This is a genomic window from Stenotrophomonas sp. TWI1409 (assembly GCF_039673015.1).
GTDB lineage: Bacteria > Pseudomonadota > Gammaproteobacteria > Xanthomonadales > Xanthomonadaceae > Stenotrophomonas > Stenotrophomonas maltophilia_A.
In genome coordinates this window covers 110788-225130 of the sequence record NZ_JBDJKU010000001.1, presented here as the reverse complement: position 1 = coordinate 225130, position 114343 = coordinate 110788, and the positions used below count along the sequence as shown (strand labels likewise).

The 114343-nt window shown below is 66.0% G+C and carries 101 protein-coding genes (2 of these 101 running past the window's edge); 39 read left to right on the top strand and 62 right to left on the bottom strand.

The genetic code is table 11. The features are described 5' to 3' along the window. The 3 genes from mgtA to ABE423_RS01055 form a co-directional block, all read right to left on the bottom strand. Positions 1 to 1122 carry the 5' portion of a magnesium-translocating P-type ATPase gene (mgtA, locus tag ABE423_RS01065; protein ID WP_125894844.1) on the bottom strand. Its footprint begins 1638 nt before the window's first position, so the window shows 1122 of its 2760 coding nt (coding positions 1–1122); its start codon is at positions 1120 to 1122; its stop codon lies off the left edge, out of view. Positions 1123 to 1184: 62 nt separating this feature from the next. Continuing rightward, a complete protein-coding gene (locus tag ABE423_RS01060) occupies positions 1185 to 1484 on the bottom strand; it encodes a hypothetical protein (RefSeq protein WP_125894842.1) in 300 nt (99 codons plus the stop codon). Positions 1485 to 1777: 293 nt separating this feature from the next. Beyond that, entirely contained in the window at positions 1778 to 2077 is a 300-nt protein-coding gene (locus ABE423_RS01055) for a hypothetical protein (protein ID WP_100434716.1), read from the bottom strand. Positions 2078 to 2348: 271 nt separating this feature from the next. Between ABE423_RS01055 and ABE423_RS01050 the strand changes: the two genes are divergently transcribed. From ABE423_RS01050 to ABE423_RS01035, 4 genes are all read left to right on the top strand, one after another. Further along, complete coding sequence (locus tag ABE423_RS01050) at positions 2349 to 3083, top strand: CS1 fimbrial subunit B flags: Precursor (protein WP_100434715.1); 735 nt, start codon at positions 2349 to 2351, stop codon at positions 3081 to 3083. Positions 3084 to 3193: 110 nt separating this feature from the next. Further along, positions 3194 to 3688, top strand: coding sequence for a CS1 type fimbrial major subunit (locus tag ABE423_RS01045; protein ID WP_346484640.1), 495 nt, complete (start codon positions 3194 to 3196; stop codon positions 3686 to 3688). Positions 3689 to 3755: 67 nt separating this feature from the next. Then, on the top strand, positions 3756 to 6260 hold the full coding sequence (locus ABE423_RS01040) for a TcfC E-set like domain-containing protein (protein WP_125894840.1): 2505 nt from the start codon (positions 3756 to 3758) through the stop codon (positions 6258 to 6260). A gap of 29 nt (positions 6261 to 6289) precedes the next feature. Further along, positions 6290 to 7477 carry a hypothetical protein gene (locus tag ABE423_RS01035; protein ID WP_346484639.1) on the top strand — a complete coding sequence of 396 codons (1188 nt, stop codon included), beginning with the start codon at positions 6290 to 6292 and terminating at the stop codon, positions 7475 to 7477. Positions 7478 to 7570: 93 nt separating this feature from the next. Here the strand turns inward: ABE423_RS01035 and pip are convergent, their stop codons facing one another. After that, positions 7571 to 8518: a prolyl aminopeptidase gene (gene pip / locus ABE423_RS01030; protein WP_100434789.1), complete on the bottom strand. Its 948-nt coding sequence runs from the start codon at positions 8516 to 8518 to the stop codon at positions 7571 to 7573. A gap of 114 nt (positions 8519 to 8632) precedes the next feature. Here pip and ABE423_RS01025 point away from each other — a divergent pair, with 114 nt between their 5' ends. After that, positions 8633 to 9298 (top strand): TraX family protein, encoded by a 666-nt coding sequence (locus ABE423_RS01025; protein ID WP_125894837.1) that lies wholly within the window; start codon positions 8633 to 8635, stop codon positions 9296 to 9298. Between the two features lie 463 nt (positions 9299 to 9761). Further along, positions 9762 to 10118, top strand: a complete 357-nt coding sequence (locus tag ABE423_RS01020; protein WP_049401465.1) for a hypothetical protein — start codon at positions 9762 to 9764, stop codon at positions 10116 to 10118. A 166-nt stretch (positions 10119 to 10284) separates the two neighbouring features. On the opposite strand, the gene ABE423_RS01015 is transcribed toward ABE423_RS01020, so the two are convergent. Then, positions 10285 to 12531, bottom strand: a complete 2247-nt coding sequence (locus tag ABE423_RS01015; protein ID WP_125894833.1) for a TonB-dependent siderophore receptor — start codon at positions 12529 to 12531, stop codon at positions 10285 to 10287. A 239-nt stretch (positions 12532 to 12770) separates the two neighbouring features. On the opposite strand from ABE423_RS01015, the gene ABE423_RS01010 reads away from it, so the two are divergent. Both ABE423_RS01010 and ABE423_RS01005 read left to right on the top strand, forming a co-directional pair. Beyond that, complete coding sequence (locus tag ABE423_RS01010; protein WP_125894831.1) at positions 12771 to 13355, top strand: TetR/AcrR family transcriptional regulator; 585 nt, start codon at positions 12771 to 12773, stop codon at positions 13353 to 13355. A gap of 53 nt (positions 13356 to 13408) precedes the next feature. Next, positions 13409 to 14521, top strand: a complete 1113-nt coding sequence (locus tag ABE423_RS01005; protein ID WP_260467357.1) for a crosslink repair DNA glycosylase YcaQ family protein — start codon at positions 13409 to 13411, stop codon at positions 14519 to 14521. A 136-nt stretch (positions 14522 to 14657) separates the two neighbouring features. Here ABE423_RS01005 and ABE423_RS01000 read toward each other — a convergent pair whose 3' ends face one another. From ABE423_RS01000 to ABE423_RS00980, 5 genes are all read right to left on the bottom strand, one after another. After that, positions 14658 to 14936 carry a DUF3325 domain-containing protein gene (locus tag ABE423_RS01000; protein WP_125894829.1) on the bottom strand — a complete coding sequence of 93 codons (279 nt, stop codon included), beginning with the start codon at positions 14934 to 14936 and terminating at the stop codon, positions 14658 to 14660. Continuing rightward, the gene (locus ABE423_RS00995; RefSeq protein WP_346484638.1) at positions 14933 to 16543 is read right to left on the bottom strand and encodes a PepSY-associated TM helix domain-containing protein; all 1611 of its coding nucleotides are present in this window, start codon (positions 16541 to 16543) and stop codon (positions 14933 to 14935) included. The genes ABE423_RS01000 and ABE423_RS00995 overlap by 4 nt, the downstream gene beginning before the upstream one ends. Next, positions 16540 to 16839, bottom strand: a complete 300-nt coding sequence (locus ABE423_RS00990; RefSeq protein ID WP_346484637.1) for a DUF3649 domain-containing protein — start codon at positions 16837 to 16839, stop codon at positions 16540 to 16542. The genes ABE423_RS00995 and ABE423_RS00990 overlap by 4 nt, the downstream gene beginning before the upstream one ends. Before the next feature lie 52 nt (positions 16840 to 16891). Next, on the bottom strand, positions 16892 to 19069 hold the full coding sequence (locus ABE423_RS00985) for a TonB-dependent siderophore receptor (RefSeq protein WP_346484636.1): 2178 nt from the start codon (positions 19067 to 19069) through the stop codon (positions 16892 to 16894). 195 nt (positions 19070 to 19264) lie between these two features. Then, on the bottom strand, positions 19265 to 20101 hold the full coding sequence (locus tag ABE423_RS00980; protein WP_346484635.1) for a siderophore-interacting protein: 837 nt from the start codon (positions 20099 to 20101) through the stop codon (positions 19265 to 19267). A 170-nt stretch (positions 20102 to 20271) separates the two neighbouring features. On the opposite strand from ABE423_RS00980, the gene ABE423_RS00975 reads away from it, so the two are divergent. Next, complete coding sequence (locus ABE423_RS00975) at positions 20272 to 20886, top strand: TetR/AcrR family transcriptional regulator (RefSeq protein WP_125894821.1); 615 nt, start codon at positions 20272 to 20274, stop codon at positions 20884 to 20886. Between the two features lie 428 nt (positions 20887 to 21314). Here ABE423_RS00975 and ABE423_RS00970 read toward each other — a convergent pair whose 3' ends face one another. From ABE423_RS00970 to ABE423_RS00955, 4 genes are all read right to left on the bottom strand, one after another. Beyond that, on the bottom strand, positions 21315 to 22241 hold the full coding sequence (locus tag ABE423_RS00970) for an ABC transporter six-transmembrane domain-containing protein (protein WP_346484634.1): 927 nt from the start codon (positions 22239 to 22241) through the stop codon (positions 21315 to 21317). Between the two features lie 188 nt (positions 22242 to 22429). Then, positions 22430 to 23506, bottom strand: a complete 1077-nt coding sequence (locus ABE423_RS00965) for an ATP-binding protein (RefSeq protein ID WP_121503630.1) — start codon at positions 23504 to 23506, stop codon at positions 22430 to 22432. A gap of 3 nt (positions 23507 to 23509) precedes the next feature. Beyond that, the gene (locus ABE423_RS00960) at positions 23510 to 24223 is read right to left on the bottom strand and encodes a response regulator (protein WP_050509761.1); all 714 of its coding nucleotides are present in this window, start codon (positions 24221 to 24223) and stop codon (positions 23510 to 23512) included. Positions 24224 to 24276: 53 nt separating this feature from the next. Continuing rightward, positions 24277 to 24843, bottom strand: a complete 567-nt coding sequence (locus ABE423_RS00955) for a hypothetical protein (RefSeq protein WP_180837232.1) — start codon at positions 24841 to 24843, stop codon at positions 24277 to 24279. 236 nt (positions 24844 to 25079) lie between these two features. On the opposite strand from ABE423_RS00955, the gene ABE423_RS00950 reads away from it, so the two are divergent. Further along, positions 25080 to 26261 carry an efflux RND transporter periplasmic adaptor subunit gene (locus tag ABE423_RS00950; protein WP_346484633.1) on the top strand — a complete coding sequence of 394 codons (1182 nt, stop codon included), beginning with the start codon at positions 25080 to 25082 and terminating at the stop codon, positions 26259 to 26261. Between the two features lie 2 nt (positions 26262 to 26263). Further along, positions 26264 to 28207: a MacB family efflux pump subunit gene (locus tag ABE423_RS00945; protein WP_346484632.1), complete on the top strand. Its 1944-nt coding sequence runs from the start codon at positions 26264 to 26266 to the stop codon at positions 28205 to 28207. Between the two features lie 77 nt (positions 28208 to 28284). Here ABE423_RS00945 and ABE423_RS00940 read toward each other — a convergent pair whose 3' ends face one another. The 3 genes from ABE423_RS00940 to ABE423_RS00930 form a co-directional block, all read right to left on the bottom strand. Continuing rightward, positions 28285 to 29994: a PAS domain S-box protein gene (locus ABE423_RS00940; RefSeq protein ID WP_346484631.1), complete on the bottom strand. Its 1710-nt coding sequence runs from the start codon at positions 29992 to 29994 to the stop codon at positions 28285 to 28287. Positions 29995 to 30109: 115 nt separating this feature from the next. Next, positions 30110 to 30736, bottom strand: coding sequence for a DNA-3-methyladenine glycosylase (locus ABE423_RS00935; protein ID WP_125894809.1), 627 nt, complete (start codon positions 30734 to 30736; stop codon positions 30110 to 30112). 72 nt (positions 30737 to 30808) lie between these two features. Next, the gene (locus tag ABE423_RS00930; RefSeq protein WP_032127209.1) at positions 30809 to 31768 is read right to left on the bottom strand and encodes a cation diffusion facilitator family transporter; all 960 of its coding nucleotides are present in this window, start codon (positions 31766 to 31768) and stop codon (positions 30809 to 30811) included. 226 nt (positions 31769 to 31994) lie between these two features. Between ABE423_RS00930 and ABE423_RS00925 the strand changes: the two genes are divergently transcribed. Beyond that, positions 31995 to 32249: a hypothetical protein gene (locus tag ABE423_RS00925; protein WP_032127210.1), complete on the top strand. Its 255-nt coding sequence runs from the start codon at positions 31995 to 31997 to the stop codon at positions 32247 to 32249. 47 nt (positions 32250 to 32296) lie between these two features. On the opposite strand, the gene ABE423_RS00920 is transcribed toward ABE423_RS00925, so the two are convergent. Continuing rightward, on the bottom strand, positions 32297 to 32941 hold the full coding sequence (locus ABE423_RS00920; RefSeq protein WP_346484630.1) for a helix-turn-helix domain-containing protein: 645 nt from the start codon (positions 32939 to 32941) through the stop codon (positions 32297 to 32299). Between the two features lie 123 nt (positions 32942 to 33064). Here ABE423_RS00920 and ABE423_RS00915 point away from each other — a divergent pair, with 123 nt between their 5' ends. Further along, complete coding sequence (locus ABE423_RS00915; protein ID WP_346484629.1) at positions 33065 to 35353, top strand: TonB-dependent receptor; 2289 nt, start codon at positions 33065 to 33067, stop codon at positions 35351 to 35353. A gap of 17 nt (positions 35354 to 35370) precedes the next feature. Then, positions 35371 to 36267 (top strand): tyrosine-protein phosphatase, encoded by an 897-nt coding sequence (locus tag ABE423_RS00910; RefSeq protein ID WP_125894799.1) that lies wholly within the window; start codon positions 35371 to 35373, stop codon positions 36265 to 36267. Between the two features lie 53 nt (positions 36268 to 36320). On the opposite strand, the gene ABE423_RS00905 is transcribed toward ABE423_RS00910, so the two are convergent. From ABE423_RS00905 to ABE423_RS00890, 4 genes are all read right to left on the bottom strand, one after another. After that, on the bottom strand, positions 36321 to 37985 hold the full coding sequence (locus ABE423_RS00905) for a tyrosinase family protein (protein ID WP_180837220.1): 1665 nt from the start codon (positions 37983 to 37985) through the stop codon (positions 36321 to 36323). A 276-nt stretch (positions 37986 to 38261) separates the two neighbouring features. Further along, the gene (locus ABE423_RS00900) at positions 38262 to 38519 is read right to left on the bottom strand and encodes a hypothetical protein (RefSeq protein ID WP_032127215.1); all 258 of its coding nucleotides are present in this window, start codon (positions 38517 to 38519) and stop codon (positions 38262 to 38264) included. Then, positions 38516 to 39868: a TFIIB-type zinc ribbon-containing protein gene (locus ABE423_RS00895; RefSeq protein WP_346484628.1), complete on the bottom strand. Its 1353-nt coding sequence runs from the start codon at positions 39866 to 39868 to the stop codon at positions 38516 to 38518. The genes ABE423_RS00900 and ABE423_RS00895 overlap by 4 nt, the downstream gene beginning before the upstream one ends. A 20-nt stretch (positions 39869 to 39888) precedes the next feature. Beyond that, complete coding sequence (locus ABE423_RS00890) at positions 39889 to 41028, bottom strand: SPFH domain-containing protein (protein ID WP_032127217.1); 1140 nt, start codon at positions 41026 to 41028, stop codon at positions 39889 to 39891. Between the two features lie 216 nt (positions 41029 to 41244). Between ABE423_RS00890 and ABE423_RS00885 the strand changes: the two genes are divergently transcribed. Further along, positions 41245 to 42291, top strand: coding sequence for a hypothetical protein (locus ABE423_RS00885; protein WP_201116156.1), 1047 nt, complete (start codon positions 41245 to 41247; stop codon positions 42289 to 42291). Positions 42292 to 42313: 22 nt separating this feature from the next. Here the strand turns inward: ABE423_RS00885 and ABE423_RS00880 are convergent, their stop codons facing one another. The 6 genes from ABE423_RS00880 to ABE423_RS00855 form a co-directional block, all read right to left on the bottom strand. Further along, entirely contained in the window at positions 42314 to 43606 is a 1293-nt protein-coding gene (locus tag ABE423_RS00880; RefSeq protein WP_346484627.1) for a transporter, read from the bottom strand. 46 nt (positions 43607 to 43652) lie between these two features. Beyond that, a complete protein-coding gene (locus ABE423_RS00875; protein WP_125894789.1) occupies positions 43653 to 44402 on the bottom strand; it encodes a hypothetical protein in 750 nt (249 codons plus the stop codon). Between the two features lie 13 nt (positions 44403 to 44415). After that, positions 44416 to 45120 carry a C39 family peptidase gene (locus ABE423_RS00870; protein ID WP_125894787.1) on the bottom strand — a complete coding sequence of 235 codons (705 nt, stop codon included), beginning with the start codon at positions 45118 to 45120 and terminating at the stop codon, positions 44416 to 44418. Between the two features lie 99 nt (positions 45121 to 45219). After that, positions 45220 to 46536 (bottom strand): adhesin, encoded by a 1317-nt coding sequence (locus ABE423_RS00865; RefSeq protein WP_346484626.1) that lies wholly within the window; start codon positions 46534 to 46536, stop codon positions 45220 to 45222. A 43-nt stretch (positions 46537 to 46579) separates the two neighbouring features. Further along, a complete protein-coding gene (locus ABE423_RS00860) occupies positions 46580 to 47197 on the bottom strand; it encodes a hypothetical protein (RefSeq protein ID WP_346484625.1) in 618 nt (205 codons plus the stop codon). Continuing rightward, complete coding sequence (locus ABE423_RS00855; RefSeq protein WP_346484624.1) at positions 47194 to 47724, bottom strand: hypothetical protein; 531 nt, start codon at positions 47722 to 47724, stop codon at positions 47194 to 47196. The genes ABE423_RS00860 and ABE423_RS00855 overlap by 4 nt, the downstream gene beginning before the upstream one ends. A 397-nt stretch (positions 47725 to 48121) precedes the next feature. Between ABE423_RS00855 and ABE423_RS00850 the strand changes: the two genes are divergently transcribed. Continuing rightward, on the top strand, positions 48122 to 49477 hold the full coding sequence (locus ABE423_RS00850; protein ID WP_346484623.1) for a sigma-54 dependent transcriptional regulator: 1356 nt from the start codon (positions 48122 to 48124) through the stop codon (positions 49475 to 49477). On the opposite strand, the gene ABE423_RS00845 is transcribed toward ABE423_RS00850, so the two are convergent. The 4 genes from ABE423_RS00845 to ABE423_RS00830 form a co-directional block, all read right to left on the bottom strand. After that, on the bottom strand, positions 49478 to 49786 hold the full coding sequence (locus ABE423_RS00845) for a hypothetical protein (RefSeq protein ID WP_346484622.1): 309 nt from the start codon (positions 49784 to 49786) through the stop codon (positions 49478 to 49480). It lies immediately after the preceding gene. Next, a complete protein-coding gene (locus ABE423_RS00840) occupies positions 49779 to 50321 on the bottom strand; it encodes a DUF6151 family protein (RefSeq protein ID WP_346484621.1) in 543 nt (180 codons plus the stop codon). The genes ABE423_RS00845 and ABE423_RS00840 overlap by 8 nt, the downstream gene beginning before the upstream one ends. A gap of 62 nt (positions 50322 to 50383) precedes the next feature. Continuing rightward, entirely contained in the window at positions 50384 to 51265 is an 882-nt protein-coding gene (locus ABE423_RS00835; RefSeq protein WP_346484620.1) for a hypothetical protein, read from the bottom strand. After that, entirely contained in the window at positions 51262 to 52302 is a 1041-nt protein-coding gene (locus ABE423_RS00830; RefSeq protein WP_346484619.1) for a hypothetical protein, read from the bottom strand. The genes ABE423_RS00835 and ABE423_RS00830 overlap by 4 nt, the downstream gene beginning before the upstream one ends. Before the next feature lie 90 nt (positions 52303 to 52392). Here ABE423_RS00830 and ABE423_RS00825 point away from each other — a divergent pair, with 90 nt between their 5' ends. From ABE423_RS00825 to ABE423_RS00810, 4 genes are read left to right on the top strand one after another with little or no spacing between them, the layout of a single operon-like run. Next, positions 52393 to 53319, top strand: a complete 927-nt coding sequence (locus ABE423_RS00825; protein WP_049461072.1) for a LysR substrate-binding domain-containing protein — start codon at positions 52393 to 52395, stop codon at positions 53317 to 53319. After that, the gene (locus tag ABE423_RS00820) at positions 53316 to 53777 is read left to right on the top strand and encodes a helix-turn-helix transcriptional regulator (protein WP_346484618.1); all 462 of its coding nucleotides are present in this window, start codon (positions 53316 to 53318) and stop codon (positions 53775 to 53777) included. Before ABE423_RS00825 ends, ABE423_RS00820 begins: the two co-directional genes overlap by 4 nt. A gap of 10 nt (positions 53778 to 53787) precedes the next feature. After that, the gene (locus ABE423_RS00815; RefSeq protein WP_071228312.1) at positions 53788 to 54213 is read left to right on the top strand and encodes a VOC family protein; all 426 of its coding nucleotides are present in this window, start codon (positions 53788 to 53790) and stop codon (positions 54211 to 54213) included. Then, complete coding sequence (locus ABE423_RS00810) at positions 54210 to 54440, top strand: hypothetical protein (RefSeq protein ID WP_346484617.1); 231 nt, start codon at positions 54210 to 54212, stop codon at positions 54438 to 54440. Before ABE423_RS00815 ends, ABE423_RS00810 begins: the two co-directional genes overlap by 4 nt. 7 nt (positions 54441 to 54447) lie before the next feature. Here ABE423_RS00810 and ABE423_RS00805 read toward each other — a convergent pair whose 3' ends face one another. Further along, positions 54448 to 55143: an HAD family phosphatase gene (locus ABE423_RS00805; protein ID WP_346484616.1), complete on the bottom strand. Its 696-nt coding sequence runs from the start codon at positions 55141 to 55143 to the stop codon at positions 54448 to 54450. Positions 55144 to 55177: 34 nt separating this feature from the next. Beyond that, positions 55178 to 56107, bottom strand: coding sequence for a LysR substrate-binding domain-containing protein (locus ABE423_RS00800; RefSeq protein ID WP_049401502.1), 930 nt, complete (start codon positions 56105 to 56107; stop codon positions 55178 to 55180). A gap of 116 nt (positions 56108 to 56223) precedes the next feature. Here ABE423_RS00800 and ABE423_RS00795 point away from each other — a divergent pair, with 116 nt between their 5' ends. After that, positions 56224 to 57261 (top strand): NAD(P)-dependent alcohol dehydrogenase, encoded by a 1038-nt coding sequence (locus ABE423_RS00795; protein WP_180837188.1) that lies wholly within the window; start codon positions 56224 to 56226, stop codon positions 57259 to 57261. A gap of 77 nt (positions 57262 to 57338) precedes the next feature. Here ABE423_RS00795 and ABE423_RS00790 read toward each other — a convergent pair whose 3' ends face one another. Both ABE423_RS00790 and ABE423_RS00785 read right to left on the bottom strand, forming a co-directional pair. After that, a complete protein-coding gene (locus ABE423_RS00790; protein ID WP_180837186.1) occupies positions 57339 to 58079 on the bottom strand; it encodes a DNA/RNA non-specific endonuclease in 741 nt (246 codons plus the stop codon). A gap of 289 nt (positions 58080 to 58368) precedes the next feature. Further along, entirely contained in the window at positions 58369 to 59682 is a 1314-nt protein-coding gene (locus tag ABE423_RS00785; RefSeq protein WP_197615889.1) for a hypothetical protein, read from the bottom strand. Between the two features lie 143 nt (positions 59683 to 59825). Here ABE423_RS00785 and ABE423_RS00780 point away from each other — a divergent pair, with 143 nt between their 5' ends. Together ABE423_RS00780 and ABE423_RS00775 are read left to right on the top strand one after the other, a co-directional pair. Beyond that, a complete protein-coding gene (locus ABE423_RS00780; RefSeq protein ID WP_346484615.1) occupies positions 59826 to 61400 on the top strand; it encodes an alpha/beta fold hydrolase in 1575 nt (524 codons plus the stop codon). Positions 61401 to 61487: 87 nt separating this feature from the next. Next, positions 61488 to 62939 carry a S41 family peptidase gene (locus ABE423_RS00775; protein WP_180837181.1) on the top strand — a complete coding sequence of 484 codons (1452 nt, stop codon included), beginning with the start codon at positions 61488 to 61490 and terminating at the stop codon, positions 62937 to 62939. A 213-nt stretch (positions 62940 to 63152) separates the two neighbouring features. On the opposite strand, the gene ABE423_RS00770 is transcribed toward ABE423_RS00775, so the two are convergent. Genes ABE423_RS00770 through ABE423_RS00745 form a run of 6 tightly spaced genes read right to left on the bottom strand, consistent with a single transcriptional unit; the run spans position 63153 to position 71163 of the window. After that, positions 63153 to 64172, bottom strand: coding sequence for a sugar kinase (locus ABE423_RS00770; protein ID WP_180837179.1), 1020 nt, complete (start codon positions 64170 to 64172; stop codon positions 63153 to 63155). Positions 64173 to 64182: 10 nt separating this feature from the next. Continuing rightward, on the bottom strand, positions 64183 to 65370 hold the full coding sequence (locus ABE423_RS00765; protein WP_180837177.1) for a GDSL-type esterase/lipase family protein: 1188 nt from the start codon (positions 65368 to 65370) through the stop codon (positions 64183 to 64185). 14 nt (positions 65371 to 65384) lie between these two features. Continuing rightward, positions 65385 to 66137: a glucose 1-dehydrogenase gene (locus ABE423_RS00760; RefSeq protein WP_180837175.1), complete on the bottom strand. Its 753-nt coding sequence runs from the start codon at positions 66135 to 66137 to the stop codon at positions 65385 to 65387. A 60-nt stretch (positions 66138 to 66197) separates the two neighbouring features. Continuing rightward, positions 66198 to 67502, bottom strand: a complete 1305-nt coding sequence (locus ABE423_RS00755; protein ID WP_180837173.1) for an MFS transporter — start codon at positions 67500 to 67502, stop codon at positions 66198 to 66200. After that, positions 67499 to 69727 (bottom strand): oligoalginate lyase, encoded by a 2229-nt coding sequence (locus ABE423_RS00750; RefSeq protein ID WP_253143188.1) that lies wholly within the window; start codon positions 69725 to 69727, stop codon positions 67499 to 67501. The genes ABE423_RS00755 and ABE423_RS00750 overlap by 4 nt, the downstream gene beginning before the upstream one ends. Continuing rightward, entirely contained in the window at positions 69724 to 71163 is a 1440-nt protein-coding gene (locus ABE423_RS00745) for a polysaccharide lyase 6 family protein (protein WP_180837169.1), read from the bottom strand. Before ABE423_RS00745 ends, ABE423_RS00750 begins: the two co-directional genes overlap by 4 nt. A 241-nt stretch (positions 71164 to 71404) precedes the next feature. Here ABE423_RS00745 and ABE423_RS00740 point away from each other — a divergent pair, with 241 nt between their 5' ends. The 3 genes from ABE423_RS00740 to ABE423_RS00730 all read left to right on the top strand — a co-directional run bounded on the left by ABE423_RS00740 (position 71405) and on the right by ABE423_RS00730 (position 75812). Continuing rightward, a complete protein-coding gene (locus ABE423_RS00740) occupies positions 71405 to 74296 on the top strand; it encodes a TonB-dependent receptor (RefSeq protein ID WP_180837167.1) in 2892 nt (963 codons plus the stop codon). Positions 74297 to 74398: 102 nt separating this feature from the next. After that, a complete protein-coding gene (locus ABE423_RS00735; protein ID WP_032127248.1) occupies positions 74399 to 75142 on the top strand; it encodes a FadR/GntR family transcriptional regulator in 744 nt (247 codons plus the stop codon). A gap of 178 nt (positions 75143 to 75320) precedes the next feature. After that, positions 75321 to 75812, top strand: coding sequence for a hypothetical protein (locus ABE423_RS00730; protein ID WP_346484614.1), 492 nt, complete (start codon positions 75321 to 75323; stop codon positions 75810 to 75812). 127 nt (positions 75813 to 75939) lie between these two features. Here the strand turns inward: ABE423_RS00730 and ABE423_RS00725 are convergent, their stop codons facing one another. After that, positions 75940 to 77586 (bottom strand): fatty acid--CoA ligase, encoded by a 1647-nt coding sequence (locus ABE423_RS00725; RefSeq protein ID WP_346484613.1) that lies wholly within the window; start codon positions 77584 to 77586, stop codon positions 75940 to 75942. A 129-nt stretch (positions 77587 to 77715) separates the two neighbouring features. On the opposite strand from ABE423_RS00725, the gene ABE423_RS00720 reads away from it, so the two are divergent. Next, positions 77716 to 78390 (top strand): response regulator transcription factor, encoded by a 675-nt coding sequence (locus ABE423_RS00720; RefSeq protein WP_032127250.1) that lies wholly within the window; start codon positions 77716 to 77718, stop codon positions 78388 to 78390. Positions 78391 to 78394: 4 nt separating this feature from the next. Here ABE423_RS00720 and ABE423_RS00715 read toward each other — a convergent pair whose 3' ends face one another. Genes ABE423_RS00715 through ABE423_RS00700 form a run of 4 tightly spaced genes read right to left on the bottom strand, consistent with a single transcriptional unit; the run spans position 78395 to position 85307 of the window. Further along, positions 78395 to 81724, bottom strand: coding sequence for a PAS domain-containing hybrid sensor histidine kinase/response regulator (locus ABE423_RS00715; RefSeq protein ID WP_346484612.1), 3330 nt, complete (start codon positions 81722 to 81724; stop codon positions 78395 to 78397). A gap of 36 nt (positions 81725 to 81760) precedes the next feature. Continuing rightward, on the bottom strand, positions 81761 to 82237 hold the full coding sequence (locus ABE423_RS00710; RefSeq protein WP_253143184.1) for a MaoC family dehydratase: 477 nt from the start codon (positions 82235 to 82237) through the stop codon (positions 81761 to 81763). Beyond that, entirely contained in the window at positions 82234 to 83112 is an 879-nt protein-coding gene (locus ABE423_RS00705; protein WP_049461116.1) for an alpha/beta hydrolase, read from the bottom strand. The genes ABE423_RS00710 and ABE423_RS00705 overlap by 4 nt, the downstream gene beginning before the upstream one ends. A gap of 32 nt (positions 83113 to 83144) precedes the next feature. Next, the gene (locus tag ABE423_RS00700) at positions 83145 to 85307 is read right to left on the bottom strand and encodes a TonB-dependent receptor (protein WP_197615227.1); all 2163 of its coding nucleotides are present in this window, start codon (positions 85305 to 85307) and stop codon (positions 83145 to 83147) included. 221 nt (positions 85308 to 85528) lie between these two features. Here ABE423_RS00700 and ABE423_RS00695 point away from each other — a divergent pair, with 221 nt between their 5' ends. Then, positions 85529 to 86533, top strand: coding sequence for a PHB depolymerase family esterase (locus ABE423_RS00695; protein ID WP_346484611.1), 1005 nt, complete (start codon positions 85529 to 85531; stop codon positions 86531 to 86533). A 49-nt stretch (positions 86534 to 86582) separates the two neighbouring features. Here the strand turns inward: ABE423_RS00695 and ABE423_RS00690 are convergent, their stop codons facing one another. Both ABE423_RS00690 and ABE423_RS00685 read right to left on the bottom strand, forming a co-directional pair. Then, positions 86583 to 87104 (bottom strand): AraC family transcriptional regulator, encoded by a 522-nt coding sequence (locus ABE423_RS00690; RefSeq protein ID WP_346484610.1) that lies wholly within the window; start codon positions 87102 to 87104, stop codon positions 86583 to 86585. 633 nt (positions 87105 to 87737) lie between these two features. After that, on the bottom strand, positions 87738 to 88664 hold the full coding sequence (locus ABE423_RS00685) for a hypothetical protein (protein ID WP_346484609.1): 927 nt from the start codon (positions 88662 to 88664) through the stop codon (positions 87738 to 87740). 205 nt (positions 88665 to 88869) lie between these two features. Here ABE423_RS00685 and ABE423_RS00680 point away from each other — a divergent pair, with 205 nt between their 5' ends. The 3 genes from ABE423_RS00680 to ABE423_RS00670 are packed head-to-tail and all read left to right on the top strand — an operon-like array spanning position 88870 to position 91660. Then, complete coding sequence (locus ABE423_RS00680) at positions 88870 to 89031, top strand: hypothetical protein (protein WP_012511114.1); 162 nt, start codon at positions 88870 to 88872, stop codon at positions 89029 to 89031. Positions 89032 to 89069: 38 nt separating this feature from the next. Next, on the top strand, positions 89070 to 89807 hold the full coding sequence (locus ABE423_RS00675; RefSeq protein WP_346484608.1) for a lasso peptide biosynthesis B2 protein: 738 nt from the start codon (positions 89070 to 89072) through the stop codon (positions 89805 to 89807). A gap of 11 nt (positions 89808 to 89818) precedes the next feature. After that, entirely contained in the window at positions 89819 to 91660 is a 1842-nt protein-coding gene (locus ABE423_RS00670; protein ID WP_346484607.1) for an asparagine synthase-related protein, read from the top strand. Here ABE423_RS00670 and ABE423_RS00665 read toward each other — a convergent pair. Genes ABE423_RS00665 through ABE423_RS00650 form a run of 4 tightly spaced genes read right to left on the bottom strand, consistent with a single transcriptional unit; the run spans position 91657 to position 97592 of the window. Continuing rightward, positions 91657 to 92367, bottom strand: coding sequence for an ATP-binding cassette domain-containing protein (locus ABE423_RS00665; RefSeq protein WP_346484606.1), 711 nt, complete (start codon positions 92365 to 92367; stop codon positions 91657 to 91659). The genes ABE423_RS00670 and ABE423_RS00665 overlap by 4 nt on opposite strands. Positions 92368 to 92379: 12 nt before the next feature. Continuing rightward, positions 92380 to 93735, bottom strand: a complete 1356-nt coding sequence (locus tag ABE423_RS00660) for an ABC transporter permease subunit (protein ID WP_346484605.1) — start codon at positions 93733 to 93735, stop codon at positions 92380 to 92382. Beyond that, a complete protein-coding gene (locus tag ABE423_RS00655; protein WP_346484604.1) occupies positions 93732 to 95195 on the bottom strand; it encodes a DUF3526 domain-containing protein in 1464 nt (487 codons plus the stop codon). Before ABE423_RS00655 ends, ABE423_RS00660 begins: the two co-directional genes overlap by 4 nt. A gap of 6 nt (positions 95196 to 95201) precedes the next feature. Next, the gene (locus ABE423_RS00650; RefSeq protein ID WP_346484603.1) at positions 95202 to 97592 is read right to left on the bottom strand and encodes a TonB-dependent receptor; all 2391 of its coding nucleotides are present in this window, start codon (positions 97590 to 97592) and stop codon (positions 95202 to 95204) included. 113 nt (positions 97593 to 97705) lie between these two features. Here ABE423_RS00650 and ABE423_RS00645 point away from each other — a divergent pair, with 113 nt between their 5' ends. Beyond that, positions 97706 to 99358, top strand: a complete 1653-nt coding sequence (locus ABE423_RS00645; RefSeq protein ID WP_346484602.1) for an ABC transporter ATP-binding protein — start codon at positions 97706 to 97708, stop codon at positions 99356 to 99358. Between the two features lie 104 nt (positions 99359 to 99462). Further along, entirely contained in the window at positions 99463 to 100614 is a 1152-nt protein-coding gene (locus ABE423_RS00640; RefSeq protein WP_346484601.1) for a serine hydrolase domain-containing protein, read from the top strand. Positions 100615 to 100640: 26 nt separating this feature from the next. On the opposite strand, the gene ABE423_RS00635 is transcribed toward ABE423_RS00640, so the two are convergent. Beyond that, positions 100641 to 101888 (bottom strand): arsenic transporter, encoded by a 1248-nt coding sequence (locus ABE423_RS00635; protein ID WP_346484600.1) that lies wholly within the window; start codon positions 101886 to 101888, stop codon positions 100641 to 100643. A gap of 246 nt (positions 101889 to 102134) precedes the next feature. Between ABE423_RS00635 and ABE423_RS00630 the strand changes: the two genes are divergently transcribed. Then, on the top strand, positions 102135 to 102347 hold the full coding sequence (locus ABE423_RS00630) for a hypothetical protein (protein ID WP_012511105.1): 213 nt from the start codon (positions 102135 to 102137) through the stop codon (positions 102345 to 102347). A gap of 25 nt (positions 102348 to 102372) precedes the next feature. Beyond that, the gene (locus ABE423_RS00625; RefSeq protein ID WP_346484599.1) at positions 102373 to 102996 is read left to right on the top strand and encodes a hypothetical protein; all 624 of its coding nucleotides are present in this window, start codon (positions 102373 to 102375) and stop codon (positions 102994 to 102996) included. Here the strand turns inward: ABE423_RS00625 and ABE423_RS00620 are convergent. The 3 genes from ABE423_RS00620 to msuE are packed head-to-tail and all read right to left on the bottom strand — an operon-like array spanning position 102953 to position 105643. Continuing rightward, complete coding sequence (locus ABE423_RS00620) at positions 102953 to 103987, bottom strand: methionine synthase (RefSeq protein WP_346484598.1); 1035 nt, start codon at positions 103985 to 103987, stop codon at positions 102953 to 102955. The two genes, ABE423_RS00625 and ABE423_RS00620, sit on opposite strands and share 44 nt — an antisense overlap. A gap of 38 nt (positions 103988 to 104025) precedes the next feature. After that, complete coding sequence (locus ABE423_RS00615; protein ID WP_121503311.1) at positions 104026 to 105003, bottom strand: DUF1852 domain-containing protein; 978 nt, start codon at positions 105001 to 105003, stop codon at positions 104026 to 104028. Positions 105004 to 105061: 58 nt separating this feature from the next. Further along, a complete protein-coding gene (gene msuE / locus ABE423_RS00610; RefSeq protein WP_032127268.1) occupies positions 105062 to 105643 on the bottom strand; it encodes an FMN reductase in 582 nt (193 codons plus the stop codon). A gap of 175 nt (positions 105644 to 105818) precedes the next feature. On the opposite strand from msuE, the gene ABE423_RS00605 reads away from it, so the two are divergent. Further along, complete coding sequence (locus ABE423_RS00605; RefSeq protein ID WP_006367926.1) at positions 105819 to 106733, top strand: LysR family transcriptional regulator; 915 nt, start codon at positions 105819 to 105821, stop codon at positions 106731 to 106733. Further along, entirely contained in the window at positions 106733 to 107602 is an 870-nt protein-coding gene (locus ABE423_RS00600) for a methylenetetrahydrofolate reductase (protein WP_346484597.1), read from the top strand. Before ABE423_RS00605 ends, ABE423_RS00600 begins: the two co-directional genes overlap by 1 nt. Before the next feature lie 31 nt (positions 107603 to 107633). Here the strand turns inward: ABE423_RS00600 and ABE423_RS00595 are convergent, their stop codons facing one another. Continuing rightward, complete coding sequence (locus ABE423_RS00595; protein ID WP_032127271.1) at positions 107634 to 107912, bottom strand: hypothetical protein; 279 nt, start codon at positions 107910 to 107912, stop codon at positions 107634 to 107636. 190 nt (positions 107913 to 108102) lie between these two features. Between ABE423_RS00595 and ABE423_RS00590 the strand changes: the two genes are divergently transcribed. Both ABE423_RS00590 and ABE423_RS00585 read left to right on the top strand, forming a co-directional pair. After that, positions 108103 to 108936 (top strand): trypsin-like serine protease, encoded by an 834-nt coding sequence (locus ABE423_RS00590; RefSeq protein WP_346484596.1) that lies wholly within the window; start codon positions 108103 to 108105, stop codon positions 108934 to 108936. Positions 108937 to 109024: 88 nt separating this feature from the next. Then, positions 109025 to 109552 (top strand): DUF6622 family protein, encoded by a 528-nt coding sequence (locus ABE423_RS00585; RefSeq protein ID WP_346484595.1) that lies wholly within the window; start codon positions 109025 to 109027, stop codon positions 109550 to 109552. A 138-nt stretch (positions 109553 to 109690) separates the two neighbouring features. Here ABE423_RS00585 and ABE423_RS00580 read toward each other — a convergent pair whose 3' ends face one another. From ABE423_RS00580 to pfkB, 4 genes are all read right to left on the bottom strand, one after another. Beyond that, the gene (locus ABE423_RS00580; protein ID WP_346484645.1) at positions 109691 to 110290 is read right to left on the bottom strand and encodes a fasciclin domain-containing protein; all 600 of its coding nucleotides are present in this window, start codon (positions 110288 to 110290) and stop codon (positions 109691 to 109693) included. Positions 110291 to 110386: 96 nt separating this feature from the next. Beyond that, positions 110387 to 111640, bottom strand: a complete 1254-nt coding sequence (locus tag ABE423_RS00575; RefSeq protein WP_346484594.1) for a carbohydrate porin — start codon at positions 111638 to 111640, stop codon at positions 110387 to 110389. A gap of 14 nt (positions 111641 to 111654) precedes the next feature. Then, positions 111655 to 113361, bottom strand: a complete 1707-nt coding sequence (locus tag ABE423_RS00570) for a fructose-specific PTS transporter subunit EIIC (protein ID WP_197615178.1) — start codon at positions 113359 to 113361, stop codon at positions 111655 to 111657. Between the two features lie 74 nt (positions 113362 to 113435). After that, on the bottom strand, positions 113436 to 114343 hold the 3' portion of the coding sequence (pfkB, locus tag ABE423_RS00565; protein ID WP_346484593.1) for a 1-phosphofructokinase. 49 nt of this gene lie beyond the right edge of the window; 908 of the gene's 957 nt are visible here — the last part of the coding sequence; its start codon lies beyond the right edge, outside the window; it ends in the stop codon at positions 113436 to 113438.

The following is a 114343-nucleotide window of genomic DNA, read 5'->3' as shown; positions in this document are numbered from 1 at the left end:
CACCTTGCGCCGCGACAACAGCACCGCACCCTTGGCCAGGGTGGAGGTGACGATCATCGGCAGCATTTCCGGGGTCAGGCCTACCGCCACCGACAGCGCGAACAGGAAGGCCTCGGTCCAGTCGCCCTTGGTCCAGCCGTTGATCAGCAGCACGAACGGCACCATCACCAGCGCGAAACGGATCAGCAGCCAGCTGACGCTGTTGACGCCGGCCTGGAACGCGGTGGGCGCACGGTCGGTGGCGGTGCTGCGCTGGGCCAGGGTGCCGAAGTAGGTGCGGTTGCCGGTGGCCAGCACCACGGCGGTGGCTGTGCCGGACACCACATTGGTGCCCATGAACAGCAGGTTGTGCTGCTCCAGCAGGCCGGCCAGGCCGTCGCCGGGGTGCGCGAACTTCTCCACCGGCAGCGACTCGCCGGTCATCGCCGCCTGCGCCACGAACAGGTCCTTGGCGGTCAGCACGCGGCAATCGGCCGGAATCATGTCGCCGGCCGACAGCACGATGTGGTCACCGGGCACCAGCTCACGGATCGGCAGGTCCAGCAGGCGGGCCGGGCGACGGCTGTGCAGGTGCGCACCGAAGTACTGGTCGGCCACATCGGCGGCCTCGGTGCCCGGATTGCGGCGCAGCACGCGTGCGGTATTGCCGACCAGTGCCTTCAGCCGCTCGGCGGCACGGTTGGAGCGGCCTTCCTGCACGAAGCGGATCAGCGTGGACAGCAGCACCATCGCGCCGATCACGATCGTGGCCTTGATGTCCTCGGTCAGCCAGGACACCGCCGCCAGTACGGTCAGCAGCAGGTTGAACGGGTTGCGGTAGCACTGCCACAGATGGCGCCACCACGGCAGCGGCTTTTCGTGATCCACCTCGTTGGGGCCGAGCGTGGCCAGCCGCTCCTCGGCCTCGTGCGGGCTGAGGCCATCGACGTGCGAGTCGAGCGCAGCCAGCAGGCGCGGCTCGTCCAGCTGCGACAGGGTGACCAGGCCGGTGGTGAGCGCGAAAGGTGCGGCTTCGGCACTGCCCGGGCCGAAGCCGGCTTCGGGCATGGCGCGACGGCCGAACAGGTTGCCTGCGCGACGGCTGCGCAGGAAGGCATTGAACCAGGCGTTGAGCAGGCTCATGGGAACTCCTTGAATGTCAGAGCCGGCCGCGGCCGGAACACGAACGGAACGGATGCAACGGTTCAGGCGTGGCGCATCGCCAGCGCCGCCGGCGACCACGGCTGCATGTGCAGGCGCTGGCTGCCGCCGATGCACAGCGGCTTCATCGCATCGCGAAGGGGGTAGGGCAGATGGCGCAGCACGTTGATACGTTCGCTGATCGGCAGCAGCGACAGTGCATCGGCGACCACGCGCGGCGAACCGAGCGACAGCGAACGGGCGAAAATCACGGGGCCGTGCTGCAGCAGGTGGCTGCGCAGGGCGGCAACATCGCGCTCGCCGATCAGGCGGCGTAGGGTGATGTAGAGGATCTTGTAGGACATGGGGGTGATCTCCAGGCAGGCGGCGCCTGGCGATCCCCCGTCACTCAGGCAGGCAGGGACCGGCGGGCAGGCGCCAGGAACAGGCAACAGGCGGGCATACGGGGCGCGGTGCGCCCGGCAGGGTCGGGGTCCATCTGCGTCTCCATGAGGGGAGGGAGCCAGCCAGGGTTGCCCTGGCCAGTGGCGCTATTGTCCGCCCCTGAATGGGGCAGTCCTAGAGGCTCGTGGGTTAGCCCGGCTATACCTTGGTATAGCCGGGCAAGCATCGCGCCAATCGGCGGCGCATCAAGGAATCAATGCGAGGTGCTGGTCTGCTTGCACACATCGTACTCGCCGCGGCTCAGTTTCTTGTCGCGATCGGTATCGCAGGCGTGCAGTCGTTCTGCCCAGTCCGGCGCAACCGCATCGACTTCGGCCAGGGTGACGATGCCGTCCTTGTCCTTGTCCAGCGATTCATAGGCTGGAATCAACTTCACTTCGGTTACGTCCTCGGCCGCGGTGGCCTTGCTGGCTTCCTGCGTTTTGGAACAACCGCCCAGCAGAATGCCGGCCGAGAGGATGAGGAGAGCGGGAAGGTAGCGGAAACCGGTCATGGCGTGCTCCTGAGGAGGGGGCGGTCCACCGGTGTGGTGGCCACGGCCGGATCTTCGGCGGGGGACTGTAAGCCGGTTGCGAAGAATGCAGGCAAGCGTGCACGCAAGTAGGGCGCCGTTCACCGCGATGGCGCCGGTCCAGCGGGTCAGGACCGGCAGACTAGGAATCGCTTCAGATGCGTAGGACATGTCCGGCTTTTGCAACTTTTTGCATATCGAGATTGTGATGCGGTCGTGAAAATTCGCGCTCGCCTTTCCCTGCGGGCCCGCCATGCGTCGTCTTCTCTCATTGATTCTGTTGGTCATCCTGTCTGGTAGCGCGCACGCATCCACACCCCAGATCAACGTCGGCGTACTGTTCGACTACCTGCAACCCACGCACAGCAACCTGCTCAAGCGCATCCGCAACACCGGTGACGCCACGGCTTACGTGCGGGTTGAAGTCACCCAGATGCACTTCGATGCGGAGGGCAAGGCCAGCGAAACGCCGGTGGATACCACAGCGCTGGTCCGCAACACGCCGGATGCGCAAGGAGTCATCGCCAGCCCCAGCCGCCTGATCATCGCAGGCAATGGACAGCAGGCCACACGCCTGGTGTATCGCGGTGCGCGTGACCAGGAGCGCTACTACCGGTTGCGCTTCATCCCGGTGGCGCCAACGGCCGAGGACTTCTCGCTCAGCGAAGAGCAGGCCCGGGAGGCTGCGGAGCTCACCTCGGCCATCCGCGTGTTCACCGGCTACGGCACGATCTTCTTCGTCGCGCCGGAGAACCCGCACTACGACACGCTCATCGAGCAACAGCAGGTACGCAATCGCGGTAATGCCACCGTGGTGCTGGACAACCTGCGCCAGTGCGAGCGCGACCGTCCCGATACCTGCACGCCGGGAATCATCGCGCATGTGCGTCCCGGCAACAGCTACGCGCTGCAGGCTGCCGAGCACCAGTTCCTGCGCTTCGAGCTTCGCGAAGGCGACAGCCAACGCAGCATCGACTCACGCCGTTAAGCCCACTTCCACCGTTGGATCTGTCCCGAACGGGCCTGCCAGGCGCCCGCTGGGACGGCGTTGCCCTTGCCTGGCACCTTGATTCCTACCCTTGAACCTGGAGTGCATCCATGTCCCTGAAGGCCACCCTGCTGGCAGCGGCTACCGCCCTGCTGATCACCCCGGCCATTGCCCTGGCCGCGACCGAAACCAAGTCGATCACAGTCAACGTCACCGCTGATGTGCCGAACACCGCTGGCCTGCAGGTGTCCACCCCCGATGGCTGGGAAGGCCTGCCGCAGAACCTGCCGTGGGATACCGCCCGCCAGACCCTGGGCGATCTGACCGGCCGTGTCATCAACATCAAGTCGCCGGCGGCCATCACCGCCTATCTGTCTGCGCCGGCGCAGATGGCCTCGGCCGCCGACGTGGTCGACCTGGCCGTGAAGCTGGACAACGTGGTGGTGCCGGCCACCTCGGCCGCCAAGATCACGGTGGCCAATGCCGCACAGGCCGCGGCCGGCAAGTCGTTGGCGTTTGCCATTACCCCCACCGTGCCGACCGATGGCTACAAGCAGGGCAGCTACGGCGGCCAGTTCCACATGATCTTCGAAAGCGATATCTGACGATCATGCAGCTTCGTGCCCTTCCTGCCGCATCGCAGATGCAGCGGGAGGGCACGGGCATCCGCCCATGAAACGACCCGTCCGTCCCGCATCTCCGGCCCTTGCGCGATTGGCTGCCGGCATCGGCGCCGTGGTGTTTGCCGCGTCCAGCCATGCCGCCGGTCTTGCGCTGGGTGAGCTGCCCAGCCTGCTGGAGCAGCGCGAGCGCATGCCTGCGGAGTTCCGTGAGCACCTGTTCGGCAATCCGCTCACCGTGCGGGTGGAGCTGGACGGGCGCTACCTGGGCGACGCCGAGGTGCTGCTGCACGAAGACAATCGCGTGCAGCTGATCGGTTTCGGCGAAGCCCACGGCAGCCCGCTTCCGCAGACGGAGCGTTCGCGCTGGGCAGACGTGCTGGCCGAGCCGGTGGCGCTGGGTGTGTGCAGCCAGCAGTGTCGCGGATTGGCGGCGCTGCACTACAGCCTGTCCAATTCCCTGCTCAGCCTGCTGACCCAAGCAGGTGCGCACAAGGAAGGACGCCACGTCGCGCTGCCGGAGCGCGGCAGCCATGGACTGATCGTCCGCAACAGCGTGGCCGTGCATGGCGGCCAGGAACAGCAGACCTCCGCGCGCTACAGCGCTGAACTGCGCGGCAGCGTCGGCCGCTGGAGCACGGTAGGCAGTTACCAGTACTACGCCCAACCGGGTAGCCGCGAGCACTATCTCAGTGCCCTGCATGCCCAGCGCGAGCTGGGCGACCATTTCGTGCGTGCAGGCTACTTCCTGCCCACCTTCGAAGGCATCATCCGCCAGCCGCGCGCACCCGGCACGCAGAACGATACCGCGCTGGGCTTCATGCTCGGCTCCTCGGACGTGCTGCTGGCGGACACGCGCAGCCCCAGTGTGTACCCGGTCTATGTCACTGCCAGCCGCGAAGGCGTGGTGGAGATCCTGCGCGACGGCAACCTCCTGTCCACGCAGGCCGTCAAGCCGGGCATCCAGGAGATCGACACCCGGCGCCTGCCCGGCGGCATCTACGACGTGGAACTGCGGGTCATCGAGGACGGCCACGAAGCCTCGCGTGAGACCGCGTCGATCCACAAACCAAGTCGATGGAGCGACCCCAGCCGCCGCTGGCGCTACAGCGTGTTCGCTGGCCAACAGCGGGGCCTGCTCGATAGCGGTCGCGCACTGCAGGAGGGCAGGCTGGCCGCGGGTGCGGTGGTCAATTACCTGGTGCATCCGCGGGCGGTGGCCGGTGCCACCGTGCAGCAGATCGGCACGCGCCGCGCGGCGGGGCTGTCGATGGACTGGCAGGCCAGCGACCGCTTCAGCACCTACACCAATGCCTATACGTCCAGTGATGCCGGGCGCGGCGTCGACCTGCAGGGGTTGTACCGCTACCGCGCCGGATCGGTAGTGGCCAACCATGCGCGCAGCTGGGCAGAACAGCGCCAGCGCGTCCTGCCCGGTGACGGCTCGGTGCCGCGTTGGGAAACCCGCGGGGGCTGGCAGGACACCACCGCGGTATCGATCACCCATCGCTTCAGCCATCGCGACAACGCCAGCCTGCGGGTGGCGCGCAGCTCGGGCTTCACCAAAGGCACCGGCATCGATGTGTCCTATGGACGTCGGGAGACCCTGTTCGGCAGGCACGACGTGAACTGGCGGGTCTCGGCCTACGACCGCCCTGGCAGTCGCTTCACCCATTACCGCCGTCAGCGCGGGATCGACCTCACCGTCAGCGTATCGCTGGGCAGCGAGCGTCGCAGCTACAGCGGCAGCCTGGGCAGTCGTACCGGCGAGGGCGGCCAGCGCGACACCTACGTCAGCGCGGCAGCGACGCAGCGTGTGGATGGCAAGCTTGTGCAGACCGTGAACGGGATGATCAGTACTGAGCGCAGTGGCATTGGCGCTGGAGCAGGTGCGTACCTGCAGAGTTCGTTGCTGGAAGGTGATGTGCAGCTGTACCGTGGCGCGGGCTCGGGCCACGTCAGTGGCAGCGCCAACCTGGACAGCACGCTGGTGATCGGCGGTGGCCGTGCTGCGGTGCTTGGCCAGGGCCGCAGCGGCAGCGTGGATACCGGCATCATCGTCGACGTGCGCAGCGACTACTCCGACGTGATGCTGCGTGGCGACGACAGCCGGGGCGGCGGTGTGGAGTTGAAGCCGGGGCGCAACTTCGTGCCGGTAACCGCGTACCGTGCGGGCCACGTGCAGTTCGACTTCCATGGGCGGCATGCTCCCGCGGCCACGCTGCAACCGGCAACCATCAGCTACCACCTCAACAAGGGTGGGGTGATGCACGCTACCGTGGATGTGTTGCGCACCTTCACCGTAATGGGCCAGGTGCTGGATGCCGACGGCAACGGCGTGCGCGGTGTACAAGTGATCAACCATGCCGGGCGCAGCGTCAGCCAGGAGGAGGGATTCTTCACGCTGGAGCTGAGCGCACGCGCGCCGGTGGTGGAGCTGCGCTATCCGAACCTGGTGAGCTGCGTGCTGACGATGGAAGAGGGGCGCTATCCACGGGAGGGGGATGTGCTGATGGTGGGTGGCATTCGTTGCCCCGTGTCATTGGCTGTGAAGTGATTCAGGACCAATAGGAGGTCTCAGTTGAGATGAAAGCGGTGATGGGTGTGGTGGTCTTGTTCATTCTGTCGCAGACATTTCCTGCAGAAGCGCAGGTGGTGGAGAGGACTGTCTCCGGTGAATTTCGGCCGAATGCGCTGAACCCGGGCAACACTTCCTTTGAAAACACGACACCACGTGGGGGGTTCTGCAATTGGCGGCCCGCTGAGTGCGACAGAAGCGGGGCCTACATCTTCGATCTTGGCGCGAGAACGTATTGGACCAAGTCTGGAGATGGCGATCCAGCATCTCGCAGGGATACCACATACGTGCGCTTCCCCGCCCCAAGAGCCGTCACGGTCCGGGAAGTAAGAACCGGTGCAGAGTTCGATGTGACCATCAGTTTCATGGCGATTTCGCTGTACTTGAGTTTCGGCCGGGGTCAGGATCCTTGGTACTACGGTACTGCGGGGGGCTGCACCGCTATTCGTGGGGCGGGCGGATTAGGTTGGTCACACGGAGGATGGGGTGTCCGCACTCCGTCCAATCCTCAGGAATGTTTCAGCACCGTTGCTAGAAACGGCCGAAGCTACTCATATCGGAATGTTGGAATTGGCCTCAATGTAGAGCTTCCGAATGCGACCGCACTGCAGTCGGGGCGATATGAGGCTTCAGAAAGCTGGACTACTGGAGGAGCCGGGGCGGACATTGATCTTGGAGACAATATTACGGGGGTTGAGTCAATACGATTGAACTTCGTGTTTGATGTGATGCATGACTTCAATGTGCGCTTCTCAGAGTCCGCGCCCAGCGTGAAGCTGGCTCCAGAAGAAGGCTGGTCGCAGTGGATTGACCATGGTCGCCCACCCAAACGATTGAGTCAGGAACTGCCGTTCCATCTGACCACGTCGATGGACTTCAGTATGAAGCTTCGTTGCGAGTACGACGCGGGTGATCGCTGTGGGATACGCAACTCCCGCGACGACGTGATAGCGCCAGTGGAGATTGATGTGACGATTCCCGGTATGAGCACTGTGCGCGATGGACGGCCTGCGCAGAACACAGCGCTGCTGCCGGATGATGCGCGGGCGCCACGCTTCACCCCGGATGGCTATCTGATGCAGCGGCGTTCGACGCTGCGATTTACCGCTGGTCGCGAGGCGGTGACGGAGATGCTGAAGTCGCCCGGTTCGCATTGGCAGGGCAACATGACGGTGGTGTTCGACGCCAATCCGTGACAGGAGGGCAGAGCGGCTGGGTAGAGGCGACCAACAGCCGGCTCTACCTGCAACCGGCGGGATGCCGGTCAGCGGCCGCCACTACCCACGCCGTCAGAAGCGGTCGGCAAACGCGTCCGTGGCCCGCACCAGTGCATCGACCGTCGCCGGCTCGTTGGCGCTGTGGCCGGAAGTCACCATCTCCAGCTTTGCTTCCGGCCAGGCCTTGGCCAGGTCCCAGGCGCTGCGCGGCGGGCAGATGATGTCGTAGCGGCCCTGCACGATCACGCCGGGCAGGTGGCGGATGCGATCGATGTCGCGCAGCAGCTGGTCCGGTTCCAGGAAGATGCCGTTGCGGAAGTAGTGCGCTTCGATTCGGGCCTTGGCCAACGTGTCCAGCGGATCATCGGTGGACACCGCATCCACCTCGTGCTGCAAGGTGGCGGCGTTGTCCTCCCAGCCTAGCCAGGCTTGCGCGGCGGCGATGCGGGTGGCCTCATCGGCGCTGTCCATGCGCGTCCAGTAGGCCGCGATCATGTCGTTGCGCTCGTCCTCCGGGATATAGGCCTCATACCGATCCCAGCGCTCCGGGAAGATCCAGCGCGCACCACCGTTGGCCTCGGCAAACCAGCGGTTCTCGATCTCACGACCGAGGAACACGCCGCGTACGATCAGGCCAGTGGCGCGCTCAGGATGTGCCTGCGCGTAGGCCAGCGACAGGGTCGAGCCCCAGGAACCGCCATAGACCAGCCAACGCTCGATGCCGAGGTGCTCGCGCACCTTCTCGATGTCGGCCACCAGATCCTGCGTGGTGTTGTCGCGCAGCTCGCCGAACGGTGTGGAGCGTCCGCTGCCACGCTGGTCGATCAGCACGATGCGGTAGCGTGCCGGGTCGAAGAAGCGGCGATGGGTGGGCGAAATGCCGGCACCCGGTCCGCCATGCAGGTACACCACCGGAATCCCGTCGGGCGTGCCGCATTCCTCGATGTGCAGGGTGTGCAGATCGCTCACTGGCAGGGTGAACTCGCGGTAGGGCTCGATGGCGGGGTACAGGGTGCGCATGGCAGGCGTCTCACAAGCAGGGGCGGCCAGCATAGCGCCGCCGCCTGTGGCCTGCAGCGGCGGGCTCCTGCGCGGTGCTGGAAATGGGCTGGCCGATGCGCATAAGCTGCCGCGATGCAAGCGACCACGGCCGGGACGTCCACCTTCAACCTCACCCTCGGCAGCGGCGCACGCGAGCTGCTGAAGTGGATCGCACTGCTGACCATGACCGGCGACCACGTGGCAAAAGTGGTCTACGGCGGCTACCTGCCGGTCATAAGCGAACTGGGGCGCATCGCGTTCCCGCTGTTTGCACTGGTAATGGCCTGCAACCTAGCCCAGCCGGGTGCAGACCTGCGCAAGTCGATCCGTCGCCTGGCCGTATGGGGCGTGGTCGCGCAACCGCTGCATGCACTTGCCTTCGGTCCCTGGTTGCCACTCAACATACTGCTTACTTTTGCCCTGGCTGCGGTGGCGGTGCATGCACTGGCCAGCAATCGCCCACTGCTGTTGCTGCTGGCGGCGGGCATGGCGCCGATGCTGGTGGACTACCAATGGGCGGGCGTCGGCTTCGTGCTGCTCGGATGGCTGGCGTTCCGCCATGGTGCGTGGTGGCTGCTGCTGATCGGGCTTGCTGCAGTGTGCTGGGCCAACCACAACGGCTGGGCGTTGCTGGCCGTTCCTGTGTTGCTGTTGGCGGCGCGGGTGCCGTGGCAACTGCCGCGCTGGCGCTGGGCGTTTTATGGATACTACGTGGGGCATCTGGCGGTGCTGGCGTTGATTGCTCGTCTGCTTGCGTAATGTCGGAACTGGCATGTGGCATGTCCCTGAATGCCGGATGCGGTCAAGGAATGCGCGATGCCGATGCGGGTGAAGCATGCCGTCATCGGCGTAGTGCAAGTTGTTGAATCTTCGGCTCGATTGTCGATATGCGACAATGCTGCCACTGCGTGAACGTTGCTGTCTTTGCACTTGGGTTGTTGGCGCCTGCCACCCCGTTGTGCTCATGATGGGGTGCCATCGAAAAAGGATGGCCGGGGCCTGGAAACCCCGTTGGTCGCGTGTAGTTTGCGCTCGCCAGCCGGCGTCGCCTTGTGCGGCGTCGGCTGGCATTCCGTTCGAGCTTTATGGCGGGCGGTGCGTGGAGGTGGGTGAAAACCCACCTGCCGGTTAGTGCTTACGCGACCACCGGATTTCCAGCCACGTACCGTCCGCCGCCTTTGTTAAGGGCGGTGGTCCTGCATGCCTTGCACGGAGACCTGCCATGAATGCATCGGAGTTCCCCCATCAGCGCGCCCCGGCCAATGCCGATGAGGGGCACGACATCCCGCCCGATCCCAACAGCCTGACGACCCTGCTGCATCGCATCGGGTTGGGCGCGGCTGCTGACGGTCAGTCTTGGCCCGAGCGCCATCAACTGCCGGGCCGATGCATGGCGTTGGCCGATGCTGATGGTGCGCTGGCCGGTCTGCGCATCGTGCAGGAAATCCTGCTGGCGGCGGAACGCGCCCGGCAGAATGGCAGCCCGGACCAGTACGTCGGCGATCGAGTGATGGAAGGGCTGAAGCTGGCTGCGCTGGCGTTGACCAGCCATGCCATTTTCCGCCTGCAGCCGGGTTGAACGGGTAGGCCGAGGTTCAGTAGATCCACGCCATGCGTGGATGCTTCTGGCGGATCAACATGGAGGCAGCCAGGCATGGCCTGGCTCTACTGATGAAGCGAGTCGAGCATGGCTCGACTCTCTAGGTGGCGAATGCCAGTAGATCCACGCCATGCGTGGATGCCTTTCAGAAATCCATCGTGGCCGACAACAGCACCGTCCTCGGCGCACCCAATGCGAGGCTCGACAACAACGGCATGCCCCAATACGCCTTGTTGGTCACGTTGTTCACGCTGGCGCGCAGGGCAAGCGGTCGGCTCGCCACCGTGGTGCTGTAGCGCGCACCCACATCAAACAACGTGCGCCCCGGCACCGACAGGCGATTGTCGGCACTGATGTACTGCTTTGACATCGCGGTGGCATTGCCGGTCAGGGTCAAGCCCTCCAGCGCCGGCACATCCCATTCCACGCCCAGCTTGGCCTGGCGTTGCGCAACGGCGGTAGCAATGCGGCCTTCATTCACGCCACCGGCGGTGCGGGTCAGCTTCGGCTGCACGTAGGCCACGCCGCCCAGCAGGCGCACGCCGTCCAGGGGCGCGCCGAAGAAGCCCCATTCCACGCCACGGTTACGCTGTTCGCCACCGAACGAGAAGATATTCGTGACCGGATCGGTGTAGCTGCTCGGGCGCTTGATCTCGTACACGCTGAAGGTGTGCGCGAAGCTGCCCAAGTCCAGCTTCAGGCCCAGCTCCTTCTGCTTGGTGCGGAAGGGTGCAAACACATCGCCGGCGTTGGCGGCGGTCATCGGCGCGGTGGCGCCCTGGCTTAGGCCTTCGATGTAGTTGGCGTAGACCGAAAGCTTATCAGTGGCCTTCACCAGCAGGGCGGCGGCCGGGGTGGCGGCGCTCTCGTCATAGCGCGAGGTGCGCGCACCGCTGGCTACGTTGAAGGTCTCGCTGACCACCTGCTGGCGGCGTACGCCCAGTGTCAGTTGCACGCGGTCATCGGCAAAGGACAACGTGTCGGCGAAGCCGATGCTGTCCAGCCGCAGTTCGGTGTGCGAGATATGCGGCGCGATGAACGGCGCAGCCGGGCCCCACACCGGGTTGTAGAGGTTGGTGGTCCAGTCCCAGCCCGGCACGCTGCGGCGGCCGTAGTCGTTCTGGGTGTGCTGGTAGTGGGTCACGTTGGCGGCCCACTGATGGCTCACGCTGCCGGTACGGAAGCTGCCGCGCAGGCCGGCATCACCGGACTGCTTCTTGATGTCGAAGGCGAGCTGGCCGATCACCGTGCTGAAGTCGCCGGCTGGATTGAGGATCTGCGCGCTGATCGAACCGTTGTAGCGGTAGTCGGTCTTGCTGGTGCCATAGGCCAGGTAGGCCATCAGGTGTTCGTTGATGTCCAGCTCGCCGCGCAGCATCGCGCCCTTGTCCTGGCTGTCCACGTAGGCCCAGTCCGGGTTGATCAGGGTGTCGCCACGGGGCGGGCGCGGAATCGCCACGCCCGGCGCCAGGCCGACGCCACGGGCCGGGCCGTCCACGCGGTCGTCGGCGCTGTACAGATCGGCGGACAGGCGGGCGCGCTCGCCGCGCCAGTCCAGTGCCAATGAACCCAGCTGCACCTTCTTGCTCTGCTTGCCCACTGCGCCGTCGCCATCACGGTAGGCGCCGTTGAAGCGGATGCCGAACTGCTTGTCAGCGCCCAGACGGCGGCCCACATCCACATGGGTACCGAATTGCGCATCGGAAGCGAAGTTGGCGCTGACCCGCAGCAATGGTTGCTCGCTAGCACGCTTGGGCACCAGGTTGACGCTGCCACCGACCGAGCCGCCCGGTGGCATGCCGTTGAGCAGGGCGGACGGGCCCTTCAGCACCTCGATGCGCTCGAACATCTCCGGCGAGGTGCGGTAGTACGGCGCCATGCCGCTGAGGCCGTTGAAGGTGGTATCGCTGGTGCTGGAGGCGAAGCCGCGGATGGCGTAGTTCTCGCTCCAGGAACCAGTCACGCCGTTGCTGAACACCGTCGGGTCGGTGGCGGCGATGACATCGGTCAGGTCCTTGGCCTGGCGGTCGCGGATGAAGGACTCGGTGTAGCTGACCGTGCTGAACGGCGTGTCCATGAAGTCCTTGTCGCCGAGCAGGCCGACCCGGCTTCCAGAGGCCACCTGGCCGCCGGCATAGTCGCCGGTCACCCGGCGCTGTTCCTGCACCTGCACCGAGGGCAGGGTGGACGGCGCGGATTCGGCCAGCGCCGCAAACGATGCCAGCAGGCCCAGTGCCAGGGCCGACATCCGGATGCCCAGCGCCTGCGTCTGGCCGCTACGCGCATTGGGGGTGCTCTGGTAGCGCCGGGCCATGCCCGGCGGGAGCATCAACACGCGGGTCGGATCAGCAGCTGCGCGTAGCAGCGGAGAGGGAAGGTCGTACACGGTCATGCCAGATTCCTGTGAATCGCAGGTGCGAACGCGCCTGGCGCGCTGCCATCGGCAAGCACGGGAGAGGGCGCAGCGCAGGGTTGTCGGCTGGGTGGGGACCTGGCGGGAAGTGAGCCATGGGCTCGATCGCGGACGGCGGCGGTGTTGCGAACCACACGCATTCCGAATTAGTTGAGTAAATTAAACTAAACCATATGAAGCGGACAAGAGGGTCCCTTTGCTGGCACCCTCGCTACGGTATGAACATGCACCCTGAAACCCCGGCGTCGGCCCGTGGCCGTCCGCCCACCATCACCCCTGATCGTCTGGCCGACATCGGCATCAAGCTGGGCCTGCCGAACCTGACCATGGCCAACGTGGCCGCCGAGCTGGCGGTGACCCAGGCCGCGGTCTACAAGCGCGTGGCCAATCTGGAGGCCTTGAAGCGGCTGGTGGCCGACACGGTGTTCCAGCGCTGGCAGATTCCGCGAGCGTCGGCCGATGCACCGGGCGGTCTGCAGGCTTACCTGCTGGGGTTCGTGGATTCGCTGTGCGAAGTGGTGAAAGCGCACCCCGGGCTGCCGCCGTACCTGCTGCGTCGTTCGGTGGCGACCACGCCGATGCTGGAGAAGATCGCCTCGCACCAGGCCCATGTGGCCGAGGTGTTCGGCCTGCCGCTGGACAAGGCGCGCTGGCTGCTGGCCACGATCGCGTTCTACTGCATTGCCGGTGCGGATACGGTCTACGGGATTGCCGACGACGAAGAGGGCCAGGTGATCACCGAGTTCAAGCAGGGCATGCGTGCGCTGGTGATCGGTTCGCTGCAGGTGTTGGAACTTCGGTAGATCCACGCCATGCGTGGATGCCGTTGCACGGTTCCCCACGGCCCCATCCACGCATGGCGTGGATCTACAATGCGGCCATGCCTGCCACGCCCACCCTCGATGATCTGCGCCGCCATGCGGTGGCGCGCACGCTGTTCAAGCCCACCACGCTGCTGACCGCGATCCGTCGCCTGGGCTTCGTGCAGGCCGATCCGATCCGTGCGCCCGCGCGTGCGCAGGACCTGACCCTGCGCCATCGGGTGAAGGACTACCGTGCAGGTGATCTGGAGCGGCGTTATGCGCGCCTGCCAGTGGAAGAGGATTGCCTGGTGAACTACGGCTTCCTGCCGCGCGAACATCTGGCGCTGATGCACCCGCGCGTGTCCAAGCGCGAATGGGATGCCGAAACCCAGCGCCGCGCGGCGGACGTACTGGCCTTCGTGCGCGAGCGTGGCAGCGTGCATCCGCGTGAGGTCGACCAGGCGTTCGCGCATGGTCGGGTGACCAACTACTGGGGCGGCACCAGCAATGCCAGCACGCACCTGCTGGAGGGCATGCACTACCGCGGGCTGTTGCGGGTGAAGCGGCGCGACAGCGGCACCCGCATCTATGCCGTGGCTGAGCACGGGGAAGCCGATGCCAGCGCGCAGGCGCAGATCGAACGTGCGGCTGCTTTGATCGACCTGGTGGTACGCAAGTACGCGCCGCTGCCGTCGGGCAGCCTGACTTATCTGGTGCGCCTGTTGGGCTACGGCGCACCGCATCTGGCCGAACAGACCCGGCAGGCGTTGATGCTGGCCAAGCAACAGCTGGCCAGCTGCACGCTGGACGGCACCACTTGGTACTGGCCGGCCGACGAGAACCCGCGCTCGCGCCGGCATGCGCCGGACGAAGAGGTACGCCTGCTGGCGCCGTTCGACCCGGTGGTGTGGGACCGCCGCCGCTTCGAGCTGCTGTGGGGCTGGGTCTACAAGTTCGAGGCCTACACACCTGCGCCGAAGCGGCAATACGGCTACTACGCGCTGCCGGTGCTGTGGCACGACCAGGTGGTGGGCTGGGCCAATCTCAGCGTACGCGACGGTGAATTGGCGTCCAGCGTGGGCTACGCCGGCAAGTCGCTGGCCCGCGACAAGGTGTTTCGTGGCGCGCTTGAAGACGAACTGCAGCGCATGGCGGAGTTCCTGTAGCGCCCAGCGGCGCATGGGTGCCTATCGCTCCCGGTGCCCACCAAGGTGGGCATCTACCGAAGCAACGCTCCTAAGGCCTGGTAGTCGCCAACCTTGGTTGGCGCCGTGGTGTATGGGTGCCCACCAAGGTGGGCATCTACCGACTCCACCGCCCATGCACCACCATCGCCAACACCACCACGCCCGCGGCAACGCTGGTGTGACCGGACAGCGCGGCCAGACCGAAACCCACGCCCAACCCGCGCATGGCAAACACGGTACTGAACACCAGCAGTGCCCAGCCAATCGCGCGCAGCTGCTGGGTTGCCTGCGCGCTCAGCACACGACGCAATACGTCCCGCTGATGACGCTCCATCGCCAGTGCCAGGCAGGCGAACGCGGCCAGCGACAACACGAACAGAATGACGTGGATCATGCGCTGGCCTCCGGTGCCGCAGTGCGTGACGCGGCAGACGGCCGTGCACGCTTCACCTTCGGCGCATGCCGCCAGGTGCGCCACGCCAGCAGCGTGTGCAGGGCGGCCAATGCCAGTAGGGTCAGGTCGGTGCCAGCGAATGCCCAGTCGCCCGCGGCCAGCGTGCGCCACAGCGGATGCAGCGTGGTCACCGCAGTCAGCACCGGCAGCAGCGCCAGCAGCAACGCCGCCAGCAGGAACTGTTCGATCCATGCACGCTTGGGTGTGCGCATCGTGGCGTGCACGAACATGGCCGCCCAGGCCAGGAAGAACGCATGCACCTCCCACGCCGCGCGCCCGTCCATGGTGACGGGCAGCAGGCGGTTCGCCCACAGGTAGGCCGCCATCGCCACCGACAGGCCGGCGACGGTGGCGATGTTGAGACGCTCGACCAGGCGGAAGCCGAAGTAGGGGCGCTGCGGATCAGGCAGCTGCGCACGGCGCTTGACCGTCCACAGCACCAGCCCGGTGCCGACCATGGCCGTGCCGGCCAGGCTGACGATGAAGTACAGCCAGCGCAGGGCGGCATCGGCGAAGCGGCCCAGGTGCAGGCCATACAGCACGGCCTGGGTATCGGCGGCAACGCCCGAGTGTTCCTTGATCTGCAGCAGCTGCCCACCGCTGCCGTCGAACAGCAGATAGTTCGGGGTGGTCGAAACACGGCTGGACTGCGCACGCACCACGGCCACGCGTGCGTTCTCGTCGCCGGGATTCTGCACCTGCACGCTGCCCACCGCGCCGGCTCCCCAGCGCTGCTCGGCCTGCTGCACCAGTGCACCGACGTTGGTGAGCGGAGCAGGGTGGCCGGCGGCCTTCTGCGGTGGCAGGAACAGGCGCATCTCGCTGACGACCTCGGCCTGCTGGCGCTTGTCCGGCAGCTTGGCCAGGCCCCACGGCATGTACAGTACCGCCAGCATCACCAGGCCGCTCCAGGTGATCATGAAGTGGAACGGCAGGCCGAGTACCGACAGCGCCGCGTGTCCATCCAGCCAAGAGCGCTGGCCCTTGCCCCAGCGGAAAGTGAAGAAGTCGGCGAAGATCTTCTTGTGGGTGATTACGCCGCTGACGATGGCGACCAGCATGAACATCGCGCACAGGCCGACGATCCAGCGGCCCCACATCGCCGGCATGTAGTGCAGGTTGAAGTGGAAGGCATAGAAGAAGTCGCCGCCGCCGGTGTCACGTGCCTGCAGCGGTGCACCGGTGCTGGCGTCGAACAGGCCCGAGTCGAAGCCATGCCGGCCACGCCCGCCCGGGCTGGCCCACATCGCCGACACCCACGGCATGCGCGTGCTCGGCAGGCTGAGGTTGATCTGGCTGGCCGCAGGCGTGTCGGCCATGATCGCCGTGACGGTACGATGCGCAACCACAGCGGCGTCCGGCAACACGGACGGTGTGGCGATTTCCGGGCGGGTGTAGCGCGAGAGCTCGTCGCGGAAGTAGCTGGCGGTGCCGGTGAGGAACATCGCGTACAGGATCCATCCGGCCAGCAGCCCCACCCAGATATGCAGGTCGGACATGGTCTGGCGGATGCCGCGTGGCTTCGGAGTGCGATCGACCTTGCTCATGCAGCGCCTCCGTTGCCGACCGTCTGTGCGATCAACCACAAGGGCAACGCGACGTGGAGCAGGCCCAGCCACGCGCGCCACGCCGAGCGCACCGCGAACACCCAGACCACAGCGCCGGCATACAGCAGGAAGCTGGCCAGCATGCCGGTGAACACGGCCTGGCGGCCATCAATGGGCAGCGCCAGCGCGGCGATGCTGCATAGCGCGGCGAGCACATAGCCGCCGAACAACGCGGCGACGATGCGTGAGACCAGGGGCAGCCAGGCCAGCACGGAGGCGGTACGGGAAACGGTCAAAGCACTTCTCCAGGGCACCGCGCGCAATGGCGGGGTGCCCTTGAAACGAGGATCAGAAATCGACGGTGGCCGACAGCAGGGCGGTGCGTGGCGTACCCAGCCCCGAGCCGAGGCTGCCCGCCCAATACGCCTTGTTGGTCACGTTCTGCACGGTGGCACGCAGTACCAGCGGATGGCCAGCCGCTTGCGTCGCATAGCGGGCACCGAGATCGAACACGGTGCGGCCCGCCACCCACTGGCTGTTGTCAGCAGTGATATAGCCCTTGGACATACTGACCGCATTGCTGGTGAGGGTGAGACCGGCCACGGCCGGCACGTCCCATTCCACGCCCAGCTTGCCCTGCCACTGCGGCGTGGCCGTCGCCAGCCGGCCCTCGTTGATGCCGCCCTGGGTACGGGTCAGCTTCGGCTGCAGCCAGCCGATGCCACCCAGCACGCGCAGCTGTTCGGTGGCCTGGCCGAACACGGTCCATTCCACGCCTCGGTTACGTTGCTGGCCTCCGAACGAGAAGACATTCGTGGTCGGGTCGGTATAGGAGCTGGGCTTTTCGATCTCGTACACGCTCAATGCGCTGGCCAAGCGGCCGAAGTCGAACTTGGCACCGACCTCGCGTTGGCGGGTCTTGAACGGCGGGAACACGTCGCCAGCGTTGGCGGCGGTGGCCGGGGCGGTGCTGCCCTGGCTCAGGCCTTCGATGTAGTTGGCATACAGTGACAGGCGGTCGCTGGCCTTGAACAGCAGTGCACCGGCCGGGGTGTTGGCGCTGGCGTCGTAGCGTGCGGTGCGCTTGCCTGTGCCGCCATCGAAGGTATCGCTGAGCACGGTCTGGTGACGGATGCCCAGGGTCAGCTGCACACGATCATCGATGAAGGACAGCGTATCGGCGATGCCGAAGCTGGTGGTGCGCACTTCCGCGGTCTTCGGCAGCGACGCATCACTGAAGCTGCGGTCGATGGCAGGGCCCCACTGCGGGGTGTAGATATTGGTTACCCAATCGCGGGCCAGCAGGTTGCGCTTGAAGCCGAACTTCTGGTCGTGCTGGTACCAGGCTGCACTGATCGCCAGCGCGTGATCGACCGCGCCGGTGCGGAAACGCGCCGACAATCCGGCTTCGGCGGTGTCCTTGCTGTAGATGAAGCGTTGGTGGGCGAAGTTGTTGCGGAAGTCGCCGGCGGTGTTGGTGATCAGCGTGGTGGCACTGGCGATGGAGTCGAAATCGGTATGGCCGTGGCCGTAGCTGGCATGCGCCTGCAGGTAGTCATTGATGTCGAACGACCAGCGCAGTGCGGCGGCCTGGTCCTTGACGGTGCTGAAGGTCCAGTCCGGTGCAAACAGGGTGCTGGCTTTCGGCGGGCGGGGCACGGCCAGGCCGGGCGCCAGCGAGGCGCCACGGTTGAGGCCATCCACATGGTCGCGGCTGCTGAACAGGTCCAGCGACACCTGCGAGCGCTCACCACGCCAGTCCAGGCCGAGCGATGCGAGCTGCGTCTTGTGCTGCTGGTGGTCGGTGGCGGTGTCGCCGTCGCGATGCACGGCATTGAGGCGTACGCCGAACTGCTTGTCCGCGCCGAAGCGGCGGCCGACATCCAGGTGACCGCCCCACTGCGCGTCGCTGCCGTAGCTGGCGGTGAAGCGGGTCAGCGGCGTGTCGCCTGCACGCTTGGGTACCACGTTAACCGCACCGCCCACCGAGCCACCGGGCGGCATGCCGTTGAGCAGCGCGGACGGGCCCTTCAGCACTTCGATGCTCTCGGCCAGTTCGGGAGTGACGCGGTAGTAGGGGATCAGCCCGTACAGGCCACCAAAGCCGATATCCGACGAGGCGACACCGAAACCGCGGACGTTGAAGTAGTCGGTGATGCCACCGCTGGAGCCACTGCTGTAGACGCTGGGGTCGGTCAGTGCGATGACCCGCACCAGGTCCGGCGCCTGGATGTTGTCGATGAAGTCGGCGGTGTAGCGGGTGGTGTTGAACGGCGTGTCCATGAAGTCGAGCTCGCCGAGCAGGCCGACGCCGCTGCCGCGCGTGACCTGGCCGCCGGCGTAGGTATCGGTGGGTGCGGTCTTGTCGGCGCGCACGTTCACGGTGGGCAACTGGCGGGCGCCATCGGGTGCATCGTTGGCGTGTGCGGCGGTGGCGATCAGCAGGGTGGGCAGCAACGCCGCACGGGCGGCCAGGGACAGCGCCGAGCGGCGTGGGAGGGGCAGGGTTCGCAGGGGGAGGGACATGGCGGTTCTCGTGTGGTGGGTCGTGCGATCGGCCAGCACGGCGCCGTCTGTGACCTGCAGGGGCAGGACGACGCGGGCTGTGGAATGGCTGGCAGAGGGCACGGCACTGCCGCTGTGGCAGTGCTGCACGCGAGGTGCGTGGGCGATCTGTGGCTGGGTGGAACGAAGCGCGGGGCGCGGATACTGCGGGGTGGATCAGATATCGTCGGCGAGGTCGTCGAGGTCCTGCAGGCCACCGCCGCGTGCCAGCACGCGCTCGTAGTTGCGGCGGCGACGCTGGTCGGTCTCGGTGGTGGTCTCGCCACGTTTCCAGTAGCCGGCCACGGCAACGTCGGCGCGTGGCAGGCCGACCGTTTCGATGAAGTGGCGGCGCAGGGCACGCATTTCCTCGCGCTCGCCGGCCGCCCAGACCGTGCTGCCGGGTTCCAGCCGCAGTTGGCGCGCCTGCTGCAGCAACGGCACGTCACCGGTGGCGAGGCGGAGCACGCGGACACCTTCAATGGCGGGCAGTTCGTCTACCGGGAATGCATCATCCGAGGCGATCCAGGCCTCTGCGCGCAGGTCGGCCGGCCACTGCTGCAGCAATGCAAACAGGGCAGGGATGGCGCTTGGGTCGGCGAACAGGAGGGCGCAGGTGCCCTCGCGCTGCGGTACCTGCAGATGGTGGCGCGGTCCGGTCAGATCGAAGGCATCACCGGGGCGCAGCGCACGTACCCAGGCCAGCATCGGCCCCGGCGCCTCGTGCAGCACTACGTCCAGGGTGAACTGGCGGGTGTTGGGATCGAGGCTGCGCACGGTGTAGATCCGTGACACATCGCCGAACGTGGCGCCGAGCTGGATGCGCACGGCGGTGTTGGCACGCTGCCAGGGCGCGAGTTCTGCATGTTCCGGCAGCTGGACCACGAGGCGCAGCAGGCTGGCGCACGGCTGTGCAACCGCGACCACCTGGACCTGCAGCGCCTGCAGGCCGCGATCATGGTCGGCGCCGCGCAGCGGCCCGGCCGGGGTGATTGAAGTGGGGGACGCGGACATCGACAACGATCCTGGACACTGCAAATGCGAATTAGTTACATCATAGTAAACTAAATTGATCGTGCCGCAACCGGGGCCTGTCCACGGACCGCAGCGACGCGTTGACCACGGCGTCGCTGCGGACCACCATGACGGCCCTTGCCCGCGCACCGCGCAGGAACCGTTACCGCATGGCTGCACCGAAAAAGACCGCTGCCCGTGGGCGACCGCCCACCATCACCCGCGAGCGCATCGCCGACGCCGGCATTGCCATGACGCTGCCGGGGCTGAGCTTCGTGGGCGTGGCGGCGGCGCTGGGGGTCAGCCACATCGCGCTGTACAAGCATGTGGCGAATCTGGCGGCACTGCGCGAGCTGGTGGCCGAGGCGATCTTCGAGCGTTGGCAGGCACCGGCACTGGATGCCGCTGGCCGGCGCAGCATCGAGGAGGATCTGCGTGCGTTCCAACGTTCACTACGGACTCTGGTGGACGGGAATCCGGGCCTGGCGCCGTTCCTGGTCAGCCACGGCGCGAAGACACCGGAGATGCTGGCGCGCATCCAGCGCCACCATGCCGAATTCAGCCGCGTGCATGATCTGCCGCTCGAGCAGGCGGCGTGGCTGCTGTCGACCGTGGCCTATCACGCCGTGGCGTTGGCCGACACCGTGTACTCACGCCATGCGGTGGTGGATACCACGCGACGCCCGCTGGATCGGAAGGCGCAGGAGGCCGAGTTCGACCGCAGCATGGAAGCGTTGATCATCGGTGCATTGGCGATGTGCGGGCGCACGGCAGGCGCGAGGTAACCGCCAATCCTGGTTGGCACCGTTGCCCCGGTAGTCGCCAACCTTGGTTGGCGCCGCGATACATCGTTGCCCACCAAGGTGGGCATCTACCGGTCAAGCGGCATCCTTGCGCTCCGCATCTTCCATGCCCGGGCTGATGCGGCGGCCGATGTCCTTCGGCGAGGTAACCGCCAATCCTGGTTGGCACCGTTGCCCCGGTAGTCGCCAACCTTGGTTGGCGCCGCGATACATCGTTGCCCACCAAGGTGGGCATCTACCGGTCACGCGGCGTCCTTGCGCTCCGCATCCTCCATGCCGGGGCTGACGCGGCGGCCGATGTCCTTCCGCGAGGTAACCGCCAATCCTGGTTGGCACCGTTGCCCCGGTAGTCGCCAACCTTGGTTGGCGCCGCGATGTGTCGGTGGCCCACAAAGGTGGGCATCTACCGGTCAAGCGACATCCTTGCGCTCCGCATCTTCCATGCCCGGGCTGACGCGGCGGCCGATGTCCTTCAACCGCGCCAGCTGATCCACCATCGACGGTGCATCATCCAGGCTGCCGACGAACGTCCACAGGTAGGTCATCACCGCGTACACATGGCCCGGGGTAACCCCGTCGGTGGTGGCGAGACGGCCGATGGTCAGCGCGAACAGCACCGCTGCCGCTGCACCAACGACCACGAAGGCACCGGCTTCGCGATCGGAGAGCAGGATGCGCAGTCGCGACAGCGTGGTGTAGTGGCGACGCAACACCGAGGGGCTGACCCGGTCAACCAGGCGGATTTCATGTTCCAGCCGGTTGTTCAGGCGTCCATGCAGCTGCTCGTTGCGGCGTGCGAACGACGGCATCAGCAACACCGCTCCGAGCAAGGCGATCAGGCTCGCGGCGCCCACCAGCGGTTCGATCACCAGCAGCATCACCGCCGCACCAAACATTGATACGAGCGCGGTGGCGATGATCGGCACGTGCTTTTCGAAGAAGTCGACGAACTCACGGGCCAGCACAACGCGTGCGGCCGAGGTGGAGGTGGCGTGGCCCAGCCTGCGCTGCGCCTGCACCACGTTCACCGCCAGGTCGGCATAGATGCGGGTGAAGGTACGGGTATCGACCGCACGGCGGGCAGCACCGACCAGCCAGAACAGCAGCACCACGCCGGCGTAGGAGATTGCGTGGCCGATGTTGCCGCGGATGATCGCGTCCACCGCGAAGCCGGCAAACAGCGGATAGGCCAGCAGCAGCGCATTTTCCAGCGCCACCAGCGAAAAGGTGCCGGTGAGCTGCCACGGATAGGTTCGCAGGATGGCCTTGAGCGTGGCGGCCGCGTTCTGCTGGCCGATGCTGCCGGCGGCGGCCGCCGGATCGTGTGGGGGTTTCATGCGGGTGCCTGGGTGGGTCGGAGTCAGAGCAGGGGACGGATGCCTGCCATCTCCCGGATCGCGCCCAGTATCTGCAGCCCTTTGGAGAAGGCATGGAGGGACGATGGAGATTGCGTGGAGAAACCGGCGCCGTTCAGCGATGCGAATGTCCACCAAGGTGGGCCGCTACCAGGGCAGTGTCTACCGCCTCAACGGCGGGCATGCACCGGCCAGCGGATTTCGAAGGCACTGCCACCACGTTCGGTGGCCCGGCATAGCGCTGTTCCGTGATGGGCCACGGCAATCGCACGCACCACCGCCAGGCCAAGCCCGGAGCCACCACTCTGCCGCGAGCGGGAAACATCCGTGCGCTGGAAGGCTTCGAAGATGCTGTCGCGAAGGTCGTCCGGCACACCGGGGCCGCCATCTTCCACCGTGACGGTGCAATGGCCTTCGGCCAGCGTCACGTACACCCGCAGCGGGCAGGGAATGGCATGGCGTCGTGCATTCTCCAACAGTGCCAGTACTGCCTGGCGGATGCGTGCAGGATCGCAGTCGGCCAGCGAAGGTCGTGCGTCCAATGTCACCGAGAAACCACTCTCGGTCAGTGCCTCGGACATCGCTTCAACCACCGCGGCCACCTGCACACTGACATCGCTGCGCTGCAGGCGCAGATCCAGGTGGCCACTCTCGGCCAGGCTGACCACGCGCAGGTCCTCGATGATGCGGGTCAGGCCTTCCAGCTGGGTGAGCATGCTGTTGAACTGCTCAGGCCCCGGCTCGAACACGCCTTCGGCGATGCCCTGCAGGCGGCCGCGCAGGATGGTCATCGGCGTGCGCAGTTCATGCGCGATCGCCGCGTTCCAGAACACCCGGTTCTCCGACATCCGGCTCAGCCGTTCTGCCATGGAGTTGAAATCGCTGACCAGCGTGGCCGCTTCGGCCATCGTGGTATCACCACCGCGCGCACGAGCTTCCAGATCGCCACTGGCGACCCGGCGGAGGCTTTCGGCCACAGAGTTCAACGGCGTGATGATGCGCCGGGTCAGGCGCGAGGCAACCAGCGTGGCGAAGATGACGACCACGGTGGCGGTCAATCCGATCCACAGCCATTCCAGCCCGGACGGCATGATCGTTTCCGGCTCGTCGTACCAGCGCGGATAGAACACCTCCATGAGGTAATAGAACAGGTAGAAGCCGCTGATCGACAGCACCGTCGAACACAGCGAGGCCACCGTGATGGACAGCGTGATCTGGCGTCCGATGCTCTTGCCTTTGGGGTTCATCATTCAGTCCAGGAAGCGGTAGCCGACGCCGCGGATGGTGGCGGGAATGCCGATCACGCCGACATCCTCCAGCTTGCGCCGCAGTTTGCTGACATGGCTGTCGACGGTGCGTTCCTGCGCGTCGCCCTCGGGCAGGCAGGCATGCAGGAGATCGGCCCGCGCATGCACCTGCCGTGGCGCACGCGCCATGTGCACCAGCAGCCGGAACTCGGTGAGGGTGAAGTTCAGCTCGTGCACCTGCTCGCCATGGCGCACGGTCACCTCGTGGCTGCGCAGGTCGATCTCGAAGGGCCCTTGGCGGATCAGCCCGTTGGGCGCTTCGACCAGGGGCCGGGAACTCCGGCGCAGCACGGCCTGGATGCGGGCGACGATCTCGGCCGGATTGAACGGCTTGGCCACGTAGTCGTCGGCGCCCACGCGCAGGCCGGTCAGCTTGTCCACGTCCTGGTCGAGGGCAGTGAGCATGATGACCGGGGTGTTGCCGATCCGTCGCAGTTCGCTCAGCACCTGCCAGCCATCCAGTTTTGGCATCTGCACATCCAGCAGCACCAGGTCCGGACGCAGTTGGCGGTGGCTGGCGAGTGCCGCCTCCCCGTCGGCGGCGCGGGCGCTGCGCAGGCCGGAACGGGCCAGGTAGGCACTGAGGATGTCGGCGATTTCGCCCTCATCTTCGGCAATCAGCACCAAGGGTGCCTGTCGGGTACGGAGATCGTTCATTGCGTGATGCGGGTTCGGGGCAAGGGTGGGCAAGGGCGGGATCTGGGGCAGGGTCATCGTCGGCACTGCATGTCCTGCGCCTCTTCGTTGGCAGCCCAGGCCAGGGTGGCCAGCACCAGCGTGCGCTGCAGGCTGGGTTCCACTGCACCTGGGCCGCGCAGCTGCTGCAGCACCAGGGTGGACACCGCCGCCGGCAGCTTGCTCCAGCGCGATGCCATGGGGGTGGTGTTTACCCGGGCCTGCAGCCGCGAGGCCATGCCCAGGATGGCGCGCAGGCGCAGTGCCAGCAGGGCGACGATCGCGAGAGTGGCAAGGGCGACCAGTAGATGCAGGGTGACGTCGGCGACCGGGTGCGTTGCCGCCCAGACCGCCAGACCAATCAGCGCCAGCGACGCGAGAGCGCCGGAACGGCCGGTGCCACCGGGCCCATCGCTGCGGAACCCCACCAGGGCGGCGGCCCCGAAGCCCGCCAGCAGCGGGGGTAACGGATCCGGCGCGGCCAGCATCCAGCTGGTGGTCGATGCCAACACGACGGCGATCAACCACGGCGAAGGCGCACACCACGCCAGGTAGGCACGGCGCACATCGATGGGTGGCAGGTCTGGATGGGAAAGGGACACGGCAGGCGGGCAGTCGGCGAGGCCGACGAGGCTAGCGACCGTTGATGGAGACTCGGTCGAGATTGTGTCGAGATTGCGTGGACGCAGGCTGCAGCATTCAGGCGCGGGGCTGGTGCCTGAACGGCTGCCGCGCCTCCATGCAATCTCCACAGTGGCTCCAAGAAACGTCCATCCGCGGCTTCCAGACTGCGGTTTCGGCGGTCGCATTGGGCGACTGCACGCAGCCGGGCGTTTCGATGAGCAACCGCAGGACCTGGATCATTGCCGCTACGGTGGCCACATTGGCCGCCGGCGCTGGATGGTGGGCGTTCGCCGGCGGCGATGATGCCGCGCTGATCACTGCGCCGGCAAGGGTGGCAGATCTGGAGAAGACCGTACAGGCGGTCGGCCGGGTCCATCCCAAGGAGCTGGTGGCGGTGGGTGCGCAGGTGTCCGGCCAGGTCAAGCGCCTGCATGTGGTGCTGGGCCAGCGCGTACAAGCCGGTGATCTGATCGCCGAGGTCGATTCGCAGCCGCAGCGCATCGCACTGCGCAGCGCCGAGGCGGCTACCAATACGCTGCGTGCCCAGCATGCCGCCAGCGAGGCCCGCTATGCGCAGGCCAGTCGCGCTTACCAGCGGCAGTCGCAGCTGGTGGCGTCGCGCCTGGTGTCACAGGAAGGTTTCGAAGCCGCACGCGTGGCACGCGATGCGGCACGCTCAGAGGTGGCCGCGCTGCAGGCGCAGATCGACCAGGCCGTGACCCAGGTCGAAACCGCACGGATCAACCTGGGCTATACCCGCATTGTGTCGCCCAGCGACGGCTACATCGTGGCCATCGTCACCAAGGCCGGGCAGACGTTGAACTCGATGCAGACCACGCCGACCATCGTGATGCTGGCGCAGATGGATACGATGACCGTGCGCGCCGAGATCGCCGAGGCCGACGTCGAGCTGGTGGCACCGGGGCAACCGTTGTGGTTCTCGACACTGGGGCCGAGCGGCCGCCGCTATGAATCCCACCTGCAGCAGCTGGAACCGGCGCCGTCCTCGATTGCCGACGTCGCCACCGGCAATGCGGGTGGCTCTGCGCAGACGCCGAAGGCGGTGTACTACGCCGGCCTGTTCGACGTGGCCAATCCCGGCCTGAAGCTGAAGCCCTCGATGACGGTGAAAGTGACCCTGCAGCTGGCGCGGGTCGCCAACGCGCTGCAGGTGCCATTGACGGCGCTGGCCGATTCGGATGGCAAGGACGGCAGCCGTGGAACCGTGCGCGTGGTCGATGCCAAGGGCCGCCCCCAGGAACGTGCGGTGACGACCGGCCTGCGCACCGCCACCGCCGTGCAGATCCTGTCCGGCCTGCGCGAGGGCGAGAACGTGGTGGTCGGCCAGGCGCCCAGCGGCGGCGAATCCGAACCGACCAGCCTGCTGGGGATGTGAGCATGGCCGACGCACTTCTGGAACTGCATGGCGTATCGCGCGCCTATCGCTCGGCCGCCGGCGAGGTGGTGGTGCTGAAGGACGTTTCGCTGCGCATCGATGCCGGCGAGTTCATCGCCATCATCGGCCCCTCGGGCTCGGGCAAGTCCACGCTGATGAACATCCTTGGCTGCCTGGACCGGCCGACCGAGGGGAGCTATCGGGTGAACGGCGAGGCCACCGAGCAGATGGCGCCGGACGCGCTGGCACGCCTGCGCCGCGAGCATTTCGGCTTCATCTTCCAGCGCTACAACCTGATGGAGAACCTGAGTGCCACCGAGAACGTGGCGCTGCCGGCAGTCTATGCCGGCGTGGAGGCGGACGTGCGCACTGCCCGTGCACGCACGCTGCTGGAAACGCTGGGGCTGGGCGAACGCATGGCGAACCGGCCGAGCCAGCTGTCCGGCGGCCAGCAGCAGCGCGTGTCCATTGCCCGTTCGCTGATGAACGGCGGCGCGATCGTGCTGGCCGATGAACCCACCGGCGCGCTCGATCACGCCAGTGGTCAGCAGGTGATGGCCGAGCTGAAGCGCCTGCATGCACAGGGCCACACGGTGATCCTGGTGACGCACGATGCAGCGATCGCCGCCAACGCGGCGCGGGTGATCGAGATCGCTGACGGCCGGGTGGTGGCCGACCGCGGCGAGCGGGGATCGCGTGCTGCGGCTGAAACTCCCGGGACCGAACGCGGCGCGTCGCCGGTCACCGAGCGCCGCGCACGCATGGACGCAGTTCGCGAAGCCGCGCGCATGGCCGTGCGCTCGATGCTGGCCCATCGCCTGCGCACGCTGCTGACCATGCTCGGCATCATCATCGGCGTAGCGGCCGTGGTGACTGTGGTTGCGCTGGGCATGGGTGCACAGGCGCAGGTCGAATCACAGATCAACGAACTGGGCGCCAGTACGCTGGAGATCTTCCCGGGCTCGGATTTCGGTGACCCGCGCTCGGCGGAGATCGAGACGCTGGTGGTGGGCGATGCGCACCATCTTGCGGCATTGAGTTACGTGGACAGCGTAAGCCCGAACCTGAGCGGATCGGTGGCAGCGCTGCAGGGCAACCGGCGTGCCAACACCCAGGTGCTGGGCGTGGGGGCCGACATGCCCCGCGTGCGTGGGCTGCGGCTGAAGGCCGGCCGCTTCTTCACCGACGCCGAAGTCCATGCGCACCGTGCCGTGGGCGTGGTCGACCAGAAGGCCGCCAAAGCGCTGTTCAGCGACAGCCCGATTGGCAGCACGGTGCTGCTGGGCGGCATGCCGGTGGAGGTGATCGGTGTGGTCGGGGCCAATGCGTTCGCTGGCGGTGCAACCCCGACGGTCTACGTGCCGTATACCTCGGCGGCCTCGCGGCTGCTGGGCAGCGAGCGCCTGGAGAGCATCACGGTGCGTGTGCGCGACGACGTGCCCACCAACGCCGCCGAGGCCTCGCTGGGGGCCGAGCTGGAGCGGTTGCATGGCCGTCGTGACTTCTTCATCTACAACGCCGACCAGATCCGCAAGGCGGTGATGAAGTCCAGCCAGACCATGGCCGCGTTGGTTTCGGCGATTGCGGCGGTGGCGCTGGTGGTCGGCGGGGTGGGGGTGATGAACATCATGCTGGTCTCGGTGAAGGAGCGCGTGCGCGAGATCGGCGTGCGGCTGGCGGTGGGCGCGCGGCAGGGCGACATTCTGCGCCAGTTCCTGATCGAGGCCGTGCTGATCTGCCTGTTCGGTGGCGTGCTGGGGGTGCTGTTTGCATTCGGCGTGGGTGCGCTGTCCAGCCTGCTGTCGCTGGGTGTGCCGTTCCTGTTCACGGCGGGCCCGGTGCTTGCCGCGCTGGCGTGCTCGTCTGCGATCGGGCTTGGCTTCGGCTACTTCCCGGCGCGCAGCGCGGCACAACTGGACCCGATCCAGGCGCTGGCAGCGGAGTAGGCGCAGGCCCGGTGCAGGCATTTGTGGAGCCGAAGGCAACGGCAGGAGCCGTTGCCTTTGGCTCCACAGGAGCAGCCTCAGGATGAGGGGCGCGGATGCGTGCGCACGCGTGCACGCTCGCGATACAGACGGCTGTCGGCGCGCTGCAGGGTGTCGGCCACCGTCTCGCCGGGTGCGTGGTGGGTCGCGCCCAGCGAGAAGGGTGTGGGTGACTGCCCGGCATGCTGCGCATACCACTGCTCCAGCGTGGCCAGCCGTCCCGGTTCCGGTGCAGTCAGCACCACCATGAACTCGTCGCCACCCATACGCACTACGCTTTCCATTGACCCCAGTGGAGCGCGCAGGAAGGCGGCGAACTCGACCAGCACCGTGTCACCCCGTGCATGGCCCTGGGTGTCGTTGATCTGCTTGAAATGATCCAGATCGAACATCAGGCAAGCCCAAGGCTGGTCGATCAGTTCGTCCAGGCGGGGCAGGAAGCGGCGGTTGTAGCTCTGGGTGAGGGGATCCTTGAAGGACATCTCGCGCAACTGCTGTTCCTGCATCCGCAGTGCGGTGACGTCCTGCGCATGGCCGAGCACGTAGGGTGGGGTGGCCTCGTTGTCGAGCACGTTGTGATACGCCCAGAAATGCCGGGTACCATCGGCGGCGATCAGCTCGATGACGCCGGCATCGGTGTGGTTGACTGCGATGCGTTCCAGATACGCCTTGAACGCGGCCCGCTTCTCCGGCGGCATCAGGTCGCACAAGCTGCGCCCGATCATGTAGCTCTCATCGAAGCCCAGTGACTGCACGGCCGCTGGGTTCACCGAGGTCAGCACGCCCTCCAGCGTGTGGGTGCAGATCAGGCCAAGGCTGTAGTGGAACAACCGCCGGTAGCGGGTTTCGCTTGCTTCCAGTGCATCCAGCGCGGCGCGCTCCTCGGTGATGTCCTGTATGGCCCCGACCAGCCGCGGCCGGCCATCGACCTGCTGCCGGCCTCCAACCACGCGGGTCCAGATGGCTCGTCCGTCGGCGGTGGTCATCGGCAGCTGCACCTCCCACGACGTGCCTTCATCGATGCAACGCTGCACCGCCGTGCGGATGATGTTTCGGCTGTCCTCGCGATAGAACGAGAGCGCAGTTTCGAGCGTCGGTTCGAAGTTGCTGCGCACGCCGTGGATCTGCTTGGTTTCGCGGGTCCAGCGGACCTCGTTGCTGACCAGGTCCATTTCCCAGCCACCCACCCGGGCCGCGCGGTTCGTGCGCTCCAGGAAGTCCTCGCTGCGCTTCAGCTCACGATGCAGGGCCTTGGCCTGGCCGACCTGGGCCATCAGCGTGCTGCGCTGCTCCAGCACCTGGGTGGTGACCCGGGCCAGATGCACCATCAATTCGCGCTGCGAGGGAGACAGAACGCCCGGCATCGGGTCGAGCAGGCACAACGTTCCAATGCGAGCGCCGTGCGCCGAGCCCAGCGAGATGCCGGCGTAGTGGCGGATGCGCGGGCCGCCGGTCACCAGCGGGTTGGTGGAGAATCGCGGATCCTGGCGCGCGTCCGGAACTTCGAACAGCTCATCCTGTTGGATCGCATGCGTGCAGAAAGAAATCTCGCGTGCGGTCTCGCTGACACCTTCCAGCCCGATGTTGGCCTTGAACCACTGGCGCTCGTCGGCAACAACTGAAATCAGAGCCATGGTCATGCCGGTAGCGGCACGCGCGGCGGCGACGATCGCATCGAAAACGGGCTCTGGCGGTGTATCGAGCAGATGCAGGCGGTCGAGTTCAAGCAGTCGTTCGGCTTCGTCCATGGCGCGTTTCAAGGCTGGGGGGCGAGGGCGGCTTCGGCGGCTGTCATGCACCACGCTAGTGCGTAGCGCGTTATGTATCGCCACGACGGGGTGACGCCGACGTGACGCGTCCCGGTCAGGGCTTGCGGGGCCCGCGCGAGGGGCGCACCGAAACGTGACGGTGGTCGCGAACATGCCAACGCCAGGGAAAGTCCACCGCACGGGTGATGCCGATGCGGGGCCCGACCACCGGATCCTCGGGGGGAGGCACGCCATCGCAGGCAATGACAATGCCGTGGCTGCCGGTCACCAGGTCTGCGCCATCGAAGCCGCGGTCCAGCCCGAAGGCCTGCGAGAGCTTGCCGGGGCCGCTGGCCAGATCATGGTCACGTCGGGCCGCCGGGCGCAGTTCGCGCATTCGTTCCAGCCCCGCCATCGGCTCGGCGGCCCGCAGCAGGACGGCGACGCCCTCGCCGATTTCGCCGCAGACCACGTTGCTGCCCCAGTGCATGCCGTAGGTGAAGTAGACATACAGATGGCCGGCCTCACCGAACATGCTGGCGGTGCGTGGCGTCTGCCCGCGATAGGAGTGCGCGGCCGGATCGATGCTGCCGGCATAGGCCTCGACCTCGACGATGCGCGCCGCGCGACCATCGTTGCGTACCAGCAGCTTGTTGAGCAGCTCGGGCGCAACGTCGGTCGAAGGGCGCTGGTAGAAGCGGCGCGGAAGGATCTGCAGTGAAGCGGGCAACCAGTCCGGCACGGTAGTGGCAGGCTCGGGTGAAAGACGGTGGCACTGTGGCATCGGTCAGGTGAAACGGGCGCAGACGCAGCATCATTCCGGCGCAGGCGGCGCGGCCAGTGCCGCGCGCCGCGCGGCATAGACTTCGGGCGTCTGCGGCTTGATGAACAGTGCAACCAGTTCCGGATACTCCCGCTTCACCGCCGTTTCGATGCGGGTGATGCAGGCTTCAATCTGCGGGGTCCGCCGATCGTCCTCGAACTCGGCACTGAGCATCGCCACGACCTGTTCCGGCCCCATCTGCATGGTGGTCACGCCGTTCGCGCGACGCAGGTCCGGATCGGTTTCGGCCACCGCCATGATTCGCTCGGCCACCGCGGGGTGGGCAGGCTCTCCGACCAGCAGGCCCTTGGTCTCACGCGCCAGAAGGAAGGCGGTTGCGGCCAGCACGCCGGCGATGCACAGTGATGCAACGCCATCAAGCACCGGCATTTCCAGCAGCTGGGCGGCCAGCAGCCCGATCAGCGCGAAGCCCAGGCCCAGAAGGGCGGCACTGTCCTCCAGCAACACGGTGAAGGTGGACGGGTCCTTGCTGCGGCGGAATGCTTCGAAGTAGCCGAGTTTGCCCTTGGTACGCCGGAATTCTCTCAGCGCTACCCACCAGGAAGCACCCTCGAACAGGATGGAAATGCCCAGCACGCTGTAGCTCAGCGCGTGGTTGCTGGCCGGTTCCGGCCGACGGATGTGCTGGATGCCCTCGTAGGCCGAGACGCCGGCACCAGCCGCGAACACCAGCAGGGCGACGATGAAGCTCCAGAAGTACAGCTCACGGCCATAGCCGAACGGATGCACGGGGTCTGGCGCCTTGCCGGCGCGGCGCAGACCGTACAGCAACAGGAGTTCATTCAACGTGTCGACCAGCGAATGCACGCCCTCACTGAGCATGGCCGAGCTGCCGGAGATGCCGGCGGCAATGAACTTTGCGATGGCAATGGCCAGGTTGCCCGCGAGGGCGGCGTAGATGACCAGACGGGAACCGGTGGGGGCAGACATCAAGGCAAGGGGGAGGGCAGGTGGATGCCTGATCTTGCGGACGGGCATGTCCCCGAGATGTGCACGTGTCCGATGTGCCGGGGCCGGGCAGGGGCCCAACTGCCGCTGCGATCAAGCCGGTTAGACGACGGGACTGCGGACGCCAGGCCCTACGCTGGGGTCAGTCCTCGTGGCCAACCGTGTTCGAAGCGACGTTGACTATTCTCCGTAACCTGAAGAGACTTCGATGAATCACAAATTTTCCTGGTCCGCCCTCCTCAGTCTGTTGCTCTGCGCCAGCGTCGCGCGGATCTCCAACACCCTCCTGCTCGCTGCGGGTGGCAAATTTTTCGTAGCGGCCAGCGCAGGCCCGATCGCAAGCTGGGGACGCCCTGGATACGGGCTGCTGATCGTCATCGGGTTCCTCGCGCTGGCGACCTGGTACTTCGGCGAGCGCGCGAAGGCCGTGCATAAGGCTCTGCCTGCCCGTTTCTTCATCTGATACCACCGTTTTTGCCCGGGGTGCCGGCCAGCGGCCGGCACTACCGTTCAATCCGCCATCACACGACCAATCGCATCGGCCAGCAGCGCCCGCACCCGTTCCGGCGGCAGGTCCGGATCGCGCACGGCACGCATCGCCAGCCCTTCCACCAGCAGCCGCAGCAGCAGGGTTCGGCTGGCAATCCGCTCTTCGTCCACGGCGCGGCCCAGATTGACGTCACGCTGGCGCAGCCATGCATGGATCGCGGCGCTGGTCTGCTTGTCATGGGTACGCAGCACCTCGGCCAGGACGGGGTCGCGGTGTGCCTCGGCGTTGATTTCCGCATACAGCGCCACGCTGGCAATGGCATTGCCGTGGATCGGCAGCACCTCGCCGCGTGCCCATTGCTGGTAGCACTCCAGCAGCCCATCAATCAGATCGGACGCCGCCGGCATTTCGCTGATCGAGGCCTGGTCGTGGCGCAGCTGGCGCTCGATCAGGGCCAGGATCAGGGCGCGCTTGTTGGCGAAATAGCGGTACATCAGCCCCTGGCTGATCTCGGCCTCGGCAGCGATATCGCCGATCGAACCGGCATGGAAACCGCGGGTGATGAAGCACTTCTGGGCAGCATCGAGGATGCGCCGGCGCTGGGCTTCGGCATGGGCGGCGGCAGGGTCGTTGGCGGATACGGCTGCGGCGGTTTTCGGCGTCATTGCGAGAGGGAGGGGCGTCCAGAGGCGGGATAGTACGTCACAAAAGATGTGAATGAACGGTCATTCATTTGTAATTCCCGCCTCCCAGACTGCGCCGGCCTTCTCCTTCCGCGAATGAGTCCGATGCGCCACGCCCTGCTGCACCGCCCGCTGCTCACCCTCGCCATTGCCGCCGCGCTGCCGGCACTGGCCCATGCCGAAGACAGTCCCAGCGCCGACGCCGAGGCATCCGCCGATGCCGCGCGCACCGTGGTCGCCCTTGACCAGGTGATGGTGACTGCGCAGAAACGCGCCACCAACCTGCAGGAGACCCCGATCTCGGTGTCGGTGGTCGATGCCGAAGCGCTGAAGGACCGCAGCGCGATTTCGCTGGGCAGCTTGTCCGATGGCTCCATCCCATCACTGCGGGTCACGCCGTTCGCTACCCGCAGTTCTGCGCTGAACATCGGCATCCGCGGCATCGGCGCCTCCGGCGATGCCAACCAGCCGGCCCGCGACGCCGGCGTCGGCATCTACGTCGATGGGGTGTTCATGGGCCGCGCACAGGGCCTGGGCAACATGCTCTACGACGTGGAGCGCATCGAAGTGTTGAAGGGCCCGCAGGGCACGCTGTTCGGCCGCAATACAGAAGGCGGCGCGGTGAGCATCGTCACCAAGGCGCCGACCGGCGAGTTTGGCGGCAACGTCAGCGCGGGCGTGTCCAATTTCAGCGGCTACAACAGTGCGCTGCACCTGGACCTGCCCAAGGTGGGGGATGTCAGTTTCAAGATCGACGCCGTGCAGGCCAAGCGCGGTGGCACCACCGACAACACGATGCGCGGCGAGCGCGACTTCAACAGTTACGACAAGCGCGGCGCCCGCCTGAGTGCGCTGTGGCAGCCGAGCGATGATTTCTCGTTGCTGTACGCGTTCGACCGCTCCTACGACGCCACTACGCCGTACCACACCCAGGTGCTGGTGCCGGGCGCCTACCTCAGCCCGCTGCAGAAGGCCGGCGCCAGCCTGGACCGCCGCGACAGCGCCATCCTGGGCGGGCCGCAGGAAGACAACATCGGACGGACCAGTGGCCATCTGTTGAACCTGTCGTGGACGCTGAACGACAACCTGGAGTTGAAGTCGATCAGTTCCTACCGTGAACTCACCCAGGGGCAGTTCGACATGGGGCTGGTCGATGCGATTTCGGCCTATGGTGGCGCAGGCATACCCTTCGGGCGTTACAGCCTGGCCCAGGTCTACCAGCACCAGTACAGCCAGGAATTCCAGCTGATCGGCAACACCTCGCAGGTGCAGTTCCTGGGCGGTGCGTTCTATTACCACGAGACCGCTGGTGACAATGCGCAGACCCCGAACATGCTGGTCTGGGGGCCGGGTGGCAACAGCTACACCGTGAATCCGGCGACCAACCCGCTGGATCTCTCGCGGGTACGCATCGATCGCGCCAGCAAGGCCTGGACCGACAGCCTGGGCGTCTTCGGCCAGGCCACGTGGACCCCGGAAGCGATGCAGCGGCTGCACCTGACAGCGGGTGGCCGCTATACCCGCGATGACAAGAAGGGCAGCCTGTACATCGTCAATGGTGCGGCGACCAACCTTGCGTTCAAGGATCGCTGGAGCCGTTTCGACCCGATGGTCAATATCGCCTACGACCTCGGCGAGCACGCGATGGTCTATGCCAAGTACAGCACCGGCTTCAAGGCCGGCGGTGCCAACTCGCGCTCGACCAACTACAGCGCGTTCGGTCCTGAAGAAGTGACGGCCTATGAGCTGGGCTTCAAATCGCAGTTCTGGGACAACCGCGCGCGCCTGAACCTGGCGGTGTTCGATTCGACCATCGCGCACAAGCAGATGGACTTCTCGCTGCCGTTCGACCCGAACAGCGGCGAAACCCGCACCACCATGGTCACGACGAATGCATTGAGCGATGGCAAGTCGCGCGGCGCGGAGCTGGAGTTCAACGTGATGCCGGTAGACAACCTCACCCTCGGCCTCAACTACGCCTATACGAAGATCGACGCGCAGACCGCGTCGGACCCGTTCGGTGCAGGGGTGCAGGTAACGGTCCAGCCGCTGCTGGCGCCGAAGAACGCCGGCAGCCTGTCGGTCGACTACCTGGTGCCGTTCGCGAACTTCTCGGCACTGAAGTTCCATGTGGACGGCAACTGGTCCGATGGCTACTACACCAGCGAGTACGACCAGATGCTGACCGACAGCTCGTTCGTGGTGAACGCACGGGTGGCGCTGGTGGATGTGCCGGTCAACAGCACTGGCACCACCATGTCGTTCTCGTTGTGGGCACGCAACCTGCTGGATGAGCAGCACCTGTTCTACAAGATCAACAGCGCGGCGCTGGGCCAGAGCGGCATCTTCAACGATCCGCGTACCTTCGGCCTGGAAATGGCCGTCAACTTCTGATTCGAACGGAGAATTCCATGAAGCACCGCTCTACCGAACTTGTCCTGGCCGTGATGCTCAGCCTGCCGATGGCCGCGACGGCTGTTGCCGCTGATGCGCCGCAGGCCGCCGCCGCGAAGCCGACGGCCGTTGCGAACGTGAAGCCCGTCGCTGCCGATGCGCAGCGCGTGATCCCGCTGCAGGGCGCCTGGAACGTGCGTACCTTCGCCGGCCTGCAGGGCCGCCACGGTCCGATTCCGGCCGATGCGTTCGTGCGCACCGCAGACCTCGGCCGCCTCACCGATGCCGACCGTGATGACCTGGCCGCGGCCGGCGTGAAGCTGGATATCGACCTGCGTACCGCCGATGAAGAGGCGCAGTCGCCGGACCTGCTGGCCAAGGATGATCGCTTTGCCTACCAGCGCATTTCGCTGATGGGCACCGAGAAGATGGACCTGCAGAAGATGATGACCAGCTTCCCGGATACGCTGGGCGAGGCCTATGTGCAATGGCTGGGGCACAGCCAGCCGCAGTTCAAGCAGGTGTTCCAGCGCATTGCCGCGCAGCAGGACGGTGCCGTGCTGTTCCATTGCACGGCCGGCAAGGACCGCACCGGCATCATCGCTGGCCTGCTGCTGGACCTGGCGGGTGTGCCGAAGGCAGAGATCGTGCACAACTACGCGATCTCCGCGCACTATCTGGAAGGGCAGCCGAAGGACAGTGCGATGAACGCGCAGATCATGGCGCTGATCAAGCAGAACCCCGAGATCGCCCGCAAGATGGCTGGCATGTCCGGTACCGCACCGGACAACATGGAGCAGTTCCTGGCGGCGTTGCACAGCCAGTATGGTGGTGCGGAAGGGTACCTGAAGTCGATCGGAGTGAGCGAGCAGGAGATCCAGCAGTTGAAGGTACGGCTGGGGCAGGCTGGCTGAAGACTGCCAGGCTGAAGGCAGGTGCCGGACAGCCCGGCACCTGCCGTGCGTCATCACGGCTGCGGCGGCGCTACCAGGATGGCGGCATCCAGTACCGGGAATGTCTGCGGTGCCTGGCCGGACGATGCGACCAGGCGGATCTCCAGCGTGGTCGTTCCCCCATCGGCGGCATTCAGTGCCTGCAGGGCCCCCAGTTTCTGCGGCAGCGGCACCGCGAACGTGGTTGGGTGGCTGTGATCCATCCCGGCCATGGTCGGCCCGAAGAACGATACGGTGCCGGCGTAGTACGGACTGTCGGCCGCCACGGAGGCGGTGCCCGCCGGTGCGTTGATCAGCACGTCGAACTCGCGCGTATTGTTCAAGCCGCGTGGTCGCTCCAGGGTCACTTCGGCAATCAACTGGCGCGGGCCCGATGTGGTCAGGTGCGCGCGCACCGCCTCATTGGGGACAGCCACGCGGACGGCGCCATCGGAGCGTGTGCCGCGCACCAGCCTCACCGCGCCGGCAGCTGCTGGCAGCGTGACCGCCTCCAGCATGTCGTTGCGGCGCGCGTAGACGTAGTCGTAGTCGAAGGCCGTGGTGGAGAAGAACGCACTGGCCGGACGCTCGCCAACGGGCTTGCCCTGTGCATCGACGAAGAAGCGGAACGGTTCGTTCATGAACTGGCGCCGCTGGTCGACATTGACGGGCATGATCGGCTTGCCGCGGGACTGCTGCAGCTGGTTCCAGACATCCCACAGGCGGTCCATGTTGGCGTGGTGCAGGTAGAAGATCGGATCGAGTGGTGACAGGAAGTTGGTCATGTTGCCGTAGGGGCCGGGATCGACCGCGCCGACGCCACCGATGCAGTTGTGCACCTTGTTGTGCGGGAATCCTTCCAGTACCGAGAATTTCGTGGCGCCGTCAGGCTGCACCACGTGCGAGGCCGTACGCGAGCTGGTGAAGCTGCGGCTGACATCGTCGTTGTAGAACTCGACCGGCGACAGCCCCGCGTGGATGGTGTCGGGAGACACGGCCGAAGCGGTCTTTGCATCGAAGCCGGGATTCTCGCGCCAGAGGTAGCGGGCGCCGCAGGTGATCGCATAGGCCGCATTGCCCGAGATGCCGGTCTTTTCCGCGACGCTGTAGCCGGTCACATCGTTCCAGACATCGTCTGCAGTGAGGTAGCCGCGGAACTTGAGCTGGCCGCGTTGGCCTGCATCCAGGGTGTCCCAGTAGCGCTGCAACGCCGGGCGCATGAACCGGGTGAAGACCGCCAGGTTGCGCGTATACGGCGCGTAGGCGCTGTCAGTGGGCGTCAATACGCCGTCGAACATCGCCGGGGGAATCCGTGGCAGCTCGGTCCAGTCCCAGTAGGGCATGGCGAACTGCGGATCACCGCTGAGCGTGCGGATGGTCTGTTCGAAGTAGCCGACATAGCCACGGTGCCAGACGTAGAACCACCAGTTGCCGTGCGGGCAGTCCATCAGGTGCACGAAGGCGTTGCGGAACCAGTTGCGTGGATCGTCTGCCGGCAATGCCAGCATGGCCTTGATGCCGCGTGCATAGCTGGCCAGCATGCGCTGGCCTTCGGGGCTGGTGACGTTGTAGCGGTGGTAGCGTGCCTGTGCGGCCTTGCCGGCCGGCTCAGCACCGCTGGCCCAGGCCCCGGGTGCTACCAGTGACGCCAATGAAGCGCTGGCGGTGGTGGCAAGAAAATCACGACGTGTGTAGCGCATAGCCTTCCCCCTGGTGATTGGTTGAACCGCGTTGGGTTACAAATCACTGGCAGGACCGGCGGCAGCGTGGCGGCCGGCCCGGCGGGGACATCCAGCCCCGCCGCTTCCACCGGCAGGTGCAACGATGGCAGGGGTGGAAGCGGCGGTAGTATAGGCATGGCAAACAGAGCTGATCTGCGAAGCAGGCCACAGTCGCAGGCGCGTACACATCTGCCCGGCTGAAGCTGTTCACCGTCGTCGTTGCGACGTTGTCGATCAGCCAGGCATGGCCTGGCTCTACTGGTCGGGTTTCACCCTTGCCACCCGTTTCCGGTACTCGTACACGTTGTCACCGCGTATGCGCTTTTCCTCGGTGCCGGTGACCCGGCCCACCTGCTGGTCTGAACCGGTCACGGGCTGCGCCTCGATTTCGGTCTCGTGCTCGAAGGAATGCGATTTGTCGGTGTTGCGGTAATAGCGGTACAACGCCCAGTACAGCGCAGTTGCGCCGGCCGGACCTGCCGCCAACAGCCAGAGGCCACTGTCGTCGCTCATGTCGATGCCACCAGGAAGGCAATTGCGAGGGCTTCAATGACGGTGCCGGTGGCAAGGGCCGCCAGCAGCATCTTCCATTGCTGCACGGGCACGCTGCCCATGGTTTCCCCGGTACGGCCGTTCACCGCGATGTAGTGCAGCATGCCGCCGTTCTTGCCAGGCTGATGGTACGAGTACAGCCAGACCGGCAGGTACATCGACACCCAGCGGGTGCCATGCACCTCCAGCTGTTCCTGCTCCCAGCGCACGCCGCGGTTGTAGCGCTTCACCGAGCCTTCCACCTGTGCGCGGGCAATCGACAGCAGCTGGTCTTCCAGCCGCGGCCGCAGCTTTTCCACATCCAGGTTGCGCTTCTCCGAAGTGAAGCCGGCCAGGTAGGAGGCGTTCCATTTCACCGCGTTCTTGGTATCGAACGGCAGGATGGTGTTGATGATGTTGTTGGTGTTGGCGCGGGTATCCAGGTTGCCGCGCTCGGCCGAGGATTCCAGCGGAAGATCGTCGACGGTGAAATCGACCTGGCGTTCGACCTGGTAGACATCGGCGTCGTAGAGGGTGCGCTTGTTCTTCTCGCTGCCGACCGTGTATTCACGGGTCTTGATCTCGCCTTTGCCGGCCACCGCAGCGCTGACATTGCTGTCGACGATCATGTAGGGCAGGAACACGCCCACCACGTTTTCAGGGGTGAACTGGTCCTTGAACGCCTTCAGCGCGAACATCCGGCGCTTGTCGACGAACTGGCGGATGCGCGCGACCGCATCGTCCTTCTTGATGTGGAAGGGCAGCACCGCATCGGGTACCGCGCCATTGGCAATCTGCTCGTTGACGCCGAAGACGTGGCGGCACCAGTGGCAGCGCGCCGTCATCGTGCTTTCGGTGTTGACCGTGACTTCTGCGCCACAGCCCGTGCACTTGAAGGTCATCAACGTCGAGGTGTCGGCATCGATGTCGCGTGCGCCGGAGGCGATGACGGTGCCGCGCAGCTGGTCGATGGCCTCGCCCAGCCCGAACTCCTCCTCGACGCGTGCGCCATGCCATTCGTGACGGCAGTACAGGCAGACGAGGATGTCGGTACCGGCCTTGGGCCGGATGTCGGTGGCGCCGCATTTGGGGCAGCGGTTGAGGCCGTCCTTCAGCTCGCTGGCCGAAGTATCGATGGCCACAGGATCGGGCGCTTCCACTTCATCGCGGATCGCCTGCGGCAGCTTCGAGGTGTCCAGCGGGAAGCTGCCGGGCAGGGGAGGGACGTCCTGCGGCGAACCGGGCCCGTCCAACGACGCCACCGGCAAGGGCGGCGGCGTCGCGGGCGCGGATCCGGGCAGCGGCGGTGGGCCGTTTCGGGGATCGGACATGTTCGTTGTGCGTCCTGCTGTTACAGGCCCAGTGCCTTGGCTTTCAGGGCGTCATAGTCGCCCTGGGTGATCAGGCCCAGGTCCAGCATTTCCTTGGCCTTCTTCAGCTTGGCGACCGGGTCATCCGCGGCCGGAGTGACCGGCTGCTGCATGCCACCCACACCGAACATGCCCGAGGCCATGCCGACGCCGACCAGGCCTGCAGCGCCGCCATTCTCGCCGGCAGACTGGATGCCCTGGGCGACACTGGCCTGCAGGTTGGAATTGCCGCGCGAACCGGACAACGCATCGGCGCGCTGCACGGTCTTCAGCAGTTCGCGGGTATTGGCGTCGTACTCGATCGAGACAATGGCGGTCTTGACGATGGCCAGGCCACGGTCGGACTTCCACTGGTAACCCTGTTCGACCGCAGCCGACAGGCTCTGCGCGAAGCCCAGCGAGTCCTGCTGCAGCTTGGTGATGCGGTTGCCCTTGCTCGGGTCGTTGGTATACAGGCTGAAGGCCGGCGCCAGCGAACCGACCACTTCATTGAACAGCTGGCTGGCCGCGGCGTTGTCCAGATCGGTGAAGTCGAACACCTGTCCCGGCTGCAGGTAGCTGGCCGGTACGAAGTTCTTCACGAACAGGATCGGGTCGACGATCTTCAGCGTGTACGAACCACGCGTGACCGCGCCGACCTGGGTATTGAGGAAGCCGTCGTCCCAGTAGATTTCCGATTGGGTGCCGAAGCGGTTGTCCGGCAGTTCCTTCAGCGAGACGAAGTAGGCCGCCTGCTGCGAGCCCGGCTGGCCGCCGAACTTGAAGCGCTCCCAGCTCTGCTTGATGAAGGTGCTGACCAGGCCGTCGCCGGCGAAGATCGACTGCGAGTTCAGGTCGTCCGAACGCCACTCGTAGCCGCCCGGTTCGGCGACGAACGCGGTGATCGCGCCGTCCTGGAACAGCAGCAGACCGTAGCCCTCCGGCACGATGATCTTCGAGCCGTTGGTGATGATGTTGGACGAGCCGCTGGTGTTGGAACCGCGGCCGGCGTTGGTGCCCTGCGGCACCGCCGCGAACAGGGCCGCCGTGGACGGCAGGCCCGCCGGCACGGTGTAGAAGTCCTTCCACTGGTCGGCCAGCACACCGCCAACCGCACCCTTCACCGCCTGTACCAGACCCATGACCAACTCCCTGTGATTCGAGGGCAGGCACCATGCCTGCCGAGCTGGACTGAATATAGCAGTGGCCGGGGGCGGCTGTGGTGCCGGTGGGTGAATCAGGGACTGTGTTGGCGCGGTCATCCCGCCAACGGGGCGTCAAGCACCGGCAAGCACTCGTCTGGCGGAATCCGCTACAGTCCGGCGGGAATCTCAGCTAATCTTCAAGGATGGAATGACATGAGTTCCGGTGCAGCCTTCACGGCCAAGAACATCGACGGTCTTGTCTCCCGGGTACACAAGAAGCGAGGCAGGAGGGGGGAACTTCAACAGCTTGCGGCGTTGTTCTCGCCCGGATTCTGGAAACCGTTCGAGGCGCTGATCCGCAGCGATAGTAGTTTCTCCAGCAGCAATGGCATGAAAAGGACGGTCGAAGTCAGCCTCGGTTACATTGACAAAATCCCCATGGCCGGATTCACCAATGTTGTGAAGGACCATAGGGGCCAGGAGATAACCGAGCGGGTTGAGATTGGCGATGCGGCGGTCTTCTTCATCGACCGGCTTCAGATCCACTCTGGCACCTGCTTCGTGAGGGCTGCACGTGGCTTGATCCTGCAGGCCAAGGTGGTAGGAAACGCAAAAGGAAAAAAGCTGGTGACACCTGTCGTGTCGCTTCCTAGCAAGAAGAACGACTCGACATTGAAAGAGCTTGCTCTGCTTTCAGAGTGGCCCGCATTCGACCTCTACTTCGCTGCAGGGTCGAATGCGGCGCTACAGAACGGCTACCAAATTGGTGCCGGCAGTTACGTTCAATCCAAGCAAGCACCGCCGCACGCGTGGTACATCGGTGCTTCTTCTGATCCGAAGCGTCCTTTCAGTCCTCACTGGGTAGCAAGCGCTGCCAAACAGGGTGAGCCGTGCGACCAATCGCTTGGGACGTTGCTCGAAGCTCTGGTACGCACGGGCTCTCTGGCTTGCGGAAGAGAGGTGGGTGCGGATTTCACGTTTGACGCATCCCGGATCGCAGGCAGGAATGATTTCAAACTTGCATTCACCGCCTTACCGCCAGATTGGAGTGATCTTTGTCATCAGCTGATCCTGGCTTGCAACAAGTACGCTATGCCAAGCCATCTGCTGAACAAGGGAGAAGATGCCGGGCGCTTCAACACGGCCCATGCATGTTCAACGCCCTACCACCTGGTCTGGAATTGGCTGGTTGCGCGCTTTTCCCGAAAAAGAAGATTCCCTGTGGTTGTCATTTCGGTCAGTAGCCACGAAGGACGTTGATGAGGTCGCATGGCAGATGCAGCTACAACATGTACGGAATCTTGAACGCCAACGTGAAGTCCGGCGCATCCGGGGTCAGCCCGATGCCCAGCAGCGTCACCAGCGTGGTGTGCTGGTTCAACGCATAGGTCACGCCCAGGTTAAGTGATGCCGCATTGGCATCACTGCCGATTACCTTCATCCACTTGCCGCCCTGGAAGCGGGTGGAAGCGCGGGCGCTGATGCGGTCACTGAAGGACAGGCTCAGGCTGGTCCGCTCGTTGAATGCGAAGGCCACGCCTGCGCCGAAGTACACCGAGCCGCCCAGCTTCACATCGCCCGGGTTCACCGTGTCCGGATTACTGTCGATGTCGTTGAACCCGCGCGGGATGGAGTGCACGTAGCCGATGTTGGCAAACAGGATGGCCGGGTCGGCGGTCTTCACCATCGACAGGCCCAGGTTGGCCTGCCATACGCCGTTGCCAGTGGGTTGCTCGCGCGGCACGGCGAAGCGGATGTAGTCGTCGTCATCGCGCTCGATCACCTTCCAGTCCAGGCCGTAGGGTGCGCGCCCGGTGGGGGCGGTGACGCCGCCGGTAAGCACGGTCTCAGGGCGCCAGCCGCGTTCGCCGAACAACCGGTAGTTCGCACTGAGCCCGATATCACCCAGGCCGTTGCCGTTGGTCTCTTCCTGTGCAATGGCGGCCGCTGCTCCGCCGGCGCCGCCCTTCTGGTATACGGTGCGCCGAGCCAGGTAAGGCACGTCCAGGTTGAGCGTCAGGTTCGGGCTGACACCCCAGCGGGCCGCCACGTTGTAGGTCAGCGAGTCGGACTCCACGTTCTCGATGGCGATATTGCCGAGGAAAATGGCGTCCAGCGCGAGGAAGCCGTTGAGGGTGAGCTGCTTGCGGTCGTAGCGGGCGTAGGTGAGGCTGTTCTCGATGGTGAAGCGGCGGGAGAACAGGGCCGATTGCTGTTGCTTCACGTCGTCCACGCTGCGCCGCGACTCCTGCTTGGCCTGTTGCGCCTCGGCGGCGGTACTGGCGTAGCCCTCGCTGCTCGGAGGGACCCCGGCGGCGGCCGCCTGCGCCAATGGCGCGGCCGGTGGGGCTGTGACCGGGCCAACCCGCCCGCTCAAGCGCGCCTGCATGGCCTGGACCTGCATGTCCAGTTCGCGTAACCGCCGCACTTCCTGTGCGTAGTTGGCCTTCAGTTGTTCCAGCTGGTTGGCCAGGGCCTGCACGTCAGCGCCATCGTCGGACATCGGCGGTGCGGCAAGGCCGGTGCCCGCCAGCGCCGCCAGCGCCAACGGGGTGATCCTCATCAGGGTGTGCATGTTGGTGTCCTGCGTTGTGGAGCGTTTCCCCCAATGCCAGGCCCTGTTACTGGCCTGGCCCCATGCCGCGGTTCAACGCAATCGCCTGGGCCACGTTCTGGCTCAACGGCAGGTTGCTGCCCACGGCGTTGCGCACCAACTCCAGCCGCAGCTGGTTACTGGCGATCTGGCCGTCACCGGCGAGGGCGATACCCTGGCCGACGCTGCCATTGCGGATCCACTGCTGCACCAGCCCCTGGCCATCCACCTGCAGCAGCAGGCGTGCCTGGTTGCCTTCCAGCATGGCGGTCGCGCTGGCGCCGGCCTGCTGCGCGGTGACGTTGCCTGCGCCATCAGAGAGAACGGCTGGCACGCCACCCTCGCGGACGGTCAGCGTGGTGACGTTGCGCGCGACATTGCCATCGCCGGCCACCTGCACGCTCTGCACCAGGCCGCTGGCGTTGGCCAGGCCGCTGCTGTCGATGCTGCGTCCGTGGGTATCGGGCAGCGGCGCATCGGCTGCCGTGACATGCACGCTGGGCTGGAAACTCAGCTTCGGCGCGCCACCACCACGGAAGTCCATGCCCAGGGTGAGGCTGCCCTGCAGCGTCGCGCCGTTGCTGGCCTGCCACTGCGACACCATGGTGACCCCGAACCAGGCAACGTTGTTGCCACCCACGGTGTAGCGCCCCCGCATCAGGCTCAGTTCCGGGTCCGGAATTTCCTTCAGGCCGCGACCGGGAGCACCCTCTGCCGCCTGCAGGGGCAGGGAAGGGAAGGCCAGCAGCAGAGCCATCATCATCGGTTGGCGGAACATGGTCGAACCTCCTTCAGAACAGGTCGGCGTGGCTGAAGCCGAAGTCGACCAGTTCGGCATCGGTGATCGGCCCTTGCCGCGCGTAGAGCGCGCGGGCGCTTGGCCGTTCGCTGGGTTGCAGAAGAGCGGTGTTGCGATCGAAGTCGCTGCCGATCACCACGAAGACCGCGCGCGATGGCCAGGCGGCCAGGAACTCCGGAAGGGCCAAGCTGCGGTTGCCCAGGATCGGGTCGGCCACGTCCACGATGCCGTTGCGCACCTGCTTGAGCACCACGAAATGGCGGAAACCGCGCACGTCCATCAACACCAGCCCTGGCACGCGAAGGGTGCGCAGTCGTGTTTCATCGATGCGGTAGCCCCGACCGCGCATGCCCAGCGATTCCACGTAGCGCTTGATGTCGAGCAGCGAGAAGCCGCGCTCGGCTACCAGAGCGGGATCGGAGACCCCCATCATTCCCTCGATCACCGTCGCCTCGTCGGTATCAAGGTGGTAGGCGTGGCGCAGGATGGTGGCCAGCGCGGCGGCCCCGCAGCTGTAATCGGTGTGCTGCCGCACCACGTTGCGGTAGCGCCGCTCCTGCATGCTCTCCACCTTCTGCTGCAGCAACGCGCCATTGGGCAATACGCCGCTGAAGCGCACCTCGCCCGCCCACGCGGAGGCGGTACCCAGCAGCAACAGCATCGCCAGCAGGCGCATCGAGAGGCGGCAACGGATCATCACGTTCTCCGGCAGCAGGGGGGAGCCCCTGTCCCAAGGGGGAGGAGGAACAGGGGCTCCCGGGAACCCGACCATTGGCGGACGGCCGGGGTGTTGCGCCTACTCGCCGCCGCCACCACCGCCGCCGGTGCTGGGCTGGGCGACTGCCAGGGCCAGGCTGTTGGCCTGCAGGTTGCCGGTGCCTGCAGCCACGTTCACGCCGATGTTGCCGGAGGCGCCGGAGAAGGCGCTGCCGGACAATGCCGAGGTGTTGGTGGCGTTGACGTTCACCCAGCGCGTGGTGCTGACCGTGCCGCTGAGGCTGGCATACAGGTCGGCCACGCCCAGTTCGACGAACTGGCTGGTGCCACTCTCACGCGTATCGAAGCCCAGGCCGCCCACCCCCGGCCGGTTGGGGTTCATCGTGGCGTTCTGGATCTGGTTGTCCAGGTCGATGTGGCCGGTGCTGTTGCCACCCGGGTGTGGCAGCTCGCCACTCCACGTATCCAGGTAGTAGTTGGCCATCTGGTAGGCGTTGCCGGTACCGCGGTAGGTGCCCGCGCCATAGGCCAGCGTCAGGCCGCTGACGCCGCCACGCATGCCGACCTGCACGGTATCCGTGTAGGACTGCACGAAGCCGGCATTGCTGACCGTGTTGCCGGTGGAGACCTGGTTGGAGCTGATGCTCGACTGCGCCACTGCGGTGGTCGCCACCGAGGCCGCGAGCGCGTTCTTCTGCTCGTTGTTGTTGCCCGAGGCGATGTTCACGCCGATGTTGCCCGAAGCGCCACCGAAAGCGTTGCCGCCGAGGCCCGCGGCGTTGGTGACGCCGGAGTTCATGGTGGCGTTGCCGAATCCGGCCTGGTTCACGAACACTTCGGCATCGGCCATGCCGAAGCTGAAGGATGCATCGGCCGCGGACAGCGACGCGGCGTTGTCCTGCGCGTTGTTGTCGCCGGACACCACGTTGAAGCCGAGGTTGCCCGAAGCGCCGGCACCGACACTGTCGCCGATGGAGGCACTGTTGGTGACCAGGCTGTTGCTGGTGGCGTTGTTGCTGATCGACTGCCGGTTGTCGATCACCGCGATGGCGGCGGAGTCGAGATCGATGTCGCCGGTGATGTTCGGGTCACCGGAGAAGTTGATGTCGGTGCTCAGGCGCAGGTCCTTCTCCAGGTTCACGTCGACGCCGTGGTTGTTCTTTTCCTTGCGTTCGTCGGCCTGGATGTTGCTGTGCTTCTGCACATTGACGTTGACGGTGCGGTTGCGTACGTCGTTGTCGGTATGGTTGTGGGTGTCGTTGCGGGTTTCGCTGACGGTGTGGTTGTGGTTGATGTTCGCATTGGCGTTCTGGTTGTCCCAGCCATTGGCCGCAGCGGCGGTCGAGGCAGTGGCAATCGCCATGGCGAGCATGGTCTGTTTGACGGTCGCTTTCATGGTGCCCTCTCTCTCATCAGGTGGTGCATCGGTTGGGTGGTTGTCACGGGCGGTCCTGCACGACCAGGCCCAATACGTTGGCCGTGTCGTTGCCGTTGCCCGCGATCTGATTGAGTTGCAGGACCCCGTCGAATCCCCGCAGTGCGGTGCTGGCTACACCTGCGCTGCGGGTGCCCGTCGCGACGCCGTGACCGGTGTCGTCCCGCCCCCCTGCCAACGCGGAACCCTCGGCGGCCAAGGCCGTATCGTCGGTTTCGCGTATGCCCTGTCGGGCCAGCGTCGCGCTGACGACGTTGAGCGTCGTGTTGGCGATGCCGCTGGCCTGGTTGATGGATGCGATGCCACTGGCACCGGCCAGTGCGTCACCGCCAATGAATGCAGTGGCCTGCAGCGGCCCGGACAGCACGCGGTTGCCCTGCTGCAGTTGCCGCGCATTGATCGTGACGTCGGCGCGATCACCCTTGGCGATACCCCGTAGGTTGGCCTGCACGTTGAGGTCGCCGGCGGCCTGGTTCACGGCGATGGCGCCATTTGTTCCGGCAAGTGCGTGGCCGTCGATGCGGGCCACGTCGAGATAGGCGAGCATGCCGCTGTAGTCATCGGCCCGGGTCGCCCAGGGCGCGGCAGCGAGCAGCAGAAGCAACCCGTGCAGGGGCTTCATTTTCCACCTGCCGGGGCCGTGCCCTGCAGCGGGAACTGGGCCAGTGCGCCGCGCACGGTATCGGCGATACCGCGGGTGCTGCTGCCGACCGCACCGAGCGGCCCACTCATGGCACCCCCCAGATTGCTGCCGACCATGCCGTCGCCACTGCGGCCCAGCGTGCCGCCCAGGGCCTGCTGGGTGACCCGTTCAACGGTGGTGCCACCCGGAGCCCCGATGGACGCAGCCTGGCCGGCGCCCATGCCGGCATAGTCCTCATCGCTCAACTCGTCCATGCCGGTTGTTGTGCCGCCGGCACCCAATGCGGTGGCGATCTCGCGCTTCGGCTTCGGGTCGGCAATCAGCGCCATGCCCGGCGGTGCCATGCGATATGCCGGGCGCGCGGATACATCCCGCAGCAGGACGATCTCGCCCGGTTGTGCCTTCACGCCTTGGCGGGCGCCGGATGCGGATGCGCCCGCGCCAACCGACAGCAGGGCCACTGCCAGTGCTGCGGCCAGGCCGCGAATCAGGGTGGAGCCGTCCATGCCGATCTCCCGCGATGGGTGCGGCGGAACCACGCATCAACCGTGCCAACTCCGAAGTGCCCACCGGCCAATGTCGGCACCGTGCCGCACCTGACCGGGCTGCTGCCACGCTGTTACAGGCACGTCGTGGAATTGTTGGGATTTCGAAGCCCCAAGGCACCGCAGGGCAAGGGCGGCGGGCGACTGTCGCATCCGTGTTACAGGTGGCGTCGCGGTCTGCAACGGTGCCGCTTCAGCCAGGAATTTCTTGACGCACTGCTCATTGCGCCGCCGTTTAGGGAAGCGCTAGGATCCGCCCAACAAAGGCCGCCCCGGTGGCCGTAGAGGTCCCGGCGGGGGGCGGCACGCCGGTGATTGCCTGACAGTCCGCCGACGGTGTCCGGATGCTGGGGGAAGCATGGCAGCGGTCCCGGAGGCTTCAACGTCACGTTGCGTGCTCTGGTTTGGCGAGCCGTTGGCGAACGAGCGCAGTGCGCTGGCGGCAGCAGGCTGGTATGTGCGCAGCATCCGTCCCGATCCCGCCATGGCGATTGGCCTGCGCGGGCGCGATCGCTTGCTCGCCGTGCTCGATCTGCGCCACCTCGATGCGGTCGCGCTGCAGCTGCTGGTACCGTGGATCGAGCAGCACCGGCATCTACCCTGGCTGGCGGTACTGCCACCGGGTGCCGGACCTGCTTCAGCGGCCTGGCTGCCGTTGCTGCAGCGATGCTGTGCCCGCTTCACGCTGCCGTTCGGCCTGCAGGATCTGGTCTGCGCAATGCGCCAACAGTTCGACGCAGATGATCCGCCTGTCGACGCAACCTGCAGCGGGCAGGGACCGCACGCATTGATTGGTGAAAGCGCTGCGCTGCATGCGGTGCGCACGGTGCTGCACAAGTTCGCGCCGGTGGAGCTGCCGGTGCTGGTCACCGGCGAAACCGGTACAGGCAAGGAACTGGCCGCACATGCGTTGCATGCGTTGTCGGGGCGTGCTGGCAGGCCTTTCATTGCGGTGAACTGTGGTGCGATTCCGGCCAACCTGGTGCAGTCGGAGCTGTTCGGCCACGAACGTGGCTCGTTCACCGGTGCCGACAAGCGGCAGATCGGCGTGTTCGAATCCGCGCACGGCGGCACGGTGTTTCTGGACGAAGTCGGTGACCTGCCGTCGGAGGCACAGACGAGCCTGTTGCGTGTACTGCAGGAAGGCACCTTCGAGCGCGTCGGCAGCAGCCAGCCGTTGCGGGCGGATGTGAGAGTGCTGGCTGCCACCCACGTGGAACTGGAACACGCGGTGGCGCAGGGCCGGTTCCGCAGCGATCTCTACTACCGTCTGAACGTGCTGCGCCTGCTCATGCCACCATTGCGTGAGCGCGGTGCCGATGTGCAGCTGTTGGCCGAGCACTTCCTGCGCTGCTTCCGCCTGCGCCACGCGGTGCGCGCACGTGGCTTCGCCCCGGCAGCGTTGCAGGCCATGCGGCGTTTCGAATGGCCCGGCAACGTACGCGAACTGCTGAACCGTGTGCAGCGTGCGGCGATCATGGCCGAGGGCGAGCTGATCAGCGAGCGTGACCTGGAGCTGGGCGCATCGGTGGCGGTCCTGCCTGGGGCGATGCTGCACGATGCGCGGGGCCAGGCCGAGCGCGATGTGCTGCTGCAGACCCTGCGCCAGACCGGCTACAACGTTTCCGAGTGCGCGCGGCAGATGCAGATCTCGCGGGTGACGGTGTATCGCCTATGCCGCAAGCACCGGTTGGAGCTGCCTGCGCAGCGCTGATCAGCCGGCCGCGAGGTGCTTGAACAGGCGCAACGGCTTGCCCGTGACGCGCTCGATCACGCCCTTGGCCTCCAGGTCCAGCTGCACGGCCTTCAACCACCAGCCGGCGGTGGCGCCTGCCGGGAACAGGGCGGCGGGCAGGTGCGGCAGCAGCGCCTGCTTGGCCTGCGCAACGGTCAACCCTGGCGGTTGCGCAGGCAGGGTCTGCAGCAAGGCATGGCGCATGACGAGATACTTGGCACGATCCACGCGCTGGATGTGCCCGGGCGTGGTGATGCTCTCGATCTCGATCCGCTCGGGCTCAGACATGGCTATCTCCCGCGACTTCGATGCGTGGGCTGCGGAAGCCCATGGCGATCCACGCCTTCATCAACCGTGCATGGAACCGCAGCGACCGGGTCTGCAGGTTCGGCACATCGTCCGGAAGGACAGACGCATCAGGAAGATCACTGACCATCGTCCGCATCTCCACGACGGGTCTTTCCGATGCGGGCCACAACAGGCCATACAGGCTCAGCCAATGGCCGCCACTGAACTCCAGGAACAGCGGCGTATTGCAGCAGCCCGCCAGGACGCGGCGGCTGCCGCCCCTGCTGGACAAGCGCAACGCACGCAGCATGGAATGTCCGGCGTCGATGCTGACGCGATCCTTGCGGTGCATTACGAAAAGCGTCTGGCCATGCGGGCCCAGTACTTCGGGTGCTCGGGGCAGCGACTGCAGCATGGCGGCGGCCTTGCGGCAGCTGTCGCAGCAGCATTCGACGGTGGCAATGGGTTGGCCCGTGGCGGTCAGGCGGACCTGGCCGCAGGCGCAGGCAAGGGACTGATGGGAGGGCATCTGCATTTTCTCCTGGGGTATTCATCCTCTCGACGAACCGGGGTGCCGGGAATCGACAACATCCGCCTTCAAGGGCGCTTCATCCGGTAGCGGATGCGGTACAGGTCCAACCCTGCACCGTCCGCACGCCGCGCCGAATAGGTCAACATGCCGGGGTGCGAGCCATCCAGCATCGCGCCGTAGCTGTCGCTGGACGCCTCGTTCAAGGGCGAGGGCAATGCATGGCCCGCGTCATAACGGCCTCCACGTTCGTAGGCAATGAACTGGCGCACCGGTGCGCTGCCGAAGTCGAGAGCGCGGGCAAAGACCACAGTACGGCCATCCCCGAGGAAGGTGGCATCGAACTCCTGCGCCGAGGTGTTGAGGTCTCCGGGCAGTGGCCGCGCGGGCTGCGCCTCACCACGGACCATCGCTGCGACGTAGAGGTCATGGCCACCCGCACCGCCTGCACGATCGCTGGAGAACAGCAGCGTGGCTGCGTCTGGCGAGAGCATCGGCGCGAACTCATCGGCCGCGCTGTTCACTGCGGGGCCAAGGTTGACCGGCTCCCCGAATCGGCCGTCGCTCCCCACGCTGACCCAATACAGATCGTCACCACCCTGGCCGCCTGCTCGATCCGAACAGAAATACACCACGCGGCCATCGGCGGAAAAGGCGGGATCGAAGTCACGTCCCGGCGTGTTGAACGGCACCGGCGTCGCCGGCCGCCAGCGCTGCCCGTCGTGGCGCGAAACCCATATGTCATACCCACCCGGACCGCCGGGCCGGTTGCGGCTGAACCACAGTGCGGTTCTACCGTTCGGGCTCAAGGTCAGTCGAATCTCGTCGTATTGCGTGGATGCAACGCCCGGGGCGAAGCGCTCGGCGGGTCCGACGATCCGTAGCACCCTGGATGGAGACGCGGGAGGCGACGCAGCAACCAGCAGCATCACGGCCAGCAGCGCCTTCATGCCTGTCGCTCGAAGTCGCTGACCCAGTTGGTTTCCCAACTGCGTCCACCATCGGTCGAGGCCGCCTGTTCCCAGCGCGCCGAACGCGGGGTAATGCGTGACCAGATCACCCGCGTCCGGATCGCTCGTCCGTCGTGCTGGTCTTCGCCGAAGAAGCGACCGACACCGGCCTCGAAACCACCGCGCAGCGGCGCGCCGATCCGGGTCGGTTCCCGGCCATCCAGCCACCAGCTCAGCCAGTGCCGCTCAGCCGCATTCCAGGCGCGGATGCCCATGCCGCGCAGCGGCGCTCCTGGCACGTCCATCAGATTGTCACCTACGTTGCCGAATCCTCCCAGTACCGGCCAGTTGTGCAGGGTGCCGTTGAACGCGTCCCACGCATCGCTGCCTGCCAGCCGGGCGCGCAGGCGACGATGGCGCACGTTCCAATGGCCCACCAGGAAATCAAAATCGCCCGGTGCATCCGGCAGCGTCGGAAGCGGAGAGGGGGCCGCAGCCGTGCGGCGGAACCAGTTGCGCCAGTTCACCTCCCAGTGCGCACCGGCGTCGTCGGAGAATGCCTGTTCCCACCACGGCTCCTCGCCGTGGATGGCGTGCCACCGGAACCACACGTCGATGGGGCGTCCGTCGATCCGGTCGGTGCCGCGAAAGTTGCCGGCATCGCCCTTGAAACCGCCGCGTACGGGGGCTTCGATATGGGCAGGATTGCGGCCATCGATCCACCAGATCGACCACGTGGAAGACACCGGATCAAAGGCACGCACGCCCAGGCCCCTGTAGGGACCCGAAGGCAGTGCCATGACGTTGTCATCGATGGTGCCGAGCCCGCCCAGGGTGAGCCAGACCGCGCTGGCGCCGGTGAAGGCTTCCCAGCGGGTATCGCCCACCAGCCGCTCCTTCAGGCGTTGGTGCCGGACCTGCCAGGTGCCCTGCAACCATTTCCAGTCATCGCTGTGACTGGCCAGGGCCCACCCGGAGGGCAGGGCGGTGGACGCGGCCGTGGCGGCCAGGGTGACCAGGAACTGCCGTCGATCCATATGCGTGATCCCCTACCGAAGGTACCCCATCGTTGCGGGTACGAAGGGGATTGACCACGCAGATATCGGGGCTCAGGCTAAGTCACACTTATGGTCACCCAACGCCAGCTGCCATCGCTTGCCGCCATCCGCGCCTTCGAGGCGGCGGCGCGGCTGGGCAGCTTCGCGCGTGCCGCCGAGGAGCTCGACACCACTGCGGCATCGGTGAGCTATCACGTGCGGCGGCTGGAGGCCCAGACCGGTACCTGCCTGTTCCTGCGCCACGCACAGCACGTGGAACTGACGGTGGTGGGTGCCAGCGTCGCGCAGGAAGCCACCCGGGCATTCGACGCACTACGCGCCAGCTTCATGCGCGCCGCTGGCATGGATGCGGCGCGACTGCGCCTGTCCGTACTGCCAACGCTGGGCACCAGTTGGTTGACGCCGCGGCTGGGTACGTTCCGCGCCCGCCATCGGCAGCTCCTGCTGGAACTGGATCTGTCGGCAGAGCCGCAGGATCTTGCCGCCGGCCACTTCGATGCCGCCATCCGCAACGGGCATGGCGAGTGGCCTGGGCTGCAGGCCACGCCGCTGTTCCCCAGCGTTTTCATGCCGTTGTGTGCGCCGGCGCTGCTGCCGGCGGCCCGTGGGCTGGGCAGCACCGCGCTGGAGATTCCCCTGCTCGGTCGGCCGGACTGGTGGGCCCTGTGGTTCGCCGCGCACGGGCACCTTCCACCGCCGGCACCAGGGAGTCTGGTCACGCCCTTCGCCGTCGAGCATCTGGATGTCGGTGCCGCGATCGCAGGGCAGGGCATCGCCATCGGTTCGCCGATCCTGTTCCAGGCCGAGCTGGAGAGCGGGCGCCTGGTGCAGGCGCATCCGGGTGTCGCCAGCGACGGTCGCAGCTTCTGGTTCGTGGCGCCCTCGGCGCGGAGTGGGAGCGCCAAGGTCATCGCATTCCGTGACTGGTTGGTCGAACAGGCCGCCGAGGCACGGCACGCAGCACGCCATCATCTGGCGCAAGCGGTGACGCCGTGAACCAGAGCCCCGAACTGCTGCGACGCCTGCTGCGTGCCAAGGACCGGATGGACCGGGCCAGCCATGAGGAATGGCCAGTCACACGCCTGGCCGAGGTCAGTGCGGTGTCGCCGGCGCACTTCGCCCGCTCGTTCAAGCAGGCCTTCGGGCTGCCACCGCACCGCTATCTCCTCAGCCGGCGCATCGAACGGGCCGTGGCGATGTTGCGTGACACCGAGTTGCCGGTCACTGAAATCGCCGCGCAGACCGGGTGGAGCAGCCTGGGTACCTTCGGCCGCATTTTCCGTGACATCACCGGTGACAGCCCGGGCAATGTGCGTGAGCGTGAGCGTGCAACCCGGGCGGCGTCGGCCAGCGTGCCGGAATGCCATGCACGCGCCGCGCAGCGCCCGGACCTGAAGATCGCAGTTTTGGAGAAGCGCCGCCGCGAGGCGGTTGCTAACGTGGACCCCGCCTGAGGGAGGTCCCATGACGAACACTGTGAACACGGTCGGCCTGTATGTGCGCGACCAGGATGAGGCGCTCGCGTTCTATGTCGGCAAGCTCGGCTTCGAAGTGCATACCGATGTACGCAACGGCAGCTACCGCTGGCTGACGGTACGCAGCCCGGGCCAGGACGGTTTCCAGCTGGGCCTGTTCGTGCCTGGCCCGCCCACCCACGATGCGGCCACCGCGCTTTCGCTGCAGCAGCTGGTGGCCAAGGGCGCAATGCCGCCGCTGGTGCTGGCCGTGGATGACTGCCAGGCGCGCTACACGCAATGGCTGGCGCTGGGCGTGGAATTCACCCAGGAGCCGATCGAGCGCTATGGCGCCGTGGACGCCGGATTCCGCGATCCATCAGGCAATGGCTGGAAGATGATCGAAGCCCGCTCCGAGACGAGGCGCCGGCAATGAGCCGCGGTGGCTGGGCACGGCCGGTGCACCGTTGGACCTCGATCGTGTTCACCCTGGCGGTGATCGCCAACTTCGCCGTTCGCGGGCTGGGGCAGGGCGAACCTGCAGCGTGGATCACCTATTCGCCGTTGCTACCCCTGTTCCTGCAACTGTTCACCGGCCTTTACCTGTTCGTGCTGCACTACGCCGGAAGGCGCCGCAGCGCCGCATTCGTCGCTGCGGGCTGAGGCAAGGTCAGGCGACCGCGTCGACCGCATGGGCGGCAAGCAGGGCGGGTAGGTCTTCCATGCGCTGGAAGATCACCTGTGCACCCGCTGCACGCAGGGCCTCCGGCGTACTGTGGTGCGGACCGCCTTCACTGAAGCCGAACACGGTTGCGCCAGCGGCCACACCGGCCGTTGCACCGGTAACAGTGTCCTCGATCACCGCGCAACGCTTCGGGTCCACGCCCAGCGCAGCGGCGGCGGCCAGATAGACATCCGGATGCGGCTTGGTGTGCGGCATGTCCTGGCCGCTGAACACGTGGGCCCCGAAGGCATCAAGGATGCCGACCTTGCCCAGCTGCAGCTTCACCTTGTGCAGATCGGCGCCGGACGCGCATGCAATCCGGCCGTCGGTGAGCACCGCGATCGCACGCACCGCCTCGGGCGCACCCTGGATGGCAACCAGGTCACGTTCCAACGCGCGGTTGCGCTGCTGGCGGAACTCTTCCAGCCATTCCTCGGTGAACGGCTTGCCGGTGCGTTCTTCGATCAGGCCGGCCAGATGGGCCACGGACTGGCCCAGGAACACCTCACCGGCCTGCGCCGGGTTCAGCGGCCAGCCGCGCTCGGTCAGCATCTCCGAGAGCACGCGGGCTACCAGCGGCTCGGAATCGACCAGTACGCCATCGCAGTCGAACAGCACGGCATCGAAGGGGAAACGGGACATCTACAGCTCCTTGAAACAACAGCCATGGGGGCGATCAGCGGGTATTTTCCCACGGTGGAGACGGAACGAACGCCTCGACCAGCGCATCCACTGCGGCACGCACCTTGGGAGCAAGGTCGCGGGTGGTAGGCCAGAGCGCATGCAGGGGCGCGCCCGCGCTACCCGAGGCAGGGAATACGGCCACCAGTGCGCCGCTGCGCAGCGCGTCCCCCACCAGCCAGGTGGTCGCTTCTGCAATGCCCAGCCCGGCCAGCAATGCGCTACGCAGCGCATCGCCGTCACTGATGCGGTGGCGCCCTTCAATGCGGTGCTGGACAAGCCCGCCGGAGCCGTCCGGCACCGTCCAGGGCAGCGCGTGCCCCTGCCGGCCGAAGGTGATGCAGTCGTGTCCGGCAAGATCCTCGGCGCGCACCGGGACGCCACGTGCCGCCAGGTATCCGGGTGCAGCGCATATCACGGCATGCTGGCGGCCGAGCGCGCGGGCAGAGAGCGAGCTGCTGTCGTCAAGCGGCCCCAGGCGGACGGCCAGATCGACGTTTTCCTCGAGCAGATCAACCCTGCGGTCGGTGAAGCTGACATCGAGCTGCAGCCGCGAATGGCGCTGCGCCAGTCCGATCAGTACCGGCATCACCCAGCGCTGCCCGAACGCTACCGGCAGGCTGACCCGCAACAGGCCGGAAACCTCTTGCCGCCGCGACGCTGCGTTGGATTCGGCTTCGTCCAGTTCGGCCAGGATGCGCCGGCAGACCTGGTAGAACTCGGCGCCCTCGACAGTGAGCGCCAGCCTGCGCGTGGTGCGATCCAGCAACCGGGTGCCCAGTCGCCGCTCCAGCGTGGCCACACTCTTGCCAACGGCCGATTTGCTCAGCCCCATGCGCAGACCGGCTGCGGTGAAGCTGCCGGCGTCCACGGCCTGGACGAACACACTGATGCCCTGTAGGCGCGCCGCACTGTAGCTGGTCATATGCGTCAATTGGGGAATTTATGGATTCAGTGTATCGACAATATCCCGTCACTGAACACATCCATGCGTCAATAGACTTTCCTGGCGCATTTCCGCGCGCCAATGAGTGATTTCCCATGTCTGTTTCGACCATGAAGGTCTGGGAGCTCGATGCCCCGGGCCTTGCTCACCTGCGCTGCGTACGGCGCCCCATTCCCAGGCCAGGCCCTGGTGAGGTACTGGTCAAGGTCGGTGCCGTGTCGCTCAACTACCGCGATCGCCTGGTGATCGACGGCGGACTGTTGTCCGGTCCGCTGCCACACCCGTTTGTTCCCGCTTCGGACATGGCCGGCGTCATTGTCGAAACCGGAAGCCCAGCGCGACGCTTCAGCGTTGGCCAGCGGGTGATGGGCAATTTCTGGACGCAGTGGCTCGATGGCGCGCCTCCGCCCGAGATGCTGCAGCACGGACTGTCCCTGGGCGGTCCGCTGCCGGGAGTGCTGGCGGAGTATGTGGTGCTGCCGGAGGACGTGGCAGTCGCTACGCCCCCCTCGTTGTCTGACCTGCAGGCCAGCACGTTGCCGGTGGCGGCGCTGACGGCCTGGTTTGCACTGGTCGAGGCCGGCCAACTCGCTCCTGGCCAGACCGTGCTTGTGCAGGGGACCGGTGGCGTTTCCTTGTTCGGGATGCAGTTCGCCCAGCGGCTGGGAGCCCGGGTAATCGTGACTTCACGCAGTGGCAGCAAGCTTGCCCTTGCAGAACGGCTGGGTGCATGGGCGTCGATCAACACGCGGCAGCATCCTGCATGGGGCGCGCGAGCGATGGAGCTGAGCGGAGGGCAGGGCGTCGATCATGTGCTTGAGCTGCTCGGAGGCGGCAACCTCGCCCAGAGCGTGGAGGCGCTCGCAGTGGGCGGGCACATCCTGCAGATCGGCTTCCTCGAGGATCCCAACCTGCACATGCCGGCGGTTCCTCTCATGCTGCGCCGCGCGACCCTGAAGGGGGTTTCGGTTGGCCATCGCCGGGCCTTCGAGGGGATGAACGGCTTCATCGAACGCGAGCGCCTGCAGCCTGTCATCGACAGCGTGCATTCGTTCGCCGGCCTGCCTGCGGCACTGGCAGCACTGCATCAGGGGCCGTTCGGCAAAGTGGTGGTGCAGGTGGCAGAGCACTGAATCCAACTGCGCCGTACCTGTCCAGGCGAAGTGCGCCTGTGCGGTCGGATTCGCGACCGCACGGGCGTCCTGGCGGATCAGCTCAGATCACAGCCCGCCGGCTGCGGCCAGGTGGTGGCCGGCAGCATGTTCTTCAGCGAAGCGGGCGCGTTGATCGCCACATAGCTGGCGCCCAGCAGCTCCTCGAGGTCGGCGATGGTCACCAGGTAGCTGTCCAGGGTGCCCAGGTTCGCTTCGTTCGGGATGATCCAGCTGATCGCCTTGGCGGTGCCGGTGTTCGGGTCGCGGGTGATGATCGTCTTCCAGAAGAACTCCGGCGTGGGAATGCCGTGGCTGGCAAGGAAGTAATCGTTGGACGCGTCGCCATAGACAACGCCGCCGTAGACATCCACCGGCGCGATGTCGCGGTAGCACTCGGCCACGTTTTCGGCCTTCACCCAGACGCCCTGATTGAAGCTGGAAACCTGCGGAACGATGTTGGTCATGTAGTTGGCGCGACGGATGTAGGTCGCGTTGTAGTCCATGTGGTTGGAGGTCACCAGATGGCCGCGGTCATAGCCGCTGCGGATGCTGGCATACGACGCGGTGCTGTTCTGGCCGAGGCAGCCGGCCGGCAGGTCCGGGTCTTTGTAGAAGCTGGACGGGCGCGCGGCGGAGCCGGTGTCGGCGGTGAGCGTGTATTCGTAGCGGGTGGCGCTGTGGATGCTGCAGTCGTAGGTGAGCACGAAGCCGCCCTTGTTGAGGGTGACGACCTGGGCCTGGGCGGCACCGGCGAAGGTACTGAGGACGAACGCGAAGAAGAAACCTGCAAGGCGCATTGCGATTCTCCAGCAGAGGATTCAGGACGCAGCCGCCCGCCACGACCGGGCCGGAGCGAGGTCATGTGAGGACACTGCGGAGTCGGGTAGTGCGGAATGCGTGGGACGTGACCGCGATGACAGGGCCGCGGAGGCCGTGCGGTGTCGTAAGCGTCACAAGCTGTCGTCTTTCGGTCAATGGCGAAACGACGAAGCTGTGACAGCGCGCAAGCACTGGAGATGTGTCAGATCATGGGGCGCGTGGATGAAACGCAGGCGTGCTAGGACATCGCGCTGCCTGTAGCGATGGTCAGGGGTTCGTCTTCAACACGTAGTCGCCCTTGCGTGTTCCCGGCACCAGCGACCATCCCGGCTTCAGGCTTAGCGACCACCCCGGCCCCTCCAGTGGCGGTTCAGCACTTGCCGGGGCCTGCACGAATACGACCTTCCAGTCGCTCTGCAGCAACGCACCGTCGGTGACATCCAGGCTGCCCCAGATGTCGGACAGCCGCATTGCTGGATACACCATGCCTTGCCCTGGCAACGGCTGCATGGTGTTGGGATCGAACTGGATGCGCATGTTGCGCAGATCCAGGCGCACGACCGGGCCTGTCACGAAGCGCGCACGGTTGTGTTCCAGCTGCGCAAGGCGCTGCTGTTCGCGCAGCGTTTCGGCTTCGTGCAGCTCCGGCCCGTCATAGCGCGCGGCAGCCGCTCCCAGCGCGGTCGCGTCCAGCTGCAATGGGGCCTGCGTCACTTCGGCCAGACGCGTGCCGAGATCGCGAGCCTGGTGGGCGAGGTCGCCGCGCCAGCCAGGTGCCGCCTGGTCCAGCAGCAGGCCATAGGCCGGGCCGGTGGCATAGGCGAAAGAGCGGACGAAGCTGCGATCACCCACGTGTGCGCGAAGGTCATGCAGTGCCGCCTGGATACGTGTCGACGGCGTCGGATTGCCGACGAACACGCCGGTGTACTCGGCCAGGCCCTCGTTCAATTCCAGCGCCGCTTCTTCCTGCGCGGCCGCAGGGAACCGGCGGTAGCGCTCGGCGCGGAATGCGAGCGCGTCCGTCATCGCAGCGTGCTGCGCTACTGCATCGGTGGATTCAAGTGCGTCCGCAAGCGCGCGCCATTCCAGCTGCAGCCAGTAACGTCCTTCAAGCGTGTCGAGGTGTTCGTTTCCACCCTCCGCCGGCGCGATGATGGGCAGCGCCGGCTGCAGGCGATGGAACATTTCGTGAGCCAGCAGCGTACTGCGTCTGGACGCGTCCTGCGGCAATGGCCAGAGCAGCTGCGTCCAGCGTGTGCCGGACCAGTCCACGGCGGTGTTGGCGACGATCGCATCAGACGGAAGCTGGCCTGCGAACACATCGCCGCGCTCCTTCAGCGCACCATGTGCGTCTGCCTGCGAGGCGATGACCTGCCGGCTCTTTGGATCCACCAGCATCATCGGCCCGCACAGGGATTGACCCCACAATCGACCCCGGTCTCCGTTGCAGAGCTGTTCGGCGCGCCGGAAGACCTCGCGGGCCGCCGCATCGGAGAACGCCTGCTCGTTGGCCATCACGGTTCGTTGCGCACATAGCGCCAGTACAGCGAAGAGCAGGAAGCGTGACCTCATGACGTCCATTCATCCTTGGGGCCCAGCTCTCATAGCATCGATCCCATAGGCCGGCAATGCAGCAAACGTCATGTTGCGTCGCAAGGTGCCACCCACCATTCGCACTGGTACGGTCCAACCCGTTGCGCCACCACCGACGGGGACAGACGACGATGCGCAAGGTATTGCTGCTGTTGATCCTGCTGACCGGACTGGCGCCCACCGCCTGGGCCGCTACGGTCAAGACCACCCACCGGACCATTCCCAGCTGGGATGGAACGCCTCTCGGGGCCTTCGTCATCGAACCGCAGGACGCGGGCAGCGGGCGCTATCCACTGCTGGTGATGCCCAGCAGCTGGGCGGTACCCAGCGTGGAGTATGTGGGGGTGGCGCAGTCGCTGGCGCGGCGCGGCTATGTGGTGATCAGCTACAGCTCGCGGGGTTTCTGGGAGTCCGGCGGCAGCATCGACATCGCAGGGCCAGCCACGGTCGAAGATGTCAGCGCCCTGATTGATTGGGCGCTGGACAACACCCGCGCCGATCCGGCCCGGATCGGTGTTTCGGGCATCTCCTACGGCGCAGGCACCAGCCTGCTGGCGGCGGCGCGCGATCCACGCATCAAGGCCGTGGCGGCGCTGAGTGGCTGGGCCGATCTGCAGGCCTCGCTGTACAGCAACGACACCCCCAGCGCGCAGGGCATCGCCTTGCTGGTGGCAGCCGGCCTGGCCACCGGCCGCCCGGGACCGGAACTGACGACCATCAATCGCAATGTACTGGTCGGCAACTACCAGGGCGCGGTGGATTCGCTGTTGCCGGTGGCGGCGCAGCGCAGCCCTGGGGCCAGCATCGATGAGATCAACGCCAACCAGCCAGCGGTGTTCCTCGCCAACGCCTTCAACGACAGCCTGTTCCCGCCGGGCCAGCTGGTCGATTTCTTCACCCGGTTGAAAGGCCCCAAGCAGTTGCAGCTGCGCCATGGCGATCATGCGCTCAACGAAGCCTTTGGCGCTCTGGGTGTTCCCAGCGAGGTCTACGATTCGGTGGGCGACTGGTTCGACCATTACCTCAAGGGTGAAGCCAATGGCATCGATCGCCAGCCTGCAGTACAGCTGAAATCGCAGAAGGGCAGCTGGAGTACCTATCCGAACTGGGAGGCGACCAATGCCGGCGCTGTCAGCTATGCGCTGAGCGCACCCAAAGGACTTCTGCTGCCCACGGGCGGCCTGGTCGCGAGCGGCAGCAGCACCGGCTGGAGTTACCGGATCGGCAGCGGGCTGCTGACCGCCGCCAATTCCGGCGTGGCGATGGCCTCCGGTGCATTGCAGATGATCAACCTGCCGCCGGGCGCCTATGTGCCCTTCGTGGGCCGCAACGCCGCAGGTGTCTGGCAGGGGCCGATCCAGTGGAGTGCGCAGCGCCTGGATGGAACGCCGGAGGTACGCTTGACCGTCACGCCCAGCCGCGCCAACACCACGCTGTACGCCTACCTGTACGCCGAGGATGTGCTGGGCAACGGCCAGCTGATCAGCCACAAGCCCTATACGCTGCGTGGTGCCACGCCGGGGCAGGCGAAGACCATCGACCTGCGGTTGGAAGCCAGCAGCTGGAACCTTCCGGCCGGCAGCCGCCTGACCCTGGTGGTGGACACCGTGGACCTGCGGTACGCGGGCATCAGCCAGCTGGGTCGCACGGTGACCTTCAGTTCGCCGGCCAATGCGCCTTCGGTGTTGAAGGTGCCGCTGCATTGATGGAAGGCCGCGCCCGTTGCGGCGGGCGCGGTACGCCAGGCAGTAGAACTGCGAGACTGGCGTTTGTTCCGGGGAAGGGAGGAATCCATGGTCATTGCATGGCTGTTGCTCGGTGCAGTGCTTGCGGCACCTACCGCGCAAGGCGCGCCGATCGACTGGTCGGATACGCTGTTGAAGGATCTGGACGCTGCCGACGCCGCCATGCGCGGCAGCCATCCGGGCGCCGTGGACCTGCGCAATCCTGGTTTCGGCGCACAGCTGGACGATGCCCTGGCGCTTGCACGCTCGCGCGCCGAACAGGTCGCCAGCTACCCGGGCTACTGGTGGACGATGAAGGGCTATGCGGCCTCCTTCAACGATGGGCATGTCAGCCTCAACGCGCTTGCCGATGCTCCCGATCTTCCAACGCAGTGGCCGGGCTTCCTGACCGGCTTCGACGGCGATGCGCAGGTGGTCATGACCGTGGATGGTGGTCCGGGCCATCCGCCGCTGGGGGCTCGAATGCTGGCCTGCGATGGCATCGATGCGCAGACGCTGGCTGCACGCCGGGTGGGTGACTTCAACGGGCGCTGGAACCTGCAGGCCAGCCGCATCCAGGGTGGCGGTGAAGTGCTGCTCGAACAGGGCAATCCTTACGTGCCTGCATTGCGTACCTGCGTTTTCCAGGTGGGCGGACGCGAGACATCCTATGCACTGCGGTGGCAGCCGCTGCAGGCAGCACAGCGCAAGGAGCGCTTGGCTGATACCCGGCGCAGCTTCCGTCCCCCCAACGGCTGGCACGCGATGCCCGATGGCAGCTACTGGATCACCACCAGCAGCTTCAATGCCGACCCTGCGGAGCAGAACTTCAAGGAACTGACCGCGCTGCTTGAACAGCTTGCTCCGCAAACCGAAGGGCTGCAGCAGGCACCGACGGTGGTGCTGGACGTGCGTGGCAACACTGGCGGTGCTTCGCAATGGAGCATCGAACTGGCGCGATTGATCTGGGGCCGGGCCGCTGTCGATGCGCTGCCCGACCGCAGCTGGGTAGAGTGGCGGACCTCGGAGGGCAACATCGCCCAGCTTCGCGGCTTCCTGCAGAAGCTGGAACAGGCGCCCGACGCGTCGCCTGAGCTGCGTCGCATGCTGGAATCGGTGACGGCAGGCATGGCGCAGGCTCGCGGCCGGGGTGAGGCTTTGTGGCGCGAGCCATCCGAGGCCAGCGCAGATCCAGCATCCGCAGCAAGCCAGGCCGGACCTGTGCGCAAGGGCAGGGTCCTGGTTGTGGCCGATGCTTCCTGTGGCTCGGCCTGCCTGGATGCATTGGACCTCTGGAAGCGGCTGGGCGCGGTGCAGGTGGGCGTCGAGACCTCCGCCGACAGTCTGTACATGGACGTGCGGCCGGAGCGGTTGCCCAGCGGGCTGGCCAGGATCTCGGTGCCGATGAAGGTGTTCCGTGGGCGGGTACGTGGTTCGAATGAACCGCACGTGCCCGATCATCGCTATACGGGCGACATGCGCGACACCCGGGCGCTTGAAGCGTGGCTGCTGACGCTGTAGGTGCGCGCAGGACCTCGTGCAGGGCTGAATTCCGCAGGAGAGGATCGCATGAACATCCCGCCACCCAGTGCTGCCAGGCCGCCATCGCGGGCAGGAGCCTTCCGTCGTTGAATGCTGACGCCCGGTGCATTGCTCGGCATGGCGCTGCTGAAGTACATGGTCGGCGTGCGTGTGCCGCTGGCCAGGCTGAGCGGCCTGTAGGGCGGAGCGAGATCAGCGCCGGACGTCGAACTGGTCACTCTCCAGCAGCGCCCAGACATCGGCCTCGCGCACGGGACTGAAGTCTCCGGGAATGGAGTGCTTCAGCGCACCTGCCGCCAGACCGAAGCGCACGGTGCTCTCTGCATCGAACCCGGACGCCAGCCCGTGCAGGATGCCTGCCGCGAATGCATCGCCGCCGCCGATGCGATCAACGATACCGGGCAATGGCCGCGAGGGGGCCTGCGCACGGGTACCGTCGCGTCCCAACAGCAGCGCGCCCAGGATGTGATGGTCTGCACTCACCACGTCGCGCTGGGTGCAGGCCAGCCACTGCAGGTGCGGGAGCGCCGCGAACGCTGCCGCTGCAGCCGCCTCGGTCCGCGCGATGGGGCTGTCCTCGGCGAAGCGCAGTCCCAGCACCAGTTCGATATCGCGATGGTCGGCAAAGACGATATCCGCCTCTGCGAACAGCTCCCGCAGGATGGCGGCGGCGTTGCCGCCCCAACGCTGCCAGAGCGAAGGTCGGTAGTTGCCGTCGAAGGACACACGCACGCCTGACCTGCGTGCGGCCCGTGCAGCGCTCAAGACGGATTCGGCCACATTGGCGCCCAGCGCGGGACTGACGCCGGAAAGGTGCAGCCACTGCGCATCACGCAACAGCGTTGGCCAGTCATGGTCGGCAAGGGCAGTGTTGGTGAATGCCGAACCCGCCCGGTCATACACCACTTCACTGGCGCGCTGCAGCGCGCCGGTGGCCAGGAAATACAGGCCCATGCGGTCGCGGTCGACTTCACGCACACCTGCCACGCCCACACCATGCCGCCGCAGCTCGGCCACGGCATGCCGGCCCAGCGCGTTGCCGGGCACCGTACTGACCATCTGCACATCGTGGCCGAAACAGGCCAGTGAGACCGCCACATTGGCCTCGGCGCCCCCCACGTGGACCTGCAGCTGCGGTGTCTGCAGCAGCAGTTCACGACCGGGTGCGCCCAGGCGCAGCAGCAGTTCACCGAAACAAACGACGCGGCTCATCGGTTCTCTCTCATTCGGTGGGGGTGCAGCCCAGCATGCGCAGATCGATGGCATCGGCCATGCGCCGGTAGCCTTCGTCATTGGGGTGCAGGTGGTCGCGGGTGATGTCGTTGGGCAACGATTCCACGGCCTTCGGGTCACGCAGCGCGGCATCGAAATCGATGATGCCATCGAACCCGGTCTTCCCACCGCGTGCCCACTGGTTGATCGAGGTGCGGGTCGCTGCGGACACGGGCTCGTAGCGCTCGGAACCACCGAATGGGGTCAACGTACCCAGCCAGGCGCGGATGCCGTGCGCATGCAGTCGCGCTGCAACCTGCTGATAGCCCAGCAGCATGTCCGCCGCACTGCGTCCAGGCAGCGGCTGCGTGCCACCACCGTGGCGGATGTCATTGATGCCCTCGAACAGGATGACCTGATCGGCATCGGCCACCGCGATCACATCGCGATCCAATCGTGACAGGGCGCTGTGGCTGCGGCCATGGTCAAGCAGCTTGTTGCCGCTGATGCCCTGATTGAGTACCACGAACCGGTTCGGGCAGGCTTGCTGCAGGCGCTGCGCCAATCGCTCCGGCCACTGGTTGAAGGTTCCGCGACGGGCGGTGGCACCTTCCGTGATGGAATCGCCGAGTGCCACGATCACCTGGGGACGATCAGCGCGCTGCACCATCACTGCCGAGAACACGTTCTGCTGGTAGCTCAGCCGCACGCTGTCGGCAACCGATGTCTGCCTGCCGTCCGCTACCCGCACTTCGGTGCGGCGCACCGCCGGGCGGGTCGGCTGCGGAAAATAGGCCGTCACGCTGATCTCCTGCAGCGGCGTCACCGGCATCGGTACCGGGTCGCTCAGCAGCGCGGCACCCACCGGCACCTCGATGACCGCGCGGCCATCCACCGTTACCGGCAGAGGGGCGGACGTGCCGTTTTTCACTCCTGCGCGCAGGTCCTCGACCCGTAACGGCGCCGTGCCGAGTTCGTTGCTGATGCGCAGCCGCAACGCATCGCCACGGCTGCCGATGCGCATGTCCTGGCGCACGGTCTGCGCGGCGAACTGTAGGGGGGCCTCGGCGATGCCATCCTTGCGGTCCGGTGCCGGCGAGGCGGTCCACGCGGTGACCCAGACCGGTGCGGCCAACGCGCCGGGCGCGGCCGCGGCGGAACAGATCGTCAATGAAAGCAGGAGCGTCCAGCGCTGCATGGTCAGGATTCCAGTCAGGAGAAGTAGGTGCCGCCGTTGACGTCCAGATTCGCACCGGTGATGAACGCCGCCGCATCCGAGGCCAGGAATACGGCAGCGTCGGCGGCTTCGTCCGGCGCCCCTTGGCGGCGCAGCGGGGTAGCGCCGGCAACGGCCGTGCGCACTTCCGGCTTGGTGAACTCATCATGGAAACGGGTGGCGATCATGCCGCAGCACAGTGCATTCACGCGGATGCCCTTCGGCCCCAGCTCCTTGGCCATGGCACGGGTGAAGGTCATTACTGCCGCCTTGGCGGTGGCGTAGATCGATGCGCCCGGGCCGCCGCCATCACGACCTGCCTGGGAGGCGAAGTTGACGATGGCTGCGCCGTCGCGCATGTGTGGCACCACCGCGTGCGTGGTCAGGTAGGTCGAGGTCAGATTCAGGTCCATCACGGCGTGGAAGAACGCCGGGTCGATGTCAGCCAGCGGCCGACGCTGCACCATGCCACCGGCCACGTTCACCAGCAGGTCGATACGCTCGCCGAACGCGGCCTGTACCGCAGCGACCAGGCCGGCCACGGCGGCGGCATCGGTGACGTCGGCGCGATGCACGATGGCCTGGCCACCGGCCGCCTGGATCTTTGCCAGCGTTTCCTGGGCACTGGCTTCATCATGGGCGTAGTTGATGCAGACGCGTGCACCGGCGGCAGCCAGTTTGATCGAAACGGCGCGGCCGATATCGCGGCCACCACCGGTGACAATGGCCACCTTGTCCTGGAACGACATGCGGAAAACTCCTTGGTTTGCGGGGGAATGGAAGTACTTGGAAAAGAAGGAGACCCAGGCTCAGCCGCCGCGACGGTCGAGCTTCTGGATAGGTCCGGTCCACCACCACAGCGCAGCCAGCGACAGCGGCACCAGCGCGGCAACGAGGATGAAGATCGGGGCGTAGGAGTGGCGGGTCAGCACCGGCACCAGCCAGGTGGTGATCAAGGTGCCGGCGACCGCCGCCAGGCCACCCAGGCCTGCCAGCGTGCCCACCGAACGGCCGTCGAACAGGTCGCCGGGCAGGGTCTGGATGTTGCCGATGGCTACCTGGAAGCCGAACAGCACCGCAGCGATTGCCAGCACTGCCAGCAGCGGCTGGTTGGCCAGCACAGCACCCAGCAGTGCAGGCGCCATGATCACGCACCCCAGGGTGATGGCCAGCTTGCGGGCGCGGTCCACGCTGTGTCCGGCGCGGATCATGCGACCCGACAGCCAGCCGCCACTGAGGCTGCCCAGCATCGCGCCGACGAAGGGTACCCAGGCGAACAGGCCGATCTGCTTGATGTCGAAGCCGAAGGTTTCAGCGAGATAGATCGGCAGCCAGGACACGAACAGCCACCAGATGGGATCCAGCAGGAAGCGGCAGGCGAGCATGCCCCAGCTCTGGCGATGGGCCAGCAGCTCGCGCACGCTGGCTTTGGGCGCCGCCTCTGTCTGTTGCCCGGCCTGGTCTTGCTGGATCAGCCGGCGCTCGGCATCGCTCACCCACGGATGCTTGTCCGGCCCGGCGCGGTAGACAAACAGCCACGGCAGCAGCCACAGGAAGCCGATCGCACCGACCAGCACGAAGGTGCCGCGCCAGCCCAGCCACAGATAGAGGCCGGCGATGGCGGGTGCGGAGACGATCGCGCCGATCGACGCACCCGCGTTGAACACGCCCTGCGCCAACGCGCGTTCGCGCGCAGGGAACCACTCGGCATTGGCTTTGACCGCGCCGGGCCACGCACCCGCTTCGCTGATGCCGAGCATCGCCCTTACCAGGCTGAAGGAAAGCATCGAATGGGTGATCGAGTGCAGCGCGATCGAGATCGACCACACGCTGATCGACAGGGCGAACCCCAGGCGCGTGCCGATCATGTCGAACAGGCGCCCGAACAGGAACTGGCCGGCGGCGTAGAACAGCATGAACACCGTTACCAGCAGGGCATAGTCGTCCTTGGTCGCGCCTACTTCCCTGGCGATTTCCGGCCACATCACCGCCAGTGCATTGCGGTCGATGTAGTTGATGACCGTAGCGACGGCGATCAGGCCCACGATCAACCAGCGCACTGCTGAACGCACCGGCAACTTGCGCAGGTTGGCCACCACGGCAGGGCCGTTCATTTTCCGTCACCCTTGCTGCGGTCCATGCGTGCATGGCTGCCGCTCCAGCGGTAGGCATGGCCGTCCACGGTCACGCTGTGCTCGCCCTTGGCGCTGCTGTCGTCGGCCACGCCGAGGGCGATGCGTGCACCGCTGGCCAGGCGCAGTTCGATCACCGCTGCATCGCTGCCCCGGCTGCGCACGATGTCCTTGATGCGGCTGTCCGCGCCGTGCACGTACTCGGCGGTGCCGTTGTACTCGCCATGCGGCTCCAGCACACTGAAGAAGGTCACGTCCTTCTGGCCTTCCACGCGCTGCAGCAGGGCCGGTTCACGGCGCAGGTTGAACTCGGGATCGTTGGCACCACTTTCCACCAGCAGCGCCTGTGCCGGCGCACTGCTGCCGAAGCGGTAGGTGTAGAAGCGCCCATCCAGCAGCCACGCCAGGGAACGCGATTCGCTGCCGGGCGTGCTGCGTGCATCCAGCCACAGGTGCTGGTAGCCGTTGTCCTTGCCCAGCACCGGGCGCTGGGTGGGGAAGTGTTCTGCCTCGAAGCCGGTGGTGACGATGTGGCCGTTGAAGTGCAGCGGCAGGTCGTAGCGCGCGGCCTTGTCGCCGTGCACCTGCAGCAGGTCCAGCACCACCGGCAGGCCCAGGTCGGGGTGGCGCAGCAGCGCCTGGGTGCGGGTGAACACCACGCCGGGGTAGGCATCGCGCATGGTCGCCGAGGCAACCTGGGTATCGGCATCGGCCTGGAAGAAGCGCACCTGCGGGGCATGCTCCTCGCCGCGCTTCCAGTCGCCCTTGAAGTGGCTCTGTTCGTCCACCACCAGGGTGTTGTGGGCCACGGTCTGTTTGGCCCAGCTGCGGTTCTCGGCCAGGTAGATGCCACCCCGCTTGGCTTCCACGTTGAGGAAGCGGGCAGCGCCGTAGTCGGTCACCACCGGATTGCCGTTGTCGTAGAACAGCCAGTTGAGTTTGTCGAAGTGGCCATGGCCCATGCCCTGCATCGTGTCCTTCTGCACCAGCGCCTGGCCGCGTTCGCCGTTCATGCGCAGGATCGCCAGGCCACCGCGGTCGCCGTCCGGGCCATCGCGCAGCAGCATCGGACGGTAATCGAAGGGCTTGGCCTTGTTGGCGGCCAGTGCTTGCGCCACCTGTAGTCCCTCGGGGGACAACAGCAGGCGTTTCTGCTGCTGGGCCACCGACAACAGGCGGTCGTCACCGGTGCGCGCATAGGCAATGCCGATACCGGCCACCAGTTCCTCGGTATCGATGCCCTTGTCCAGGATGGCATCGTTGATCGGGAAGAACAGGCCGTCATAGCTGGACTGCACCAGCACATCCACCGCCTTCAGCAGCACGCCGTCGCGGCGCGCGAAGATCCTGCGCTGCGGCTCGTTGCGTTCGATGGCGTTGGCGAACAGCAGGAACGGTGCCAGTGCGTAGCGCTGGTAGTACGGGCCTTCCTCGTAATAGCCATCGGGCGAGAACAGCAGGTCGATCTGGCGAAGGAAGCCGAACTGATCGTTCTTCTGGCTGCCGCGCAACGATTTCTCCACCAGCTCAGGGTCGCGCAGCACGTAGCCGGTCATGCCAGTGGCGGCCACCGCCCAGGTGGCGTGGTTGTGGATCTGGTCGTAGTTCTTCGGCTCGCTGACGAGGAACTCAGCCATCGGCCGGAACACCTTCGATTCGATGGTGTCGCGGTCCTCGGCGGACAGCGCGTCGCGGATCGCGTCGTAGCCCTGGATGGCGTTGACCAGCCACACCGAATCGTTGAGCACCTGCCAGAACACGCGGCCTGGAATCTGTCCGCGGCCTTCGGGGTGCGGGCCCAGGGTGGGGTAGAGCCTGGCGTACTGCAGCAGCATGTCGCGCGCGTAGTCGACATAGACCTTGTCGCCGGTCAGCCGGTACAGGGTGCCGGCCGCCATCAGGGCCTGGTAGTTGCGCTTGTGCTGTTCATGGGTGCGGCCGCCGCCCTTGTCCTTCGGTACCGGCACGTCGATGCCGGCCTTCATCATCTTCTTCAGCGATTTTTCCGTGCGCGCCTGTTCCTTGGCGAACCACGGGTAGCGGCCGCCTTCGCTGGCCATCCGCTGCCACTGCGCTGCGGTCACCAGCACCGGCGCGGTGTCGGCCTGCCTCGCTGCGGCAGCGGGGGCTGCGAACAGCGGCGCGGCCGGCAGCAGGGCAAAGGGGGTGGCCAGGGCCAGGGAGACGAACAGCGGCTGCAACCTCATCGATCAACTCCATTGCGGGTGCGTGACAGGGCAACTTCGCCCACCTTGGGATACCAGTCGACGCCGGTCGCCTCGCGCGCGGTCATCGCCAGGGCAGGATCGGCGCCCACGGCGGGCAGGGCGGGCGCTGCCACCCACAATCCGCTGGCAGCCTGCTGCAGGCTGACGCCACGCCCCTCTACGCCGCCCGGGAATACGGTGCTGGCTGCCGGTGACTGCACGTTGCCACTGAAGTCGATGCCGGCCAGCGAACTGGCGGCATTCGGCGGGTTCCTGCTGGTGCGGTTGACGATCAGGTTGGCGCTGAAGCGGCTGTTGCTGGCGGCGACCACGATGCCCTTGGCTTCATCATGGCCGACGCCGAAACTGATCTTCGCCACGTCCACGAAGGTATTGCGGTTGATCGTGGCATTCACCACCGGCGCATAGCCGGACAGCGGCGGATCGGCCTGCGCGTCCATCACCGCCAGCGCGGAACGGTTGCTGGAGCCGGCCAATCGTTCGAAGTAATTGTTGCTGACGGTCTGGTCGGCATTGATGATGCGCACGCCGCCGGTGCCGGCCTTGTCGTCGCCCAGGAACACGTTGTCGATCACCCGGTTGCCGTTGCCATGGCGTAGCGTGAGCGCGCCGGCCGAACGGTAGAACACGTTGCCGCGGTAGGTATTGCCGCCGGACTTGTTGCTGATGATCTCGGTCTCGCCGTCGCAGCCTTCGAACCAGTTGTTCTCCACCGTACTGTTGGAATCGCTCAACGAAGTGTCGCTGGTGCCGACGCGGAGGGTTTCGCCGCCGTTGACGCCCAGCGCCGGGCGCGGTCCGAACCAGTTGTGGTCGATGCGGTGCTGGTTGTCCAGGCCCTGGGTGGCATCGCGCACCACCACTACCGTGGGCCCGGCGTTGGTCTTGCCGCGCAGCTGGCTGTGATCCAACCGGTTGTTGCTGCCATACAGCGATACCCAGTAGTCCTGGTCGCTGGCATCGGGGTTGGTGTAGTCATCGATCACCAGGCCGGTCACCCGGCTGTGGCGGGCCACCGCCTTGCTGGATTCGCGGAACGCCACCACCGCATCACCCGGCGTATAGCCGTTGCGGAACACCAGGTTGGACACCTGCAGGTAGCTACCCGCCAGGCGCAGGTCCGAACGTCCGCTGAGGACGACCTTGCCGGCGGTCTGCGCGCGCAACACGATCGGCGCGGCTGCCGTGCCCTGGCCTTTCAGCAGCAATCGCGCGTCGGTCCAGGTGCCGTCAGCCAACACGATCTCATCGCCGGGCTGCAGCGCCGAGGCGGCGGTAGTGAACTCAGCGACATCGTGGACGAGCCAGCTGGCTGCACTTGCCGCTGAAGTGGTCAGGCACATTGCCAGACCAGTGGTCAGGCAAAACAGTGATGGATTGTTGAGCGGATGTCGAGCAAGCGGACGAATGCGCATGAAATCCTTCCAGAGACGGCCGGGCCGTCGTTTCAGGGTGGGTCTGCATACCACTTCCGGGTCCGTTGTAAGCCAGCTTTCGCGCAAAGTCATGCTGCATGAGCACATTAAATTGCATTCAACTGGTATGGATGAAAGGCATTTGAACATTCGCATACCAATTGGTTGACATTTTCATGTCGCCGTGCCGAAGCTGCGTCCCACGCCTGGCATGCAGGCGATCCTTTGGGAGGAGGAAACCATGCGGCGACCCGCCGGAGCAGTGCACAGCATCTCGTTGTCCCCCACACCCCTGATCGTGGCGCTGCTTGCCGTGCTGGCGGGCATGCCCGCGGCCCAGGCGCAGTCCAGCAAGGACGCGTCAGGGCAGGATCCCACCACGCTGGACCAGGTGCAGGTCACCGGCATCCGCGAATCAATGCAGAGTTCGATCAACAAGAAGCGCGACGACACGGTCATCGCCGACGTGCTCTCGGCCGATGACATCGGCGACCTGCCGGCACCGTCGCTGGCCGATGCGATCGAGACCTTGACCGGCGCCGCCTCGACCCGCGACAAGACCGGCGCCTCGGAGATCTCGATCCGGGGCCTGGGCGCCTTCCTCAGCAGCACCAACTTCAATGGCCGCGAGATCACCAACGGCAGCGGCGACCGCTCGGTGAACTTCAACATGTTCCCGGCCGAGCTGATCAACACGGTGGCCATCTACAAGACCCAGCGCGCCGACATCATCGAAGGCGGCGTGGCCGGCACCATCGGCCTGGAAACAGTGCGCCCACTGGAGTACGGCAAGCGTGCAGTGCAGCTGGACCTGCGCGGCAGCTGGGCGGAGTACGACAGCAAGTACCGTGACAAGGACGGCATCGGCTATCGCGGCACCGCCAGCTACATCGATCAGTTCGAGTTCGGCAACGGGCAGAAGCTGGGCATCTCGCTGGGCTTCCAGCGCCTGGACGGCACCGATCCGGAAGAGAGCATTACCAGCGGTTCCACCTGGTATGCCTGCGATGGCACGCAGAACGTGGGCAATGCCAACTGCAACGAAGTGTCCGCGCAGGCCATCGCCAACGGCGCGCCGTACTACCTGGTGCCGAGCAGCCGCATCTACCGGCTCAAGCAGGAGCGCAACGACCGGCAGAGCGAGTTCGCCGCGCTGCAGTGGCGGCCAAATGATGTGGTTGAAGTGAACCTCGACTTCGAGCACACCGAGCGCAACTGGTATGAGAACCGCAGCGATCTGAGCCTGTCCAACGCACGACGCGGCATCACCCAGCGCGAGGTTGACGAAGACGGTATCGTGCGCCACCTGCACGGCAGCACCTCGATTGATTCCACCTCCAACCGCTACTGGCGTGGCGAGGAATACACCGGGGGTGGCCTGAACCTGATCCTGCGCCCGACCCCGGCCTGGGAGCTGTCTACCGATCTTTCCTACTCGCACACCAATCGCCTCGACAGCGAGCGCATGACCCGCCTGCGCGCCAACCAGCGCGACGTCAACAATGCCGTCGTGCCCGGTATCAGCAGTGGTGCCACCGGCTACGTGGACTATGACTGGGACTGGCACGGCGAAGTGCCCAGTGTTGCCCTGGCGCCGAACTTCGACCCCAACAACTGGGACGCCTACACCGGCGCGGCGCGGGTGACCTCCAGCGCCACCGAGAATGACCACAGGATCAAGGCCGGCCGCTTCGATGCCAGCTTCATGCCGGAGTCCGGTTTCTTCACCCGCATCAAGGGCGGCGTGCGCGCCAGCCAGGCCGACTACCGCCTGCGCGACAACACCCTGGTAACCGACTACGACCAGCGCGTGGCGGCCGACAAAGCGAAGATCATCGCCGCCAACCAGGCCTGCCGTGCACCCTTCCCGCAGGATGACTTCATGGATGCCGCCAGCGGAAACACGATCTCCTCGTGGGCGTACTTCGATCCGAACTGCCTGTACCAGTCGTTCCGCGGCAGCCTCGACAGCGGGCTGGATCCGGGTTTCCAGGATCCGAACAATGTCGATATCACCGAGAAGACACGCGCGCTCTATCTGATGGGTGAGTTCAGCAGCACCCTGTTCGGCTTGCCGGTGACCGGCAACCTCGGCCTGCGCTGGGTCAAGACCGATGTTCGTTCTGAAGGCGTGCGAACCGGGCTGCGCATCGAGGACAACGGTGACGGGACGATCCGCCTGCAACCCACCGGCGAGTACAGCACGCAGGTGTTCAAGGCGGGCAACGACAAGCTGCTGCCCAGCCTCAACGCGGCCTTCGAGCTGCGCCCGGACGTGTTGCTGCGGGTCGGTGCATATCGCGCGATGTCACGGCCGGACATTGCCGCGCTGGGTGCCGGGCGCACCATCAACGTGAGCAGTGATGCCACCTACGGCAACCTGGCCGACGCGCTGGATGACATCAGCGCCAGCGGCAACCCCGCCGCGCAGCCGCTGATGTCCTGGAACGGCGACCTTTCCCTGGAGTGGTACCCGAACCCGGACACGATGCTGGCCGGCGCGGTGTACTGGAAGCAGTTCAACGGCGGCACCGCCACTGCGCTGGTGCCGGAGACCTACACCATCGACGGCCAGAGCGTGACCGTGCCGGTGCGGCAGCAGGTAACCACCGACGAGGACAGCACGCTGACCGGCTTCGAGCTGACCGCTACCCATCGACTGTCGTACCTGCCCAAGCCGTTCGACGGGCTGGGTTTCAAGCTGAGCTACAACTACGCCGATGCCGACTATCAGACCCAGGACTCGCGACTGGGTGAGCAGCTGGCCAGCGATGGCACGATCATTCCGGCCATCGTGCCACCGGCTGGCCTGAGTGGTTTCTCGCGGCACGTGCTGTCCGGCTCGATCTACTGGGACGTCGGGCGCTTCAACATCCAGGCCATCGGCAAGTTCCGCTCGCACTACTACCAGGACTTCACCGGCAACACCGCGCAGCAGAACCGCTACTACGATGACAACACCAGCGTGGACCTGCGCCTGCGCTACCGGGTGAACAAGCAGTTGTCGCTGTCGCTGGAGCTGATGAACCTGACCAACGAGCCGCGCGTGGCCTACCAGCCGCTTTATGGGAACTTCCGCGAAGTGGTGACCTACGGGCGGCGTGCGTATTTCGGTGTACGATACAAGTTCTGAACAGGGCGGCGCGGCCAGTGGTCGCGCCGTCGCTCCAACCGGACCCTTGCCGGCCGCGGTGGCAGGGCAGGGACCCGGAAGGAATCGCCAAGGGTCAGCCGCATGTCCGCCAACCGCCTTTACCAGACCATCGCTGCCAAGCTCCGCAAGCTGATCGAGGATGGCGAATTTCCGCCGGGCTCGCGGCTGCCGGGCGAGCGTGAGCTGGCCGAACGGTTCGGTGTCAGCCGGGTCACCATCCGCGAAGCCGAGATCGCACTGGAAGCGCAGGGCTGGATCGCCATCCGCATCGGCTCGGGCGTGCATGTGAAACCGCGCCCGACGCAGGCGTCCGGCGGTCTGCCGGATGTCAGCGCCTTCGACCTCACCGCCGCCCGCGCGGTATTCGAGGCCGAGGCCGCCGCTCTGGCTGCCAGCAATCTGGATGATGCCGGCATTGCCGAGCTGCAGGCGTTGGCCGAAGCGCTGTGCCGTCGCGACCTGAGTGACGCGGAAGCCGGCGAGTACGACCGCCGCTTCCACCTGGCCATCGCACGGCTTTCCGGCAACCCGGTGGTGGAATTCTTCGTGCAGCAGATCTGGCGCATGCGCAGCGAACTGCCGCGGGTGACCGAGGTCTATGCCCGGGTCTGCCATGATGATGGCGCCAGCCGTGCGGACGAGCACATGGCGATCTTCGAAGCCCTGCGCGCGCGTGATCCAGTGGCCGCGCGCAATGCGATGCGCCATCACTTCCAGCGCCTGTTCGAAGCCATGCTGCAGGCGACCGAAAGCCAGGCGCTGGAGGAGATCCGCCGCCGTACGCAGCAGGACCGCGAACGGTTCATGGCAACGACGCGGATCTGAGCGCCGCGTTCAACACAATCGGCGCTGCGACCTTCAGCAGGACAGCTCGCGCTCGAAGCCTGATGGATATGAGAAATGGGCATGACTGCGCCGATGCCCAGCCTGTCCGCAATGCCTACACTGCCCGCGGGTCATAGACGGCCCGTTGAGAAAGCTGCATACACACAAGGAGCAGGGTATGAAGTTCTCGCTGTTGGGCGCGGCGCTGCCATTGGTGCTGGCACTGAGTGGAGTCCCCGGTGGAAGCGTCAATGCAGGACCGATCGCGGGCACCGCGACCGCCACTGTAGTTACGAAGGCCACGTACGCGCCGGATTCGCTGGAAGCCGGCTACATCGTCGATTGGATCAAACGGAATTCGCCCGCCTACGCGCCGGCGTTGCAGACGGGCGAACTGGCCATCTCGCACAGCTATCAGTCTGCTGGCAGCCTGAAGCCGGCCGGTGCGGCGGGCCCGCCTGTTCCATTGCCTGCACGCGGTGTGGAGGGCGAGGTCATCTCGATCTCCAATACCTTGCCGAGCGGTGCTTCCGAGTCGTGGACATACCGGTGGTCGAGTGGGGCGTGGAAGCTGATCAAGTACAGCTTTGATGCATGCCAGGGCCCCGCCGCCATTGGTGCGAAGGGATCCGGCACGGAGATCGCTGCGAAGGGACCCTGCATCGACTGAGGGTGACCGGTCCTGGCAGAACTGAACCAGGTCTGCTGCACAGCAGTGGTGCCCCGGGAGATCATCGTCCCGGGGCGCCGCTTCATACCTTGGCGTGCGAGCATTGACCTCGGCAATCGGGCGGAGATCACCCACGGCCCGAGCCAGTCGCTGGGTCATGCAACCCACGCAGCTTCTTCTTGTTGATCTTGCCCACGCTGGTCCGCTCGATCGATTCCACGAAACTGACCCGTTCCGGAATCGCATACCGTGAGATGTCCCCTGAGCGGCTTCGCGCAGCGACCAGTTCGATGATCTCCGCTTCGGTCACCTCACTGCCAGGCTGCCTGACCACCAGCGGCAACGGCCGCTCGCCCCATTTCGTGTCGGCGATGCCGATCACCGCGACTTCGCTGACCGCCGGATGCAGGGCGATGATGTCCTCCAGGGCGAGCGAGGAGATCCACTCACCGCCGGTCTTGATCACATCCTTGATCCGGTCGGTCACCCTCAGGTAGCCGCTTTCATCGATGTTGCCGATATCCCCGGTATGCAGATAGCCTCCTGCCCACAGTGCTGCAGATGCATCCGGGTTGTGCAGGTAGCCCTGGGTGAGCCAGGGTGCGCGCACGACGACCTCTCCGGTGGCGATGCCGTCGTGGGCGACATCCTTCATGTCCGGATCGACGATGCGCAGGTCTACCAGCGGTACCGGTATGCCGGCCTTGGTGCGCAGCGACAGCACCTCATCGGCATCGGTCACGCTGTCCACGTCGATCTGGGCGATGGTGAGCAGAGGGCAGGTCTCGGACATGCCATAGCCGCCGAAGATGTCGATGCCCCGCGCCAGCGCACGCTGCGCCAGCGCACGCGGCAGGGCCGCACCGCCGATGATCACCTTCCAGCCCTCCAGGTCGGTCTGCGCCGCGTCCGGATGCTCCAGCAGCATGTGCAGGATGGTTGGCACGCAGTGCGAGAAGGTCACCTTCTCACGGGCGATCAATGCCAGCAGCGTCGCAGGCAGGTAGCGCCCCGGATAGACCTGCCTGATGCCCATCGCCGTAGCCACGTAGGGCAGGCCCCACGCGTGCACATGGAACATCGGGGTGATGGGCATGTAGACATCGTCACGATGCAGGCGGCCTTGACGGGGTGCACCGCCAAGCGCGGCCATCGCCGCCAGCGAATGCAACACCAGCTGCCGGTGGCTGAAATACACGCCCTTGGGCAACCCGGTGGTTCCGGTGGTGTAGAACACCGTGGCACGGGCGTTCTCGTCGAAGTCCGGGAAGCGGACGATCGGCGTGGCATCGCGCAACCCCGCTTCGTACTCGGTGGCGAAGCCTGGCGGCAGCGGACCGCCTGCATCGTCCAGCAGGATGCGCGTGCGCAGGTCCGGCAGCTGCTCGTCGATGGCGTCCAGCAGCGGCAGGAACTCGCGGTTGGCCAGGATCACCCGCGCCCCGCTGTGGTTCAGCGTGTAGGCGATCTGCTCTGGGGCCAGGCGCACGTTCACCATCATCAGCACCGCACCGATCATCGGCACAGCGAAGTAGGCCTCCAGGTAGCGGTTGCTGTCCCAGTCCATCACCGCCACCGTGTCGTCGTGGCCGACTCCCAGCAAGGTCAACAGGCCGGCCAGCTGGCCGATGCGCGCCTGCAGGGTGCGGTAGTCGAATCGGACCTGGTCGCCGTAGACGATTTCCTGTTCAGGGCTCACCGCCAGCGGCATCAGCAGCAGCTGCTTGATCAGCAGTGGATAGGCATGGGCATCGGGAGTGGGGGCGGATGACATGGCATTTCCTCGTGGGCGGCGTTGCGGTCGCCGGCCTTCTCCGCACCACACTAGCAAGCCCTTCCTGCTGCACCAGCGTACCTAGGTACCTGTTCCTGCGTGCACCCGATTTGATAATCTCGCCAGGACATGCCCACCCTGCTCATCGCCGACGATCACCCTTTGTTCCGCGCGGCACTGCATCGCGCGGCGGAAGAGGCGGTCGCCGATCTGCAGATCAGCGAAGCTGATTCGCTGGACAGCGTGCTGGAGGTGATCGAGAACCAGTCGATCGATCTGATGCTGCTGGACCTGCACATGCCGGGCAACCACGGACTGGCCGGGCTGGCCACGATCCGTGCGTTGCAGCCGGGCCTGGCGATCATCATCGTCTCCGCCAACGAGGAGCCGCAGGTCATCCGGCGTGCCATCGACCTTGGCGCCGCGGGCTATCTGCCCAAGAGCTCGGGTTTGAACGAGCTGCAGTCCGCGCTGCAGTCCGTGCTGGAGGGCGAGCGCTGGATCCCGGCGCTGCTGCGCGAACCGGTGGCACGGGTGGCGACGTTCAGCAGGGATGCCGACTTGGCCGCACGCCTGGCCAGCCTGTCGGCACATCAGTACAAGGTGCTGGGGCTGGTGGCTGAGGGCCTGCTCAACAAGCAGATTGCCGACCGGCTGGGCGTACAGCTGCGCACGGTCAAGGCGCACATGACACGCATCATGGAGCGGCTGGGCGTGCGCAACCGCGCGCAGGCCATCCGCGTGCTGCACGAAATGGGATTGGCCGATCCGTCCCGGCAGATCGAAGAACTGCCTGAGCCCTGACCGGTCAGGGCGTGGTGCTGGCCGCCAGCAGGTGGTTGATCGCCCAGCGCAGCGCCAACGGTTTGAACGGCTTGTTGAGCAGGGACAGCCCAACGCCGCGCACCGCCTCGCGCGTATCGCTGCCGGCATCCGCACTGAGGATCACCGTCGGCCGCGGCCCATGCATGCCTACCAGCCGCTTCCATAGCGCAACACCGGTATCGCCATCATCCAGGTGATAGTCGAACAGCCACAGCGCCGCCTCGTGCGCTGAGGGTCCGATGTCATCGGCGTTGCCTGCCGCGATGACATCGCAACCCCAGGAAAGCAGCAGCTGCCGCATCGCCTCCAATGCGTCCGGGTCGTTGTCGACCACCAGCACGCGGACTCCCTTGAGCGCGCTGCTGCCGGCTGCCGGCGGCGAGCTGCGCGGGGTCGCAGGTGGTGCTGCGCGTTGCACGCTGATCGAGAAGGCCGAGCCGTGCTCGGGCACGCTGCGCAGGTGCAGGGGTGCGTGCAGCAGGTCGGCGATGCGGTGCGCGATGGTCAAGCCCAGGCCCAGTCCCTGGCCGTTGCTGCGATCGACCCGGTGGAACTCCTCGAACACCACCGCCTGCTGCTCCGGAGCAATGCCGGGGCCGGTGTCATGCACACCGATCAGCAGTGCCTGTCCCTGGCGGCGCACACCGAGCAACACACCGCCATGGCGGGTGTAACGAATGGCATTGGCTAGGAAGTTCTGCAGCACACGGCGCAGCAGCAGCGGGTCACTGTGCACCCATGCCTGGGTCCGCACGTAACGGAACTGCAGGCCGCGCGCCGCCGCCAGTACCGCGAACTCCTGCGCGAGCGGATCCAGGACGGTCGACAGCGCGAAGGGGCGCGGATCGGCGACCAGCCCGCCCGCCTCAAGACGGGAGATATCCAGCAGCCCGGACAGCAGGTCGTCGGTGGAGTCCAGCGCACCACGGATCTGGCGCAGGAAACTGTCGAGGAACTCCGATTCGATGTGCTGCGACATCGCATCGGTCAGCAGCTGCGCCGCATGCAGTGGCTGGATCAGGTCGTGGCCGACCGCCGTCAGGAAGCGTGTCTTGGCAACGTTCGCGCGCTCGGCTTCGTGCACTGCCTGTTCCAGCCGTGCGGTGCGGTCCTGTACGCGGCGCTCCAGGGTTTCATTGCTGCGCTTGAGCGCTTCCTCGGCGCGGCGGAAGGCGGTGACGTCGGTGAAGGTGGCCACGTAGCCACCGCCGGGCATTGGATTGCCACGGATCTCGACGATGGTGTTGTCGGGGAAGATCCGTTCGGACAGATGCGGCGTGCCACGCCGCATGTGTGCGGCGCGACGCTGCAGGGCCTTATCGCGAGAGTCACCCGGGCCGTCGCCGATCTTCAGTTCGGCCAGCGCCCACGCTGTCAGATTGACCACCGGCTGCCCGACCTGCAGCAACTCGGGCGGAAACTTGAACAACGCGGCGTAGCGGCTGTTCCAGGCCACCAGCTGCAGCTGCGCGTCGACCACGCTGATGCCCTGGCTCATGTTTTCCAACGCCGCTTCCAGCAGGCGCTGGTTGAAGCGCAGCGCCTGGGTGGCTTCGCCCACAGCACGGGTCACCGCATCCAAGGGCGCGGCACCGCCATCGCGAGCGGCCTCCACCAGCAGGCGCGCCATGCCCGCGCCGACCACGGCGCTCAGTTCGCGTTCGATGGTGATGACCCGGTCGTCGTCCAGCAGCTGCCCGGCATGCCCATCCATCAGTTGCCGGGCCCGCTCCTGGCCGAGGAAGCGTCCGGCCGTCCTGCGCAGCGAGGCTGCTGCCACCGCATCCCGTCGTCGCGGCAACGAGGGACGCACCGCGCGCGACACCAGCGCAACCGTCAGCAGGTTGACCGCCAGACTGGCGCCCATGCTGATGGCGATATGGCCCGACTGCAGGCGCAGCGAGACCACGGACAGCCAGTGCAGGTCATCGGGCCCCGAGGCGGGGGGCGAGGCAGGGATCACCATCGGCAGCAGCACCAGCCACAGCCAGGCCAACGACCCCAGCACGATGCCGGCGATGATGGCCGGAGAGGGCGTGCGCGGGCGATACACCGCCAGCAGGACCGCCGGCGCCAGCTGCGAGAGGGCGGTGAAGGACATCAGGCCGAAATCGCTGAGTGCCTCGGTGTCGCTCATCGCCCGGCTGTACAGCCACGACATCAGGAACACGGCGAGGATGCCGGCACGGCGGAAGGCCAGCACGCGTGGACGCAGGTCGGCCGCCGTGGCACCGCCGGCTATGCCGTCCAGCAACCGTGAGCCGAAGCCATGGTTGCCGAGCATGATCGACAGGGTCAGCCCGGACAGGATCATCATGCCGGTGGCGGCGCTCAGGCTGCCCAGATAGGCCAGCAAGGCCAGCAGGTGGTGGCCACCGGCCTGCGGCAGCGCCAGCACGTACAGGTCAGGCGACACCGATGCGGGCAGCTGCGCGGCACCGGCCAGCGCCATCGGCACCGACGGCAGCCCGATCAGCAGCAGGTAGACCGGGAACAACCAGCGTGCCGTCCTCAGGTCCGAGGTCTGGCGCAGCTCGACCACGCCGACATGGAACTGGTGCGGCAGGGTGAACGCGGAGATCGCGCCCAGCGCGACCATGGTCAGATAGTCCGGCATGATGGCCGGTGGCGGCAGCTGCGCCATCTTTTCCAGCAGCGGCGTGCCCGCCTGGCGCACCGACAGCGCCGCATAGAGGCCAATGGCGAGCAGCGCCACCAGCTTCAATACCGACTCCAGCCCCAGTGCGACCATGATGCCACGATTGGGCTCGGTGGCCGATGCCTTGCGTGCACCGAACAGCAGGGTGAACGCCGCCATCGTCAGGGCGAACCAGAACGACATGTCCAGCTGCGCGGCAGCAGGCGCGAAACGATCGCCCAGCAGCGCGCCCAGGCCCTGACTGACAGCCTTCAACTGCAGGGCGATGTAGGGAATGATGCCGAACAGTGCCACCAGGGTGATGGTGAAGCCGAGACCGCGATCGGCACGCAGTCGTGCGACGACCAGATCAGCGATGGTGGCACTGTTGTGCTGCTTGGCCAGCCGCCCCAGGCGGAGCAGGAACGGCAGGCCGAAGGCAAAGATCAACGCCATGCCGGCCAGGGTGGGTGGAATCGGGAAGCCCCATTGCAGTCCCTGCGAGGCCGCGCCGTAGTAGGTCCACGCGGTGCAGTGCACGGCCAGCGACAGCGCGTAGATGAGCGGCCATGCCTTCGAAAGCCGGTGCCCCCGGCGCTCACCCCACAGCGCCACGCCGAACAGCAGTGCGGTCCATGCAATGCAGGCGAAGAGGACGATGGAGGGCGTCAACATCGCTCCAGTGTAGGGAGAGAACCGGGCAGGGTGGTGCTAGGGGACGGCCACGATCAGTGACAGCTGCTCAGCGACCAGTGCCAGCTCACCATCGGCAACCCGCTCGACGGCCTTGCGCTGGGTCAGCAGCCACTGGCCCGGCTGGCGCGCGTCCAGCGACAGCAGCTGCGAGCGTACCCGTACCCCGGACCCGCTGGGTACCGGCGCCAGGAAGCGGACCTTGTTGAGGCCGTAGTTGAGCACATGGGCGATACCGGGGAAGCCGGTGAGGGCGGCCACATCGTCCTCCACAGTGAGCGAGAGCAGCAGGAAGCCGTGCGCGATGGTCTGCCCGCCCGGCAGCTGCGTCTGCGCGCGGTCTGGATCGACGTGGATCCAGTTGTGGTCGCCGGTGGCGTCGGCAAAGGCATCGATGCGCGCCTGGTCCACGTGGGTCACGCCACTCACCCGCTCGCTGGCCGCCCACTGCTGCAACGCCTGCAGCGCGGGAGGCAGGTTGCTGTCTGCACTCACGCCACACGCTCCAGCAAGGTCAGGATCGCGTCACGTGCCTCTGGCTCGGATAGCATCGGAGCGTGTCCCACATCCGGCACTTCCACCAGGCGGGCACTTTCCGAGGTGGCCGCCATCTGCCGCGCGACATCGGCCGGCAGGATGTCGGACAGCGCACCGCGCACCACCAGTACCGGCACCCGTGCGGTCAGCCCACGAACCGCACGCCACAGCACCGGCCGCAGCAACCACAGCAGCCACGGACGTGTCGTTCGGATCACGGCCGGATCGTAATCCAGCTCCAGCAGTCCATCGCTGCGCGGGCGGAAGGTGCGCACCGCCATCTGCCGCCAGTCGTCGGTACTGAAGCGAGGGAACGCGGCCTTGCCGATGGATTCCACGTAAGCGGTGGCCTGCACCAGGTCCATCGGCGGCACCGGCTTGCCGGCGTACTTGCCGATCCGTGCCAGCGCCTCACGCGGCACCTTGGGGCCGGCATCGTTGAGCACTGCGCCCGCGATCCGCTCGGGCGCGCGCGAGGCGAGGGTGATGGTCACCAGCACGCCCAGCGAGGTGCCGACGAATACCGCCTTGGCGATGTTCTGCGAGCGCAGCAGCGCAACCATGTCATCCGCATAGGCACGCGGGTTGTAGCTGGACGGGTCATATGCGCGTTCCGAGCCTGCGCGACCGCGCAGGTCGACCGCGATCACGCGCCAGCCCTCGGCGGTGAGCACATCGGCAAGCGCATCGAAATCGGCGCCATTGCGGGTCAGCCCGGGAATGCAGACCACCGTGCCACGCGCTGCCTGCCCCGCATCGGGTGCATGGTCGCGCGCGTGCAGGCGCAACCCATCATTGCTGTTCCAGTAAAGGTCGTCGTAAGACTGCGTCATGCAGAAGCTTCCTGGAGATCGTAACGGATGCGCTAGAAATCGTAACGGACGCTGAGGCTATATTGGCGTGGCGGACCATAGAAGCCAATCAGCGTGCCGACCGCCGGGATGTTGTAGCCGGTGGTGCGGTATTCCTTGTCGGCCAGGTTGGTGCCCTGCAGCGAGAAGGTCCACGCATCATCCAGGCGCCAGATGACGCCGGCATTGACCAGCCCGTAGCCCTGCTGGCGGATCACCGGGCTCAGGTCGGTGGTCGGCCACACCTCGCTCTGGTAGCTGTAGCTCACCCGTGCCGACAGGTTGCTGCCATTGGCCAGCTCGGTGCGGTACTCCACGTTGAACGCGCCCGAGAACTCCGGCGCGTTGGTGAACTTCATCTGCCTGGCCACGTTGACGCCACGATCCATGTACTCGTCGTACTTGGTATCCAGCCACGCCAGGTTGCCGGAAATCAGCCAGTGCTGGCTGGGCAGGTACTGGTACTCGACCTCCAGGCCTTTGACCGTACCTGCGCCGGCATTGGTGAAATCACCGAAGAAGGAGTCATCGACGCCATCGCCATTGGTATCCAGGCCGGTGAACACCGACAACTGGATGTCCTTGTACTTGTTGTAGAAGGCCGACAGATTGAGGAACAGGCGCTGGTCGAGGAAGGCCATCTTGCTGCCGACCTCGTAGCTGTCCACGGTCTCGTCGTCGAACGGCTCGGCCGAGCGCGGTACCGCCACAGCGTTGGCGCGGATGTTGTAGCCGCCGGACTTGAAGCCACGCGTGGCCAGGCCGTAGACCATGATGTCCGGAGTGATCTGGTAGTCCAGCGAGACCTTGGGCGAGACGTTCTTGAAGTTGGTCTTCTTGTCGAAGTCCGCGGTCACCGCCACCGGCCGGCTGAAACCCGGGTCGGCGTACAGGCGGTTCAGCACGATCGCGCGCTTGTCCTCGTCGGTGTAACGGGCGCCTACATCCAGCTTGAGTTTGCTGGTCAGGTCGAAGGTCCAGTCCGCGTACAGCGCGATGCTGTCGGTCAACACCTTGCCCTGGTTGTCGGCGAACTGCGCACTGAAGTAGTTGTTCTGGATCTGGCCGCCCGCCTCGCCACTGAACTGGTACAGGCCGACGACACCGCGCACCCGGCCGCCGGCATCGTAGTTCAATTGCACTTCGTTGCTGACCTGGTCGTCGTGATAGGTGCCACCCACGTCGGCCAGCTTGACCGGCGCGGTATCGAAGTCGATGTTGGCCTCGCTGTCCGATTCACGCTTGGCGACCACGTACTTCAGCGCAATGTCCTCGTTCGGCCGCCAGTTCACCGTAGCCGAGGCACCCTTGCTCTCCACGTTGTTGAGGTTGCGCATGCCCGAGCGGATGTCATAGCGGCTGTCCATCGGCGGGTATGCGCGCAGGAACGGATTGGGCGCCAGCATCTTCGAACCGCGCATGCCGGACTGGTCATCGATCCAGTCCAGTGCGAACTGCACGTCGAAGTCATCGCCCGCGTACGCGCCGACGTTCAGTCGGGCGGCATTGATCTGCTTGTCGCTGACCGGCTGGCCGTTGAAGGTGTTCTCGCCAAACCCGTCGTGGTTCATGCTGGCCACCGCCACGCGGGCGCGCAGGCCACTGTCGGCGCCGCCAATCGGGCCGCCGATGGCCGCCTTCGCATCCAGCTGGCTGTAGTTGCCCACGGTGATCTGGGCGAAGCCCTCGGTCTGGGTGGGCAGGCCGCGCGAGATGTACTTGATCGCGCCGCCGATGGTGTTCTTGCCGTAGAGCGTGCCCTGCGGGCCGCGCAGTACCTCGATGCGCGAGACATCGAACACATCCAGCAGCGCACCCTGCGGACGTGCGATGTAGACGTCATCCAGGTAGATGCCGACGCCCGGATCGGCGCCCCAGGTGGGGTCGGACTGGCCGATGCCACGGATGTAGGCAGTGACCGTGCTGCTGGCGCCGCGCGCCGCGTAGATGGTCAGGTTGGGCACCTGCGCATCGAGGTCGCTGATGTCCTGGACATTCATCTTGTCCAGCGCCTCGGAGGTAAATGCGGTGACGGCAACCGGCACCTCCTGCAGGGTTTCCTCACGCTTGCGCGCGGTGACCTTGATGCTGTCCAGGTTGGTCGGCGAAGCGGATCTGCCTGCCGTCGGTGATTCCTGTGCCAGTACCGGCCCCGTGGCCAGCAGCGCGCCGATCATGAGACTCAAACAATTCCGTTTCATTCGGTCCTCCCCCAGGCATGAGCGTGCGGATGGCCCATTGCCACCCCTGCAGCCAAGGCTAGCGGTGTCATCGGCCAGCAGCGAGTGGACCTAGGTCCAGTCGGCAGCGGCCCGTGGATGCGGATACTGGGCGCGCCCCCAGCCGGAAGCGGTCCCCGGTACTCCTTCATCCACGACTCACGCACGAGGATCTGGTCATGAAATCCGGAATCGATTCGATCAAGGCGGTACTGCTGGTGTTGTGCAGCTGGCTGGCGATGGCGGGCAGCGCGCTTGCCGCTGGCCCGGCCGGGCATTGGGATATTGGCCTGTACGGCAATCTGTTCGGCGCCCGCGAGTACCAGGTATGGGTGCCGGCCGGCTATGACGACAGCCGGCCGCTGCCGCTGCTGCTGGTGCTGCATGGCTGTGTGACCGGGCCGAACCTGATGGGCGAGGCGTCAGGCTTCAATGATGTGGCCGACACGGAGGGGTTCATCGTGGTCTACCCCCGGCAGAACGTCACCTCCAATCCGGCCCGCTGCTGGAACTGGCAGCTGCCGATCAACCAGGCCCGCGACAGCGGCGAAGCCTCGATCCTGGCCGGCATCGTGGACAAGGTGAAAGCGGGCTACAGCGTGGATCCGCACCGTGTCTATGTCACCGGCATTTCCGCGGGCGGCGCGATGACCTCGATCATGCTGGCCTGCTATTCGGATGTGTTCGCTGCCGGCGCCATCCATTCCGGTGGCATGTTCAAGGGGGCGACCACGATTTCCGGTAGCGCCTATGCGTTGCTGGCCGGCAGCATCTATTCGCCGGACAGCAATGGCCGTCTGGCCTGGCAGTGCTCGGGATCGCCGTCGCCGCGACCGCTGCCGGTGCTGGTGTTCCATGGCAGCGCCGATCTCACCGTCAATCCGGTGAACGGCCAGCAGGCCGTGCGCCAGTTCCTGCAGACCAATGATCTGGCCGACGACGGCCTGGACAACGACTCGGTGAAGTACGTGCCGACCAACACCTATCACGGCCAGGGGCCGGGTGGACGTGCGTATACGGTGGATACCTACGCCTACGGTGGCAGGACGCTGGTGCAGCACTATGTGGTGCAGGGCATGGGCCACGCGTGGAGCGGCAGCCAGTCCGGCTTGCCGTTCACCGACCCGAAGGGGCCGGATGCCACGCTGATCACCTGGCTGTTCCTGAAGGACTACCAGCGCTGAGGGGAAGGGCAATCCTTGCCGGTGCGGGAGCCACGCGCTCCCGCATCCGTCAACGTGGCTCCTGCGGCCGCTGATCGTCGGCGTCCGATGCCCGCTGCCGAGTGCCTCGCTCCGCCAGGAAGCGCTTGGGTGGTGCACCCACGGTCTTGCGGAACATGGTCACGAACGCTCCGGCACTGTCGTATCCCAGGTGGTCCGCAACGGCCTGTACTGTCCTGCCTTTGGCCAGCAGCGGCAGCGCGACCACCACATGCAGCTGCCTGCGCCAGCGCCTTACGCTTAAACCGGTTTCTCCAGAGAACAGGCGCGACATGTTGCGCTCGCTCATTCCAATCCGGCTCGCCCAGACTTCAAGCGTTGCCCGTTCGGCTGGCGTGTCCAGCATTGCGTTGGCAAGCCGGCGCAACCTTGCATCGGATGGCATGGGCAGATGGAGCCACTCCGGTGGCGCGGCGATCAGCTCATCCAGGAACACGGCCATCAGGCGGTCCGGCGCGCTGCCGGGCTCGTAGTGCCCGGGAAGGGTGGACGCCCGCTCCAGCAGGGCCTGCATGAACGGGGTGATCGCCATTGCAGCGCAGTGCGTCGGCAGCCCCGGCACGACACCGGGTTCCACGAACACCACGAACCCGTGCGGCCGCCCACTGCTGCTGGCCCGATGGGACAGGCCACCGGGAATCCAGATCGCACCCTGTGGGGGAACCACCCACAGGCCGGCTGCAGTCTCCAGCATGATCAAGCCGCGCGTGGCAACCAGCAGCTGTGCCTTCCGGTGCGCATGGAAGGGCATCTGCCAGGCATCTGGAATGGGGTCCAGCCCAAGCACCATCACCGGAAGATCGACACGGTCCGGATAGTCGGGCCCAACCTCGCTCAGCCCCGCAATCGAAATCTCCACGGCGGCGCCTAGGTCCGAGAGGGACGCCGCACAGCACGGTGGCGCTCACTGGTCATCGTGTGCCGACCCCGGTTGGCGCCGGTGCCAGACACAGATCAGTCCCATCAGGACATGGACGATCGGCGTGTCCTTTCCTGCGGGTTCGGTGGTCCGTGGCTGTTCAATCACGCTGACATCCTCTCTTGTTGAGGATGGGAAGCGTATGGGTCAACCCGACAGGCGTCATTCGACAGTTCCGCCAGGTGATTCACCAATCCGGCCATCTCTGTCGACGTGGCCCCAGGGAGGGGAGGGTTCGGCCCAGGATTACAGCGCCGGAACCGTGATCCTCTGCAGGTCGAGCTTGGCCCTCAGAGCGTAGTGCTTGCGGGTGACCGGCACGACGCAGGTCAGGCGAGGATCGACATAGTCCTTGAACAGCGGCGGACGCGGGGAAGACAGGTAGAATCCGCGATCCTGCTTGACCGCCGCCGGCAGCAGAACCTCGCTGAGGTCGCTGTCGGAGGCATCGGTGACGAGGCAGGGCGCATGGCTGAACCCGAGCCGGCGCAGCAGGTACAGGCGATGGGAGCCATTGGTCAGCACCATGCGCCTGCCGAACCGGGTGGCGCTGATCAGGTTGTCACTGAAACCCAGATAGATGACGACGGCGTGGCTGGCTGCGCCGAACGGCTCGTAGTCGGCGATGGCAGCCGGATCGAGGGTCGCCACATCGAGGAAGCGCAGGTCGTTCGAGGTGGACGCGAAGGTGTAGCTGCCATCGGACTGGGTGAAGCGCACTTCCGGATGTGCATGGCTGCCGCTGCGCGCGACAAGCTGCATGACCTCCTGCGCGCTGGGCGAGGCGGTCAGGGATGCCGCCAACTGATCGATGTGACGCAGGTTGATGCACTCCTGGAAGATCACCAGTCGATCGATCTCGACCATCTGCCAACTGCGTGGCAGAACACTCGTCATGCGGTGCATCGAGGGTTGCCGCAGCGCCTGCTCAGCCAGCGGCAGCATCTCATCCGGTAACGCATGGACATTGATGGCGTCGGCCTCACCGGCTTCCTCCTGCTGTAGCTTGGGCACCTCGGCACGTGCCGTCCGCCATTCCTCCACCAGCGCAGCCTCGTCGAAGCGTCCCGGTGGGCAACGCTCCCGTACGAAACGGATGAACTTCGGCAAGGGAAACATCCCTTTCAGCAGAAGCGTGGGATCCAGGCCGTCGTCTCTGATCTCGCTGCTCATCCCTCTCGCCTCTCGTAGGTCATATCGACAACGGGCCACTGGCGTCATTCGTCACGCCAAAATAATATGTTATATCGTAACATTTAGGTGCCTTGGCGGCAATCGCCCTGCAATGTCGCGGCGATGGTGGCTTGGCTGCTCCGTATCCAATGCAACGCGATCCAACGCAATGCGCGGGTACATCCACTGACGATAGGAGATGTTCATGAACGAGCTGATTGAGCTGGGTGTAGTGGCAGGACAGCAGAACCCTGAGGATCAGGGTGTGGGTGGCGAACTGATCGAGCTGGGCTCGGTGGTTTCGGAAACGAAGGCGCACAACCACGGCACGTTGTGGGATGGCGTGTTCCCGACCACGTCGCCCTGATCTTCCGCACAACGTCGCATCTGCGGTGCATGCCCTGCATGCACCGCTTCTCCGGTTCCGCGCAGGAGCGCATGATGGAGCAGGCAGCCGCCCCGTACTTCCTGTCAAAGCACGCGCACGTCTGTGTCACCGGCGATGCCATGGTGATCCTGGACCAGGCCACGGGTAAGTATCTTTCCCTTGAAAGGCGCGGCGCCGCGGGCCTTGGCCACCTCATTCTCGATTGGCCGCTGCGGCCCGATGGCGCAAGCATACCCACGCTTCTGCAGGCCCTGCTCGACCGCCGCTTGATCACCGCGGACCCGCTGCTGGGCAAATCCGCCGCCAGCCCTGCCATTACGCTGCCACGGTACTGGGTGCGCGAGGGCGCACCTCGCGGCCGTCCACCGATCATGGCTCGGGACCTGCGTCGTTTCATTGTCTCGTGTGCCCATGCCGCCTGCAGCAGAACATTCCTTCCTTTCAGTGCCACGGTGTCTGCCGAGCGCCGTCGAGCGGATCACCACCACGGCACGCATGTGAGCATTGAAGAACTGGCGTCGCGGGTCCGGGTGTTCGACTGGCTACGACCCCTGGCCTTCAGGAAAACTGATGAGTGCTTTCTCTACTGCCTGGCGATGCGCGAGTTCCTGTCGAAGTACGGCATCGTGCCGCGCTGGGTGTTCGCGGTCAGAACCCAGCCGTTCGCCGCGCACTGCTGGTTGCAGCACGGCGATCACGTGCTGACCGACATTCCCTTCAACCTGCGCCGGATGGTTCCCATTCTGGTGCTGTAACGAAACCTGCCATGTACCGATACATCGCCGTGCTTTGGAACACCCGCTCGGAATCCGCGACGGCGCAGGCGGAACGGATCGTGGAAAGGATCGGCGCCAGGCTGCCCGGCATCGCCTGCGTGATGAACGGCAATGGCGCAGCGATCCATGCGCAGAGTGACAACCACGGCTACTTCGAATGCCGCCGTGCGAACTCCCTGGTAGTACTCGGCAAGCTGTTCCACAAGGATTTCGGCGCAGGCAAAGTGCCTGGGTGCGTTAACCTGGATGCCGAAACGGCGGACGACGCCTGCAGCAGCCAGGGGCGCAGCATCGTCGAACGGTGCTGGGGCCGCTACGTGGCGCTGGGCTTCCAGCAGGAAACTTCGAGCTGGTTCGTCCTGCGCGATCCCACTGCGGAGATCCCGTGCTACATGACCACAGTGGGTCAGCTGACGCTGGTCTTCTCCAACATGGAAGACTGCCTGATGCTGGGCCTGCGCGATTTCAGCGTCGACTGGTCCTTCCTGTCGTACTCGCTGCTGTACCCGTTTCGTGATGGCCTGCAGACCGGCTTCCAGGAGGTCACGGCGGTCGAAGCGGGCGAGGCGGTTTCAATTCGTGATGGTGAGCCGGTGGGCCGGTACTGCCCGTGGGACGTGGTGCGGCTTGCCCGCGACCAACCGATCGAGGATCTGGAAGAGGCCGTGTCGCTGGCCCGTACCACGCTGCTGGGGTGCATCGGCGCACTGGCCAGCCAGCACCGACGCATCCAGCTGCAGCTGTCGGGTGGACTGGATTCGTCGATCATCCTGGCCGGCTTGCTGCATGCACCGTCAGCACCGGAGGTGACATGCATCCATCACTACGATGACGGCATTGGCGCCGACGAACGGATGTTCGCGCGGATGGCGGTGCAGGGGGCTGCTGAATCCTCGGGCAGGCGCTGCGAATTCATCGAGTACCGGCGGCAGCCACACTGCGCGCTGGAAGAGATGATGGCCTTCCCGCGCACGGCTCGGCCGGCGCATTGCTCAGGCTATCTGCTCCATCGCCATGACGTGGACTTCGACGGCAACACCGTGCAGTTCACCGGCGTCGGCGGCGACGCGGTGTTCCTGCGCTTCAAGGGCAACGCCGCTGCGATCGACTACGCCTGGCGACGCGGCATCGACCGGACGTTCTTTCGCGTGGCGTTCGAAACCGCGCAGTCTGGCGATTCTCTGTACGGTGTACTGAAGGACGCGGCCGTGCATGGCCTGCTGAAGCGACCGGGCAGCATCAATGGCCGTTGGGGCAAGCCCTGCCCATGGGTGCGGGTGGATCTGTCCGAACAGGACGGTCTGCAGCCGGCCTGGTTGCGGCATGCGCAGGCGCAGGGCCATCGCGTATCACCCTACAAGCTGGCCCATATCGGCCGGATGGTGTTCCCGACCAGCGTCCTTGATCCGTTCGAAGGCGTCGGCCACTGGCATGGTGTATCGCCGATCAGTGCGCAGCCGCTTGTTGAACTGTTCGCGCGCATTCCGCTGCACCTGCTCATCGCAGACGCAGAAGACCGCACCATCGCGCGGCGTGCAATGAAGGGACTGTTACCGGATGCGCTGCTGTCGCGGAAGGTGAAATCCTATCTGGATGATCACTCCGTGGCGGTCACCCAGGGGCACCAGCAGTTCATCAGGAATCTGCTGGTTGACGGCATGCTGGCCAAGCGCGGCTATCTCGACAGCGCGCTGGCCGATGCGGGCATCCAGCAGGTCAGCCCGGACCACTCGTCGCAGGTGCTCGGCATCTTCGGCCCGCAGATCAACATCGAGGCGTGGCTGCGGCGCTGGTCAGGCGGGCATGGCCCGCAGGCGGCCGCAGTGGCCTAGGCGCTGCGGCTCACTTCTTCCAGGTAAAGGCTCTCAAGATCGTTCGCGGTGATCGTGCTGGCATCCAGCGTCCTGCGCAGGCGACCGGCCCGCATCAGGCCGATCGTGGTCGCCACCTCACGGGCACGGAACAGATCGTGGGTGGCCATCAGGATCGCCGTGCCGCGATCGCGTTCCCGCACGATCAACTCATGGAATTCGGCTGACGCCGTTGGGTCCAGGCCCGAGGTGGGTTCATCCAGCAACAGGGCCCTGGCTTCCTTGACGATGGCCAGTGCGATGCCGACCTTCTGCCGCATGCCCTTGGAATAGAGGCCCACGCGTCGCCCGAATGCGTCGGTCGCCAGGCCGGCGGACCGGAGTGCGTCCTTCAACCGCGCTGGCGAGCGTTCCTCGACACCGGCCAGGCGGGCGAAGTAGTCCAGATTCTCGTAGCCGGTCAGCTCGTCGTACAGCGCCACGGTCTCGGGGATGTACAGCAGCCGCCGGCGTACCTCCTGCGGCTGCTGGTGCGCACTGAGACCGTCCACTTCGGCCGCACCGGAGGTGGGTTTCAGAAAGCCAAGGAACAGCTTGATGGTGGTCGACTTGCCGGCGCCGTTGGCGCCCAGCAGGCAGAAGATCTCGCCGGGCTTCACCTCGAAGCTGACGTCATCCAGCGCCCGATGTGCACCGTGTTCCATGACCAGGCTTTTTGCAGACAGCATGTGGACGTCTCCTCAGGGCGTTGCCAGCCGGCTGCGCAATGCACCGGCTGCAAGCAGGACAAGCAGGGTGGCAATGATCAGTGCGGCGAGATCGGCCAGGACACCACGTTGGGCGACGCCGGCTGTTTCGTGGAACTGGAAGCGGGGCAGGGTGTCGTACTCTTCGAAGGTCTGCGGCGCGTCACGATCCAGATAGGCCTTGTGCAACAGCCGCCGCGCCTGCCAGAAGGAGTGGACCTGTCCCTGGAAGTCGAGCGCGCGGTCGGCATCCGAGCCTGCGATGCGGTCGAGCGCGTCCTGTGTCGCGACGGCCGGCAGCAGCAGCCGCACCTTGTCCAGAACCTGGCGATGTGCGGCCTCGGCCTGCGCATGCGAGGCGATCAGGCGTTCCAGTTCCCGGTCAGCTGCAACCCGATCGGCGTAGGCCTCGCGCACAGTGTCGGAGATGACGGGGGACGGCGAATTCACTGGCGCCGACGTCGCATGCTCGCGCCGCTGGCGCGTGGCGATGTCGGACTGCATCGCCTTTACTTCGGTGGCGAACTGCATCTGTGACGGCGGCGGCGCGATCAGATTCACCGTGGCCAGCGCCAGCGACGGCGCCATGACCACGATCAGCAGCCACAGCGCGCCGGCGGCGATGGCCGCCTCGGTGGTGCGCCGGGCAAGGCAGCCGATCAGCAGTGCAAGGGCCAGCCAGAACGCGCCGTACAGGAGGACGGTCAGGGCCAGCATGGCCAGGCCCGCAGGACTGCGCGCGCCGGCCCCGATCGCCACCGCCAGGAGGATGGCCAGTGCGGGCAGCAGCACCATCAGGCCACGGGCCAGCACCTTGACCACCAGCAGGCGCGTTGCCGACACCGGCTGTGACAGCACCAGCGCCGCGATGCCGCGCTCGCGCTCACGGGACCACAGATCGTGGGTGGCCACGAGAATGACCAGCGGCAGCAGGAAGACGATGACGAAGGCGAGGTCGAACCGTCCCGCAGCCCGTGCCGCTGGATTGCCGATGTCGGCCCAGACGTGCTTGAGCAGCAGGGTCGGATCGCCCAGCGCGACCACATCGGCGGTGTAGGGGTAGGCGTCTGCCTGGCCGATCGACAGCGTTGCCATGGCGGCGGGCGCCAGCACCGGCTGGGCGCGGGGCAGCACCGAGGGCGCCTTGCCGACGAATGCCCGGCTGCGTTCCTTCGTCTGTTGTTCTTCCTGCTTGATCAGGGCGATGGCCGCCTCGCGCTGGTCCACCCACGCGCGGCCGTTCCACGCGGCGTAGGCACCCAGCCCGAGCAGCAGGACAAGCAGCACCGGCAGCGCTCGATCGCGCAGCAATCGGCGGATCTCATAGCGGGCAATCGACACAACGTTCATGGCGATCTCCCCAGCTTCCGTGCGGAGATGAGCACCACCACGCAACCCAGCATCAGCCAGGCCAGCAGAATGACGAGATTTCCGCGCTGCGCGGCAGCGGTACCGGCCAGGGTCTGTTGCGGCGGCCGGTAGTGCACTGAACGGGTGATGCCGGCGATGTCGGCCACGTGCTTCCCGCCTTGTGGTGCCTTGTGCAGTTTCACTTCCTGGTTGAGTGCCTGGATCAACCGATAACGGTAGTCCTCCACGCCGCGCAGGAACGCCAGATGCGCCGGGAAATCCGTGCCGGCGAAGGCGCGCGACCAGGACTGCAGCGCCAGCGTCGGCGAGGCAAGGCCAAACAGGCGCTGGGTGGCGTCCTGCTGCTGGTAGGTGGCATGCAGGCGATCGAAATGGCGGTTGTAGACGCGCGTCGAGTTGGCCTCGGCAAACTCCAGCGCCACACCGCGGAAGTTCAGCGGCAGGTCGTCAACGCTGTCGACCCGGTAGCGCGCCATCAACGCCGTGCGCAGGGCATCAAGGCGTTTGTCGGCCGGGTCATGGCCATCCGCGCCGTTCTCCGCTTCTTCGGTCACGCCGGTCCTGAACGCCGGTGCCGAAGGGGTCGGGTACAGGGATTCGGCAACCGCAGGCGCCACCCTCGGCAGCAGCAGTGTGGACACCACCCAGAAGCCGAGCAGCACGACCAGTGACGTCCGTGCCGAGCCGGCAAGTGCCGACACCCCCACGGTAAGTGCACAGAACACCAGCAGATAGAGCAGGTAGGCGGCCGCCAGTGCGAGCAGGGCGGCAAGATCCGTGGCGTCGCCGTACTGGATGGACAGCCCCGGAAGACTGATCAGCAGCATGGCCATCACCAGCAGCAGCGAGGCGGCCGCCAGGGCAATCAAGCGTCCACAGATCAGCACGCCGGCCGAGGCGCCGGTGCCGAGTTCCTGGCGCAGCGTCTCGCGGGCCACATCGCCGGACAGTGTGGCGAACCCGGCCAGGATGATCAGCAGCGGCGCCACCACCTGCAGCGCCCACGCCGCAGAGAAACCCTCGAAACGGCTGAGTGCGGTGCCACCATCCACGGCACGGTGCCGGGCCGGGTTCTGCGCGTGGCCCTCGATGAACACCGAGGTTCCCAGGTAGTCCGTCAGCCCCGGGTCCAGTGCAGCCAGGGGCCGCACAGGGGCAGCAATGGCACGCCCCACATGTGCGGCGCTATGCGGGTCGATTGTGCCCTGGCTGTCCCAGAGCCGCGCCTCTTCCTCGCTCATTGCCTGGCGCTCCTGCGCCTGCAGGGTCAGGCGTGCAGCACCACTGAGCACCGATGCTCCCGCAATCAGCAACAGGGCAAGGGCGAGCCACAGCACGCGCCGCTCGCGCCACATCAGCGTGAGCTGGGTTGCCGCAACAGCAAACGCCTGCTGGATGGCCATGACGGACCGGGACAGGGCAGGGGCTTCGGCGCGCATGGCGGCTTACCAGCGGTGCGTCAGCGTCATGGACAGGAAGCGACCCAGCGCTGTTGCATTGGTGGGGTCATAGCCGGTGTTGATGCTGTTGACGATGAACGGCGGATCCCGGTCGAACAGGTTCTGCACGTTGAACGCAAGCGATGTGCCACGCTGCGGGTCCGCCGATGCACCGAAGTGGTAGGCGAGGTTCAGATCTACGGTCGTCCAGGAGCTGACGTGGGGCCGGGCGACATTGGCGGGGTCGCGATAACTGTCCACGTAGTTCACGAAGATCCCCGCCGCGGCCTGCTGCCGGCTCAGCGCGATGCCACCGCGCATCTTGAGGTCCACCGGGTAGTACACCGAATTCACCGCATCCACCTCGGGCGACGTACTGGTCACGCGCCGCTTCGACTCGATGATGTACTGCCCGGCCAGGTTCAGCCCGATGTGGGTCTGGCCGGCATCGAAGCCATAGGATCCGCTGAAGTCGACACCACGCTGCCGGGTGAAGGCGTTGTTGCGGAAGCGGTTGTCGAGGATCACCTGGCTGTTGGTTTCGTCCATGCCTGGCGGCAACGCATACGGCCCCACGCGCGAGACGAACAGACCCAGCCCCGATACGCCCAGCTGGCGTGCCTGCTGGATCTGCTGCTGCGTGGGATTGGTGGTCAGGATGTCTGCGTAAGGTGCGGTGGACTGCAGGAACAGCGACGGGAAGCTGCCGCCGAAGCCGCTGCCGATACGGTCGGCGTATTCGATGTGGTAGTAGTTCGCATCGATCTTGAGCCCCGGCAGCGACGGCGGCGCGAACGAGAAACCGCCGGTCCAGGTCTTGGCCCGTTCGGGGCCCAGATCGGGATTGCCATTGGAGAGCATCATCAGGATGGTGTTGCCATTGGCTGCACTCGGGTTGGGCACGTTCGCCACCACCACGGTGTTGTTCAACTGCATGTCCTGGTACACCGGCGCCCGGTAGGAGCGGCCGTAGCTGGTACGGAACGAAAGCCCCTGGGTCGCCTCCCACAGCAGGCCGAACTTGGGGTTCAGCGTGGAACCGAAATCGCTGTAGTCGTCATAGCGCGCTGCGGCGGTCAGGGACAGGCTGCGCACGCCCGGCAGATCCTTCAGCAGCGGAACGTTGAGCTCGGCAAAAGCGGACCTCACGGTACGCTGCAGGTCGAGTGGCTTTTCCAGGCCGCGGTGATCGATCAGTTCATAGCCATCGCGGCGATAGCCCGCGCCGAATGCCGCGCGAACCCCACCGGCGGGCAGGCTGAACAGCTCACCGTCGGCGACCAGGTCCAGGTAACGCGATTCGGAGTTCGTATCGGTCGGTGGCGCCGTACTGGCCGAACTGCCGGTGATGGTGGTGCGCTGATAGGACACATCGCTCCTGCCGAACCCGGAATTCAGGCGCGCCTGCCACCCGCGTGGAAGATCCAGGGTGAGTCCCGCGAACAGGTCGAACTGGCGCGTATGCGGGAACAACCGGGTTTCGTCGGCCGTGCCGGAAATGGTGGTGTCCATCTCGCGCTTTGCGAACGAGCCGGTCACGTTCAGGGTCAGCACATCGCTGAGCTGCTGCACGCCGTCCACGTACAGGCTGTGGCGCTTCGAACCGGGGTAGAGGTCGTACGGCTTGACCCGCACGTTCTTCGAGAAATCCTTGTCCACCGCCGGCAGGTTGCTCTGCTTCAGGAACTCGTAGCTGGCCAGCACATGGCCACCATCCCACGACCAGCCTGCCGACTGCGAGGCCTGGTATTCCTCCATGCCGCCGGTGGTCACTGCGCCGTAACGCACAGCGGTCTCATACCCGGTGAAGTCGCGGCGCAGGATGATGTTGACTACACCGCCGACCGCATCGGTGCCATAGATGGCCGAGGCACCATCGGTGAGGATCTCCACGCGTTCCACCGCACTCAGCGGTATCAGCGAGACATCCACGTACTGGTAGCGGTTCGACGAGGTCACGCGATGGCCGTTGATCAGGGTCAACGTGGTGCCGGTTCCCAGGCCGCGCAGGTTGATGGCGGTGCCCTGGCCGAAGTTGTTGCCGGTATCGCGGTCGACGCCAAGGTTGGCGACGTTGGCACCATTGGCGCCACCGCCGAAGTTCTGCGGCAGTTTCTCGAACAGCTGCTGCACGGTGGCCACGCCGGTGCGGTCGATGGCCTCCTTGTCGATCACGATGATCGGCGAGGCGCCTCCGCCAATGGCATCGCGGATGTTGCTGCCGACCACCAGCACCTTGTCCAGGGTGGCGGTCGGCGCCTCGGGTGCTGCGCCTGCGGCCCGCGAGCGCCGGGCATCGCCGGGGTTCTGGGCGATCGCAGGCACGCTGGCCAACAGTGCAGCGGCAATGCTGAGGGCCATGAGCGCGCGTGGCATGGCAGCGGATACGTTCGTCATTCCCCGGTCCATCGATCCCATCCGAAAGTGGCCTGCGACGTGGCTACGTCGCTCCTGAATAGATATGTTATAGCATATCATTCTGGGGTTGAGTCCACGCCGGAACCAGGCCGATGAAGAAGACTGCTGTTCCGCCGCCCGTCGCTGAAATCCTGGGCACGTACTGGAAGGCTGACCGCAGGCTGCTGCTGCTCATCGCCGGCAGTGTCGTGCTGTCCAGCCTGGCCAATGTTGCGGCGCCCTATCTTTTCTCACGCCTGATCGACCGTCTGCCCATCGACGGGGTCGGCGCTCTCGCCGGCGGCTTCCTGCTGTATGCGGTCATGCTTGGCGCTGGCAGCGCCCTGCAGAACACCGTGCAGTACCTGTCGTTCCTCAGCGGCGAGAATCTTGGCTTCATCACCAGTACCCGCTACTTCGCCCGTCTGCTGAAGAAGACCAACAGCTTCTTCCTGGAGTACAACGCCGCCGAGCTGCAGGTTGCAGGGGAGAAAGGCCGTGGCGCGCTGAAGATCGTGGTGCAGCTGGGGCTGGTGGCCTTCATTCCCAGCGCGCTGCAGATCCTGCTGACGCTGATAACGCTGGGTGCGTTGATCAACCTGCAGGTGGTGGCCATCGTGCTGGCTTACGGCACGGTAGCCGTCACGCTTTCCGCCATCGCTACCCGGCGCGCACGCATCCATCGCGAAGCTGCGGTCGAGGCCGGCCAGCAGAACGCGCGCTTCGTCGGCAATGCCATGAATGCCATGGAGACGCTGCGCCAGTTCGGCGGCAGCGCCTGGATGGTGCAGCGCTTCGAGCAGAAGGCCCAGGAGGTGCGCGACAGCTGGCGCGCCTACGTACTGCAGCGGATCGGCTTCATTGCGCTGCTGGGCATCGGCCTGGCGGTCGAGTTCATCGTTACCTTCCATCTGTTGCTGCCGCGCTACCAGAGCGGCGGTCTGAGCGTCGGCGACATCGTCCTGTTCAATCTGCTGCTGCTCCAGCTCAACATGCCGTTCGAGATGATCGCCCGTTCGATCGATGACGTCGCGCGCTCGTGGAGCATGCTGGCTCCGCTTTCCACCTTGTGGGCGGCGCCCGAGGAGCAGCAGGTGGCCGATGCCCAGCGCTTCGCCGGGGAAAGCGGTGGCCTGGAGTTCCAGCAGGTCAGCCACCGCTATGGCAACGGTCGCGGGGTAAGCGATGTGTCCTTCGAGGCCAAACGTGGCGGCATCAATTTCCTGATCGGGCCGACCGGGGCAGGGAAGTCGACGCTGTTCAAGCTCGCCCTGAAATCGATCGATCCCCAGCGTGGCCGGATCCTGGTCGATGGGCTTGACCTGTCCCGGATCGACCGTGCGGCCTGGCATGCCGCTGTCGCGGCGGTTCCGCAGGATGTCATCCTGCTCAACGAAAGCCTGGCCGACAACATCCTGTTGGGGCGCGCACGCGATGATGATCGGCTGCAGCGTGCCGCACGCAAGGCTGCGATCCTGCCGTTGATCGAGGCGCTGCCTGAGGGCCTTGAAACCACCGTGGGCGAGCGGGGCCTGAAGTTGTCCGGTGGGGAACGCCAACGCATCGCGATTGCCCGTGCACTGTATGGCGAGCCGGCGATCCTGTTTCTGGACGAGGCCAGCTCCGCGCTGGATGAGGCCACTGAACGCGAGATCATGGACCATATCCGCGCACTGGCGAACGATGTAACCGTGGTGGCCATCACCCATCGGCGGGGCATCGTGAGCCCGACTGACCGGGTGATTGATCTCGGGGGCGATGCTTAGGGCCAGGAGGCGCTCCGCAGCCAGCGTGTTCGTCTCGACAATCGGCTATCGTGTGCGCTCTTTCCTGATCGCCCTTCAAGCGCCAACGCATGGAAGCCACTTCGATGACCGTTCGAAACAGACGTTGGTTTCATGCCCTCGTTGTGTCCGTCGTACTCCTTGGTACCGGATGCACGGGTGGGAAGTCGCCATCGAAGGAACCGGGAGCAGAGATCGACGAGGTTGCGCAGACCCTGATCGAGCAGCCCTTGCTGCACTCGGCTTCCATCGGCGTGGTGTACCGGGGCAGGACCTTCATCCGCCATCGCGGCGATATGGTGGCCGGTACAGCCGGCGCGCCGACCGATGCCACGCTCTATGAGATCGGCTCACTGAGCAAGACGTTGGCCGGCACCTTGATGGCCAATGCGGTGCTGGAAGGCAGGGTGGGCCTGGAGGATGACGTTCGCACGTACCTGCAGGGCGACTATCCCAACCTGCAGTACCAGGGCCAACCCATCCGCGTCCGCCACCTGCTGTCGCACACCAGTGGCCTGCCGAACATGCTGCCGGAGCGCGCGAACACGGTACTGGAGGACTTTACCGATCACCGCACGCCGGGCGAGCTCAATGCGCTCTACGCGCACTACGGCAAGCCGGATTTCCTCCGGGACCTGCACGCCGTACAGATTCCGCGGATGCCAGGGAAGGAGTACGCCTACTCCAGCGCAGGGACCGAGCTGGCGGCGCATGTTCTGGAGGTGGCCTACAAGACCGACTACGCGTCACTGCTGCGTGGCTTCTTCAGCGACTCCGCGGCGATGACCGGCCTCCGGATCAGGCTGGATGATGCCGAAGCGCCGCGGTTGGCGGCCGGCTATCACAGCGACAACCCCGTACCGACCACGCCGATGCCGCAGTTGCCATGGGGCGCTTCCGGAAACGTCAAAGCAACCGTCCCGGACATGGTGAAGTACCTTCAGTTCCAACTGGCCAATGGGCCGGTGGTAAAGGAATCGCATCGCGCCCTGGCCAGATTCGACGACGAGTTCAGCATCGGCTACTTCTGGAACATCGTCGCCGGCGATCGCCAGAAGGGCGTCTACTATGCCCATCACGGTGGCGTACCGCGCTCACAGTGCTACATCTACATCATGCCCGAGCACGATCTGGGCATCTTCGTGATCACCAATCAGAGTGGCGACCAGACCGCGCATGCCATGGAAGCGGCGATCGATGCCCTGGTCGGGAAGATTGCTGCAGGCAAGACCCCATAGTCCGGGGGGCGCCCGGCAGCCCCCGACTAGAGCAGCAACAGTGCCCCGATCAGCGCAGGCGGCATCACCAGCGCGCCCACGCGCAGGAAGTCGAGCGCGCTGACATGCTCGCCCTCGCGGCGCAGTGCCACCAGCCACAGCATCGTGGCCAACGAGCCGGTCACCGACAGGTTGGGGCCCAGGTCCACGCCGACCAGCAATGCGGCGCGGGTCTGTGCCGGCAGATCGGCCATCTGGCCCAGCGAGCCTGCGGCCAGGCCGACCGGCAGATTGTTGGCCACGTTGCTCAGCAATGCCGCCGCGCCACCGGCCATCCAGCTGGCCCGGTGAGACGATGCCTGCGCCACGGCCTGCAGCGCGCTGGCCGCCGTCTGGATGACACCGGTCTGTGCCACCGCTTCCACCAGCACGAACAGGCCAGCCACCAGCGGCAGTACGCCCCATGACACATGGCGCAGCAGCGGCAACGGACTGCGCCGCTGGCGCATCGCCACCACTGCCACACTCAGCGTGCCTGCGCAGAACGTGGCCAGGCCGAGCGGGCCGTTCAGTGCGGAGGTCACCAGCAGCACGGTGCCGGTGAACAGCACGCCCAGAGCGCTGAGCCGGCCGCCTTTGGTCAGCGGGCGATGCGCCGGCGCCGCCACCAGCGGCTGCGCGATCTCGCGCCGATGCACCCAGCGCAGCACCAGATAGGTGGCGCCGATCGCGGCCAGTGACGGCATCGCGAACTGTGCCAGCCACTGCATCAAGGGCGGCATGTGCTGGCCGTACACCACCAGGTTGGCCGGGTTGGAAATGGGCAGCACGAAGCTGGCCGCATTGGCGATGAAGGCGCAGACGAACAGATAGGGCAGGGGGTTGGCACGGGCGGCCTTGCAGGCGGCGTAGACCGCCGGGGTCAGCACCACCGCCGTGGCATCGTTGGAAAGGAACACGGTCACCAGCGTGCCGACCAGGAACACCAGGTCGAACAGGCGTCGTCCCGAACCACCCGCATGGCGGACCGCGTACAACGCCAGCCAGTCGAACAGGCCTTCGCGCCGGGCCAGCTCGGCCAGCACCATCATGCCGACCAGGAACAGATAGACATCGCGGCCCTCGGCCACCGCGTGCAAGGTCGTGCCGAACGACATCGCTCCCAGCAGTGGAAGCAGAAGGGCAGCCCCCAGTGCCCACACGTACTCCGGAATGCGGAATGGCCGGAACAGCAGGCCTACGGTGGCAACGGCCACGGCCGCCCAGATGAGGAAAGAGGAGTAGGAAGCGAGCATCGGGCGGGGTGTCTCAGCGGCGCCGACGCGTACCTCGCAGGAACGCGCCCGCTGCAATCACGGCAGTTCGGGGAAGGCGGCATCATACTCCGTGAGCCGCGCCCGAGCTGTGGAGCCCAGTCCATGCTCGTCTGCTTGCCGCCTGCCCCCCGGCACCCACGCTCCGCGAACGTTTTCTTCGGGCGCTCTTCACCGTCGCTCCGCTTAGAGTGAAGGCCACTCAAAGTGTCACGCATGGAATCAACGATGTCCGAATACCGGGACTGGATCTTCAATGCCAACGGCCGAACCCTGGTGGCCCGGGTGGAGCTGGATGGCGACGGCGGCGGCACCATCAACCGCTACCAGTTGACTCCGGGGCCCGCGCAGTCCGGGCTGTGCATCAAGGTAGCCTCGCAGGCCGAAGCCGCAAAGAAGCTCGAAACCGAGGTGGAGAAGCTGCTCGGCCCAGAGTGGTGAAGAGGGCTTCGCTACAGCAGAAGCGTTGAGAGGTCGCCAGCGCAACTCCGCAATCTCAGCCCATGCGACGGCCGACCGTATTCTTCCGGCCATGCATTCCCCCTCCAGCCCTCCCGATTTCATGACCGCTACCCGGCCCTCCGGCTGGGTGCAGAGCGGTGACCGCTGGGACCTGTGGTGGAACGACCGCTGCGTGGCCAGCGTCGTGCCGCATGCCGTGCTCGGTGTCCGCCTGTTCCTCGACACGCGGAAATCACCCCAGCCCAAGGTCGTGGCCGCCGTGAATGCTCGCCAGGCCAAGCGCTACGCCGAACGATGGTGCGCCGCCCGGCTCTGCCCGCAGTTGCGGCTGCGCGATGCGGTGGCGCGGCTGGTAGATAAAGGTACTCCATCACCTCCGGCACCCACGCGGGAACAACGGCAGCAGGCCCGCCGTCTGGCGGAGGCCGGGGCGGGGGAGATGGGACGGATCAAGGCGGCGCTGGCGCCGCGGCCCCCGGCGATGCTGGCCAGGCCCGAGGTGCCGGGGCGGGGTGGAGCCTGGTCGATACCAGGCCAGGCTCCGTCAACCCGGCGGCCGGAAGGGAGTGCGTTCCCGGCCAAGGCTACGCCGAAAGTTCCTCGCGCACGATCCTTGCCCCTTCGCTGAGCGCACGCAGCTTGCCCCGTGCCACTTCACGGGCCAGTGGCGCCATGCCGCAGTTGGTGCTCGGGTAGAGCTTGTCGGCATCCACGAACTGCAGCGCCTTGCGCAGGGTGCTGGCCACGTCTTCAGCCGTCTCCACCGTGCTGGAAGCCACATCGATGGCGCCCACCATCACCTTCTTGCCGCGCACCAGCTCGATCAGGTCGATCGGCACGTGCGAGTTGTGGCATTCCAGCGAGATGATGTCGAGGTTGGAGGTCTGCAGCTTCGGGAACGACTCTTCATACTGGCGCCACTCCGAGCCCAGCGTCTGCTTCCAGTCGGTGTTGGCCTTGATGCCGTAGCCGTAGCAGATGTGCACGGCGGTCTCGCACTTCAGTCCTTCGATCGCACGCTCCAGTGCGGCCACGCCCCAGTCGTTCACTTCGTCGAAGAACACGTTGAAGGCGGGCTCGTCGAACTGGATGATGTCGACGCCAGCGGCTTCCAGCTCCTTCGCTTCCTCGTTGAGGATCTTCGCGAATTCCCAGGCCAGCTTCTCTCGGCTCTTGTAATGCGCGTCGTACAGGGTGTCGATCATGGTCATCGGCCCGGGCAGTGCCCATTTGATCGGCTGCGTGGTCTGCCGGCGCAGGAACTTCGCATCCTCCACGAACACCGGCTTCGGGCGGCTCACGGCACCGACCACGGTCGGCACGCTGGCGTCGTAGCGGTTGCGGATGCGCACGGTTTCGCGCTTCTCGAAATCGACGCCGTTGAGGTGCTCGATGAACGTGGTAACGAAGTGCTGCCGGGTCTGCTCACCGTCGCTGACGATATCGATGCCGGCGTGCTGCTGTTCCTGCAGGGACAGGCGCAGGGCATCCTGCTTGCCTTCGGTCAAGCTTTCATCCTGCAGTTTCCAGGGCGACCAGAGCTTTTCGGGCTCCGCCAGCCAGGAGGGCTTGGGCAGGCTGCCGGCGGTGGAGGTGGGGAGCAGTTTCTTCGTCGACATTGCGTTCTGTGTCCTGGGGCGAATGGGGAATCGGTGGATCAGCGGGCAGCCCACTGCTCAAGCACGGCGCGATACGGCTTGATGAAGTGCTCTTCGGTGAATTTGCCCTGCTTGACCGCCAGCTGGCTGCGCTCTTCGCGGTCGTAGACGATGCGGGTGGAGGAGTAGTCCTGGTGCTTCAGGCTGGGCTGATAGACCTTGCCGGCCACGGAATTGGCGTTGTAGATCTCCGGCCGGTAGATCTTCTGGAATGCCTCCATCGTGCTGATGGTGCCGATCAGCTCCAGGTTCGAGTAGTCGCCCAGCAGGTCGCCCTGGAAGTAGAACGCCAGCGGCGCGACGCTGCCCGGCGGCATGAAATAGCGCACCTGCAGGCCCATCTTGTCGAAGTACTGGTCGGTGGGGGAGAACTCGCCCTGGCGATACTCCACGCCCAGGATGGGATGGTGGTTCTCGGTACGATGGTAGGTCTTGCTGCTGGAGACGCTGATGCAGATCACCGGCCCCTTGCTGAAATTGGCGCGGTAGGCCTCCGATTCCAGGAAGTGCTGGAACAGCTTGCCGTGAAGATCACCGAAGCCTTCCGGAATGCCGAAGGTGGCCTTTCCCTCGTTGCTGGCCGGCAGTACCACGCTGAAGTCGTAGTCGCGCACATAGGACGAGAAGTTGTTGCCGACGATGCCCTCGGTGCGCGCGCCGGTGTGCGTGTCGACGATGGTCGGGCGCAGCACTTCGATCAGCGGGAACGGATCGCTGCCGTCGGCTCCATCGATGTGCATCTCCACCGAAATGATGTCCAGCTCAACGGCGTAGCGGTCCGCACTCGGGTTGTCCCAGTGCGCCAGATCGTTGAAGCGGTTGTTGATCATGCTGATCGTGTTGCGCAGGTTCTCCTGGCGGGACTCGCCGCGAGCCAGGTTGGCGAAGTTGGTGGTGATGCGCGTGCCGTCAGCGGGCTGGTAGTCCTCGTTGAAAGGGATGCGCGTGATGCTGAAGGTGAAGTTCTCGGTCGTCATGGGCGGCGTTCCGGGTTGCGGGGGTGACATCCGAATGCGGGTCGCTGGCATTCGGCATTCAAAGGACTGCAGCGGTCTCGGCAGTGGCAGGCGCTGCGCGATGGGACAGGGCAAGCAGGGGCAGTGCCCGCTGCACTGCCAGCCGTGCGCGCTGGATCAGGGCCTCGTTGTGCACGCGGCCCTCGGCGAAATCGCGGTCGGTGGCGTAGACGCCGAGGGGCAGGGTGCGCGCCTGGAAGAAGCTGAAGAGCGGCCGCAGCTGATGATCGATCACCAGTGCGTGGCGCTCGCTGCCGCCGGTGGCGGCCAGCAGGATGGGGGTGTCGACCAGCGCATCCTGGTGGATGAAATCGAAGAAGTGCTTGAACAGGCCGGTGTACGAACCGCGGTAGACCGGCGTGGCCACCACCAGTACGTCTGCCTGTTCAACGGCCACCAGCTGCCGCTCCACAGCCTCGGGCAGCTGCGAGCGCCACAGCGCACCGGCCAGCTGCGGCGCCAGTTCGCCCAGCTCGATCAGGTGCGGCTCGCAGGCAACGTCCTCGCCGATCAGGTCCAGCAGGTACTCTGCCAGGGTTGCAGCCCTGGAGGGGCGCTGCAGTCCGCCTGAAACGGCGACGATACGGAGGGGGCGGGTCATCTGTTCGCTTTCAGCAGGGGAGGGAGCTCCTTCGGGCGATCTGCGGGGCGCAGTCCTGCAGGCCGGCGAGGTGACCGGGCTGGCAGGCAACCGAAGGCATGACCCGATCCTAGTCATGCCCTTCCATGACGTAAAATGGTATTACTTCACCAATCCATGAGCGGTATTCATCGTCATGTTGGAACGGATCCACCTCAGCATCGTGCAGCAGGTCGAGCAACAGGGCTCGCTGACTGCTGCCGCCGGCGTGCTCAACCTGACCCAGTCAGCCCTCAGCCACAGCATGAAGAAGCTGGAGCAGCAGCTCGGCACCGATGTCTGGCTGCGCGAAGGCCGCAGCCTGCGCTTGACCCAGGCCGGGCAGTACCTGCTGGCGGTGGCCAACCGCGTGCTGCCGCAGCTGGACCTGGCCGAGGAGCGCCTGGGCCAGTTCGCCCAGGGCGAGCGAGGCGCGCTGCGCATCGGCATGGAATGCCATCCCTGTTACCAGTGGTTGCTGAAGATCGTCTCGCCGTACCTGGCCGCGTGGCCGGACGTGGATGTGGACGTCAAGCAGAAGTTCCAGTTCGGCGGCATCGGCGCGCTGTTCGGCTACGAGATCGACCTGCTGGTCACGCCGGACCCGCTGCTGAAGCCGGGCCTGAAGTTCGTGCCCGTGTTCGACTACGAGCAGGTGCTGGTGGTGGCCAGGAATCACGCCCTGGCCAAGGTGGATCACGTAAAGCCGCGCCAGCTCGGCCAGGAAGTGCTGATCAGCTACCCGGTACCGTTCGAGCGCCTGGATATCTACAACCAGTTCCTGCTGCCGGCGGGCATTTCGCCGCGGCGCCACAAGACCATCGAAACCACCGACATCATGATGCAGATGGTGGCCAGCGGTCGCGGCGTGGCCGCCATGCCGCGTTGGCTGGTGGAGGAATATGCCGCACGCATGGACGTGGTGCCGGTGCGCCTGGGTGCGAAAGGCATTCCCAAGCAGATCTACCTGGGCGCGCGCGAGGCCGATACCGGTATCGACTACCTGCAGGCCTTCGTCGAACTGGCGCGTAACAGCACGCCGGTTGCCGGCAATGCAGGCGGAGCCCGTTGATGCCCGCACCTGGATCGCAGCGGGCGGAAGCCTTCATCAACACGTTTTCGCTGGAAGTGAGCGCCAAGGCCATGCCGGCACTGCGCGCGGAAGCGGATCGCATCGCTCCGGGAACGACGATCTCGATCCCTTACCTGGCGAGCGAGGACGACGACGCCCGGCTGGCGGCCGTGTGCACGGTGCGCGAGCTCGGCTTCGAGCCGATGCCGCATCTCTCTGCCCGCCGTATCGGGTCGCGTGCAGCGCTTGAGCGGTTCCTGGAACGTGCCGCCAACGAAGCCGGGGTAGCGAAGTGCCTGCTTATCGCGGGTGATCTTTCCACGCCCGCAGGTCCGTATGCCGACAGTACTTCGATCATCGAGACCGGCCTTCTTGAGCGTTACGGCATCAAGGTTGTGGCCATCGGCGGGCATCCGGAAGGCCATCCGGTGATGACCGCCGAGGACCGGTGGCACGTGTTGGAACGCAAATGTCAGGCCATCGAGGCGAGAGGCATGGCACCGCTGATCATCACCCAGTTCGCCTTCGATGCCGATATCGTGCTGGCCTGGCTGGATGCGCTGCGCGCCCGTGGCATCACGGTTCCGGTACTGGTGGGCGTGCCGGGCCCGGCCAGCATTGCGCGGCTGGCGCGCTACGCCGCGATGTGCGGCGTGGGTGCCAGTGCATCGATGCTGGCGCGGTACGGCATCTCGATCGGCCGGCTGCTGGGAACGGCAGGGCCGGAGGTGTTCATGGATCGCCTGCTGAGTGGGCTGACGGACGCCCATGGCCCGGTCAGCCCGCACTTCTTCCCGTTCGGTGGCATTGCGCCATCACTGGGCTGGATAGAGCGGTACCGGCGGCGCACGTCGGCCGCCAGCGTTTGATGCTCTATCGATGATCGCGTGGCTGGGCCCTTCAGCCCGGCAGTTCGCACTTCATCTTGCCGTCCACGTAGTACGGCTTGGGTACGTTCGGGTTCTCGCTGGTCTTCTCGAAGACCACCTCGAAGGAAGCCGCATCGGGCGAGCCCTTGCGGTCGGTGCACGCGTCCTGCAGCTTCTTCTTGACCGCCGCGATGCCCGCATCGCGATTGGCACCGTCGGCGCTGTTGGTCAGGTTCACGGTTTCGGCCGAGGCCAGTGGGCTCAGTGCAAGCAGGCAGCCGGTCAACATCAGGGTGTGCAGTCTGGTCATGCCGCGTACCTCATGGGTCTCCAATGAGGCTCCAGCATAGAGCGGGGCTGTTAACGGCCTGTGGCCGCCCCGGCTTCGGGGCCGGTTCTCCCGCATTCGTCGTCGAACACGGGAGTCTGGTCGGATGCCTCCCCTTGGCCCGGCGTGTTCGGCTAGGCTGCAGCGACTGACCGCAAGGATGAAGGCCCTCATGATCCGCTGGCTGTTCCTCGCGCTTGCCGCGCTGCCGCTCGCTGCCGGGGCCGTGGTCATCCGCCACGACGTGGACGATGCCCGTTACCGGATCGAGGGATCAGAATTTCCCGCCCTGGCCGACATGCCGGGTGAAGGGCAGGGTGTTCTGATCGCCCCGCAGTGGGTGCTGACCGCAGCGCATGCCGCACCGATGAAGGGTATGGGGCAGACCATCGCCATCAACGGCAAGGACTACGGCGTGGAACGTGTGGTCGTGCATCCGGGCTACAGGCGAATGCCGGAAGCCTTGGGCAAGGAAGCACTGGCCACGGGGAGCCCGGCGAAGATCCATGCGTTCCTGGCCGGATCGGATGACATTGCGCTGATCAGGCTCACGGCCCCCGTGAACGATGTGCAGCCCGTGTCGCTCTATCGCGGCAGTGCCGAGGTCACGCAGGTCGCCGCCTTGATCGGAAAGGGCGCCACTGGCAATGGGGCGATTGGACTGGTGCCGGGCGGGCCGCATCGCACATCGCTGCGGCGCGCATACAACGCCATTACCGGTGGCAATGATCGCTACCTCTGGTATCGGTTCGATGCCCCGCCACAGGGCCTGCCGCTTGAAGGCGTGCTCGGAAACGGGGACAGCGGCGGCCCATTGCTGATCAAGGATCACGGCGTCTGGCAGCTGGTGGGGCTGGGCTCCTGGATCACCGCCGTTCCCGAGCATGCCCTTGAGGCCGGCTTCTACGGGCAGGTGGTGCACAACGTTCGGGTATCGCGCTATGTGGGTTGGATCGAGAGCGTCCTGAATGCGCCCGATTACCGCCCAGTAACACCCGAAGACTGACAGCTGTCACTGGCTGCAACCCGGGCGGAAGCGAATAGTGAGCGCCAAGGCGAGGGCACCTCGCCACCAACCACCAAGGCGACCGCTCATGAACATGCTCCAGCAACTCACTTCGCAGACGCCGATCTGGGTCTGGCTGCTCCTGGCGTTCCTGGTTACGCGTGGCATGGCCGCCATGAAACCGGGTGAGACTTCGTTGCAGAAGCTGGCGATCGTGCCCGTCCTGTTTGCTGTGTGGGGCGCGTGGTCGATCAGTCATCGCTTCGGCGCGTCGCTGACCGCCTGGGGCGAGTGGTTGGCCGGCATCGGCACCGGCGCGGCACTGGGATGGCTGCTGCTGGGCCACGTGAAGCTGACCCTGGATGGCGCCACCGGAACGCTCTGGCGCAACGCGGACTACAGCGTGTTGCCCCTGCTGCTGCTCGCGTTCCTGGTGAAGTACGGTTTCGAAGTCGCATTCGCGGTGTCGCCGCCATTGATCGCCAATGCCGGCGCCAGTGCGGCCTACCTGCTGCTGTCAGGGGGCTTCACCGGCCTCTTCATTGGCAAGTACTGCCGCTATCTGGCCTCGTTGCGACTGGACGCGGCGGCGAAAGGGTGGAAAGCGGCAACCTGAACCTCATTTGCGTGTGACGCGTCACGCTAATGCTGGTTTCAGTGGCACGGGCAGGAAGGTGCGCCGCCACTGGCGGGGCCCCCAGCTCAGCATGCTGGTAGCGGGCATCGTTCCTGATGCCCGCTGCCCAAAGCCGCATCATTTCGGCATCAGTACAGTGTCGATCACGTGGATCACGCCATTGGACTGGCCTACATCAGCAATGCTGATGCCCGCTTTGCCTCCCTTGGCATCGATAACCCACAGCTTGCCTTCGTGGAGAGAGATCGTAAGTGGTTCGCCCTGCACGGTCTTCAGCGTCGCCTTCCCGCCATGCTTCCTGGCGTCTGCAACGAGCTGCGCGGAAGTGTAGGTGCCTGGCACCACGTGGTAGGTAAGAATCTTGGTCAGTTGTGCCTTGTTTTCCGGTTTAACCAAGGTGTCGACAGTCCCGGCAGGCAGCTTGTCAAAGGCTGCATTGGTAGGGGCGAAGACGGTGAAGGGACCCGCCCCGTTGAGGGTGTCGACCAGGCCCGCCGCCTTGACTGCGGCGACCAGGGTCGTGTGGTCCTTGGAGTTGATGGCGTTCTCGACGATGGTCTTGGTCGGATACATCGCTGCGCCACCAACCATGACGGTGTTGGCGGCGAAGCTGGAAGAAGCTGCTGAAACAAGGACGGCGAGGCTGACTGCGGAGGAAATTCGCTGGAGAGCGTTCACGGTGCGACCCTCGGATTGGCGCCCGCAATGCGCGGGCATCCTCATTACGGCCCGGGGCGCGGATTGGATGCAGCGGATTCTGCTCCAATCGTTTCGCGCCACGCAGTTCGGCAGGAAGGCCGCCATTGGCTTTGCTTACAGGCTCCAATCAACCCGCATGCCGGCGATCAACGCATTCGGCAGGTCGCGCTGGCGGGCGGGTTCGTTGAACTGGTCCGGATGCACGATGTAGTGCAGGTTCGGTGCGATCCGGAGCTGCGGGGTGAGCTGGATGCCATAGCTCAGTTCCATCATGACCTGGCTCCCGTGCGGCGTGCCGCTACCGCCTGCCGCGGCGCGGGCAAGGCGCAGGTTCTCCAAGGCGATGCCGCTGTACTTCTGCTGGGTCACAACGAAAGCGATGCTGTCCTGCGGCCGGCCGGCGAACGTGCCTTTCTGCACCACGCCCGCCTGCAGGAAATGATCCTCGATCAGCTGGCCGGAGGTGCCCTTGAGCGCCGCACCGAACAGGGTCAGGCCGCGCCCGGCACCATCCCCGGTGAGTTGCTGCTCGAAGCGGGCGAACACCCCGGAGCGACCACGGCGGTTCGCGTAGTCCTGGCCACTAAGCAGCGCCGGGGTGCCGTTGGCATCGCGCAGCGGATCCAGATAGGTCGAGTTGTCCTGCCAGCCACCGAGTTCGTAGCGGGCTTTCAGTCGTGCCGAAGCAGGGCTGCGCCAACCGAGCGTGTAGGGCACGATCCAGCCGGTGGCCTGACTGGTACTCCATTTCAGGCCGTGCTGGCCGTCCTCGGCCTGGCTGGGATCGACCTGGTAGGCGCCGACGCGCACATAGACATCGGGCGTCACCCAGGCCGTGGCATCGGCCATCCAGCTCGATACCGGCCACCAGGTGAAACTGCTGGTGCGGAACACGTAGGTCGGGTTGCCGCAGGCCGAATTGCCCTGGAAGTACTGGCACAGCTCCGAACCGAGGTGATGGATGTTGGCGACGCTGCGCCCGGCTTCCAGCACCAAACGGTCGTTCAGCAGTTTCTGTTCAAGCGTCAGGTTGGCCAGGCGCGTGCCCTGGCCGCCGTAGATTTCCTGCACCGAGGTGCTGTTGCCGGTACGGCTGTTGGCCAGGTTGGTGCCATGGCGGTTGATGCCGTAGGCCTTGATCGTCGCGCCCCGCCAGCCAAACGCAGCGTTCAGGTTCACGTCGGCACCGAACATCAGCTGGCCGGCATACGCCGTGCCGCCGCGCTTGCCGCCATCGAGCGTGGCGGCTGCCTCGCCGGTGTATGCCAGCTTGGGGGTGAAGACGTCACTCGCGTCGGCGGCTGCGGCCACGGACGGCAGGGCCAGCAGGATCGCTAACGGCAACAGGCGGCGGGAAGGGGAGGTCATGGGCGAGGTTCCGTTTACAGGGTGGGAGCCGTGACCGGCTTCTTGAGGACGCGCAGCGCGACGGCGGTGACGGCCACGCCGGCCACCAATGCCAGCAGGTAGACGCCAAGGTGCGTGACTGCGTTCGGGATCGGCAGCACGAACACGCCACCGTGCGGCACCTTCAGCTCGACGCCTGCGGCCATCGAGATCGCACCGGCCACGGCCGAGCCGAGGATCAGCGCCGGAATGGTGCGCAGCGGATCGCGTGCGGCGTAGGGGATCGCGCCCTCGGTCACGAAGCTGAGGCCGAGCACGCCCGCGGCACCGGCGGTGCCGCGCTCCTCGGCGGTGAAGCGGTTGCTGAACAGCCATGTGGCCAACGCGATGCCCAGCGGCGGCGTCATGCCGCCGATCATCGTCGCAGCCATCGGCGTGTAGACCTGGCTGGAAATCAGTGCGGTGGAGAACGCGTAGGAGGCCTTGTTGACCGGCCCGCCCATGTCCACCGCCATCATTCCGCCCAGCAGCAGGCCGAGCAGGATCGCGCTGCTGCCCTGCATGCCGCGCAACCAGTCGGTCAGCCAGGCCAGCAGTCCGGCGACCGGGGTGCCGATCACATACATCATCAGCAAGCCGACCAGCAGCGTGCCCAGCACCGGCAGGATCAACACCGGCTTGAGGCCTTCCAGGCTGCGCGGCAGGCGCAGCGCACGATTGATCCAGTGCACACCGTAGCCGGCGATGAAGCCGGCCAGGATGCCGCCGATGAAGCCCGCATCCATGTTGACTGCCACCAGTCCGCCGATCATGCCCGGCGCGATACCCGGGCGATCGGCGATGGAGTAGGCGATGTAACCGGCCAGCGCCGGCACCATCAACATGAAGCCGGACTTGGCGCCGATCTGGAACAGCGACCAAGCCAGCGTGCCCTTGTGTGCATCGTCGAAGGCATAGATGCCGCCGAGCGCGAACGCCAGTGCGATCAGCAGGCCACCGGCAGTGACGAACGGCAGCATGAACGACACGCCGGTCATCAGGTGCTTGTAGGGACCGGTGACCTTGGCCTTTTCGGTGGTGCGGCCTGAAGCCGCCGTACCCGCCTGCACGCTGGCCTCGGCCAGCGCCTTGCGGATCAGGCTCTGGCCGTCATTGATCGCCGGCTTGGTGCCGCTCTTGAACAGGCGTTTGCCAGCAAAGCGTGACAGATCGACTTCGCGGTCGGCGGCGATCAGCACCAGGTCGGCGGCAGCGATTTCTTCGTCGCTCAATGCGTCCTGCGCGCCGACCGAGCCCTGGGTTTCCACCCGGATCGCGTGGCCCAATGCCTTGGCGGCTTGCTGCAGGCCTTCGGCCGCCATGAACGTGTGGGCGATGCCGGTCGGGCAGGAGGTGACGGCGACGATGTGCTTGCTGGCGTCCGCGGCGGGCGCGGTTCCGGACGTCGCGGCAAGCTGCGCCAGCACGGCAAGCGGGTCGTCCAGCACCTCACCGAGGCTGGCGCGTACGATCTGGGCGCTGCCGAAGCGCGCGGGATCCGCCTCGCCGTCACCCACCAGCAGCAGCTGCGTTGCGGCGGCGGCCTGCGTGGCGGGCAGTGCCCCGGTCACGCCCTGGTCGCTGCGGATTTCGATCGCCAGTTCAGCCCCTTGCTGGCGGGCGGCGCGGCGCAGCGCTTCGGCGGCAAGCACCGCCTCGATGCTGCGTTCGCCGGCGGCGATGACTACGGTGGAAGCTTGCATGGGCACTCCTGGAATTCTTCGGGTTCGTCCTTGCAGGAGGGGGCGGGCCAGCCGCAGCTCCCTCTGCAGGGGTTTCAATCCAACCGCTCGATCAGTACATCGCCGGTCCACGCGCGCACCTGTGCCGGATCCAGCCGTCGCGCGTCGCCGCTCTCCAGCCGGCTCATCGAGAACGCCGTCGCCAGTCGTGCGCACGCTGCCAGATCGAGGGAGGGCTGCAGCAAGGCGGCGGCGATGCCGGCGACCATGGCATCGCCAGCACCGACCGTGCTGCCGCGTGCCAGTCGCGGCGGTCGCGCGATCAGGACGCCGCTGCGATCAATGAACAACGCGCCGTCGGCGCCCATCGAGATCGCCACAAGCGCAACTCCGCGTTCGACCAAGGCGTGGCCTGCGGCCCGCAGGGCGCTGCGATCCGGCAGCGGCGTACCGGTCCAAGCCTCCAGTTCGTGGCGGTTGGGCTTGATCGCGTAGGGCAGTGCGCCCTGTGCGCCGCTCAACGCCGCGGCCAGCGCGTCGCCACTGGTGTCCAGCAGTACGCGCGCACCGGCGGCGCTCGCCTGCGCCTGCAGTCTCGCCCATGCATCGGCTGGCAGCCCGGACGGCAGGCTGCCGGACAGCACCACCGGCAGGTCCGGCTGGAGCAGGGCGTCGAGTCGGCGCGATACCGCGTCCAGATCGGCATCACGCAGTGACAGGCCGGGCAGGTTGATGTCGGTGGTCTCGCCGTTGGCCTCTTCGACCAGCTTGATGTTGGTGCGGGTGCGGCCCGCAATGCGCAGGCAAGCGTCTGCGATGCCGCGCTCGGCGAACAGTGCGCTGAACACGCCGTCGTTGCCATCGCCGAGCACGCCCAGCGCGGTGGTCGGTACGCCCCAGTCGGCCAGGCAGGCGGCCACGTTGATGCCCTTGCCGCCGGCGTCGTCGCGGGAGCTGCGGGCACGATGCACATTGCCCGGTCGCAGGTGCGCCAGCCGCACGG

Coding starts and splice junctions, on each gene's coding strand:
- ABE423_RS01060 (WP_125894842.1), bottom strand. CDS start 1,484: ATGTCCTACAAGATCCTCTACATCACCCTACGCCGCCTGATCGGCGAG.
- ABE423_RS01055 (WP_100434716.1), bottom strand. CDS start 2,077: ATGACCGGTTTCCGCTACCTTCCCGCTCTCCTCATCCTCTCGGCCGGC.
- ABE423_RS01050 (WP_100434715.1), top strand. CDS start 2,349: ATGCGTCGTCTTCTCTCATTGATTCTGTTGGTCATCCTGTCTGGTAGC.
- ABE423_RS01045 (WP_346484640.1), top strand. CDS start 3,194: ATGTCCCTGAAGGCCACCCTGCTGGCAGCGGCTACCGCCCTGCTGATC.
- ABE423_RS01040 (WP_125894840.1), top strand. CDS start 3,756: ATGAAACGACCCGTCCGTCCCGCATCTCCGGCCCTTGCGCGATTGGCT.
- ABE423_RS01035 (WP_346484639.1), top strand. CDS start 6,290: ATGAAAGCGGTGATGGGTGTGGTGGTCTTGTTCATTCTGTCGCAGACA.
- pip (WP_100434789.1), bottom strand. CDS start 8,518: ATGCGCACCCTGTACCCCGCCATCGAGCCCTACCGCGAGTTCACCCTG.
- ABE423_RS01025 (WP_125894837.1), top strand. CDS start 8,633: ATGCAAGCGACCACGGCCGGGACGTCCACCTTCAACCTCACCCTCGGC.
- ABE423_RS01020 (WP_049401465.1), top strand. CDS start 9,762: ATGAATGCATCGGAGTTCCCCCATCAGCGCGCCCCGGCCAATGCCGAT.
- ABE423_RS01015 (WP_125894833.1), bottom strand. CDS start 12,531: ATGACCGTGTACGACCTTCCCTCTCCGCTGCTACGCGCAGCTGCTGAT.
- ABE423_RS01010 (WP_125894831.1), top strand. CDS start 12,771: ATGAACATGCACCCTGAAACCCCGGCGTCGGCCCGTGGCCGTCCGCCC.
- ABE423_RS01005 (WP_260467357.1), top strand. CDS start 13,409: ATGGCGTGGATCTACAATGCGGCCATGCCTGCCACGCCCACCCTCGAT.
- ABE423_RS01000 (WP_125894829.1), bottom strand. CDS start 14,936: ATGATCCACGTCATTCTGTTCGTGTTGTCGCTGGCCGCGTTCGCCTGC.
- ABE423_RS00995 (WP_346484638.1), bottom strand. CDS start 16,543: ATGAGCAAGGTCGATCGCACTCCGAAGCCACGCGGCATCCGCCAGACC.
- ABE423_RS00985 (WP_346484636.1), bottom strand. CDS start 19,069: ATGTCCCTCCCCCTGCGAACCCTGCCCCTCCCACGCCGCTCGGCGCTG.
- ABE423_RS00980 (WP_346484635.1), bottom strand. CDS start 20,101: ATGTCCGCGTCCCCCACTTCAATCACCCCGGCCGGGCCGCTGCGCGGC.
- ABE423_RS00975 (WP_125894821.1), top strand. CDS start 20,272: ATGGCTGCACCGAAAAAGACCGCTGCCCGTGGGCGACCGCCCACCATC.
- ABE423_RS00970 (WP_346484634.1), bottom strand. CDS start 22,241: ATGAAACCCCCACACGATCCGGCGGCCGCCGCCGGCAGCATCGGCCAG.
- ABE423_RS00965 (WP_121503630.1), bottom strand. CDS start 23,506: ATGAACCCCAAAGGCAAGAGCATCGGACGCCAGATCACGCTGTCCATC.
- ABE423_RS00960 (WP_050509761.1), bottom strand. CDS start 24,223: ATGAACGATCTCCGTACCCGACAGGCACCCTTGGTGCTGATTGCCGAA.
- ABE423_RS00950 (WP_346484633.1), top strand. CDS start 25,080: ATGAGCAACCGCAGGACCTGGATCATTGCCGCTACGGTGGCCACATTG.
- ABE423_RS00945 (WP_346484632.1), top strand. CDS start 26,264: ATGGCCGACGCACTTCTGGAACTGCATGGCGTATCGCGCGCCTATCGC.
- ABE423_RS00940 (WP_346484631.1), bottom strand. CDS start 29,994: ATGGACGAAGCCGAACGACTGCTTGAACTCGACCGCCTGCATCTGCTC.
- ABE423_RS00930 (WP_032127209.1), bottom strand. CDS start 31,768: ATGTCTGCCCCCACCGGTTCCCGTCTGGTCATCTACGCCGCCCTCGCG.
- ABE423_RS00925 (WP_032127210.1), top strand. CDS start 31,995: ATGAATCACAAATTTTCCTGGTCCGCCCTCCTCAGTCTGTTGCTCTGC.
- ABE423_RS00920 (WP_346484630.1), bottom strand. CDS start 32,941: ATGACGCCGAAAACCGCCGCAGCCGTATCCGCCAACGACCCTGCCGCC.
- ABE423_RS00915 (WP_346484629.1), top strand. CDS start 33,065: ATGCGCCACGCCCTGCTGCACCGCCCGCTGCTCACCCTCGCCATTGCC.
- ABE423_RS00910 (WP_125894799.1), top strand. CDS start 35,371: ATGAAGCACCGCTCTACCGAACTTGTCCTGGCCGTGATGCTCAGCCTG.
- ABE423_RS00905 (WP_180837220.1), bottom strand. CDS start 37,985: ATGCGCTACACACGTCGTGATTTTCTTGCCACCACCGCCAGCGCTTCA.
- ABE423_RS00900 (WP_032127215.1), bottom strand. CDS start 38,519: ATGAGCGACGACAGTGGCCTCTGGCTGTTGGCGGCAGGTCCGGCCGGC.
- ABE423_RS00895 (WP_346484628.1), bottom strand. CDS start 39,868: ATGTCCGATCCCCGAAACGGCCCACCGCCGCTGCCCGGATCCGCGCCC.
- ABE423_RS00890 (WP_032127217.1), bottom strand. CDS start 41,028: ATGGGTCTGGTACAGGCGGTGAAGGGTGCGGTTGGCGGTGTGCTGGCC.
- ABE423_RS00885 (WP_201116156.1), top strand. CDS start 41,245: ATGAGTTCCGGTGCAGCCTTCACGGCCAAGAACATCGACGGTCTTGTC.
- ABE423_RS00880 (WP_346484627.1), bottom strand. CDS start 43,606: ATGCACACCCTGATGAGGATCACCCCGTTGGCGCTGGCGGCGCTGGCG.
- ABE423_RS00875 (WP_125894789.1), bottom strand. CDS start 44,402: ATGTTCCGCCAACCGATGATGATGGCTCTGCTGCTGGCCTTCCCTTCC.
- ABE423_RS00870 (WP_125894787.1), bottom strand. CDS start 45,120: ATGATCCGTTGCCGCCTCTCGATGCGCCTGCTGGCGATGCTGTTGCTG.
- ABE423_RS00865 (WP_346484626.1), bottom strand. CDS start 46,536: ATGAAAGCGACCGTCAAACAGACCATGCTCGCCATGGCGATTGCCACT.
- ABE423_RS00860 (WP_346484625.1), bottom strand. CDS start 47,197: ATGAAGCCCCTGCACGGGTTGCTTCTGCTGCTCGCTGCCGCGCCCTGG.
- ABE423_RS00855 (WP_346484624.1), bottom strand. CDS start 47,724: ATGGACGGCTCCACCCTGATTCGCGGCCTGGCCGCAGCACTGGCAGTG.
- ABE423_RS00850 (WP_346484623.1), top strand. CDS start 48,122: ATGGCAGCGGTCCCGGAGGCTTCAACGTCACGTTGCGTGCTCTGGTTT.
- ABE423_RS00845 (WP_346484622.1), bottom strand. CDS start 49,786: ATGTCTGAGCCCGAGCGGATCGAGATCGAGAGCATCACCACGCCCGGG.
- ABE423_RS00840 (WP_346484621.1), bottom strand. CDS start 50,321: ATGCAGATGCCCTCCCATCAGTCCCTTGCCTGCGCCTGCGGCCAGGTC.
- ABE423_RS00835 (WP_346484620.1), bottom strand. CDS start 51,265: ATGAAGGCGCTGCTGGCCGTGATGCTGCTGGTTGCTGCGTCGCCTCCC.
- ABE423_RS00830 (WP_346484619.1), bottom strand. CDS start 52,302: ATGGATCGACGGCAGTTCCTGGTCACCCTGGCCGCCACGGCCGCGTCC.
- ABE423_RS00825 (WP_049461072.1), top strand. CDS start 52,393: ATGGTCACCCAACGCCAGCTGCCATCGCTTGCCGCCATCCGCGCCTTC.
- ABE423_RS00815 (WP_071228312.1), top strand. CDS start 53,788: ATGACGAACACTGTGAACACGGTCGGCCTGTATGTGCGCGACCAGGAT.
- ABE423_RS00810 (WP_346484617.1), top strand. CDS start 54,210: ATGAGCCGCGGTGGCTGGGCACGGCCGGTGCACCGTTGGACCTCGATC.
- ABE423_RS00805 (WP_346484616.1), bottom strand. CDS start 55,143: ATGTCCCGTTTCCCCTTCGATGCCGTGCTGTTCGACTGCGATGGCGTA.
- ABE423_RS00800 (WP_049401502.1), bottom strand. CDS start 56,107: ATGACCAGCTACAGTGCGGCGCGCCTACAGGGCATCAGTGTGTTCGTC.
- ABE423_RS00795 (WP_180837188.1), top strand. CDS start 56,224: ATGTCTGTTTCGACCATGAAGGTCTGGGAGCTCGATGCCCCGGGCCTT.
- ABE423_RS00790 (WP_180837186.1), bottom strand. CDS start 58,079: ATGCGCCTTGCAGGTTTCTTCTTCGCGTTCGTCCTCAGTACCTTCGCC.
- ABE423_RS00785 (WP_197615889.1), bottom strand. CDS start 59,682: ATGGACGTCATGAGGTCACGCTTCCTGCTCTTCGCTGTACTGGCGCTA.
- ABE423_RS00780 (WP_346484615.1), top strand. CDS start 59,826: ATGCGCAAGGTATTGCTGCTGTTGATCCTGCTGACCGGACTGGCGCCC.
- ABE423_RS00775 (WP_180837181.1), top strand. CDS start 61,488: ATGGTCATTGCATGGCTGTTGCTCGGTGCAGTGCTTGCGGCACCTACC.
- ABE423_RS00770 (WP_180837179.1), bottom strand. CDS start 64,172: ATGAGCCGCGTCGTTTGTTTCGGTGAACTGCTGCTGCGCCTGGGCGCA.
- ABE423_RS00765 (WP_180837177.1), bottom strand. CDS start 65,370: ATGCAGCGCTGGACGCTCCTGCTTTCATTGACGATCTGTTCCGCCGCG.
- ABE423_RS00760 (WP_180837175.1), bottom strand. CDS start 66,137: ATGTCGTTCCAGGACAAGGTGGCCATTGTCACCGGTGGTGGCCGCGAT.
- ABE423_RS00755 (WP_180837173.1), bottom strand. CDS start 67,502: ATGAACGGCCCTGCCGTGGTGGCCAACCTGCGCAAGTTGCCGGTGCGT.
- ABE423_RS00750 (WP_253143188.1), bottom strand. CDS start 69,727: ATGAGGTTGCAGCCGCTGTTCGTCTCCCTGGCCCTGGCCACCCCCTTT.
- ABE423_RS00745 (WP_180837169.1), bottom strand. CDS start 71,163: ATGCGCATTCGTCCGCTTGCTCGACATCCGCTCAACAATCCATCACTG.
- ABE423_RS00740 (WP_180837167.1), top strand. CDS start 71,405: ATGCGGCGACCCGCCGGAGCAGTGCACAGCATCTCGTTGTCCCCCACA.
- ABE423_RS00735 (WP_032127248.1), top strand. CDS start 74,399: ATGTCCGCCAACCGCCTTTACCAGACCATCGCTGCCAAGCTCCGCAAG.
- ABE423_RS00730 (WP_346484614.1), top strand. CDS start 75,321: ATGAAGTTCTCGCTGTTGGGCGCGGCGCTGCCATTGGTGCTGGCACTG.
- ABE423_RS00725 (WP_346484613.1), bottom strand. CDS start 77,586: ATGTCATCCGCCCCCACTCCCGATGCCCATGCCTATCCACTGCTGATC.
- ABE423_RS00720 (WP_032127250.1), top strand. CDS start 77,716: ATGCCCACCCTGCTCATCGCCGACGATCACCCTTTGTTCCGCGCGGCA.
- ABE423_RS00715 (WP_346484612.1), bottom strand. CDS start 81,724: ATGTTGACGCCCTCCATCGTCCTCTTCGCCTGCATTGCATGGACCGCA.
- ABE423_RS00705 (WP_049461116.1), bottom strand. CDS start 83,112: ATGACGCAGTCTTACGACGACCTTTACTGGAACAGCAATGATGGGTTG.
- ABE423_RS00700 (WP_197615227.1), bottom strand. CDS start 85,307: ATGATCGGCGCGCTGCTGGCCACGGGGCCGGTACTGGCACAGGAATCA.
- ABE423_RS00695 (WP_346484611.1), top strand. CDS start 85,529: ATGAAATCCGGAATCGATTCGATCAAGGCGGTACTGCTGGTGTTGTGC.
- ABE423_RS00690 (WP_346484610.1), bottom strand. CDS start 87,104: ATGGCGATCACCCCGTTCATGCAGGCCCTGCTGGAGCGGGCGTCCACC.
- ABE423_RS00685 (WP_346484609.1), bottom strand. CDS start 88,664: ATGAGCAGCGAGATCAGAGACGACGGCCTGGATCCCACGCTTCTGCTG.
- ABE423_RS00680 (WP_012511114.1), top strand. CDS start 88,870: ATGAACGAGCTGATTGAGCTGGGTGTAGTGGCAGGACAGCAGAACCCT.
- ABE423_RS00675 (WP_346484608.1), top strand. CDS start 89,070: ATGCACCGCTTCTCCGGTTCCGCGCAGGAGCGCATGATGGAGCAGGCA.
- ABE423_RS00670 (WP_346484607.1), top strand. CDS start 89,819: ATGTACCGATACATCGCCGTGCTTTGGAACACCCGCTCGGAATCCGCG.
- ABE423_RS00665 (WP_346484606.1), bottom strand. CDS start 92,367: ATGCTGTCTGCAAAAAGCCTGGTCATGGAACACGGTGCACATCGGGCG.
- ABE423_RS00660 (WP_346484605.1), bottom strand. CDS start 93,735: ATGAACGTTGTGTCGATTGCCCGCTATGAGATCCGCCGATTGCTGCGC.
- ABE423_RS00655 (WP_346484604.1), bottom strand. CDS start 95,195: ATGCGCGCCGAAGCCCCTGCCCTGTCCCGGTCCGTCATGGCCATCCAG.
- ABE423_RS00650 (WP_346484603.1), bottom strand. CDS start 97,592: ATGACGAACGTATCCGCTGCCATGCCACGCGCGCTCATGGCCCTCAGC.
- ABE423_RS00645 (WP_346484602.1), top strand. CDS start 97,706: ATGAAGAAGACTGCTGTTCCGCCGCCCGTCGCTGAAATCCTGGGCACG.
- ABE423_RS00640 (WP_346484601.1), top strand. CDS start 99,463: ATGACCGTTCGAAACAGACGTTGGTTTCATGCCCTCGTTGTGTCCGTC.
- ABE423_RS00635 (WP_346484600.1), bottom strand. CDS start 101,888: ATGCTCGCTTCCTACTCCTCTTTCCTCATCTGGGCGGCCGTGGCCGTT.
- ABE423_RS00630 (WP_012511105.1), top strand. CDS start 102,135: ATGTCCGAATACCGGGACTGGATCTTCAATGCCAACGGCCGAACCCTG.
- ABE423_RS00620 (WP_346484598.1), bottom strand. CDS start 103,987: ATGTCGACGAAGAAACTGCTCCCCACCTCCACCGCCGGCAGCCTGCCC.
- ABE423_RS00615 (WP_121503311.1), bottom strand. CDS start 105,003: ATGACGACCGAGAACTTCACCTTCAGCATCACGCGCATCCCTTTCAAC.
- msuE (WP_032127268.1), bottom strand. CDS start 105,643: ATGACCCGCCCCCTCCGTATCGTCGCCGTTTCAGGCGGACTGCAGCGC.
- ABE423_RS00605 (WP_006367926.1), top strand. CDS start 105,819: ATGTTGGAACGGATCCACCTCAGCATCGTGCAGCAGGTCGAGCAACAG.
- ABE423_RS00600 (WP_346484597.1), top strand. CDS start 106,733: ATGCCCGCACCTGGATCGCAGCGGGCGGAAGCCTTCATCAACACGTTT.
- ABE423_RS00595 (WP_032127271.1), bottom strand. CDS start 107,912: ATGACCAGACTGCACACCCTGATGTTGACCGGCTGCCTGCTTGCACTG.
- ABE423_RS00590 (WP_346484596.1), top strand. CDS start 108,103: ATGATCCGCTGGCTGTTCCTCGCGCTTGCCGCGCTGCCGCTCGCTGCC.
- ABE423_RS00585 (WP_346484595.1), top strand. CDS start 109,025: ATGAACATGCTCCAGCAACTCACTTCGCAGACGCCGATCTGGGTCTGG.
- ABE423_RS00580 (WP_346484645.1), bottom strand. CDS start 110,290: ATGCCCGCGCATTGCGGGCGCCAATCCGAGGGTCGCACCGTGAACGCT.
- ABE423_RS00575 (WP_346484594.1), bottom strand. CDS start 111,640: ATGACCTCCCCTTCCCGCCGCCTGTTGCCGTTAGCGATCCTGCTGGCC.
- ABE423_RS00570 (WP_197615178.1), bottom strand. CDS start 113,361: ATGCAAGCTTCCACCGTAGTCATCGCCGCCGGCGAACGCAGCATCGAG.